General features: G+C 73.0%; 93 protein-coding genes and 3 tRNA genes (2 of these 96 cut by a window edge). 48 read left to right on the top strand and 48 right to left on the bottom strand.

Going from position 1 to position 115,343, the window contains the following annotated elements; all coding sequences use genetic code 11:
- Positions 1-253, top strand: partial view of a DNA polymerase III subunit delta' gene (locus ACXET9_RS10145; protein ID WP_457886466.1) — the 3' portion only. It extends 896 nt beyond the left edge of the window; 253 of the gene's 1,149 nt are visible here — the last part of the coding sequence; its start codon lies beyond the left edge, outside the window; its stop codon occupies positions 251-253.
- An 87-nt stretch (positions 254-340) separates the two neighbouring features.
- Here ACXET9_RS10145 and ACXET9_RS10140 read toward each other — a convergent pair whose 3' ends face one another.
- From ACXET9_RS10140 to ACXET9_RS10125, 4 genes are all read right to left on the bottom strand, one after another.
- Positions 341-1,294: a DUF3027 domain-containing protein gene (locus ACXET9_RS10140; RefSeq protein WP_457886465.1), complete on the bottom strand. Its 954-nt coding sequence runs from the start codon at positions 1,292-1,294 to the stop codon at positions 341-343.
- A gap of 4 nt (positions 1,295-1,298) precedes the next feature.
- Positions 1,299-1,685 carry a cold-shock protein gene (locus tag ACXET9_RS10135; protein ID WP_457886464.1) on the bottom strand — a complete coding sequence of 129 codons (387 nt, stop codon included), beginning with the start codon at positions 1,683-1,685 and terminating at the stop codon, positions 1,299-1,301.
- Between the two features lie 205 nt (positions 1,686-1,890).
- Entirely contained in the window at positions 1,891-2,601 is a 711-nt protein-coding gene (locus ACXET9_RS10130) for an NUDIX hydrolase (protein WP_457886463.1), read from the bottom strand.
- Positions 2,602-2,654: 53 nt separating this feature from the next.
- Complete coding sequence (locus tag ACXET9_RS10125; protein ID WP_457886462.1) at positions 2,655-3,398, bottom strand: endonuclease III domain-containing protein; 744 nt, start codon at positions 3,396-3,398, stop codon at positions 2,655-2,657.
- Between the two features lie 115 nt (positions 3,399-3,513).
- On the opposite strand from ACXET9_RS10125, the gene ACXET9_RS10120 reads away from it, so the two are divergent.
- Positions 3,514-4,191, top strand: a complete 678-nt coding sequence (locus tag ACXET9_RS10120) for a Crp/Fnr family transcriptional regulator (RefSeq protein ID WP_457886461.1) — start codon at positions 3,514-3,516, stop codon at positions 4,189-4,191.
- Positions 4,192-4,338: 147 nt separating this feature from the next.
- On the opposite strand, the gene ACXET9_RS10115 is transcribed toward ACXET9_RS10120, so the two are convergent.
- The 4 genes from ACXET9_RS10115 to ACXET9_RS10100 form a co-directional block, all read right to left on the bottom strand.
- Complete coding sequence (locus ACXET9_RS10115; protein ID WP_457886460.1) at positions 4,339-5,160, bottom strand: MBL fold metallo-hydrolase; 822 nt, start codon at positions 5,158-5,160, stop codon at positions 4,339-4,341.
- A gap of 76 nt (positions 5,161-5,236) precedes the next feature.
- Positions 5,237-5,740 (bottom strand): RidA family protein, encoded by a 504-nt coding sequence (locus tag ACXET9_RS10110; protein WP_457886459.1) that lies wholly within the window; start codon positions 5,738-5,740, stop codon positions 5,237-5,239.
- Between the two features lie 3 nt (positions 5,741-5,743).
- Complete coding sequence (locus tag ACXET9_RS10105; protein ID WP_457886458.1) at positions 5,744-5,914, bottom strand: DUF4177 domain-containing protein; 171 nt, start codon at positions 5,912-5,914, stop codon at positions 5,744-5,746.
- A gap of 138 nt (positions 5,915-6,052) precedes the next feature.
- Positions 6,053-6,355: a WhiB family transcriptional regulator gene (locus tag ACXET9_RS10100; RefSeq protein ID WP_457886457.1), complete on the bottom strand. Its 303-nt coding sequence runs from the start codon at positions 6,353-6,355 to the stop codon at positions 6,053-6,055.
- A gap of 293 nt (positions 6,356-6,648) precedes the next feature.
- Here ACXET9_RS10100 and ACXET9_RS10095 point away from each other — a divergent pair, with 293 nt between their 5' ends.
- From ACXET9_RS10095 to ACXET9_RS10070, 6 genes are all read left to right on the top strand, one after another.
- A complete protein-coding gene (locus ACXET9_RS10095) occupies positions 6,649-9,042 on the top strand; it encodes a penicillin-binding protein (RefSeq protein ID WP_457886456.1) in 2,394 nt (797 codons plus the stop codon).
- A complete protein-coding gene (locus tag ACXET9_RS10090; protein WP_457886455.1) occupies positions 9,039-10,067 on the top strand; it encodes a metallophosphoesterase in 1,029 nt (342 codons plus the stop codon). The genes ACXET9_RS10095 and ACXET9_RS10090 overlap by 4 nt, the downstream gene beginning before the upstream one ends.
- Positions 10,068-10,111: 44 nt before the next feature.
- Positions 10,112-10,185 (top strand) — tRNA-Pro (locus ACXET9_RS10085).
- A 471-nt stretch (positions 10,186-10,656) separates the two neighbouring features.
- Complete coding sequence (locus ACXET9_RS10080) at positions 10,657-11,799, top strand: C40 family peptidase (protein ID WP_457886454.1); 1,143 nt, start codon at positions 10,657-10,659, stop codon at positions 11,797-11,799.
- 258 nt (positions 11,800-12,057) lie between these two features.
- A complete protein-coding gene (locus ACXET9_RS10075) occupies positions 12,058-13,467 on the top strand; it encodes a beta-N-acetylhexosaminidase (protein WP_457886453.1) in 1,410 nt (469 codons plus the stop codon).
- Positions 13,468-13,553: 86 nt separating this feature from the next.
- A complete protein-coding gene (locus tag ACXET9_RS10070) occupies positions 13,554-14,156 on the top strand; it encodes a LytR C-terminal domain-containing protein (RefSeq protein WP_457886452.1) in 603 nt (200 codons plus the stop codon).
- Positions 14,157-14,191: 35 nt separating this feature from the next.
- On the opposite strand, the gene ACXET9_RS10065 is transcribed toward ACXET9_RS10070, so the two are convergent.
- Positions 14,192-16,162, bottom strand: coding sequence for an Ig-like domain-containing protein (locus ACXET9_RS10065; RefSeq protein WP_457886451.1), 1,971 nt, complete (start codon positions 16,160-16,162; stop codon positions 14,192-14,194).
- A gap of 33 nt (positions 16,163-16,195) precedes the next feature.
- On the opposite strand from ACXET9_RS10065, the gene ACXET9_RS10060 reads away from it, so the two are divergent.
- Positions 16,196-17,917, top strand: coding sequence for a trehalose biosynthesis protein (locus tag ACXET9_RS10060; protein WP_457886450.1), 1,722 nt, complete (start codon positions 16,196-16,198; stop codon positions 17,915-17,917).
- Here the strand turns inward: ACXET9_RS10060 and ACXET9_RS10055 are convergent.
- Positions 17,899-18,438, bottom strand: coding sequence for a hypothetical protein (locus tag ACXET9_RS10055; RefSeq protein ID WP_457886449.1), 540 nt, complete (start codon positions 18,436-18,438; stop codon positions 17,899-17,901). The genes ACXET9_RS10060 and ACXET9_RS10055 overlap by 19 nt on opposite strands.
- A gap of 196 nt (positions 18,439-18,634) precedes the next feature.
- The gene (locus tag ACXET9_RS10050) at positions 18,635-22,021 is read right to left on the bottom strand and encodes an ATP-binding protein (protein WP_457886448.1); all 3,387 of its coding nucleotides are present in this window, start codon (positions 22,019-22,021) and stop codon (positions 18,635-18,637) included.
- 101 nt (positions 22,022-22,122) lie between these two features.
- Here ACXET9_RS10050 and ACXET9_RS10045 point away from each other — a divergent pair, with 101 nt between their 5' ends.
- Positions 22,123-24,213 carry a glycosyl hydrolase gene (locus ACXET9_RS10045; protein ID WP_457886447.1) on the top strand — a complete coding sequence of 697 codons (2,091 nt, stop codon included), beginning with the start codon at positions 22,123-22,125 and terminating at the stop codon, positions 24,211-24,213.
- A 225-nt stretch (positions 24,214-24,438) separates the two neighbouring features.
- Here the strand turns inward: ACXET9_RS10045 and ACXET9_RS10040 are convergent, their stop codons facing one another.
- From ACXET9_RS10040 to ACXET9_RS10015, 6 genes are all read right to left on the bottom strand, one after another.
- A complete protein-coding gene (locus ACXET9_RS10040; protein WP_457886446.1) occupies positions 24,439-25,665 on the bottom strand; it encodes an AGE family epimerase/isomerase in 1,227 nt (408 codons plus the stop codon).
- Positions 25,662-28,271 carry a glycoside hydrolase family 2 protein gene (locus tag ACXET9_RS10035; RefSeq protein WP_457886445.1) on the bottom strand — a complete coding sequence of 870 codons (2,610 nt, stop codon included), beginning with the start codon at positions 28,269-28,271 and terminating at the stop codon, positions 25,662-25,664. The genes ACXET9_RS10040 and ACXET9_RS10035 overlap by 4 nt, the downstream gene beginning before the upstream one ends.
- Entirely contained in the window at positions 28,268-29,104 is an 837-nt protein-coding gene (locus tag ACXET9_RS10030; protein ID WP_457886444.1) for a carbohydrate ABC transporter permease, read from the bottom strand. The genes ACXET9_RS10035 and ACXET9_RS10030 overlap by 4 nt, the downstream gene beginning before the upstream one ends.
- A gap of 2 nt (positions 29,105-29,106) precedes the next feature.
- Positions 29,107-30,120, bottom strand: coding sequence for a carbohydrate ABC transporter permease (locus ACXET9_RS10025; RefSeq protein ID WP_457886443.1), 1,014 nt, complete (start codon positions 30,118-30,120; stop codon positions 29,107-29,109).
- A 14-nt stretch (positions 30,121-30,134) separates the two neighbouring features.
- Positions 30,135-31,466: an ABC transporter substrate-binding protein gene (locus ACXET9_RS10020; protein ID WP_457886442.1), complete on the bottom strand. Its 1,332-nt coding sequence runs from the start codon at positions 31,464-31,466 to the stop codon at positions 30,135-30,137.
- 245 nt (positions 31,467-31,711) lie between these two features.
- Positions 31,712-32,533 carry a LacI family DNA-binding transcriptional regulator gene (locus ACXET9_RS10015; protein WP_457886441.1) on the bottom strand — a complete coding sequence of 274 codons (822 nt, stop codon included), beginning with the start codon at positions 32,531-32,533 and terminating at the stop codon, positions 31,712-31,714.
- Positions 32,534-32,649: 116 nt separating this feature from the next.
- Between ACXET9_RS10015 and ACXET9_RS10010 the strand changes: the two genes are divergently transcribed.
- Positions 32,650-33,840, top strand: coding sequence for an ROK family transcriptional regulator (locus tag ACXET9_RS10010; protein ID WP_457886440.1), 1,191 nt, complete (start codon positions 32,650-32,652; stop codon positions 33,838-33,840).
- Between the two features lie 66 nt (positions 33,841-33,906).
- Here ACXET9_RS10010 and ACXET9_RS10005 read toward each other — a convergent pair whose 3' ends face one another.
- Complete coding sequence (locus ACXET9_RS10005; protein WP_457886439.1) at positions 33,907-34,953, bottom strand: alcohol dehydrogenase catalytic domain-containing protein; 1,047 nt, start codon at positions 34,951-34,953, stop codon at positions 33,907-33,909.
- Positions 34,954-35,179: 226 nt separating this feature from the next.
- Here ACXET9_RS10005 and ACXET9_RS10000 point away from each other — a divergent pair, with 226 nt between their 5' ends.
- From ACXET9_RS10000 to ACXET9_RS09985, 4 genes are all read left to right on the top strand, one after another.
- Complete coding sequence (locus ACXET9_RS10000) at positions 35,180-37,084, top strand: glycosyltransferase (protein ID WP_457886438.1); 1,905 nt, start codon at positions 35,180-35,182, stop codon at positions 37,082-37,084.
- Positions 37,084-38,388 (top strand): CDP-glycerol glycerophosphotransferase family protein, encoded by a 1,305-nt coding sequence (locus ACXET9_RS09995; RefSeq protein WP_457886437.1) that lies wholly within the window; start codon positions 37,084-37,086, stop codon positions 38,386-38,388. Before ACXET9_RS10000 ends, ACXET9_RS09995 begins: the two co-directional genes overlap by 1 nt.
- A gap of 202 nt (positions 38,389-38,590) precedes the next feature.
- A complete protein-coding gene (locus ACXET9_RS09990) occupies positions 38,591-39,277 on the top strand; it encodes an IspD/TarI family cytidylyltransferase (RefSeq protein ID WP_457886436.1) in 687 nt (228 codons plus the stop codon).
- Positions 39,270-39,977 carry an SDR family NAD(P)-dependent oxidoreductase gene (locus tag ACXET9_RS09985; protein WP_457886435.1) on the top strand — a complete coding sequence of 236 codons (708 nt, stop codon included), beginning with the start codon at positions 39,270-39,272 and terminating at the stop codon, positions 39,975-39,977. Before ACXET9_RS09990 ends, ACXET9_RS09985 begins: the two co-directional genes overlap by 8 nt.
- Positions 39,978-40,155: 178 nt before the next feature.
- Here ACXET9_RS09985 and ACXET9_RS09980 read toward each other — a convergent pair whose 3' ends face one another.
- From ACXET9_RS09980 to ACXET9_RS09935, 10 genes are all read right to left on the bottom strand, one after another.
- Positions 40,156-41,058 (bottom strand): ABC transporter ATP-binding protein, encoded by a 903-nt coding sequence (locus ACXET9_RS09980; RefSeq protein WP_457886434.1) that lies wholly within the window; start codon positions 41,056-41,058, stop codon positions 40,156-40,158.
- Positions 41,045-41,992, bottom strand: a complete 948-nt coding sequence (locus ACXET9_RS09975) for an ABC transporter permease (protein ID WP_457886433.1) — start codon at positions 41,990-41,992, stop codon at positions 41,045-41,047. The genes ACXET9_RS09980 and ACXET9_RS09975 overlap by 14 nt, the downstream gene beginning before the upstream one ends.
- Before the next feature lie 174 nt (positions 41,993-42,166).
- Positions 42,167-43,948 carry a CDP-glycerol glycerophosphotransferase family protein gene (locus ACXET9_RS09970; RefSeq protein ID WP_457886432.1) on the bottom strand — a complete coding sequence of 594 codons (1,782 nt, stop codon included), beginning with the start codon at positions 43,946-43,948 and terminating at the stop codon, positions 42,167-42,169.
- Positions 43,949-43,955: 7 nt separating this feature from the next.
- A complete protein-coding gene (locus ACXET9_RS09965; protein WP_457886431.1) occupies positions 43,956-44,828 on the bottom strand; it encodes a polysaccharide pyruvyl transferase family protein in 873 nt (290 codons plus the stop codon).
- Positions 44,829-44,831: 3 nt separating this feature from the next.
- A complete protein-coding gene (locus tag ACXET9_RS09960; RefSeq protein WP_457886430.1) occupies positions 44,832-47,051 on the bottom strand; it encodes a glycosyltransferase family 2 protein in 2,220 nt (739 codons plus the stop codon).
- Positions 47,052-47,205: 154 nt separating this feature from the next.
- A complete protein-coding gene (locus ACXET9_RS09955) occupies positions 47,206-49,161 on the bottom strand; it encodes an SIP domain-containing protein (RefSeq protein ID WP_457886429.1) in 1,956 nt (651 codons plus the stop codon).
- A gap of 10 nt (positions 49,162-49,171) precedes the next feature.
- A complete protein-coding gene (locus tag ACXET9_RS09950; RefSeq protein WP_457886428.1) occupies positions 49,172-50,185 on the bottom strand; it encodes a FecCD family ABC transporter permease in 1,014 nt (337 codons plus the stop codon).
- Positions 50,185-51,180 carry a FecCD family ABC transporter permease gene (locus tag ACXET9_RS09945; protein ID WP_457886427.1) on the bottom strand — a complete coding sequence of 332 codons (996 nt, stop codon included), beginning with the start codon at positions 51,178-51,180 and terminating at the stop codon, positions 50,185-50,187. Before ACXET9_RS09945 ends, ACXET9_RS09950 begins: the two co-directional genes overlap by 1 nt.
- Positions 51,181-51,189: 9 nt before the next feature.
- Positions 51,190-52,245: an ABC transporter substrate-binding protein gene (locus ACXET9_RS09940; protein WP_457886426.1), complete on the bottom strand. Its 1,056-nt coding sequence runs from the start codon at positions 52,243-52,245 to the stop codon at positions 51,190-51,192.
- Between the two features lie 200 nt (positions 52,246-52,445).
- Positions 52,446-53,177 carry a DUF4194 domain-containing protein gene (locus ACXET9_RS09935; RefSeq protein WP_457886425.1) on the bottom strand — a complete coding sequence of 244 codons (732 nt, stop codon included), beginning with the start codon at positions 53,175-53,177 and terminating at the stop codon, positions 52,446-52,448.
- A gap of 113 nt (positions 53,178-53,290) precedes the next feature.
- Between ACXET9_RS09935 and ACXET9_RS09930 the strand changes: the two genes are divergently transcribed.
- The gene (locus ACXET9_RS09930) at positions 53,291-53,830 is read left to right on the top strand and encodes an MGMT family protein (protein WP_457886424.1); all 540 of its coding nucleotides are present in this window, start codon (positions 53,291-53,293) and stop codon (positions 53,828-53,830) included.
- Here the strand turns inward: ACXET9_RS09930 and ACXET9_RS09925 are convergent.
- Genes ACXET9_RS09925 through ACXET9_RS09915 form a run of 3 tightly spaced genes read right to left on the bottom strand, consistent with a single transcriptional unit; the run spans position 53,827 to position 56,069 of the window.
- Positions 53,827-55,329: a DUF3375 domain-containing protein gene (locus ACXET9_RS09925; RefSeq protein WP_457886423.1), complete on the bottom strand. Its 1,503-nt coding sequence runs from the start codon at positions 55,327-55,329 to the stop codon at positions 53,827-53,829. The genes ACXET9_RS09930 and ACXET9_RS09925 overlap by 4 nt on opposite strands.
- Positions 55,330-55,359: 30 nt before the next feature.
- Positions 55,360-55,806: a type II toxin-antitoxin system VapC family toxin gene (locus ACXET9_RS09920; protein WP_457886422.1), complete on the bottom strand. Its 447-nt coding sequence runs from the start codon at positions 55,804-55,806 to the stop codon at positions 55,360-55,362.
- Positions 55,803-56,069 (bottom strand): type II toxin-antitoxin system Phd/YefM family antitoxin, encoded by a 267-nt coding sequence (locus ACXET9_RS09915; protein ID WP_457886421.1) that lies wholly within the window; start codon positions 56,067-56,069, stop codon positions 55,803-55,805. The genes ACXET9_RS09920 and ACXET9_RS09915 overlap by 4 nt, the downstream gene beginning before the upstream one ends.
- A gap of 247 nt (positions 56,070-56,316) precedes the next feature.
- Here ACXET9_RS09915 and ACXET9_RS09910 point away from each other — a divergent pair, with 247 nt between their 5' ends.
- Complete coding sequence (locus ACXET9_RS09910; RefSeq protein WP_457886420.1) at positions 56,317-59,418, top strand: glycoside hydrolase family 2 TIM barrel-domain containing protein; 3,102 nt, start codon at positions 56,317-56,319, stop codon at positions 59,416-59,418.
- A 141-nt stretch (positions 59,419-59,559) separates the two neighbouring features.
- Positions 59,560-60,129, top strand: coding sequence for a hypothetical protein (locus tag ACXET9_RS09905; protein WP_457886419.1), 570 nt, complete (start codon positions 59,560-59,562; stop codon positions 60,127-60,129).
- A gap of 62 nt (positions 60,130-60,191) precedes the next feature.
- Here ACXET9_RS09905 and ACXET9_RS09900 read toward each other — a convergent pair whose 3' ends face one another.
- Together ACXET9_RS09900 and tgt are read right to left on the bottom strand one after the other, a co-directional pair.
- Entirely contained in the window at positions 60,192-62,150 is a 1,959-nt protein-coding gene (locus tag ACXET9_RS09900; protein WP_457886418.1) for a PQQ-binding-like beta-propeller repeat protein, read from the bottom strand.
- A complete protein-coding gene (tgt, locus tag ACXET9_RS09895) occupies positions 62,147-63,418 on the bottom strand; it encodes a tRNA guanosine(34) transglycosylase Tgt (protein WP_457886592.1) in 1,272 nt (423 codons plus the stop codon). The genes ACXET9_RS09900 and tgt overlap by 4 nt, the downstream gene beginning before the upstream one ends.
- Positions 63,419-63,712: 294 nt before the next feature.
- Between tgt and ACXET9_RS09890 the strand changes: the two genes are divergently transcribed.
- From ACXET9_RS09890 to ACXET9_RS09880, 3 genes are all read left to right on the top strand, one after another.
- Positions 63,713-66,373, top strand: coding sequence for an SGNH hydrolase domain-containing protein (locus ACXET9_RS09890; protein WP_457886417.1), 2,661 nt, complete (start codon positions 63,713-63,715; stop codon positions 66,371-66,373).
- A gap of 180 nt (positions 66,374-66,553) precedes the next feature.
- A complete protein-coding gene (locus ACXET9_RS09885; protein ID WP_457886416.1) occupies positions 66,554-68,701 on the top strand; it encodes a DUF6541 family protein in 2,148 nt (715 codons plus the stop codon).
- A complete protein-coding gene (locus tag ACXET9_RS09880) occupies positions 68,698-70,068 on the top strand; it encodes a M18 family aminopeptidase (protein WP_457886415.1) in 1,371 nt (456 codons plus the stop codon). The genes ACXET9_RS09885 and ACXET9_RS09880 overlap by 4 nt, the downstream gene beginning before the upstream one ends.
- 72 nt (positions 70,069-70,140) lie before the next feature.
- Here ACXET9_RS09880 and ACXET9_RS09875 read toward each other — a convergent pair whose 3' ends face one another.
- A complete protein-coding gene (locus tag ACXET9_RS09875) occupies positions 70,141-71,748 on the bottom strand; it encodes an ABC-F family ATP-binding cassette domain-containing protein (RefSeq protein ID WP_457886414.1) in 1,608 nt (535 codons plus the stop codon).
- A gap of 660 nt (positions 71,749-72,408) precedes the next feature.
- Here ACXET9_RS09875 and ACXET9_RS09870 point away from each other — a divergent pair.
- Positions 72,409-74,508, top strand: coding sequence for an acyltransferase family protein (locus ACXET9_RS09870; protein WP_457886413.1), 2,100 nt, complete (start codon positions 72,409-72,411; stop codon positions 74,506-74,508).
- A 46-nt stretch (positions 74,509-74,554) separates the two neighbouring features.
- Here the strand turns inward: ACXET9_RS09870 and ACXET9_RS09865 are convergent, their stop codons facing one another.
- Positions 74,555-74,869, bottom strand: coding sequence for a hypothetical protein (locus ACXET9_RS09865; RefSeq protein WP_457886412.1), 315 nt, complete (start codon positions 74,867-74,869; stop codon positions 74,555-74,557).
- Positions 74,870-75,009: 140 nt separating this feature from the next.
- Between ACXET9_RS09865 and ACXET9_RS09860 the strand changes: the two genes are divergently transcribed.
- Entirely contained in the window at positions 75,010-75,438 is a 429-nt protein-coding gene (locus tag ACXET9_RS09860; protein WP_457886411.1) for a hypothetical protein, read from the top strand.
- On the opposite strand, the gene ACXET9_RS09855 is transcribed toward ACXET9_RS09860, so the two are convergent.
- A complete protein-coding gene (locus tag ACXET9_RS09855; RefSeq protein ID WP_457886410.1) occupies positions 75,412-76,929 on the bottom strand; it encodes a glutamyl-tRNA reductase in 1,518 nt (505 codons plus the stop codon). The genes ACXET9_RS09860 and ACXET9_RS09855 overlap by 27 nt on opposite strands.
- Positions 76,930-77,097: 168 nt before the next feature.
- Between ACXET9_RS09855 and hemE the strand changes: the two genes are divergently transcribed.
- From hemE to hemL, 8 genes are all read left to right on the top strand, one after another.
- A complete protein-coding gene (gene hemE, locus ACXET9_RS09850) occupies positions 77,098-78,252 on the top strand; it encodes a uroporphyrinogen decarboxylase (RefSeq protein WP_457886409.1) in 1,155 nt (384 codons plus the stop codon).
- A complete protein-coding gene (locus tag ACXET9_RS09845; RefSeq protein ID WP_457886407.1) occupies positions 78,249-79,730 on the top strand; it encodes a protoporphyrinogen/coproporphyrinogen oxidase in 1,482 nt (493 codons plus the stop codon). Before hemE ends, ACXET9_RS09845 begins: the two co-directional genes overlap by 4 nt.
- The gene (gene hemQ / locus ACXET9_RS09840) at positions 79,727-80,431 is read left to right on the top strand and encodes a hydrogen peroxide-dependent heme synthase (protein WP_457886406.1); all 705 of its coding nucleotides are present in this window, start codon (positions 79,727-79,729) and stop codon (positions 80,429-80,431) included. The genes ACXET9_RS09845 and hemQ overlap by 4 nt, the downstream gene beginning before the upstream one ends.
- A gap of 28 nt (positions 80,432-80,459) precedes the next feature.
- Positions 80,460-81,722, top strand: a complete 1,263-nt coding sequence (locus ACXET9_RS09835; RefSeq protein WP_457886405.1) for a ferrochelatase — start codon at positions 80,460-80,462, stop codon at positions 81,720-81,722.
- Positions 81,723-81,745: 23 nt separating this feature from the next.
- Entirely contained in the window at positions 81,746-82,762 is a 1,017-nt protein-coding gene (gene hemC / locus ACXET9_RS09830) for a hydroxymethylbilane synthase (protein ID WP_457886404.1), read from the top strand.
- Entirely contained in the window at positions 82,762-83,568 is an 807-nt protein-coding gene (locus tag ACXET9_RS09825; protein WP_457886403.1) for a uroporphyrinogen-III synthase, read from the top strand. The genes hemC and ACXET9_RS09825 overlap by 1 nt, the downstream gene beginning before the upstream one ends.
- On the top strand, positions 83,565-84,587 hold the full coding sequence (hemB, locus tag ACXET9_RS09820) for a porphobilinogen synthase (protein WP_457886401.1): 1,023 nt from the start codon (positions 83,565-83,567) through the stop codon (positions 84,585-84,587). The genes ACXET9_RS09825 and hemB overlap by 4 nt, the downstream gene beginning before the upstream one ends.
- Positions 84,588-84,697: 110 nt before the next feature.
- The gene (hemL, locus tag ACXET9_RS09815) at positions 84,698-86,011 is read left to right on the top strand and encodes a glutamate-1-semialdehyde 2,1-aminomutase (protein WP_457886400.1); all 1,314 of its coding nucleotides are present in this window, start codon (positions 84,698-84,700) and stop codon (positions 86,009-86,011) included.
- Between the two features lie 153 nt (positions 86,012-86,164).
- Here hemL and ACXET9_RS09810 read toward each other — a convergent pair whose 3' ends face one another.
- Together ACXET9_RS09810 and ACXET9_RS09805 are read right to left on the bottom strand one after the other, a co-directional pair.
- Positions 86,165-87,595, bottom strand: a complete 1,431-nt coding sequence (locus ACXET9_RS09810) for a tagaturonate epimerase family protein (RefSeq protein ID WP_457886399.1) — start codon at positions 87,593-87,595, stop codon at positions 86,165-86,167.
- Positions 87,596-87,884: 289 nt separating this feature from the next.
- Positions 87,885-89,336: a DUF222 domain-containing protein gene (locus ACXET9_RS09805; protein WP_457886398.1), complete on the bottom strand. Its 1,452-nt coding sequence runs from the start codon at positions 89,334-89,336 to the stop codon at positions 87,885-87,887.
- A gap of 201 nt (positions 89,337-89,537) precedes the next feature.
- On the opposite strand from ACXET9_RS09805, the gene ACXET9_RS09800 reads away from it, so the two are divergent.
- Both ACXET9_RS09800 and ACXET9_RS09795 read left to right on the top strand, forming a co-directional pair.
- Positions 89,538-89,614: transfer RNA gene (locus ACXET9_RS09800), tRNA-Met, on the top strand.
- A 91-nt stretch (positions 89,615-89,705) separates the two neighbouring features.
- Complete coding sequence (locus ACXET9_RS09795) at positions 89,706-90,368, top strand: pentapeptide repeat-containing protein (RefSeq protein ID WP_457886397.1); 663 nt, start codon at positions 89,706-89,708, stop codon at positions 90,366-90,368.
- A gap of 21 nt (positions 90,369-90,389) precedes the next feature.
- Here the strand turns inward: ACXET9_RS09795 and ACXET9_RS09790 are convergent, their stop codons facing one another.
- The 3 genes from ACXET9_RS09790 to ACXET9_RS09780 form a co-directional block, all read right to left on the bottom strand.
- Complete coding sequence (locus tag ACXET9_RS09790) at positions 90,390-91,301, bottom strand: glycerophosphodiester phosphodiesterase family protein (protein WP_457886395.1); 912 nt, start codon at positions 91,299-91,301, stop codon at positions 90,390-90,392.
- Positions 91,302-91,445: 144 nt separating this feature from the next.
- The gene (locus ACXET9_RS09785; protein ID WP_457886394.1) at positions 91,446-92,567 is read right to left on the bottom strand and encodes a glycosyltransferase; all 1,122 of its coding nucleotides are present in this window, start codon (positions 92,565-92,567) and stop codon (positions 91,446-91,448) included.
- 10 nt (positions 92,568-92,577) lie between these two features.
- Entirely contained in the window at positions 92,578-93,726 is a 1,149-nt protein-coding gene (locus ACXET9_RS09780) for an NAD-dependent epimerase/dehydratase family protein (RefSeq protein WP_457886393.1), read from the bottom strand.
- 291 nt (positions 93,727-94,017) lie between these two features.
- Between ACXET9_RS09780 and folP the strand changes: the two genes are divergently transcribed.
- Positions 94,018-94,887 carry a dihydropteroate synthase gene (gene folP, locus ACXET9_RS09775; RefSeq protein ID WP_457886392.1) on the top strand — a complete coding sequence of 290 codons (870 nt, stop codon included), beginning with the start codon at positions 94,018-94,020 and terminating at the stop codon, positions 94,885-94,887.
- 95 nt (positions 94,888-94,982) lie between these two features.
- Here folP and ACXET9_RS09770 read toward each other — a convergent pair whose 3' ends face one another.
- The 3 genes from ACXET9_RS09770 to ACXET9_RS09760 form a co-directional block, all read right to left on the bottom strand.
- On the bottom strand, positions 94,983-95,405 hold the full coding sequence (locus ACXET9_RS09770) for a DUF3817 domain-containing protein (protein WP_457886391.1): 423 nt from the start codon (positions 95,403-95,405) through the stop codon (positions 94,983-94,985).
- A 178-nt stretch (positions 95,406-95,583) separates the two neighbouring features.
- Positions 95,584-96,405, bottom strand: coding sequence for a serine hydrolase domain-containing protein (locus ACXET9_RS09765; RefSeq protein ID WP_457886390.1), 822 nt, complete (start codon positions 96,403-96,405; stop codon positions 95,584-95,586).
- A complete protein-coding gene (locus tag ACXET9_RS09760; protein ID WP_457886388.1) occupies positions 96,402-97,313 on the bottom strand; it encodes a serine hydrolase domain-containing protein in 912 nt (303 codons plus the stop codon). The genes ACXET9_RS09765 and ACXET9_RS09760 overlap by 4 nt, the downstream gene beginning before the upstream one ends.
- A gap of 349 nt (positions 97,314-97,662) precedes the next feature.
- On the opposite strand from ACXET9_RS09760, the gene ACXET9_RS09755 reads away from it, so the two are divergent.
- From ACXET9_RS09755 to ACXET9_RS09715, 9 genes are all read left to right on the top strand, one after another.
- Complete coding sequence (locus ACXET9_RS09755; RefSeq protein ID WP_457886387.1) at positions 97,663-98,412, top strand: L,D-transpeptidase family protein; 750 nt, start codon at positions 97,663-97,665, stop codon at positions 98,410-98,412.
- Between the two features lie 333 nt (positions 98,413-98,745).
- Positions 98,746-99,459 (top strand): FhaA domain-containing protein, encoded by a 714-nt coding sequence (locus ACXET9_RS09750; RefSeq protein ID WP_457886386.1) that lies wholly within the window; start codon positions 98,746-98,748, stop codon positions 99,457-99,459.
- 7 nt (positions 99,460-99,466) lie between these two features.
- Complete coding sequence (locus ACXET9_RS09745; RefSeq protein ID WP_457886385.1) at positions 99,467-99,985, top strand: FHA domain-containing protein FhaB/FipA; 519 nt, start codon at positions 99,467-99,469, stop codon at positions 99,983-99,985.
- A complete protein-coding gene (locus ACXET9_RS09740) occupies positions 99,982-101,349 on the top strand; it encodes a PP2C family protein-serine/threonine phosphatase (RefSeq protein WP_457886384.1) in 1,368 nt (455 codons plus the stop codon). Before ACXET9_RS09745 ends, ACXET9_RS09740 begins: the two co-directional genes overlap by 4 nt.
- Positions 101,350-101,352: 3 nt before the next feature.
- Positions 101,353-102,780: an FtsW/RodA/SpoVE family cell cycle protein gene (locus ACXET9_RS09735; RefSeq protein ID WP_457886383.1), complete on the top strand. Its 1,428-nt coding sequence runs from the start codon at positions 101,353-101,355 to the stop codon at positions 102,778-102,780.
- Positions 102,777-104,222 carry a peptidoglycan D,D-transpeptidase FtsI family protein gene (locus ACXET9_RS09730; RefSeq protein ID WP_457886382.1) on the top strand — a complete coding sequence of 482 codons (1,446 nt, stop codon included), beginning with the start codon at positions 102,777-102,779 and terminating at the stop codon, positions 104,220-104,222. Before ACXET9_RS09735 ends, ACXET9_RS09730 begins: the two co-directional genes overlap by 4 nt.
- On the top strand, positions 104,219-106,078 hold the full coding sequence (locus tag ACXET9_RS09725; RefSeq protein ID WP_457886381.1) for a serine/threonine-protein kinase: 1,860 nt from the start codon (positions 104,219-104,221) through the stop codon (positions 106,076-106,078). Before ACXET9_RS09730 ends, ACXET9_RS09725 begins: the two co-directional genes overlap by 4 nt.
- Complete coding sequence (gene pknB, locus ACXET9_RS09720; protein WP_457886379.1) at positions 106,075-108,243, top strand: Stk1 family PASTA domain-containing Ser/Thr kinase; 2,169 nt, start codon at positions 106,075-106,077, stop codon at positions 108,241-108,243. The genes ACXET9_RS09725 and pknB overlap by 4 nt, the downstream gene beginning before the upstream one ends.
- 16 nt (positions 108,244-108,259) lie before the next feature.
- Positions 108,260-108,982, top strand: a complete 723-nt coding sequence (locus tag ACXET9_RS09715) for an anthranilate synthase component II (protein ID WP_457886378.1) — start codon at positions 108,260-108,262, stop codon at positions 108,980-108,982.
- 121 nt (positions 108,983-109,103) lie between these two features.
- Here the strand turns inward: ACXET9_RS09715 and ACXET9_RS09710 are convergent, their stop codons facing one another.
- The 3 genes from ACXET9_RS09710 to ACXET9_RS09700 are packed head-to-tail and all read right to left on the bottom strand — an operon-like array spanning position 109,104 to position 110,908.
- The gene (locus ACXET9_RS09710; protein WP_457886377.1) at positions 109,104-109,277 is read right to left on the bottom strand and encodes a hypothetical protein; all 174 of its coding nucleotides are present in this window, start codon (positions 109,275-109,277) and stop codon (positions 109,104-109,106) included.
- Between the two features lie 3 nt (positions 109,278-109,280).
- On the bottom strand, positions 109,281-110,021 hold the full coding sequence (locus ACXET9_RS09705) for a class E sortase (protein WP_457886376.1): 741 nt from the start codon (positions 110,019-110,021) through the stop codon (positions 109,281-109,283).
- Positions 110,021-110,908 carry a DUF881 domain-containing protein gene (locus tag ACXET9_RS09700; protein ID WP_457886375.1) on the bottom strand — a complete coding sequence of 296 codons (888 nt, stop codon included), beginning with the start codon at positions 110,906-110,908 and terminating at the stop codon, positions 110,021-110,023. Before ACXET9_RS09700 ends, ACXET9_RS09705 begins: the two co-directional genes overlap by 1 nt.
- Positions 110,909-111,085: 177 nt before the next feature.
- Here ACXET9_RS09700 and ACXET9_RS09695 point away from each other — a divergent pair, with 177 nt between their 5' ends.
- The 5 genes from ACXET9_RS09695 to ACXET9_RS09675 all read left to right on the top strand — a co-directional run bounded on the left by ACXET9_RS09695 (position 111,086) and on the right by ACXET9_RS09675 (position 115,090).
- Positions 111,086-111,646, top strand: a complete 561-nt coding sequence (locus tag ACXET9_RS09695; RefSeq protein ID WP_457886374.1) for a cell division protein CrgA — start codon at positions 111,086-111,088, stop codon at positions 111,644-111,646.
- A 161-nt stretch (positions 111,647-111,807) separates the two neighbouring features.
- Positions 111,808-113,055: an EGFR-like transmembrane domain-containing protein gene (locus tag ACXET9_RS09690; protein WP_457886373.1), complete on the top strand. Its 1,248-nt coding sequence runs from the start codon at positions 111,808-111,810 to the stop codon at positions 113,053-113,055.
- 207 nt (positions 113,056-113,262) lie between these two features.
- A tRNA-Arg gene (locus ACXET9_RS09685) sits at positions 113,263-113,335 on the top strand.
- A gap of 145 nt (positions 113,336-113,480) precedes the next feature.
- Positions 113,481-113,948, top strand: a complete 468-nt coding sequence (locus ACXET9_RS09680; RefSeq protein WP_457886372.1) for an RrF2 family transcriptional regulator — start codon at positions 113,481-113,483, stop codon at positions 113,946-113,948.
- Positions 113,949-114,109: 161 nt separating this feature from the next.
- Positions 114,110-115,090 carry a sulfite exporter TauE/SafE family protein gene (locus ACXET9_RS09675; RefSeq protein ID WP_457886371.1) on the top strand — a complete coding sequence of 327 codons (981 nt, stop codon included), beginning with the start codon at positions 114,110-114,112 and terminating at the stop codon, positions 115,088-115,090.
- Positions 115,091-115,200: 110 nt separating this feature from the next.
- On the opposite strand, the gene ACXET9_RS09670 is transcribed toward ACXET9_RS09675, so the two are convergent.
- Positions 115,201-115,343: the 3' portion of a Gfo/Idh/MocA family protein gene (locus ACXET9_RS09670; protein WP_457886370.1), read on the bottom strand. Its footprint extends 1,120 nt past the window's final position; the window shows 143 of its 1,263 coding nt (coding positions 1,121-1,263); its start codon lies off the right edge, out of view; it ends in the stop codon at positions 115,201-115,203.

The raw sequence follows: 115,343 nt of genomic DNA, 5'->3' as shown, positions 1-115,343 counted from the left end.
CCTGGACCGGTACCTCCTGGACGCGCACTCGGTGCTCCGGGACGTGCTGACCCGCCAGATCGGCTCCGGCAGCGCGCTCGTGAACGTGGAGATCGCGGGCGACGTCGACCGGGCCGCGCAGGCGGGCGCCGGGACGATCACGCTGGACCTGCTCGACGCCGTCCAGGAGACGCGCACGCGGATCAGCGGCAACGTGCCGCCGCTGCTGGCCCTCGAAGCCCTGCTCTCGAGGATCGCCACGACCCTGCGCTGAGCGCGCCGGACGGGCTGGACCTCAGCAGGCGGGGGCGCCGGGGACGGGGTCGCCGACCGGGGCCGGGGTCCGACCCCGGCCTCCTGGTCACTCGGCGGCCGGACGCTCCTCCGCCGGCTCCTCGCCGACGGCATCATCGGCGACCGGCTCGTCGACCGCGGTCGTCGCGGGGTCCCCCGCGACCTCCGGATCCTCCGCCGTCCCCGGATCCTCCGTCGCCTCCGGCTGCTCCGCCGTCTCGGCGGGCTCCGGCTGCTCGAAGACGACCTCGAGCTCGTCGACGATCACGCCCTCGGAGCGCTGGATCTCCCGCGCGCGGTCCTCCTTGCCGGTCTCCGAATGGGCACCGCAGCCGTAGCCGAGATGCACGACCCGGCCGTCGGCCGGAGACCACTCGTTCGTGCACACGGCGAACTCGGTGCGCAGCGAACCGCCCAGCAGCGAGATGAAGCCGCAGCTCGCGCACGTCGCGGACACGGTCCCGCGACGGCCCCGCTCGGAGGTCTGCCGCGGGCCGAACTCGCCGCCGAGCCAGCGCTCGGCGGCCTCGGAGCGTCCCGTCGGCGAGAGCACGCGCTCGCGGCCGAGCCCCAGCTCCCACTGCGCGACGCGGTCCTCGTCCTCCTCGCCGACGGCCTCATAGCCCTGCTCGAGACGCTCGTCCTCCTCGCGGAACGGGAGGAGGTCGTCGGCGCCGACGTCGGAGGGGCGCAGGCGCTCCGCCCACGGCTCCCAGGCCGGCGCCAGCAGCGCGTCCTCGCCCGGCAGCAGCGCCGTCTCGGCGACGGTCGCGGCCTTCGCGCGCGGGGCGCGCCCCAGCACCGCCACCCACGACCAGCCGCGGTAGCCCGGCATCGTGCACTCGAAGACATGCGTGACCAGCCGGTCCCCGCTGACCTCGACGCGCAGGTGCTCCCCGACCTGACCCGGCTCCGTGACGTCCTCGAGGGCCGTGCGGGCGAGCTCGATCGCCTCCGCGGCGATCGCATCCAGCTTGGGACGCGCGGTGCGGGGGCGACGGGTCGTGGTCGGAGAAGTCATGGGTTCAGGCCTCGAAGTTGTCGGCGACGGCGCGCATCACGGTGGCGATCTTCTGGGAGTGCCCGCGGTCGGGGTAGCGACCCTGCCGCAGACCGTTGGAGGCGTCGTCCAGCAGGCGGATCAGGTCCTCGACCATGGTGGCCATGTCCTCCGGACCGGGGCGGCGCGCACGGGAGACCGACGGCGCCGGGTCCAGCACGCGCAGCGAGAGGACCTGGGGACCGCGACGGCCGTCGACCATGTCGAAATCGACACGGGTGCCCGGGCGCAGCGTGGTCGTGCCCTCGGGCAGATTCGTCGCGTGGACATAGACGCTCTGGCCGTCGTCCTCATCGAGGATGAAGCCGAACCCCTTCTCGGCGTCGTAGAACTTCACCTTGCCGCGTGGCACCTGTAACCCGCCTGTCTACTGGTCAGTGGTCGTGCGGAGGGGCTCGCGCCGCTCCGGGGGATCTCGCGCGCGGGAGACCCCGCGCGACCATCCACTCTACAGCCGAAGCCTGGCCGTCGTCGCCGCGGTCTCCCCGGCCCTCGTACGGCCCACGTCCGGGCCTCGTGCGGCCCTGGCACGCTGCTCGCCCGGCCCCGGTGCGGGGTCAGCGGCGCCTCTCCTCCGGGATCTGCCGCTCCGGGGCGTCGGGCGGGACCGGGTCGAGTCCCAGGCCCTCGAGCACCTTCTCGAGGATCATCGCGGTGAACCCCCAGACGAACACGTCGTCCGGCAGCTCGAAGACCGGTCCGATGGGCATGTCCCCGAGCATCCCGCGGGCCCGGCGGGCGGGATCTGTCAGCGAGTCCGGCCCGATCAGCGGGGTCCACACCACCCGCTCGACCTCGATCGGGTCCTGGACGCCGAGCACGGGCGGTGCGTCGGACCGGGCGAGGACCGGCGTGACCCGCTGCCCGCGCCAGGGCATGGCGATCGGCGCGAAGGCGCCGAGCACGTCCACGTCGGAGGGCTCCAGCCCCGTCTCCTCCTGGGCCTCGCGCAGCGCCGTGTGCACGTCGTCGCGGTCCTCCGGATCGCAGCCGCCGCCGGGGAGCGCGAACTGCCCGGGCTGGGAGCGCATGCGATGCCCGCGCTCCTCGAGCACGATGCGCGCCTCCGCGAGCTCCGTCCCCGCGATCAGCACGAGGACCGCGCTGCGGCGCTCCCGTCCCGGCGCCGGCATCCGCGGCGCGCGCGCATCCCGGCGATCCAGCAGCACGGACGATCCGGTGCGGGCCCGCGCGGAGAGCGGCGCGAGGAAGCCCGGCACCGCGGACTCGCCCGCGAGGGGGAGGACGGGCTCGGACGGGATGGTCATGCCGACGAGCCTATCGAGCGGTCAGGATCGGCGGGCGGCGGAGCCCGGCCCGCTCAGGGGGCGGCGGAGGCCGGCGGGTCCGCGCTCGGGCAGATGTCGGCGAGGGAGCATGCCGTGCAGCGCGGGGCGCGGGCCGTGCACACGCGACGGCCGTGGAGGATCAGGCGCAGGGAGAGCGCCGTGTACTCGGGCGGGGCGCCGTCGGCCTCGACCCGGCGGACGATGTCGTCCTCGACCGCACGGGGATCCTTCTGCGCGGTCCAGCCCAGGCGCCGGGCGAGCCGGCCGACGTGCGTGTCGACCGCGAGGAGCTCATGGCCGAACCAGGTGCCGCGGACGACGTGCGCGGTCTTGCGCCCGACGCCCGGCAGGGCCTCGAGGGCGGCCCGGTCGTCGGGCACCTCGCCGTCGTGGTCGCGCACGAGGGCGCGCGCGAGGCCGAGGATCCGACGCGCCCGGGTGGGACCCATCCCGAGCGGCGCGAGGGTCGCGGCGAGGGTCGCCTCGTCGGCCCCGGCGAGGGAGGCGGCGTCGGGATGATCGGCGAACAGGGCCATCGTGATCGAGTTGACACGCACGTCCGTGGTCTGCGCCGACAGGACGGTCGCGACCAGGAGCTCGAAGGCGTTGCGATGGTCCAGCTCAGTGCGTGCATCGGGGTGCTCACGCCGCAGCCGTCGGCTCACCTCGGCGGCGTCCGCGACGCGGCGCCGGCGGGCGTCGGCGGGGCGGGATACGGGCTCGACGGGCACGGACACGACCTCCTCGGGCGTGGGACGGCAGGTCACGGTACCCACGGCGCGATACCCTTCCCACAACATGTGACTGCGCCCACCGCATGGCGCCAGATCGGTCACAATGGGAAGACAGCACGGTCCCGGCGATCACGGGGCCCCATCACCAGGAGGATCCGTGGACGAGAACATCGTACGGTCGTCGCCGTTGTTCGCTGCGCTCGACGAGGACGGCAAGCAGGCCGTGCTGGCGTCGATGAAGCAGGAGGACTACCACCGCAGCGCGGTGATCTTCCGCGAGGGCGATCCCGGCGATCGACTGTTCATCATCGGCTCCGGCAAGGTCAAGGTCGGCCACGCCTCGGGCGACGGCCGCGAGAACCTCCTCGCCGTCCTCGGCCCCGGCGAGACCCTCGGCGAGCTCTCGCTGTTCGACCCGGCCCCGCGCAACGCGACCGCGACCGTCGTCGCCGAGTCGACCCTCTACTCGCTCTCCCAGCAGGACCTCTACCGGGTCCTCGCCCAGCGTCCCGAGGTCGCCCGTCATCTGCTGGCCTCGCTCGCCCGGCGTCTCCGCAAGACCAACGAGTCCCTCGCGGACCTGGTCTTCGCCGACGTCCCCGGCCGCGTCGCCAAGAACGTCCTCGACCTGGCGCAGCGCTTCGGCCGCCAGACCGACGACGGCGTGATGGTCGCCCACGGCCTCACCCAGGAGGAGCTCGCCCAGCTGGTCGGCGCCTCCCGCGAGACCGTCAACAAGGCCCTCGCCGACTTCGCCTCGCGCGGCTGGATCCGCCTGGAGGCCCGCGCCGTGCTCCTGCTCGACGTCGAGCGCCTGCGCCGCCGCGCCCGCTGACGCCTCGCCGCGGCGGGACCGGCCGACGGCCGACGAGGGGACGATCTCCCAGGGAGATCGTCCCCTCGTCATGTCCGCCGCCGTGCTCGGCGGCGCCGCCCGGACAGCCCGGCGCGGCGTCGCGCCCGCAGGCGCGGACGCGTCCGCTCACTCCTCGGCGGCGAGATGGTCCAAGGCCGCCCGGAGGTTCCACTCGGCGGGCTCGCGCAGCGCGTCGGGCAGCTCGGTCCCGTAGACCGCGCGCAGCAGCCGGTCCATGGTCAGGACGCCGGCCCGGCGCGCCCGCCGGACCTCCTCGACGCGCTCGAGGCGGTGCGCGATCGCATCCTCGATGGCCTGGAGCGCGCTCAGCGGGTCCTCGATGTCGGGTCCGTGGCCCGGATGCAGGGAGGAGATGCGGCCGTCGACCGCCATCGCGCGGAGGATCGCGAGGGACTGCAGGTAGTCCCCCAGATCCCCGCCGTCGCGCGGGACGATCACCGTGGAGGAGCCGCCCAGCAGGGTGTCCCCCGTGAGCATGCGACCGCCCTCGACCAGCAGGCCGAGGGAGTCGGAGGTGTGCCCGGGCAGGTGGATGACGTGCCCGGCGACCCCGTCATCGCCCTCGAGGACGGCGGGCGCGAGCCGTGCCCCCGGGACGACCGACGGATCGGCCGCCCACAGCGGCACCTCGCGCCCGCTGCGGGCCGAGAGCTGGCGGGCGAGGGTGCCGGCGCCCGCGGTGTGGTCGAGGTGCCGATGCGTGACGAGCACGCCCATCGGCCGGGCGTCGTCGCCGCAGCGGAAGAGCAGCTCGGCGAGGTGCTCGGGGTCCTTGGGCCCCGGATCGACGACCCATACCTGGTCGCCGTCGCGCACGATGCGGCTGACGGTGCCCGTCAGCGTCATCGGCCCGGCGTTGTCCGCCCGCACCGCGATCAGCTCGACGGGCGGCGCCTCGGGGTCCCGCTCCGGTGACTGCTCGCCCATGGTCCTCGCTCCGCTCGCTCTCGCTCCGCCCGGTCCGGTCTTGTCCGGTCCGGTCTTGTCCGGTCCGGGTTCCCGCTCAGACGGCGGGAGAGACCTCGACGAGCAGATCCAGCTCGACCGGGGAGTCCAGCGGCAGCACGGCGACCCCGACGGCGCTGCGGGCGTGGGCTCCGGCATCGCCGAAGATGCGGCCGAGCAGCTCGCTCGCGCCGTTGATCACGGCGGGCTGGCCGTGGAACGACGGGGCGGAGGCCACGTACCCGGTCAGCTTCACGACGCGCACGACGCGATCGAGATCGCCGATGACGCTCTCCACCGCGGCCAGCGCGTTGAGGCAGCTGGTCGCGGCGAGCTGCGCCGCATGCTCGGGATCCACCTCGGCGCCGACCTTGCCGGTCGCCGGGAGGGCGCCCTCGACGAAGGGCAGCTGGCCCGAGGTGTGGACATGGTCGCCGCTCACGACGGCGGGCACGTACGCCGCCACGGGAGCGGCGACGGAGGGCAGCGCAAGGCCCAGCTCGGCGATGCGCGCACGCACGCGCGACCCGGCGGCCGACGATGCGGAGGAGGCGTCGGTCATGGCTCAGCTCCCGGCCAGCGGGCGCTTGAGGTAGGCGACGAGGGACTCGGGGTTCGGTCCCGGCACGACCTGGACCAGCTCCCACCCCTCGTCCCCGTAGTTGTCGAGGATCTGCTTGGTCGCGTGGATCAGCAGCGGAACGGTCAGGTACTCCCAGCGGGTGACGGTGCTCATGGCCCGAGCCTACCGGCCCGAGGACCGGTCCGAGAGGGCCGTCCGACGGGCGCAGCGACACTCCCGTCGGACGATCCTCCCGTCGGACGACCCCGCCGGCCGATCCCGGTCGACCGACCCCCCGCCGACGCTCCCGGCTCAGCTCCCGACGGCCTCCTGGACGGCGCGCCGCAGCAGCCCCGACCAATCGCTGATCTCCGGGTGGCGTCGCAGCAGACGCCGGCGCTCCCGCTCCGTCATGCCGCCCCACACCCCGAAGTCGATGCGGTTGTCGAGCGCATCGGCGAGGCACTCGGTGCGCACCGGGCAGGAGGCGCAGGCGGTCTTGATCTGATGCTGTTCCGTCCCCTGGACGAAGAACCCGTCAGGATCCATGCTCGTGCAGGCGCCGCGCGCCGCCCAGCTCTGGTCCTCGGTGGTCGGGAAGGTCCCGATGCTCATTGACATCCCCTCTGCGAATCATCGTCGACTCGTGCGTTCCCCACTCACTCTAAGGAGACGCACGCCACAGTGCAAAACGAGGGGGTCCGCGATCGATGCCGTCCGCCGTCGCCGCACGTCAGGGACGGATCGCCGGCCCCCACCCCGCCCCGACCGGGCGCACCTCCCGGCCGCCGCACCGACTCATAGGGGCTGCACAGCGCCCGTCCCGGATTCGTGAAGATCTCGGTGAGGAACTCTTCCCTGTGGTGCGTCCCATGGCTCCGCACAGCCGGTGCCCGTAGGGTGGCCGCATGGCTCGACCCACGCCCTCAGGCCCCAGCACCGTGCGCTCGCTGCCGGTGGCCCTGGCCCAGACCGTGTACCTGCTCCTCGGCATCGTCGCCACCTCGATCCTCGCCGGCATCCTGATGGCGGCGTTCTTCCTGCCCGCCGTCTCGGCGAGCTCCGCGGTCGCGGAGGACGGCGTCGACCTCTTCGCCTCCTATCCCAGCGAGCTCGATGTCGAGCCGCTGAACGAGGCGAGCCGCATCGAGGCCGCCGACGGCACACTGCTCGCGACGTTCTACTCGCAGAACCGCATCATGGTCCCGCTCGAGGAGATCTCCCCGAACGTGCAGAACGCCGTGATCGCGATCGAGGACCGGCGCTTCTACGAGCACGGCGGCGTGGACCTCAAGGGCATGACGCGCGCGATGCTGTCCAACGCCTCGGGCAGCGATGTGCAGGGCGGGTCGACCCTCACCCAGCAGTACGTGAAGAACGCGCTGCTCATGGACGCGGTCCAGCGCGGCGACGAGGACGACATCGCCTCCGCCACCGAGCACACCTACGGCCGCAAGCTGCGCGAGGCCAAGCTGGCGATCTCCCTCGAGAAGGAGTGGAGCAAGGACGAGATCCTCAACGCCTACCTGAACGTCGCGCAGTTCGGGCCCTCGCAGTACGGCGTCGAGACGGGATCCGAGCACTACTTCAACAAGAGCGCCGCGGACCTCAACCCCGGAGAGGCCGCGCTGCTGGCCGGCATCACCAACGGGCCGAACCAGTACGACCCGGTGGGCCATCCGGAGGCGGCCCAGACGCGTCGCAACGAGGTGCTCGCGGCGATGCTGGACCAGGACTACATCACGCAGGAGGAGTACGACACGTACTCCTCCCAGCCCGTCGAGGAGATGCTCGACGTGCAGAACGTGACCGCCGGCTGCGCCGATGCCGCCGGGTCCGGCTTCTTCTGCGACTACGTGACCCGCTCCCTGCTGAACGACGAGTCCTTCGCCGACACCTACGAGGAGCGCCAGAAGCTCCTGTACGGCGGCGGCCTGACGATCAAGACGACGCTCGACCCCGCGCTCCAGGCGGAGGCCGAGTCGATCCTCGAGCGGAAGGTGCCCTCGACCTCGGAGAGCGGCTTCGGCCACAGCATCGTCACGGTCGAGCCGGGCACCGGCCAGATCAAGACGATGGCGCAGAACCGCACCTACAACCCGTACTCCGATGCGGGACCGGGCGAGACCTCGATCAACTACAACGTCTCGGAGGCGATGGGCGGCTCGAGCGGCTTCCCCGTCGGCTCGACGTTCAAGCCCTTCGTGCTGCAGCAGTGGCTCGAGGACGGCAAGTCGATCTACGACACCGTCAGCACCAAGCGCGAGGAGATGACGACCTTCCCGGCCAGCTGCCTCGATCGCGGGCGATGGTACGAGAATCCGGGGTACAACCCCGACAACGCGGTCTCGGTCTCCCTGAACCCGATGGAGACCGTGCTGAACGGCACGAAGTTCTCCGTCAACACCGTCTACGCGAACATGGCGCGCCAGCTGGACCTGTGCGACATCGCGAGCACCGCCCGCGACCTGGGCGTGGTCCCCGCGACCTACAACCCGTACGACCAGGAGACCTGGGACGCCGACATCGCGGACGTCTACGGCACCGAGCTTGCCCCGGCCGTGCTGGTCCTCGGCGAGCTGCGCATCTCGGCCCTGCAGATGGCCTCCGCGTACGCCACCTGGGCCAACGGCGGCGTGTACTGCGAGCCGCAGGCGATCACCGAGGTGCTCGACTCCGACGGCGAGCCCATGGACATCACCGGCGCCCAGTGCGAGCAGGTGGTCGACAAGGAGATCGCCGACACGATCACCTGGGTGCTCCAGCAGGACCTTGAGGATCCGCGCGCGACCGGCAAGGGCAAGACGATCGACGGCCACGACGCCGGCGGCAAGACGGGCACCTCCGGCTCGCAGTACCACACCTGGTACGTCGGCTTCACCCGTCAGCTCTCCACGGCCGTCTGGTTCGGCAACCCGAACTCCAACGTCCGCCCCGGCGGCTTCTCCGTCGACGGGCAGTACCTGACCCGAGGCAAGGTCTGGGGCAACACGGTCTCCCTGCCCACCTGGCAGGAGTTCATGAACTACGCCAACAAGGACCTGCCCAGCGAGCCCTTCCCGGAGGCCCCGCAGGCGCCCGCGGGCAGCACGGTGACCTCCGACGGCACCGTCCCCGACGTCTCCGGCATGGTGCTCTCGAAGGCGCAGTCGACGCTCCAGGCGAGCGGATACCAGGTGGTCGTGAAGCAGGAGAAGTCCTCCTCGGTGGGCCAGTGGTACGTCATCGGGACCGATCCCGCCGCCGGGACGGCGCTGGAGGAGGGGTCCACCGTGACCATCCGCCAGTCCTCGGGCCCGTGACCGCGACCTCGGGCGGGACGCCGGGACGGACCATCCCCTCCCGGTCCTCCCGCGCCCTGACGACCGCCGCCCTCGCCGTGGGCGGGGCGGGGCTGGCCGCCGCGGCCGGAGCCCACATCTGGGCCCGGCACGTGGAGATCCATCGCTTCACGCTGCGGGAGGAGGAGCTGCGGATCCTGCCGCCGGGCTCCCGCGCGATCCGGATCCTGCACATCAGCGACATCCACCTGATGCCGGGCCAGGAGCGGAAGAAGGCCTTCCTCCGCCATCTCGCGGTGCTGCGCCCCCATCTGGTGATCGACACCGGCGACAACATCTCGGCGGCGGCGTCGGTCCCCGAGCTGCTCGACGCGCTCGAGCCGCTCCTGCACGTGCCCGGCGCCTTCGTCATGGGCTCGAACGACCTGTTCGCGCCCGCGCCGAAGAATCCGCTGCGGTACTTCCGCCGCGACGCGCGGCCCGAGGGGTTCGTCGAGCGCGAGGACATCGACCTGCCCACGCAGGAGCTCGCCGACGGGCTCTCGGCGCACGGCTGGAAGGACCTCACCAACACCCGGGCGAGCATCGAGCTCGGCGGCCTCGAGGTGCGCCTGGTCGGCGTCGACGACCCCCATCTGGAGCGCGACGAGATGCCGGCCGCGCCGTCGGCCGAAGAGATCGTCGCGCCCGATCACGGCAATGTGCTGCGGCTCGGCGTCGCGCACGCCCCGTACCTGCGGGTGCTGGACGCCTTCGCGGCCGACGGGGCGGATCTCCTGCTCGCCGGCCATACGCACGGCGGTCAGCTCCGGCTGCCCGTCGTCGGGGCCCTCGTGACGAACTGCGACCTCCCGCGCCGCAAGGCCCGCGGGCTCTCCGAGCATGCGGGCGTCCCGCTCCACGTGAGCGCCGGCATGGGGGCCAGTCCGTACACGGACTTCCGCTTCCTGACGCCGCCCGAGGCGACCTTGCTCACTTTGCGCGCCTCCGGCCCCTCCGATGGTGCGGACCACCGCCGAACCCCTGCTAATGTTGCTTCTCGGTGAGCCGCTTCGGCGACGAACCCGGTGATCATCACGGTGATCACCACCGGGGTGTGGCGCAGCTTGGTAGCGCGCCTCGTTCGGGACGAGGAGGTCGCAGGTTCAAATCCTGTCACCCCGACCTTCGGTGCACAGCACCACGGCGAACGGGCCGGAGCAGACGCTCCGGCCCGTTCGTCGTTCCCGGCTCCCCGCGCCCGACGGCCGCCCGACCACCCCCGAGCCGGCCGGCGACGCGGACCGCCCCATGGCCAGCGGGCGACACAGGCCGCCCCGGCAGATGAATTACACGCGCGTAATTAGCACGATGCACACTTATACCTTTTAGCAACACAGGTCATTAATAGTGCAATCGAGCAAAACTTTGGTAAAGGCGAGGGTTGGAGGGCATAAAACACCATATGCCCGACTCCTGACCTGCCCATACAGTGGCAGAGGTGCCGCCTCCGCGGGGCACCGACCGTGGTGCCGCAGTCCCGCCACCGCCTCGGTCACTTCCTCCTCTTGCCTGGGTGGCGGGCGCAGCCCGCGCGAGCCTCCCGCAGGACCGCCCGGTTCCCCTGCGACGCGCCGGAGAGAAGGTAGACCGGACATGTTCCGCACTGCACCTCGAGGCCTGCACCGGGCTCCCGGTCCGGCCGTCATCGACTACCGCGGGCTCGCCGCACCGGTCGGGCGCGGAGTGGGAGGCGCCGCCGTCCTGGGCGCCGTGACCGCCGCCGCCACCCTCCACGGGGCCGGATCCGCCGAGGCCCTCGCGCCGACGGCCTCCGCCGTCCGCACCACCGCCGCCCCGGCCGCCGCCGGGACCGCGACCGCCGCCCCGGCCGCCGCCGGCACGACCGTCGCCCCCGCGACGTCCTACTCCTCCGTGAAGCTCCGCCTCGGCGCCCGCGGGAGCGCCGTGACGGAGCTGCAGACGCAGCTGCGCGCGAACGGCGCAACGATCTCGGCCGACGGCGTGTTCGGATCGAAGACCCTCAAGGCCGTCAAGAGCTTCCAGTCCTCCCGGGGCCTGTCCGTGGACGGCGTCGTCGGCCCCCGGACCTGGTCGGCCCTAGGCTCCAGCAGCTCCTCGGGCTCTTCGAGCTCGTCCGGCAGCTCCACCACGACGAAGCTCCGCAGCGGCGACCGCGGCTCCGCCGTGAGGACGCTGCAGAACCAGCTCAACGCCCGCGGCGCCTCGATCTCGGTCGACGGCGTGTTCGGCGCGCGGACCCTGTCCGCGGTCCGCAGCCTGCAGTCCGCCGCCGGCATCGGCGTGGACGGCGTCGTCGGCCCGAAGACCTGGAACGCCCTGTCCTCGAGCGTCACGATCCCCGCATCGAGCAGCTCCAGCGGCTCCAGCGGCTCCAGCGGCTCCAGCAGCTCCGGCAGCTCGATCAACGGCTCGGCGATCGTCGCCGCCGCCCGCTCGCAGATCGGGACCGGCTACACCTGGGGCGGCTCCTCGCCGTCGAGCGGCTTCGACTGCTCGGGCCTCGTCTACTACGCCTACAACCAGGCCGGCGTCGACATCTCGCGCAAGACCGCCAAGGGCTACACCTTCGGCGGCCGGATCATCTCGCAGTCCGAGGCGCAGCCCGGCGACCTGGTCGCCTTCAGCTCCAACAACTGGGGCCATGTCGCGATCTACGCCGGCAACGGCACGATCATCGACGCCTCGGGCTCCCGTCAGCGGGTCGTCGAGCGCAGCATCTGGAACTCCCCGCACGTGTTCGTCACCTATCGGTGACGCACCCCGCCGGTGAGATCCCGCAGGAGCGGGAGCACCGGCCGACGACGGCCTGCTCGATGCGCACGCATCACCGGGAAGGAGCAGGGCGACGCCGAGGAGCCCGGTCGGCCCTGTGCCGACCGGGCTCCTGCATGTCCGCGCGTCCGGCCCGACGGCGGTGCCGCGCATGGCAGACTGGCGAGCACGGCCGCCCGTGCGATGCGCCGGAGACGCCCGGGATGCACGACACCGATGTCCAGGAGCCCAGGAGTGCCCATGTCCGACCCGATCGCTCTCGTCCCGCTCCCGCAGTCCGTGGTCTGGTCCTCGGGGGTCTGGACGACGGACGCTCCGTGGGAGGGGCTGTCCGTCGGCCTCTCGGAGGATCTCGCGCCGACCGCCTACGCGCTGTCGATCTCCCCGCAGGGCGCGAACCTCTCCGCCGGCAGCGAGGCCGCCCTCGCCGACGGCCGCAACACCTTCGCGCAGATCGTCAGCGATGCCGACGGGGCCATCCCCTGCGTGACGATCCATGACCAGCCCGCGCACGCCTGGCGCGGGCTCCACCTCGACGTCTCACGGCACTTCCGCACCGTCGAGGAGATCGAGGCGCTCCTCGACGCGATGGCCCTGCACCGCCTGAACGTCCTGCACCTCCATCTCACCGACGATCAGGGCTGGCGCGTCGAGATCGCGGGCTATCCGCTGCTGACGGAGATCGGCGGGTGGCGCGAGCAGACCCTCGTGGGCCATATGAGCGGCGACGAGGAGGCCTGGGAGTTCGACGGGGTCCGCCACGGCGGCTCGTACACGCAGGACGAGCTGCGCGGCCTCGTCGAGCACGCGCGCGCCCGCGGCATCATGATCGTCCCCGAGATCGATCTGCCCGGGCACATGCAGGCCGCGATCGCCGCCTACCCGCAGCTGGGGAACAATCCCGCGCGGCCGATCGGCGTCCGCGAGGTCTGGGGGATCTCGGACCACGTCCTCGGGGTCTCCGACGAGGTCTTCGACTTCATCCGCGACGTGCTCACCCAGGTCAGCGAGATCTTCCCGGGACCCTACGTCCACATCGGCGGCGACGAGTGCCCGCGCACGGAATGGGAGCGGTCGACGGCCGCGCGCGAACGGATGAACGAGTGGGGGCTGACCCGCGTCTCGGAAATCCAGGGCCGCTTCACGCAGTTCGCCTTCGACGTGCTGACGGGCCTGGGCAAGCGCGTGATCGCCTGGGACGAGGTCCTCGAGACCCACCTCCCCGACGACATGATCGTCATGAACTGGCGCCGCCCCGAGGGCGTGCGCGAGGCGACCTCGCGCGGCTTCCAGACCGTCATCGCGACCTCCGACACGCTCTACCTCGACCACTACCAGGCGAGCCCGAGGACCGAGCCCCTCGCGATCGGAGGCCTCACGACCCTCGAGGACGTGTACACCGCCCGACTCGTCCCGTCCCGGCTCGACGAGGACGAGGAGCGCCTGATCCTCGGCATCCAGGCCCAGCTCTGGACCGAGTACATGCCCACCGCCGCGCAGGTCGAGTACATGGCCTTCCCGCGGCTGTGCGCGGTCGCCGAGCGCGCCTGGGGCTCGCCCCGCCAGAGCACGGCCGAGTTCGAGGAGAGGCTGCGCGCCCATCTTCCGCGGCTCGACGCCTTCGGCATCCGCTATCGTCCGATGCAGTGACACCCGAGCCCGCGGGCTCCGGCTCCTCCGGGGGCGCAGGCCCCTCCGAGAGTCCCGGGCGAGCGCATGAGGAGCAGTGAGCAGTGATGAGCGAGCAGCATCGCACCCACCCGTACGGCCGCTCCGCCGACGACGTCCGCCGGCGGGATCAGCGCCTGGGGCGGCTCCGCCGCGTGCGCATCACGCAGCTGGTCGTCTTCTCGGCGCTCGCGATCGCCCTCATCTCGGTGGGCGTGTACGCGATCCGGGAGCTCAGCACCCCGTCCGCCGATCCCGGCGAGATCACCGCCAAGGACTTCAGCGGAGTCCAGCCCGTCGTCTCCTGCCCCGATGACGGCGCCGTGCCGCTCGCCCCCGACCAGGTGACGGTCAACGTCTACAACGGCACCTCCCGCAGCGGTCTCGCCGGTTCCACCTCCTCCGACCTCGTCGACCGCGGCTACGTCGCCGGCGAGACCGGCAACACCCGCGAGGCCGGGAAGACGATCACGATCGTCTACGGGCCCGACGGCTATCTCGCCGCCCAGTCCGTGCTCGCGCAGGTCGGCGAGGCCGTGCTGACCCTCGACGACCGCGAGGACGCGAGCGTCGACCTCCTGCTCGGAGACGGCTTCGGCGGGCTCGTCGACTCCTCCGCCGCGGCCGAGGCCCTCGACACGCCCGTCGCGACCCCCGACGGCTGCGGCTGAGGACAGGCCCCGCCGGGAGGGCCCGTCGGGACGGGTCAGTCGTCCCAGGTGCGGCGGTCGCGCTCCATGGCCACACCGATCCACAGGGACACGGCGCCGCCGAAGAGCATGAGCACGACGATGGTGCCGAAGACGACGGCCGTGCCCGGCGAGCCCGGCATGAGGCCCACCAGCAGCGAGTTGATGCCGCCGGCGTCGGCGCGCGTGCTCCCGGTGTCCGCGAGCGTCGGGTCCACCTCGATCGAGAGCGAGGCCTCGACGGGCACGCCGGACTCGGTCCGCACCAGATAGTCGATCGAGGTCGTGCGGCCGGTGAAGCCGTCCTCCGGCATGAAGCTGATCGACCCGTTCGCGGTGACCGTGTAGATGCCCTCGTCGGGGATCACCAGGCGGGCGCCCCGGCCCTCGGACAGCTCCGAGAGGTTCGTCGCCGACAGCGAGCTGAGGGTCATCGTGGTCTCGTCCAGCGGCTGGGCGGCGCTGCCGGCGGTGTCGTTGCCGAGCACGTCGATGGTGACGGCGGTGCCGGGAGCGGTGGAGGTCTCGTCGTCGCGCGCCGTCGGGACGACGTCGGCGATCACGGCCTCGAGCTGCGCCGAGGTCTGGTTGTCGGAGTAGACCGCCTGCCCGTCGATCCGCACCGGCGTCGCCGTCCCCGTGAACTCCTCCTCGGGGGTGAAGGTCGCGGTGAGCGCGTCGAGGTCGATCGACCAGACCCCCTCCCCCGGGACCGTCAGCGTGCGCTCGTCGGCCGAGAGCTCGCCGCCCTCGGGGATCGCGCCGTCGTCGAAGACCAGCGAGTCGGAGCGGACGTCGCGCACGTCCAGCGTCATGTCGAAGACCACCGGGCTGCCGGTCGCCGCGCTCAGCGCCCGGTCCACCATGACCGGATAGGCGGTCCGCAGCACACCCGGCAGGGCATCGGCGCCCTCGCCGTCGCCGCCGAGGACCTGCATGGGCGCGGTCTGGGCGACCTCCTCGCCCTCCGGGGCGAAGAGCACCGTCTGGGCGTCCCGATCCAGCGTCCACACGCCCTGGCCGGGGATCTCGACGCGGGTGCCGTCGGCCGAGGCCTCCGAGGGATCCCCCGCGGGCGCCTGCAGGCGGAGCGTGGAGGAGTCGATGTACTGCATCTGCTCGGAGAGGGAGAAGAGGATGTCCTCCCCGTAGGGCGCCGACCAGTACAGGTCGGAGATGATCGGGACCGTCAGCTCGGCCTCGCCGGCCGCGACGGCGGCGCCCTCCTCGTCCTGGACCTCGAAGCGGACCGGGGTGAGCTGGTAGCCCAGACGCGCGGTCCCCGGGGTGTGCGTCAGGGTCGTGCCGTCGTCCGAGAGCTGCCAGGAGCCCTCGTCGGGGACGGTCAGGCTGCTCCCGTCGGCGACGACCGCGGATCCCGGGGTCAGGCCGTCGAGGGTCAGCTCCACCGACCCGCCCGTCGGCACGGAGACCAGCGAGGACAGATCGATGTCGGCCGCCTCGCCGGCCGAGGAGTGCTCCGCGACCTCGATCAGCTCGAGCGTCTCCGGAACGATCTGCGTCGGCGTGGACGTCTGGCCCGTGGACGCGCTGTCGATGCTCAGCGCGATCGGCAGCGACGGGGTCTCGACGCCCTCGGCGGGGGTGAACACCAGGTCGTCGTCGATCAGCGACCACAGGCCCTCCCCCGTCACGCTCAGCGAGAGGCCGTCGTCGGAGACCTCCATGAGCCCCTGCTCGGTCTCGGTCAGGTCCTCGGGGATCGACAGCTGCGCGGTCTCCAGATCAAGGTCGCCCTGATAGGCGTCGTCGAGGATCGAGAGCAGCGGGATCACGGACACCGCCCCGGGCACGAGGTTCACGGTGCCGCTCTCGAGCGGCAGGTCGAAGGGGCCGTACTCCCCCAGGGCGCTCGCGGGCGCTGCGAGGCCGATCGTCAGCAGCGCAGCGGCGACGAGAGCGGCGCCCCGCACCGCCAGGGCCTCCCGGACGGAGCGCGGCCTGCGAAGACGCGTCGGCTCGAGCACCGCACCAGGGTAGCAAGCACGTACTGTGGGCCCATGGACGCCCAGGACGCCGCAGCCGACGCCGTTCCCTCCTCCCCCGCCGCTCCTCGCCCCGCCGTCGTGGACCTGGTCGCGCGGGCCCGCCGCACCGATCCCGCGCGCCTCGCGGACCTCGGCCGGGCGCTCGCCGCCTGGATGCCGGCCCAGCGCTGGTTCGCCCACAAGGGCGATCGCGCGGAGGACCGGACGGACAGGTCGGACCGGACGGACCGGACGGATGATCCCGTCGGCGACCGCGCCGGGGCCTGCGGGACGGAGGTCGTCGGCGCCCTCACGCTGGTCGAGGAGCGCGACCACGCCGTCAGCTGGGTCGCCGTGCGGGTCGCGACCGGCAGCGGCGACGTCCTCTACCAGGTGCCGCTCGTGCTGCGCCCGCAGGCCGACGGGGCCGACGGGCCCGTCGGCCCCGATGCCGCCGATGCCGCCGGCGCCGCCGGCGAGGAGCCGGGCGCGCGCATCACGACGCTCGCCGGGCCCGACGGGCCGGTGCTCGTGCTCGACGCGCTGCGCGACGCCGACGGCCGGGCCGCGACGCTCGGCCTGCTGCAGCGCTCCGGCCCCCTCGAGGGCGCATCCCTCGAGCTGCTCCCGGCCCGGGCGGACCGCCCCGCGCTGCCGGTGGGCGAGGGGGCCCGCAGCCGGCTGCTCTCCGGGGAGCAGTCCAACTCCTCGATCGTCGTCGAGCAGGACGGCGTCGCCCCGGTCATCCTCAAGGTGTTCCGCGTCCTCCAGGACGGGGACAACCCCGATGTCGTCCTCCAGGGCGCGCTCAGCGAGGTCGGGAGCACCCGGGTGCCCTCCGCCGTCGGCTCCGCCCGCGTCTCCGTCGGGCCCCTGCGCGGGCACGCCCTGTTCGCCCAGGAGTTCCTCCCCGGCGTCGAGGACGCCTGGCGCACGACCCTGCGCGCCGCGGCCGCGGCCGAGGACGTCTCCGACGCGGTCCGCGATCTCGGCACGGCCGTCGCCGAGATCCATCGCGATCTCGCCGAGGCCCTCGGCACCGTGCCCACGCCGGCCTCGGACGCCGCCGCGATCGTGGGGCGGATGATCCGCCGCATCAGCGAGGTCGCCGCGATCGTCCCCGAGGTCGCAGCCCATCGGACCGCCCTCGAGGTGCTCTACGGGAGCTGCCTCGACATCGCGTGGCCGGACCGCCAGCGCATCCACGGCGACCTGCACCTCGGCCAGGTGCTCTCCGCGCCGGGGCGCGGCTGGGTGCTGCTGGACTTCGAGGGCGAGCCGCTGCGCCCGCTCGCGGAGCGCTCGCGCCCCGACTCCCCCGTCCGCGACGTCGCCGGGATGCTGCGGAGCCTGGACTATGCGGCCGCCGCCGTCCAGCGCGAGCACGGAGCCGATCCGGAGGCGACCGCCCGCTGGCTCCGCAGCGCCCGGGAGGCCTTCCTCTCCGGCTATGTCCGCGAGGCCGGCCTCGACGCCCGCCCGGTGTCGGCCCCGGACGCGGACGCGCTGCGGATCCTGCTCGCCGCCTTCGAGGCCGACAAGGCGGTCTACGAGGCGCTGTACGAGGCGCGGAACCGTCCCGACTGGCTGGGCATCCCGCTGGGCGCGCTCGAGCGCATCACGCAGCGGGTCCTCGACGCCGAGGCGCGGGAGTCGCAGGAGCCGCGGGGGACGCGAGAGGCGCGAAAGGCGCGAGAGGCGCGGGACCCGCGAGAGCCGGAGGGCGCGCAGGAGCCTCAGATCTCGGGCAGGTAGGGCGCGCTGGTCGCGCGGACGCTGACGCACACCCCGATCACGACCTCGAGCAGATCCCCCTCGGGGCTCCGCCAGGACAGCTGGCGCAGGCCGCCGCGCAGCCGGTCGTCCTGGCGCAGGAGGCCCTGGCCGCGCGCCGCCGCGTCGGCCGCACGGACCAGCGAGGTCAATCCCGAGGACCGCCATCCGGGCGCGCCCTGGCTCGCGAGCAGGGCGCTGACCAGGCTCATCGTCTCCAGGCCGTGCCAGAGCAGACCCGAATTCCGTACGCGCGCCGGCCGGCGCTCGAGGAATGCTCCGAGCGTCGGCTGCTCGTGGCGGAGCTCCGTCACGACCGCGTCCAGCATCAGGGCGACGCGCTCGTGCGCCTCGCGCTCGAGCGCGATCGCCGTCGGATCGCCGACGGACCGGCCGACGGGGTCGCCCAGGGCCCGGCCGACGGGCTCGCCGACGGCCCGGCCGACAGGGTCGCCGACGGCCTCGCTGACATCGCCCAGCGCCTTCCGCTGAGGTGCGGTCATGCTCTTTCCCCCCTGCTCCGCCGATGCCGCGGGTGCTCCGCCGGGGGCGCGGGCTGCGCGCCCGTCCCCGCCGCGCGGCGATCCTGTCCACGGTATCCGCGTCATCGGTCCCGGACGATGGGGAGAACTCCCCATGCCCCGTCGTCCGCCGGCCCGTCGGCCCGTCGGTCCGTCGGCTCGTCGGCCCGCCGGCTCGTCAGCCCTCGACCGGGACGAACTCCACCGGGGCGATCGAGGAGTACCGGTCCTGCCGGATCGAGACCACGCCGACGCCGCCGATGAACGGGGCGAGCGCCTGCGGGTTCTTCCCGGGGTTGGCGAGGATGACCTGGAAGCCGAAGTGGCGGAAGGACTCCATCGCCGCGGTGATGAACTTGCCGGCGCCCTTGGAGAAGGCCTCGTCGATGATGATCGGCGCATAGCGGGGCACGTCGATGCCCGTCCCGGCGAGCTGGTAGCGCAGCGCGGCGGCCAGGCAGAAGGTCGTCAGGCGCTCGTTCTGGCCGCCCGACAGCGGGCCCCCGGACTCGTGGGCGTGGACGATGGCGCCCTCGGCGTCGATCTCCTCGGCGTGGAAGTGCACGTGGCGGCGCACGTCGAGGATCGCGCGGGAGACCTGGTCCTCGCGGGTGCGGGCCGCGCTGATCATCTCCATGAGGTGGCGCAGCGAGAGGAAGCGCTCCTCGGCGAGCTCGCGGTCGCGGCTCATGTCGTTCAGGGCGGTGTCGGCGACGGCCGCCTCGAGCGCCTTCTTGAACTCGTCGAGGGCCGCGAGGTGCACGGGGCGCATCGACAGCTGCAGGTACCGGCCGGAGTGGAACTCGACCTGGGAGAGCAGGGCGTTGATGCGCTGCAGGCGCTTGCGGATCTCCGCGGGCTCGCGGGCGATCGCGGTGGCGAGGGCCTGCACGTCGCCGAGGGTGTTGGAGGTGAAGAAGTCGAAGAAGCGGTCCTCGACCTCGGGGAGCTTCTCCTCCTCGATGCGCTGGAGGATCGCGAGGAAGTCGTCGGCGGCGTCGAGCGTCGCGGCGGTGTCCCCGGCGGTCGCGGGCCAGCGGCGGGCGAACTCGCGCATCGCCGTGCGGATGTCCTCCTCGGCGCGGGAGGTGCGGCGGGTGAGGTCCATGAGCTCGGCGTCGAGGGTCGCCGAGGCGTCCTTGGTGACCCGGTCGATGTTCGAGATCAGCAGCGTCGGGGCGATCGCCGCGAAGCGCTCGGCGAGCTCCTGCTCGATCTCCGGGGAGAGCCCCGAGTCGGCGACCTTGCCCTGCGCCTCGGTGAGCCGCTCGGCGGCGCGCTCGGCCTGCTCGGCGAGCTTGCCGGCGGTGCGGACCACCTCCAGCAGCTCCGCGTCGGTGTCGGAGATCGCGCGCTCGACGTCGTCGATCTGGCGGGCGAGCTCGGTCAGCGCGGCCGAGCCGTCCTCCGCGGCGCGCACCATGTCGCGCAGGTTCGCGACGCGCCGAGCGACGGAGGCGGCATCGATGTCGTCCCAGGCCACGCCCGCGATCGACTGCAGCGCGTAGAGGCGCTCGCGGCGCTCGTCGCGCTCCACCTCGACGTCCTTGCGTCGGGCCTGGGCCTCGAACAGCGCCTGCTCGGCGCGGGTGCGCTCCTGCTCGAAGACGGCGCGCTTGGCGCGGTTGTCGAAGCCCAGCACCCACTGCGAGCGGTCGTTGATCTGCCGGTCGGCGTTCTTCTCGTGCCGGGTCGCGGAATGCTTGACCTGACCCGAGCGCAGCACGGCGCGGGACAGGCGGGTGAACTCCTCGAGGTCCTCGGCGCACACGTAGTCCATGCGGGAGGCGATCTCGTGGCTCAGCCAGGGATGGAACTCGCCCTCCTTGACCTCGATCTTCGCGGCGAGCGCGCGGTCGTCGACGCCCACCGCGGGACGGCGGAGGTCGGTGTTGACGCGGTTGTAGGAGATGCGCCGACGCAGCTTCGTGCGGTCGATGACCGCCGCGACCTTCCGGTACACGCGCTCGGGCACGAGGATCGAGCGGGCGAGGCCGCGCAGCGCCTGCTCGGCGGCCGCGGTCCACTCCTCCTCGCCGGCGCGGACCTGCAGCAGCTCGGCGGCGAAGGGCAGCTCGGTGGGGGCGACGCCGACCTCGGCGGCGATGCGGTCGCGCAGCGCGACGTCCTCCGAGTGCAGGTTCGAGGCGCGCGTGGTCAGCGACTTCAGCTCCTGGCGGGTGTCCTCCAGGCGGGACGCGAGCTCGCGGACCGTCGCCTCGGCCTCCCAGCGGGCGCCGTCGGCCTGCTGCTCCTCGGCCTCGAGGGTCTCCCGCAGCGTCGCGACCTCGCGCTGCAGCGCGAGGAACATGTCCTCGCCGGCCGGGGTCGCCAGCTCGACCGTGGCCAGCTGGGCGGCGAACTCGGAGGCCCGTTCGCGGCGCTTCTCGCGCTCGACCTCGAGGCCCGCGATCTGCTGCTTCCAGTCGTCGATCTCGCCGCCGCCCGCGCGCTTGCGCTGCTCCTTGAGCTGGGCGAGGTCGGAGCGGGCCTCGGCGACGTCCTGCGTGAGCCGGCGCTGCTGGGCGGCGGTGCGGTCGCGCTCGAGCTGGAGGCGCTCCTCCTCCTCGCCGAGCAGGCGCACCAGATGCTGCGCGGCGAACACGTCGATGTCGGCGCGCCGGTCGACGAGCGAGCCGCCGCGCTCGCGCATCCCGCGCCAGGCGGTGTGGTCCTCCCGCAGCGAGCGCAGCAGGTCGCGCTGCTCGCGCGCCGTCACCAGGGCCTCGTAGACCTCGGAGAGGTTGTGGAAGTTCGCGAGCGCCTGGTCGGCGAGCTCGAAGGTCCGCGGGGCGTCGAGCATGTAGTCGCGCAGGAGGGCGTTGACGTCGCCGAGCTCCTTCGCGGACTGGATCTTGTGGAGGAGCCCCAGCGCCTTCTCGTCGGGGATCCCCAGCAGCTGGCTGAAGGCCGCCCGGTACTCGCGGAACTGGCGGAAGGTCTCGGTGCCGGGGAAGGCGGCGGCGAGCGCCCTGCCCTCGATCTGCGTCGAGACGAAGGGGCGCATGTCGGCGACGTCGAGCGGCTGGCGGGCGATGACGTACAGGCTCTTCACGTCGCTGTCGGCAGTGTGCCCGGCGTGCAGGAGCAGCAGGCGGCTGAGCTGGACGGTGCCGCCCTGGCCGTCGGAGTAGCGCAGCGAGACGGCCGACAGCGTGGTCCGATCGCGCAGGACCTCCTGGCTGAACTCGCCCGTGGCCTGGTCGTAGTGCATGGCCCAGGCGCCGCGGACGTAGCTCGCGACGGTGCGGCGGTACTTCGAGCGGTTCGGTCCGGCGTCCGACGCGGCGGCGTTGAACTGGAGGGTCCGCGGCGGGGTCAGCAGCGCGCTGATGGCATCGAGCAGCGTGGACTTGCCGGTGCCGGGGCCGCCGGTGAGGAAGAAGCCCTTGGGCGAGATCGCCAGGTCGTGGGTGCCGTGGAAGGTCCCCCAGTTCGACACCTGCACATGGGTCAGCCGCCACTGCCCGGGGTGCGGGTGATCGGGGTCGAGCTCCCGCCGATCGGTCTCCGCCTCCGGGGCGGCGACGCCGGGCAGGTCGAGGGTCGTTGCATCGGATTCCACCCCAGAAGGGTACCGGCCAGGGCGGACGGCCTCCGGCCGATCCCCCCTTGCCTTTCTTCGGTCGCCTCACTAAGTTGTCCTCATCGACTGGAAGGACGACGATGTCTTCTCTCGCTCCGCGCCTCAGCAGGCGCACCGCCCTGGCCGCCACCGGCCTGCTCACCGTGACCGCCGCCTCCGGCGCCGTCGGGATCCCCGGCAGCCCGCTCGGCCTCGCCGCCGCACGAGCCGACGGCGGCTCCGGCTCCGGCTCCGGCTCCTCGACGATCTCGCTCGCGGACCCCGCGGCCACGCCCGAGACCGCCTCCCTCTTCGCCGCCCTGCGCGCGCAGCGCGGCGAGGGCATCCTGTTCGGCCACCAGCACGACCTCACGCACGGCTGGTCGTTCGACGAGCCCGACGGCACCGCCTCGGACACGCTCGCCGCCGTCGGCGATCATCCGGCGGTCTTCGGCTGGGACACCCTGATCCTCGACGGCGAGGAGCGGCCCGGAGTCTCCGGCGCCACCCCCGCCGACAACGCCGAGCACCTCGTCTGGGCGTTCCGCGCCGCCGATGCGATCGGCGGCATCAACACGCTCAGCGCCCATCTGCCGAACTTCGTCACCGGCGGCAGCTTCTACGACGTCTCCGGCTCCGTGGTCCCCGCGATCCTGCCCGGCGGCGACCGCCACGACGCCTTCGTCGAGTACCTCGAGGTGCTCGCCTCCGCCTTCCGCGGCGCGACCCGGGAGGACGGCACGCTCATCCCCGTCGTCTTCCGCCCCTGGCACGAGAACAACGGCGGCTGGTTCTGGTGGGGCGCCGGGCATGCGACCCCCTCGGAGTACGTCGAGCTGTTCCGCTTCACCGTCGAGCATCTGCGCGACGCCTGCGACGTCCACAACGTGCTCTACTCCTACTCCCCCGGCGGCAGCTTCGGCGGGGATCCGGAGGGCTACCTGCGCACCTATCCGGGCGACGCCTTCGTCGACGTGCTCGGCTACGACACCTACGACGACTCCAGCGGCTCGCAGGCCTTCCTCGACGGCCTGGTCGCGGACCTCGGGATGATCGCGGATCTCGCGGAGGAGCGCGGGAAGGTCTCCGCCTACACCGAGTTCGGCCAGTCCGGCGCCGAGGACACCGACCCGACCTGGTTCACGGACCTCCTCGCGGCGATCGACGCCGACGAGCGGGCGCGCCGCAGCGTCTTCCTGCTCACCTGGGCCGACTGGGGCGGCGACAACCGCGCCTACATCCCCTATCCCGCCTCCGACGAGCGCGCCGAGCATCCGCAGCACGCGGACTTCGTGGCCTTCGCCGAGGATCCCCGCACGATCTTCGCCGCGGACCTCGCCGACCCGTTCTCGCTCGCGACGACGGTCGCCGCCGCCCACGCCGTCGGCCATCTGGTCACCCCGACGGACCGCAGCCGCGTCGATGCGAAGACCTTCACCGTCCGCGCGCGCCTGACCGGCGGCGAGGTCCGCTCGGCGCTCGTCACGATCGACGGCACCTGGAAGCTCAAGCTGCGTCTGGACGACGACGGCTTCCACTCGGGCACCTGGCGGATCAACGGCCGCTGGAAGGACGCCGAGACCGCCTCGCTCGTGCTCGACGCGACGATCGGCCGCACGACGGTGCGCGACGAGCGCCTCGTGCTGCTCGGGCCCGCCCACGAGATGCCCGCCGGCTGGGTCGACGACTTCGAGGGCTACGCCGGCGACGACGTCACCCTCGGCGCCGCCTGGAGCCTCGTCAACGGCGCCGCGATCGCGCTCAGCGCCGATCATCGCTCCGACCGCTCCGACAGCGCCTACGGCTGCGCGTACAGCTACGACTTCTCCCCCGCGACCTATGCGGGGATCGGGAAGACCGTCGGCGAGGACTGGTCCGCGACCGATCGCCTCGCCCTCTGGCTCCAGGGCGACGGCAGCACCAACGGGGCGACCCTGCAGGTCGTCGCCGACGGCATCTACTTCGAGCACGCCCTCGCCCTCGACGACGCCGCCGGCGGGCAGCAGGAGGCGCTGTTCGCGGACTTCGCCCCCGCCCCCTGGGACACCGCGAACGCCGGGAAGGCCCTCGACGCGGCCCGGCTCGCGAACGTCACGGCCTTCAACCTCTACGTCGGCCAGGCCGACGGCGGGCCCGTGACCGGCACGATCCACATCGACGACATCCGCGCGACGACCGCCGACGGCATCTGAGCGCACCCGGCCGACGGCGCCCCGCGGGCCCGTCGGCCGGCCTGCTCGTCGGGCCCGTCGGCCGACCGGTGCTCACGGCCCGCGGGCCAGCAGATGTCGGCGCCCCGCGGACGAGGAGAAGCCCCCGTCATCGCTGATCGCGATGACGGGGGCTTCTCCCGATGCGCCGTCCGTCGGCGCAGCGCATCGTCGGCGGGATGCCCTCCGCCGACGATGCGCCGTCCGTCAGCGCAGCGCGCCCTCGGCGATCGCCGAGGCCATGCTGGGCGCGAGCGGGAGGCGCGGGACGAGCGTCGCCTGGACCGCGTGGTAGAGGTCCGGCTTGCCCGGCCACACGGTGCGGGCGACCCGGTTGGAGCGATCCAGCTGGTGATGCCAGGACCCCTCCTCGCGGTCGAGGAAGAACTCCTCCGCGTGGTCCCACCAGGCCGCGTAGTCGGCGGCGAAGCGCGCCTCACCGGTGCGCTCGTGCAGGGCCGCGGCCGCGCCGATCGCCTCGGCGAGCACCCAGTGCAGGCGGTCATGGGTGACCGGGACGCCGGACCAGTCCGTCGTGTAGACGAAGCCGGGGGCGCCGTCGGCCGACCAGCCGTCGGCGACGGCCCGGTCGTAGAGCGCGAGCGCGGCCTCGAGCGGCGAGGCCGGGAGCTCCGCGAAGGCGGGATGGTCCGTGCCCAGGGCCGCCTCGAGGTGCAGGATCAGCCGCGCCCACTCGAGCGCATGGCCGACGGTCGCGCCGTACGGCCGGAACTGGTCGTCGCGGCGGTCGTCGTTGTACTCGGGCAGCACCGTCCAGTCGGCGGCGTAATGCTCGGGAAGGCGCCAGCCGTGCTCGCTCGCCCGCACGATCGCGAAGCCCGCGAGCCGGGCCGCGCGCTCATGCCAGACCGGTCCGGCGACGTCGCCCGCGGCGAGCAGCGCCTCGACCGTGTGCATCGTGGAGTTGATGCCGCGATAGTCCGCGGCGACGGCGAAGCCCGCATCCCAGGAGTCGACGACGAGGCCGTCGACGTCGAGGAAGCGCTCCTCGAGCACCGCGAGCGCGTCCTCGAGCAGGGCCTCGGCCCCCGGGATCCCGGCGAACTGCGCGGACGTCGCCGCGAGGACGACGAAGGCGTGGTCATAGGCATGCTTGCCCTGCGCCGGATCCCGGTCGGCGGTGTGGAACCAGCCGCCGTCGGCCTCGTCCCGCAGGGGCCCCGCGAGCGCGGCGAGGCTCGCCGCCGCGACGGGCGCGCTGCCGGGGATCCCGGCGAGCGCGCCCAGCGCATGGACGTGCACGGCGCGGGCGGTCAGCCAGGTCTCGGGGACCTGGTCCGTCGGCCGGCCGGACGCATCCAGCCAGGCGGCGCCGGTCGGCTGCGCGATCTGCGGGCGCCCGAAGCCGAGCAGCCGCTCGAACTCCCCCTGCAGCCAGGCGCGATGCGAGGACAGGGCGGTCCAGGGGCTCACACGGCCACCTGGTCGGCGGCGCGGGCCAGCACGGCCAGATCGTTCGCGCTGCGCAGGACCTCGGGGGCGACGAGCGCCTGCTCGAGGTCCGTCGCGGTGGTGCTCACGAGCACGGTCGCGGTCTCCCCGGCGGGGATCGTGACCAGCGCGTCGAGCGCCTCGGCGTCCGGTGCGGCCCGGTCGACGAGCGGCGTCAGCTGCACGACGAGCGAGCGGGCGGTCACCTCGATCGCGTAGCCGCCCTCGACGGGGCGCGCGACCGCGTCGAAGGGACGGTCCTCGAGACGGGCGTCCTTCACCTCGGTGAACAGGTGGACGGTGCGGAGGTCGCCGAACTCGGCGACGAGCGCCTCCCGGGTCGGATCCTCCGCCGTCGCGGCGCTCGCGGGCACCGCGATCGTGGTGACGGCACGCTCGTCGGCGCTGATCGGGATCCGGAGCACGGCGAGCTCGGTGCCGTCGAAGGCGATGCGGCGCAGCGCGAGCTCGCCGACGATCCGCTCATCGGTGTCGTTGATGAGGCTCAGCTCGAGGCCCGCGGCGGAGGCCGAGCCGTCGGACGGAGCCCCGGACGACGTGCTGGCGCCCGTCGGGGCGGCGACGACGAGGCGGCGCGGCGCGAAGCTCTCCCGCAGCGCATACCAGAGCGGCTTGGGGCGCTCGGCCCAGTCGACGGCCGCCCACGAGGTCACCGGCCAGCAGTCGTTGAGCTGCCAGACGAGGGCCCCCGCGGTGCGCGGCCAGTGACGACGGTAGTGGTCCAGGGCGTACCCGACGGCGCGCGCCTGGTTCAGCTGCGTCGCCCAGTGCCAGTCCGAGAAGGACTCGGGGACGCCGAGATGCGCGGCGAGACCGGTGTCGAGCTTGGCGTTGCCGTCCTCGGCCTTCTGGTGGGCGAGGAAGACCGGGTGCTCCTTGGGGTCCGCGATCTCGGTGATCGGGGTCCCGTCGACCGCGAGCCACTCCTGCAGGGTCGACCAGGCCGGCGGGCCCTGGAAGCCGAACTCGGAGCAGAACCGCGGGATGGCGTCCCGGTAGTGGACGTAGTCGCGCCGGTTCCAGACCTCCCACTCGTGGTGGGTGCCGTGGTCGGGGTCGTTGGGGTGGACGCCCGTCGGCGCCGTACCCGGCGAGTACGGGCTGTTGGCGCTGTAGGGGCGCGTCGGGTCGAGCTCGGCGACGATCCGCGGGAACAGCTCGGCGGCGTAGTGCGCGCCCCAGCTGCGGCCCTCGAGGTCCTTCTTCCAGTCCCAGTCCTCGTAGCCCCACACGTTCTCGTTGCCGCCGTTGTAGAGCACGAGGCTCGGATGCGACATGAGGCGCACGACGTTCTCCCGCGCCTCCGCCTCGATCTCCGCGCGCAGCGGCTGCTCCTCGGAGTACGCGGCGCAGGCGAGCAGGAAGTCCTGCCACACCATGAGCCCGGACTCGTCGCACAGCTCGTAGAAGTCGTCGGACTCGTGGATGCCGCCGCCCCAGACGCGCACCATGTTGCAGTGCGCGTCGAGCGCCTGGTCGATCCGGCGCGCGAGGCGGTCGCGATCGATGGTGGTGAGCAGATGGTCGTCGGGGATCCAGTTGACGCCCTTGGCGAAGATCCTCCGGCCGTTGACGACGAACGTGAAGGGGGTGCCGTGCTCGTCGGGCTCGGTGTCGACGGCGACCGTGCGGAAGCCCACCCGGCGCGACCAGTCGTCCAGCAGGGCCTCGCCCTCACGGGCCTCGAGGCGCAGGTCCACGAGCGGCTGGTCGCCGTAGCCGACGGGCCACCAGACGGGGACCTCGGGCAGCTCGAGGGTGATCACGGCGCTGCGCTGATCGCCGGGCACGAGGACCTCGACCGTGCGCCCGAGGGCGCTGAGCGCGAGGACGACGTCGCCCGGACGGGTGCGGTCCAGGCGGACGTGGAGCTCGGCCACGCCGGTGGTGCCCTCGAGACGGATCACGGGACGGACCTCGGCGAGGCGGGCGACGCTCCAGCGCTCGAGCCGCACCGGCTTCCACAGGCCCGCGGTGCGCAGGTCCGGTCCCCAGTCCCAGCCGAAGCTCGCGGCCATCTTGCGGGTCGCGTTGTAGGGCGTCGGGTACGCGCTCGGGCGGCGATGCTGGCGATCGTGCTCCGCCTCGGCGATCGCGGTCGCGCCGGCGATGTCGACCCGCAGCTCCTTGGCGGTGCCGTCGAGCAGCGCGCCGACGTCATAGCGCCAGGAGCGGTGCATGTTCGTCGTGGCGCCGAGGCGCTCGCCGGCGAGGCTGACCTCGGCGAAGGTGTCGACGCCGTCGAGGGCGAGCTCGACGCGCTCGTCGGCCCGGGGGGAGGCGAGGTCGAGCTGCTCGGGATCGAGCTCGAGCCGGTAGGTCCAGCCCAGGTCGAACATCCACTCCTGCTCACGGGAGACGTCGTCGCGATAGGGGTGCTCGATCGCTCCGGCCGCGAGGAGCGCCGTATGGCTGGTGCCGGGGACCTCGGCCGGGACCGAGGCGGGGAGGCGCTCGGCGCCGGGCCCGGTCGGGGAGAGCGTCCAGCCGGTGCGCAGCTCGACGGCGTCCGCACGGGTCGGGGTGGTCGGGGTGCTCGGGACTGTCTGGGCGGTCGGGGCGGTCATTTCACTGCTCCTGCGGCAAAGCCGTTGTAGATGTAGCGCTGGAGGAAGAGGAAGACGATCAGGGTCGGCAGCAGGACGATCAGGATGCCGGCGGAGATGATCTGCCACTGCGCTCCGTACGGGCCCATGAAGCGGAACAGCGAGGTCGAGATGACTCCGAGGTCGCGCGCGGGCATGTAGAGGAACGGGATGTAGAACTCGTTGTAGACGGCGATGCCCTTGACGATGACGACCGTGGCGATCGGCGGCTTCAGCAGCGGCAGGATGATCTGGAAGAAGATCCGCAGATGGCCCGCCCCCTCGAGGGAGGCCGCCTCATCGAGCTCCTTGGGGATGCTCCTGATGAACTGCAGGAAGATGTAGATGCTCACGATGTCCGTGCCCATGAAGAGCACGATCGGCGCGCCGAGCGAGTTGAACAGGCCCAGGGCGTTGATGATCTGGAAGGTCGCCACCTGGGTGGTGACGCCGGGGACCAGGGTCGCCAGCAGGAACAGGCCCATGACGATCCCGCGGCCGCGGAACCGGAAGCGGTCGATCGCGTAGGCCGAGGCCGCACCGATGAGGATCGCGCCGGCGACGGCGACGACCAGGATGATCGCGGTGTTGCCGAACGCCTGGAGCATCTTGCCGCGGGTGAACGCGGTCACGAAGTTCTCGAGGTTGGTCCAGTCCTCCGGGAGCGTGAACGGCCCCGTCTTGAGGAACTCCCGCTTGCCCTTGAACGAGCCCAGCACGATCAGGGAGATGGGGAGGAGCACGGCGATGGAGCCGAGGACGAGGGACAGGTACTTGCCGATGGCGAGCACGACGCGCAGCACGGGGCGTTCCATGATCAGCGTCCTTCCTGGGCGAGGGCCTTGGCGCGGCGCGCTTCGCGCTTCGCGGCGCGGCGCGCATCGCGCTCGTCGTCATCGTCGACGAGGGTGCGCTGCACCCAGGTGACGATGAGGACGATGAGCAGCAGCACGACCGCCATCGCGGAGGCGAGGCCGACGTTGTTCAGCTCGAAGGCCATGCGGATCGTGCGGATGACGAAGGTCTCCGACCCGTTCGCGCCGCTGGTCATGATGTAGGGGATCTCGAACACCGCCAACGATCCGGAGATCGCGAGGATCACGGAGAGGCCGACGATCGGTCGGATGGCGGGGAGGATCAGGTGCCGGAACTGGTCCCAGCGGTTCGCGCCGTCGAGGGCGGCCGCCTCGTACAGCTCGCCGGGCACCGACTGGATCGCCCCGAGGAACAGCACGAAGTTCAGGCCCATGTATCGCCAGACGGAGACCGTGGCGAGGGTGATGTTGACCATCGCCGGATCGCCGGTCCACTGGTGGATGAGGCTCTCCAGCCCGAGGGACATCAGGAGCGTGTCCAGACCTCCCTCGGGACGGAGGAAGTTGTTGAAGATGAGTCCGATGGCCACCCCGTTGATGAGGTAGGGGAAGAACAGCAGCCCCTTCCACAGGTTCACGAACCGCACCTTGAAGCTGAGGATCGTCGCGAAGTAGAGCGCCAGCGCGAGCTGGACGAACGACGCGGCGAAGTAGTACAGCGACACGTAGAACACGCGCAGGTTGTCGGGCTGCGTGAAGATCTTGACGTAGTTCTCCAGGCCGACGTTCTCCCGCGTCTTGCTCAGGCCGTCCCAGTCGGTGATCGAGTACCCGAGCATGTTCAGCACCGGCAGGTACGTGAAGAGGATCAGGAATCCGAGCGGGACCGCGAGGAACAGCCACGGGATGACGCGGGTGGAGACGGTCCGGCGGCCCGGCGCGCCGCGATGCCGCGGGCGCCGGACGGCCGGCTCGTTCGTCGAGGTCGTCGGAGCCGACGACGTGGTGGTGGACATCAGGGACTTTCTTGTCAGGCGCCGACGGCGGCGCGGCCGGCGTTCCACTTCGCGTTCAGGGACGCGAAGAGGTCGGCCTTGGACTGGGATCCGGTGCGGGCGGCGTCGATGATGCCCTGGCGGAGGTTCGCGGCGTCGAGGCCGAGCTCCGAGGCGGTGTCGATGTCGCTGAGCAGCGTCTCCTGGCCCTCGGCCGGCGGGTTGAGGGTGATGTACTCGACGCCCGTGGCCTCGAACTCCTGCAGGGACTCGGGGGTCTCGCCGCCGATGACGGGGCTGAGGCCCTCCTGCGAGGTCGCGTAGCCGGACTCGTGGATGAACCAGTCGAGCCAGGCGCGGGCGGCCGGCTTGTTCTCGGAGTTCACGTTGATGCCGAGGTTGTAGTCGCCCGCGGTGATGGCGTGCATGACGCCGTCCTTCGCGGAGGGGAACGGGATGTAGGAGATGTCGGCGGGGTCGCCGCCGGCCTCCTCGACGGCCTGGCGCATCTGCGGGATCGCCCACGAGCCGAGGAACATCGTGGCGATCTCGCCGTCGGCGATCATCGTCTTCGAGAGCTCCCAGTTGGTGGTCGTCGGGTCGGCCTCGGTGTAGCCCTGCTCGACGAGGTCGAACAGCAGGCTGTCGATGATGTAGTGGTCCTTGCCCTCGGCCCACAGGTCGTCCTCGTTGACCATCGTCGTGATGTAGTCGACGTCGGCGCTGATGCCGCCGCGGAAGTACTCCCACGCGGTGACGGGCCAGCCGTCCTTGTAGTTCGTGTAGACCGGGTCGGCCTCCGGGTAGGCGGCCTTGATCTTCTCCATCGCGGCGAGGAACTCCTCGGGCGTCGTCGGCGTCTCGGTGACGCCGGCGCCGTCCCAGAGGGCCTTGTTGATGAGCACGCCGTTGGCGTTGCCCAGGACCGGGATGCCGTAGCTCTTGCCCTCGTAGGACTTGTCGACGACCCAGTTGTACTTCGTCTCGAAGTCCTCGAAGTCGCCGAGGGGCTCGAAGAAGTCCGCCAGCTGGTCGCGGGTCACCGTGTTGGGGATCGCCAGGACGTCGCCGTAGTCCTTGGTGTTCATGCGGGTGCGGACTTCGCCCTCGTAGTCCGTGATGCCCTCGAACTCGACGTTGACATCGGGGTAGGTCTCGTGGAAGCGGTCCACATACTCGTCGAGGGTGCCGTCCTCGAGGAGGTCGGTGCGCCAGGTGAGCACGGTGATGTCACCGGCGATCTCCCCGGAGTCGCTCGAGCCGGAGCCCGACTCGGAGCTGGAGCAGGCGGTCGCCGCGAGGGCGAAGATCCCGGCGGTCCCGGCGAGCGCGGTGCGGCGGGTCATGGTCGTGCGGTGGTTCGACATCATTGTCCTTTCGTCAGGTGCGGACTAACTTAGGTTAGTGAACAAAGATAGTCAACCTCGTCGATGACCTGCGACGATGCACGAAAGGCGAGGTGGGAGCCAATATGGCAAGGATGGACGAAGGTCCCGAAACGGCAACGATCGGCCGCGACCGACAGCCGGGACGCTGCAAGGATTCGCGCGCCGAGCGGCGCGGCAGGCCGGGCCGACCGTTCGGCGGGCCGGCCAGTCGGCGGCCGGGCCGGTCAGCCGGCGGCGGGGGCCTCGGCGACGGAGCCGGAGCGCCGCACCGTCGGCACGGGGGCGCGCACCAGCTGCGGGGCCTCGCCGTCCATCGCGGAGCGCACGGCGCGGCCGACGAGCCGGCCGAGCTCATGCAGGTCGATCGTCACGGCTCCGAGCCGGGGCGTCGCCAGGCGCGCGTTGGCCGTGTCGTCCCAGGTGAGGATCGAGATGTCCGCGGGGACGCGGAGACCGCGCTCGGCGCACGCGCGCAGGGCGCCGAGCGCCATCAGGTCGCTGTCGCAGAAGACCGCCGTGGGGGGCGTCGCCGAGCCCAGCAGCGCGCGGACCGCGAGCCGGCCCGACTCCTCGCTGAAGTCGCCCTCGCGCAGCGCGACCTCGGCGCCCCCCTCGCGGCAGGTCTCGACGAAGGCCTCGTCGCGCGTGATCGTGTGCAGCAGCTGCCGCGGGCCCGAGAGGCGCGCGAGGCGGCGGTGGCCGAGATCCAGCAGGGTGCGGGCCGCGGCCCGGGCGCCCCCGGCGTTGTCGACGACGACATGCCAGACCTCGCGACGATCCTCGGGACCGCCCAGGAGCACCGCCGGGATCGGCAGGGAGGCGAGGGCGTCGAGGCGGTCGTCATCGGCCGAGGCGTCGGTCATGATGACGGCATCGACGGAGCCGTCGGCGATCCAGGCGTCCCACAGGGCGCGCTCCTCGTCGCCGCGGCGGGCGGCCGTGATGTACACGGCGTCGCCCGTCTCCCCGAGCTCCTCCTCGATGCCCAGGACGAGCTCGGCCAGGAACGGCGTCAGCTCCGCGACAGGTTCCTCCGTGCCATGCACGAGCCCGACGATCCTGCCCCGCGGCTCCTGCATGGTGCTGTCTCTCCGCTCTCTCCTCGTCCCATCCGTCCGATGACTATATTCGTCCCTTGACCGATGCTCGCGGAAGGCTCACCATGACTCCCCCCATGTTCCAGGCGATCCGGGCGCCGCTCAGCAGCCGCGCCCTCCTCGTGGATCTCGTCCGGACGCACGAGAGCATCAGCCGTGTCGAGCTCACCGAGCTCACCGATCTGAAGGCTCCGACGGTGAGCTCCGCCGTCAAGCGCCTCATCGACGAGGGGCTCGTCGCCGAGTCCGGCCGCGGCGCCTCGACGGGAGGCAAGCCCCGCACCCTGCTGCAGCTGCGCCGCGATGCCCGATACGTGATCGGCGCCCACCTCAGCTTCACCTCGTCGACCCTGGTCATGCTGGACTTCGCGGGGAACCTCGTCTCCCGCATCCGCCGCCCCTGGGCACCCTTCGGACCGGACCCGGTCGCGAGCATCGCGACCTGGGCCGAGCTCATCGACGACCTGATCCGACGCGCCGACGTGCCGCGCTCCCGCATCGTCGGCGTCGGCGCCGTCTGCCCCGGCCCGCTGCGCCAGGACGACGGGCTCCTGTCCGCGCCCCCGGACCTCGCCGCCTGGGTCGGCCTCCCGCTGCGGGCCATGATCGAGGAGGCCGTCGGCCTCCCCGTGATCCTCGACAACGACGCCAGCGCCGCGGCCGCCGGGACCACCGTGCTCGACGAGCACGACGCCTCCAGCGGCGCCGTGCTGTTCATGTCCGACGGCATCGGGGGCGGCTTCCGCCATCTCGGCGAGGTCTTCGGCGGCTCCCAGGGCAACGCCTGCGAGGTCGGCCATGTGTGCATCGACCCCGACGGGCCGCCCTGCTGGTGCGGCGCCGACGGCTGCCTCGAGGCGCTCGCCGGTCCCGGCGTCGTCATCGAGCGCGCCCGCACGGCCGGCCTGATCCGCGAGGACCCCGAGGGCTCCACGCAGACCCGCTTCGCGGAGGTCGCGCGCCTGGCCCTGCGCGGGAACCCCGCCGCGGCCGCCATCATCGAGGACAGCGCCCGCTGGATGGCACTCGGCGCCCAGGCCCTCGTCGCGCTCCTCGACCCGCGGGTGCTGGTCCTGTCCGGCCCGGGCTTCGCGGTCGCCGGCCCCCTCTACCTCGGGGAGATCTCGCGCCGCATCGGGCTCTCCGCCTTCGGGCGCCTCTCCGACGTCGAGATCATCATGGACGAGACCGGTCACGACGCCGCGGCGACCGGCGCCGCCAAGATCCTGCTGCGCAGCGACGCGGCGCTCATCTGACACGCCGCCCCGTCGGAGCCGGGCGGCAGGATCCGGCGCCAGGGGCCGGGCGCCAGGAGCCGGGCGTCAGGGGCGGATCAGCGTGATGCCCGGCGTCGTGCGGTGCCCGAGGGCGACGACCTCGTCGCAGGCCTGCTCGAGCGAGATGGTGCGCTCGACCAGGTCCTGCGGCCGCAGGCGCCCGGAGACCACGCGCTCCAGCAGGCCCGGATAGTCGGCCGCGGCCATGCCGTGGGAGCCCAGGATGCTCAGCTCCTGGCCGATCACACGGGGCAGCGCGAGCGTCGGCGGCGCGGCGAACAGGCCGATCTGGACATGGCGTCCGAGCGGGGCGAGCGCCAGCAGCGCCGCGTTCGTCGTGGACTCCCGCCCCAGGGCCTCGACCGTCACCGTCGGCCGCTCCCCCGCCGCCGCGATCACGGCGGCGGCGACGCCCTCGGGGCCCTCGGAGTCGGTGATCCCCGCGACGTCCACGAGGACCTCAGCCCCGTGCCGACGCGCCAGGGAGAGCGCCCCGGGGTCGATGTCGACGGCGATCGCCCGGGCGCCGAGGGCGACCGCGATCATGATCGCCGAGAGGCCGACGCCGCCGCATCCGATCACGACGACGCTCTCGCCCGCGCGCAGCCCGGCCCGGTCGACGAGACCCCGGTAAGCGGTCGCGAAGCGGCATCCGAGGGGCACGACGGCCTCCGCCGGGAGCTCCGCGGGGACCGGCACGAGGTTGTGGTCGGCGGCATGGACCACGACCTGCTCGGCCCAGGAGCCGTGGTGGGTGAACCCGGGCTGGGTCTGCTCGGGGCACACCTGCGCCTGCCCGGCCCGGCACAGGGCGCAGGTCCCGCAGCCGCAGACGAAGGGCACGGTCACGCGCTCGCCCGCCCGACGTCGGTGCACGCCCTCGCCGACGGCGGCGATCCGCCCGACGAGCTCGTGCCCGGGCACGTGCGGGAGGTCGACGCCGTCGTCATGGCCGGCCCACGCATGGTGGTCCGAGCGGCACAGGCCCGTGGCCTCGACGTCCAGCACGACTCCGCCGGGCGGGGCGACGGGCGCCGGGAGCTCCGCGACCTCGGGACGACTGCCGAACCGTTCGACGAGGACGGCGCGCACGGGGCCTCCTGATGGTCTCGGGCGGAGCGCCGGGCGCCCGCGGACATGGTCACGATCGTCCTCAGGCTAGCGCCGTATCCTTACCCGTCGGTCCATCGCCGGTTAACCTGTGGTTCATGGTCGAGCCGCCGCCGGCGGACCGTCCCGCCGCGGCGCGCACGATGCCGCCGGACCGGCGCCGAGAAGCGGCACGGGACCCGTCACGATCCCGCCACGAGGAGGGCAGATGCAGGAAGCAGCGACCGGCCGTCGTCGGCCGTCAGCTCCTGCGACCCTCCAGCGCTGGGCACGGGACCGGAGCCGGCCGCAGGGCCTCGGCGCCCCCGGCTCCCCCGATGGCCCCGGCTCCTCCGACAGGTCCGGCTCCTCCGCCGAGCCCGACATGTCTTCTGCCGCGGCGCGCACCGCCGCGCTCTGGGGGCAGGTCCTGCCCGTCGGCGCCTGGCGCGAGGCGCTCGGGGACGTCGTCCTGCGCGGCCGTGCCGAGGGCCGCGGGATCTCCCTGCTCGCCGCGCGCGGCGACGCGCTGCGGCGCCGCGGGCCGGTGCCGGACGGCGAGGTCCGGATCGACCTCGCGCAGGAGGACGCCGACTGGATCTGGTTCGACGGCGATCTGGACACCGTCGAGTGGAACCTCGCCGACGCCCCGGCGGATGCATCGCGCCCGGAGCCCGTGCTCCCCCCGATCACCGTGGTCATGCCGACCTTCCGCCGCGAGGCGGACGCCGTCGCGCAGGTCGCGCGGTTCGCCGCCATGAGCATCGTCGGGCGGATCCTCGTCATCGACCAGGGCGGGACCCTGGCCCACCACGCGGGCTTCGCCCGGCTGCTCGCCGGACCGGCCCGGATCGAGCTCATCGCGCAGCCGAACCTCGGAGGATCCGGGGGCTACGCCCGAGGCATGCTCGAGGCCTCCGCCGACCCGTCGGCCGCGATCCTGCTCTCCGACGACGACGCCGTGATCGACGAGGAGTCCCTGCGCCGCATGCTGATGCTGCAGACCCTCGCGGCGGGCCCCACCGTCGTCGGCGCTCCGCTGTTCTCCGCGCACGATCCGCTGCGCCTGATCGCGCACACCGAGGCGGTCGACGTCCGCAGCTTCCAGTGGCGGCCCGCCGACGGGATGCGCGGGGAGATCGACCTCGCGGGCACCGGCCCGGCCGACTGGGGCTTCCTCGCCGAGCACGCGGGCGCGAACTACACGGGCTGGTGGGCGACGCTGTTCCCGCCCGGGACGGTCGACGACCTCGGGCTCCCGTCGCCCTACTTCCTGAAGTGGGACGACGCCGAGTACGGGCTGCGCGCGACCCGTCGCGGCTTCGCGCACGCGGTCCTGCCGGGCACCTCCGTGCACCATCCGCCGTGGAACGCCCACCGCACGCAGATGACCTGGACCGCGCGCGTCCTGCACCGCAACCGCCTCGCGACCGCCGCCGCCTACGGCGCCTCCCGCGGCGTCCTCGTCTCCTCGCTGCTGCACCAGATCAAGCACATCGTCTCCGGCCAGCACCTCACGGCGCTGCTCTGGGAGGAGGGGCTGGACTCCTTCCGGGCCGGTCCGGAGACCTGGCTCGGCACCGATCTCGGCCGTGCCCGCTCCGACGGCCAGGCCGTCGTCGACGCCTGGACCGCCGAGCAGGAGGCCGCGCTCGAGACGCTCCCCGCGCGCGAGGGGCGCCCCGCCCTCCTCCCCACCCGCAGGCATCGGCTCCCGCTGCCCCGCGCCGCCGCCCGGGCCGGGCTGCGGCTGCTCCGGCCCGACCGTCCCCCGCGGATCGTCCTCGCCGTGCCCGCCGATGAGCTCCGCTGGCGCACGATCCTCGGCGCCGACGCCGTCGTCATCGCCGGCGACGACCACGCGACCTCCCCCCTGCTCGTGCTGGGATCCACCGGACGCCGCCTGCTGCGACGCACCCTGCTCGGCCATGCGCGGATCGCCCTCCGCTGGGGCCGCCTGCAGGACCGCTATCGCACGGCGCTCCCCCGGCACACCGCCGCGGAGGCCTGGCTGCCTCTGTTCGCCTCCGGCTCCGGCCCCGGCTCCGGCTCCGGCTCCGACATCGGCTCCGACGCCGACGCCGATGCCGTGTCCGACGCCTCCCGCCGCTCCACCGACAGGAACGACCGCTGATGCCCTCCCGCACGAACTCCTGGAACCGGCGCCTGCGCAGCGCCGGGGGGAAGATCCTGCGCCGCTACCGCCTGCTGCCCGGCGGCATGCCCGACGGGCTCGGCGACGACGAGTCCCTGCGCGACGCCGTCCTCGAGGGCGAGGTGCTGGTCTACTTCCCCGACACCGCCGACAGCCTCTACCAGCTGCGCGGCTGGTACGGGCCGCTGCGCGCCCTCCATGAGCAGCAGGGCGTGACCGTCGTCTGCATGGACTCCCGGGTCGCCGCGACGATCCGCTCCGAGCTCGAGCTGCCCGTGGTCACCATCGCCCGCGACGCCACGCTCGACGCGATCATCCTGCGCAGCGACATCAAGCTCGTGCTGTACGTGAACTACAACCCGATGAACACCGCGGCCCTGCGCTCGCGCTCGGTCATCCACGTCTCGATGCTCCACGGCGACTCCGACAAGTCCGTCTCGGTCTCGAACCAGATCAAGGCCTTCGACTACTCCTTCGTCGCCGGCCCCGCGGCGATCGACCGCCTGCGCCAGTACACCGCGCTGTTCGACGCCCGCTCCCGCTGCATCGAGGTCGGGCGCCCCTCCCTCGACACCGAGGCGTCGACCGCGCGCACCGACGCCGACCCCGCGCATCCCGCGGTGCTGTACGCGCCGACCTGGGAGGGCGGGCAGTCGAGCGTCGCCTACAGCTCCCTGCTCAGCCACGCCGAGACCGCGGTCCGCTCGCTGCTCGCCGACGGCGTCCGCGTCATCTACCGCCCCCACCCGCTGACCGGCGTGCGCGTCCCCGAGTACGGCGAGGCCGACGCGCGCCTGCGTCGGCTGCTCGTCGGCGACGACGGCCCCGGCCGCGCCCCCGGCCCCGACGGCGCCCCGCTCGGACGAGTGTCCGCGGGCCGCGGGCTGGAGGAGGACTTCGCCGACGCCGACCTGCTGCTGTGCGACGTCTCCGCCGTCGCCAACGACTGGCTCGCCACCGGACGCCCCCTGGTCGTCACCGCCTCGGCCGACGTCGACGCGCACGACGCCGAGACCGAGCTCCTGCGCGTGGTGCCGCGCCTGACCCTCGACGACGCCCCGCGCGCCGCGGAGATCGTGCGCCGCGAGGTGGAGGACGACCCGCGCGGCGAGGAGCGCCGGGCACTGATCTCCTACTACCTCGGAGATACGACGCGGGGCGCCTCCCTCGCCCGCTTCCTGCAGGCCTGCCGGGACCTCGCCGCCCAGCGGGACGAGCTGTGGGCCCGCATCCGCGCCGCCGAGGGACGCAGCTCCCTCGAGCACGGCGCGGGCGCCCCGTGACGCACCCGGGAGACCGGACACCCGGACACCCGAGCACCCGCGAATCCGCCGGGCACCCAGGGCGACGACGGTAGAGTGAACGGGACGGGGCGGCAGCATGTCGTCCCGGTGAACTCGACGGACATCCGGTGCTCACGGCCCCGGTCCCGCAGCGCGCGGACCGTCGGCGACGGAGCCCCCGACCCGCACGAAGGAAGCCTGCATGTACTCACTCATCCTGCTCAACGGGGGGATCGGCAGTCGCATCGGTGCGAACCAGCCGAAACAGCTCCTGAAACTGCGAGGGATCCCGATCCTCGTGTACGCGCTCGTCACCGCGGACCGGGTCGACCAGATCTCCCAGATCGTCCTGAACTACCCCGAGGGCTGGCGCGAGGACGTCGAGGAGATCCTGGAGGCCTACGCGGTCTCCACGCCGGTCACGCTCGTCGAGGCCGGGGACTCCCGCCACGCCTCGGTGCAGCGGATGATCGAGCACTGCACGAACGACGACGTGATCATCCACGAGACGGCCCGTCCGCTCGTGCGCACCTCCGACTTCCAGCGCCTCATCGACTCCGAGCACACCAACGTCTCGCTCATGTCGGAGATCTCCTTCACCGTCGCGCCCGTCGACCCGGAGACCTCGCGCGTCACCGGCTCGCTCGAGCGGGCGAAGCTGCGCAACGTGCAGCTGCCCCAGAAGTTCTCCAAGGCGGACCTCTCCTTCTCGCACGAGCGCGCGAAGGCCGAGGGCCTCGTCTACACCGAGGACGCCACGCTCGTCGCCGACAGCGGCCGCCCCGTGCACTTCATCGCCGGGTCGGACGTCAACTTCAAGGTCACCACCAGCACGGATCTGCGGATGGCGGGCTTCCTCCTGCGTCCTGAGGAGGAAGACGATGACTAAGATCGCGCTGATCACGGGCGCGTCGCGGGGCATCGGCCTCGAGACCACCCGTCGCTTCATCCTCAACAACGACGAGATCACGACCGTGGTCATGTTCGCCCGCGAGTCCGAGGACTTCCGGGCGAACGTCGCCCAGCTCGAGTCCGAGCTGCCGGTGGGACGCCGGATCGTCCCGATGACCGTCGACGTCGGCGACCGCACCGAGCTGAAGAAGGCCGTCAAGAAGGTCTACGACGAGATCGGCAACGTCGACATCCTCGTCAACAACGCCGGGTACACGAACCCGATCCCGCTGCAGCAGGTCAAGATGGCGGACTTCGAGAAGACGATGTCCGTGAACGTGTACGGCCCGTTCACCATCGTGAAGACCCTGCTGAACCGCGGCAACCGCTTCGAGCTGATCGTGAACATCGCGTCCACGGCCGGCATCAACGGGCGCTCCGGCTGGCTCACGTACTCCGCGTCCAAGGCCGCGGTCATCAACATGAGCCAGGTGATGCGCGAGGAGCTCGCCATCTACGGGACCCGCGTCGTCTGCCTCTCCCCCGGGCGCACCGCGACGGCCCTGCGCCGCACCCTCGCCCCCGAGGAGGACCCGACCACGATCATGCAGCCCGAGCACGTCGCGCACGTGATCGAGGCCTTCGTGTCGCCGGTCGGCAAGTTCATCGACTCGGAGAACATCGTCGTCCGCCAATGACGACCCCGGGAGCAGGGCGGGCTCGCCCCGCTCCCGCCCGTGCGCACGACGACGCCGCCCCGCGGCCCGGAGGGATCCGGGCGGCGGGGCGGCGTCGTCGTCGGCGGAGCCGACGGAGCGGCGTCGCCGGCAGAGCGGCGGCGTCGTCGGCGGCGGAGCCGACGGGGCGGCGTCGGCCTCAGGCGGACGCGCGGGAGGCGGCGAGGTTGCGCTTCTTGGTCTCGGCCACGAAGCGCTTGTAGCGCGGGCACACCTCGTCGGCGGGCCCGTCCATGACGAGCCGGCCCTCATGGATCCACAGCACGCGCGTGCACATGCTCTGGACCGTCGCGATCGAATGGCTGACGAGGAACACCGTGCCCGCCGACTGCCGGATCTCGTCCATGCGCGCCTTGCTCTTGGCGCGGAAGGTCGCATCGCCGGTCGCGAGGGCCTCGTCGACCATGAGGATGTCGGGGACCGCGGCCGAGGAGATCGCGAAACGCAGGCGCGCACCCATGCCCGAGGAGTAGGAGCGCATCGGCAGGTTCACGAACTCGCCGATCTCGGCGAAGTCCACGATCCCCTGGAAGCGCTCCTCCATCTCGGCGGGCGTGAGCCCGAGCGCGAGGCCGCCGATCATGATGTTGCGCTCGCCCGTGAGGTCCTTCATGAGCACGGCGTTCACCCCGAGCAGCGAGGGGTTGCTGGCCACATGGATCGTGCCCTGCGCGGGCGGGATCAGGCCGGCGATCGCGCGCAGCAGCGTCGACTTCCCCGACCCGTTCACGCCGATGATGCCGATGGACTCCCCGTGCTTCGCGGCGAAGGTGATGCCGCGGACGGCCTTGACCTCCCGCACCGCGGGCTCGCGGGCACCACGGGCGAGCAGGCGCCGGAACGCGGTCTGCTTCTTCGCCGGGCCGTGGCCCACCTTCTTCGCGCCGAAGACGCGGTAGGTCACGTGGACGTCGTTCACCAGCAGCGAGAGGCGGTCGGAGTCGACCTCCTCGACCGGCGCCGTGTCGAGGTCCTCGGGATCGATCTCGAAGTCGATCTCCTCCTCGACGGCACCCGTGCTCGAGGCGTCAGTTGCGGCCATAGGTCTCCTCCCCCTTCCAGAAGACGAGGAATCCGACGACGAGGAAGACGACGCCCCAGATCGCGCCCATCAGCCACATGGTCGGGTCGGGCGGCGACGAGGGCTCGTCCAGCAGCGTCGAACGGCACAGGTACAGGTACACGGCGACCGGCTGGTACGCGAAGATCCAGCCCCAGCTGAAGTCGCCCAGGAAGCGGTCGATCGAGAAGATGACGCCGGAGCAGTACATGAGCACCCGCAGCAGGTGCGGGAGCAGGTTGTCCAGGTCCGGCATCGCCGCGACCATGCGCGCCACGATGAAGGCGGCACCGGTGGAGAACATCCAGAACAGCAGGATCGCGGGGATCAGCAGCAGCCACGACCACTTGATCGTCACCGCCCCCGAGCTCGGCAGGAAGCCCGACAGGTAGGAGATCACGATCATGACCACGAGCGCCGGACCCAGCACCGTCAGCTCCGCGAGCACGCCCGCCGCCGGCAGCACCGCCCGGGGGAACTGCACCGAGCGGATCAGGTTCATGTTCTTGTCCAGCGAGTGCGAGCCCGCCATCACGGAGCGCTCGAAGAAGCGGAACATGAACACGCCGACGACGATGAAGGCGATCGTGTTGGAGATCCCGGCCCGGCCGATCTGCAGGATGAACCCGAAGATGATGACGTAGACGAACGCGTTCAGCGTCGGCGACAGCAGCGCCCACACCTGACCGAGGTACGTGTTCTGGTTCTGCGCGGACGCCTTCGACGTCGCGAGGACGCCGATGAAGGCGCGCCGGTTCCACAGGTCACGGATGTAGGAGACCAGCGGCGGGCGGATGCCCATCTGGGTCAGCCCGTTCACAGCGACGGCCTTCTCGACCTCGGCGGCCTCGTACCGCCGGTCGATGGGGTCCGGGACCTCCGGCACCGGGCCGGAGGCGCTCACACCAGTCGTCACGTACACGCACCAATCTCAGCGGGGACGGGGATCGTCGGGGACGTCCTCGTCCGCCTGCGGGCTCATGGAAGATCGCCGTCGATCATAGTCCCGGCACCTCGAGGACCCCCAGGTCCGGGGGACGGCTCACATCGGGAGCGCGTGCCACCTCACACCGACGCGGACGACGGGCCCTCAGGCGTCCTCGGAGCCCTCCTCGGAACCCTCCGCAGGGCCCTCGTCGTCCTCGGGCATCTCGCTCTCCTCGTCGACCCGGCTGCGGCCCGCCCCGACGAGGGGGTCGCGGTGCACGGACGCGACCAGCTCCAGCACCGCCCGCGGGAAGGCCTCGGCGTAGGTCTCGCGGGGGATGTCGCCGAGGTAGTAGGCGCGCATCTCCCGGCGGCGCCCGGCGAGGTCGTCCCCGCCCAGGCGGCGGATCGCGGTGCCGATGCCGGCCTCGTCCGTCAGGTCCATGATCACCGCGGCGGAGGCCAGCGGGAACACCTCGGCATACTCCTCGTCCGAGCTGGCGTCGAGCTTCGTGATGACGAAGGGCTTCTCGGAGAACAGGTAGTCCGCGGGGACGGAGGAGACGTCGGCGACCAGCGCGTCGGAGGCGTTGAAGCACTCGACGATGCTCATCTCCCGGCTCGCCTGCGCGCCGAAGGCATGGGGGCGTCCGGTCGCGGCGGCGTCGGCCTCGAGCAGCGCGTCGATCTCGCGGATCCTCGCGGCCTCGACGGGGTTGCGGCGCGAGTAGGGGTGCGGTCGGAACACGACGCTCCAGCCCTCCGCGAGCAGCGCCCGGACGATGCCGGGGCCCTGCGCGAGGGAGCCGAAGTTGTTGTCCGCGTTGAAGCCCGTCCAGGTGGGCGCGTACAGGGCGGTGCGGCCCTCGGGCGTCGGCGGGAGATGCTCACGGGCGGGCTCGATGTCCCCGACCTGCGGACGGCCGACGATCTCGAAGCGCTCGCGCGGGATGCTCACGCCGTGCGCGGCGTAGCGGTCGATGCCGGCCTGCCCCGCCACGAAGATCCGGTCGAACATCGCGGTGACCGGGTTGTAGCTCGAGGGCTTGTCGCTGTCGCCGTGGAGCAGCTGCACGTGCACGAGCTCCGAGTAGCGGATGTTGTGGGAGTTCTTCATCCCGTTGTTCACGTACAGGCAGACCTTGAAGGGGTGCTGGTGGATGATCTCCAGCTGCCCCATCTGGGAGGCGCTGACCACGGGCAGCTCGGTCAGCCGGCCGATCTTCGAGGCCAGGGCCGGCTCGCGGGTCACCACGAGCACCCGCTCCCCGCGCTCCGCGAGCTCCTCGAACTGGCGCGTCCACACGCCGAACTGGTACTCGGTGCCGGCGGGGCCGGACACGTAGACCATCACCGAGGGGTCGTGCGCGCGGACCGCCGCGGCGACCTCGTCGTTCAGGCGTGCGTGCTGGCGCCTGGCCTGCACGGTCCAGCGCATCGCCATCGCGCCCGTCGCGAGCACCATCAGCAGGGCGAGGACGCTCAGCCCCGGCACCCACACGGAGATCGCGGCGACGGCCGCGCTCGCCATGCCGATCGGGAGCAGCAGCCCGCCGCGTCGGCGGGCCTGCAGGTCCAGGTCCAGGCCGGGCAGGTTCGCGGTCACGCGGGTGCCCGCCCGCCAGATCCGACCGAGGGTGCCCTCCATGGAGGTCAGCATGACCAGCGCCGCCAGCGCGACCAGGCCGATGCCGTCCCAGACGCTCAGCCCCTCCCGGCCCAGGCACACCATGACCGCGGCGGCCCCGACGATGCGGGCCGGCGCGTACGCACCCAGCAGGCGCGAGTGCGGTCGGCGCAGACGACGGCGCAGCCGACGCAGGATCCACAGGGCCGACAGCGCGAGGACGACGAGCGCCGCGATCCTCGGCAGCCCGCTCACCGCGATCAGCAGCGCGAGCACATGGCCCAGCAGGATCAGCACGGTGATCAGGCGCTTCTTCATCAAGACCTCATTCGACGGGGACGATGGGGGCGACGGTGCCGACCGCATCGACGGGCAGGGCCTCGATCAGCCCCTGCTGGAGCCTCGCGAGCCCCTGGGGCGGGACGTGGGTGCTCTGGACGATGTCGACGAGCTCGTGCAGGGAATGGGTCCTGTCCGTCGGCGGCTCATAGACCCGATACCGGTCCTCGCCCTCGAAGGCCGAGTAGTAGTCCTCGAACTTGAAGCTGCCGCCGACGAGCTTGTCGCCCATCCTCACGTGCATGCTCGGCACGCCCAGGCCGTCCGAAAATATCAGACCGTGGAGGCTCGAGGAGAGCACCGTCTCGCAGGCGGAGATCTCCGCCGCCACCTCCTCGGGGGTCCAGCCCACGTCGATCACGCGGACGGCGCTCCCGAGGCCTCGGAAGCGCTCCATCACGGGGCTTCCGACATCCTGGTAGTGCGGCACGATCCCCAGGGCATACCGCTTGCGCACGGGACCGTCGAGCAGGCGCGAGGCGAGGATGCCGGGGTCGCCGAGGGCGGGCCGCCCGTCGGCCGGGATCCCCGACCCGGGGGCGCCCGGCGCCGAGGAGTCGACGACGCCGAGGGTCCGCAGGCCGCGCACGGCGCGCGCGTCGATCGTCGGGCGCGGCGTCCCTGCGGCGAGCGGCCTGATGATGCCGCTTCCCCAGAACGTCGGCCGGTTCCCGCCCTGCTTGCGCAGGATCATCTGGACCACGGATCCGGCGCCGACGAGATCGCAGTCCGCGGGCGAGGCCCACCGGACGCGGCGGCCGGTGAGCCGCTCGATCAGCGGCGCGGTGAACTCGTCGCCGAAGTTGAGGCTGTGCGGAGGATTCCTCCGCCACCAGAAGAGCTTGATCGCGGGAGCCATCGCTCACCTCCTCCTGAGTCTGCGGGACGCACGGGCCAGCGTCGGTCCGACGACGGGCACGGCGCCGACGGAGCGGCCGGCCAGGCGGCGCAGGCGCGACCCCGCGCCGTGCGCACCGGAGCGCGGACCGTCGTCCCCGGTGCACCCGTCGTGCCCGGTGAGCGGGGTGAGCCGGGTGAGCTCGGCGGCCGCCGCGGCGGCCGCGTCGTCCGCCGTCCACGCGGGCTGCTCCTCGACGACGACCACGTCGACGGCTCCGCCGTCGACCGGGGCGAGGCCGTAGCCGGCGCCGTGGGCGGGCCAGTGCCGGGCCCCGGCGATCGGGAGCTCCGCACGCACCCCGCCGAGCACGGAGTCCAGCGCGATCCGGCCCCCGATCAGGGACGACGATGCCGGCAGGCGCACGGCGAGGAGTCGGTCCCCGATGCGCTGGACGGGCAGCAGATGCCGTCCGTAATGCTGACGGACGCCGGTGATGCGCGCGTGGAAGGCGTCTCCGGGCTCAGGCTCCCGGGGAATCTGCACGAGCGCGGTGCAGCGCGCGTTCTCGTCGAGCGCGAGGCCGAGCACCGTCGCCGTCGCCGCCCGCTTGTGCAGGCGCAGCCCGGCGTCGAGGGAGAGGTTGCCGTGCCCCTCGGTGTAGTACGCGACGAGGGCGTCGCGGCGGGCGGGCCGCTCCCCGAGGTTCGAGGCGCCCTCGGGCTCGAGCGCCTTCGCACGGCGCTTCCCGAGCCGCACGAGCTTCTCCCAGTCCTGCACGCGGATGCGGACGTGGACGTCCCAGACGCCGGGCGGCAGATCCTCGGCGACGCCGACGACGCGGCGGCGGGCGCGCGCCCCCTCCCCCGCGGCAGGTCCGCGGCCTGCGCCGGAGTCGGCGCCTGGGTCGGGGTCGGGCTCGACGTCAGGGCCGGGCTCGGGGGCGAGGTCGATCGCGCGATGGTCGGAGCGGCGGGTGAGCCGCAGCCCGATCTCGTCGGGCGGGGTGATCAGATCGCCGAGCGTCGCGCTCGCGGCGATCCGCACGGAGGTCCCCGTGATCCGCACGTCCTCGAGGCGCACCGCGATCTCGGGCGCGGGGGCGGCGAGCACCGTGTCGGCGAAGTGCGCGGCGAGCTCGGCGGGCAGGACGGCGCGGAAGGCGCCGTCGCGGCGCTCGATCGCGCGCGGCGCCCCGGACTCCCGATGCTCGATGTACAGCCGCAGCCCCTCGAGGTCCCCGGCGAAGAGCAGGTCCAGCTTGTTGCGCACGGAGGCCGGCAGCTCCTCCCTCACCCCCTCGGTGTACAGGTGCGCGAGCTGCGCGCTCGCCTCGCGGGCGAGGTCCGCGCGTGACTGCTCGTCCTCGCGCAGCCAGCGGCCGTCGAGGACCTTGCCCATGGAGCGCGAGAAGGGGCGGCGCAGGACGCCGTCGCGCAGCGCTCCGGGCTCCGTGCGCTCCTCGACGACCTGTGCGAGGCGCACCGCGCGCTCGAGGTGGGAGGCGACGCTCTGCTCGGAGAGCGTCATGTTGGTCCCGTCGTCGCGGTGGCGCACGAAGTAGTAGTCGCGGTCGGCGAGGATCGAGACCTTCCGCGCCGCGAGATAGGCGGCGGCCATGAAGGGCTGGTCCTCGCCGACCGTCTGGTCCGTGGGGAAGCGCAGATGCTGCTCCTCGATGAGCGAGCGGCGGATCAGCTTGGTGGGTCCGAGGGTGTTGAAGACCTTGTCGGCGACGAGATCGGCGTCGGCGACCGTGCGATGGAACATGCTGGCCGGGGCATGCCGGCCGCCCATCCCGGCGATCTTGCAGAGCACGACGTCGGACGCGGCGGACTCCGCCATGGCGACCATGTCGGCGAGCGCATCCCGCGCCAGCAGGTCGTCGGAGTCCAGGAAGAACACGTACTCCCCCGTGGCACGGCCGATCGCGGGATTGCGGGCCCCGCCCGGGGAGCCCGAGTTCTCCTGGCTGATCACGCGGATCTGCGGGTGCGCGGCGGCGAGCTCGGCGAGGACGCGGTCGCTGCCGTCGGTGGATCCGTCGTCGACCGCGAGGATCTCGACGGCGTCGGGCGCGCCGTCGAGGATCGTCTGGTCGAGCACCGAGCGCAGGCAGTCGCCGACGTACGGGGCGGAGTTGTAGACGGGCACGATGACCGAGACCCGCGGGGTCCGCGCCCCGTGCTCCTCAGGGGCGGGGGCGGGACCGTCCGGGCCCGTCGCCGTGTCGGGTGTCTTCACGCACTGGCCTTCCTCTGGACACGACCGCGTCTCCTGATGCGATCGCGGCCGGAATGGTATCGGAACGATACCTGCGATGGGTCGACGACGCTGTCGACAGGCGCTATGCGCTGTTCAGGGCTCCGGGGCTTCGCGTCCCCGGAGCCGTCGGGGCTCAGCCCTCCGGCCGGCCCTCGCGCCAGTAGCCCATGAAGGACACCTGCGTGCGGTCCAGGCCCATGTCGGTGACCAGACGGCGGCGCAGGCCCTTGATCACGCCGGCCTCGCCCGCGAGCCACGCGTAGAAGGAGCCGTGGCCCGTGGTGGTCTCCCACAGGATCGTCTGGTCGACGTCGACGTCCTCGAGCTCCTGGGTCGCGGCGGCGTCGTCGGCGCCGGGGACGCCGTCGGGGGCGCCGACGGACCCGTCGGCCGCAGAGCCCGCGCCGCTCGCGCGCGCGGCCTCGCGGAACGCCTGCGCGGAGTCGGACATGACCCGCTCGACCTCGGCGGCGAGCAGCTCGCCGTGCGGGCGCTCCCCGCGATCGAGCCAGGTCACCCGGACGCTCGAGCGCGTGAGGACCTTCTGCGCGTCGGAGGCGTGGGGGATCTCGATGAGGGCGTGGCCGCTCATCGAGTCCGGCAGCGCCTCGAGGATCGAGCAGATCGCCGGGGCCGCGGTCTCATCGCCCGCCAGCAGCAGGGTGCGCGCGGTCCCGGGCCGGAACTCGATGCCGCCGTAGTCGGGGCCGATCAGGCGACGGTTGGGGCCGAGCAGGGTGATCGTGTCCCCCACCTGCGCCTGCGCGGCCCAGCGGGCGGCGACGCCCTGACCGGGCTGCGGATCGGGGTCCAGGTGCAGGACCATGTCGATGTCGAGCTCGGGATCGGCGCCGATGTTCCCCGGATGCCCGGCGGCGCGCTGCTCGCGGATCGTGTAGGTGCGCATCCAGCCGCGCTCGGCCGGATCGACCTGCAGCCAGATCCGGTACCAGTCCACGAGGTCCTCCTCGGCGACCTGCGCCGAGGGGCGCACGTTCGCGAAGTGGTCCTCGGTCGCCTCCGGCCCCGGGATGATCAGCTTCACCCGCAGGTCCAGCGGGTGCCCGCCGACGCCGAAGTGCTCGAGCTCCGGGGAGGTGAAGGTCAGCCGCAGCAGGTTCTCGCCGATCCGGCGCACGCGCGCGACGGTCAGCTCGAAGGCGAGGCTGGGGCTGATGTCGACGGCGGGCACGCGGATGGGAGCCGGGGCGGCGGTGTCCGTCGCGGTGTCGGGCATGGGGTCCTCCTCAGGACGGGCGGGCGGGGCCTGCGGGGCGGGCGGGGCCTGCGGGGCGGGCGGGGTGGAGCGGTCGCGGCCGAGCGGCAGCACCATCGGCGTGCCGGTGACCGGATCGGGGGCGATGCGGGCGTCCAGGGCGAAGACCTCGTGGGCCATCTGCTCGGTGATGACCTCGGCGGGGGCGCCCTGGGAGTGGATCTCGCCCTTGCGCACGGCGACCAGGTGATCGGCGTAGCGGGCGGCGAGGTTCAGGTCGTGCAGGACGATGCCGACGGTGGTGCCGCGCTCGCGGTTGAGGTCGCGGACCACGTCGAGCACCTCGAGCTGGTGCGTGACGTCGAGATAGGTGGTGGGCTCGTCCAGCAGGAGCACGTCGGTCTCCTGGGCGAGCGCCATGGCGATCCACACGCGCTGGCGCTGGCCGCCCGAGAGCTCGTCGATCAGACGGTCCTGCAGCTCGTCGGTGCGGGTGGAGGCGAGGGCGCCGGCGACGGCCCGCTCGTCGGCCTCCGACCACTGCTGGAACAGGCCCTGGTGGGGGAAGCGGCCGCGCGAGACGAGCTCGCGGACGGTGACGCCGTCGGGCGCGATCGGGGTCTGCGGCAGCAGGCCGAGCCGGCGCGCGAGGTCCTTCCCGCGCATCCCGCGGATCTCGCGGCCGTCCAGCAGCACGCTGCCGGAGGCCGGCGGGAGCAGCCGCGAGAGGCCGCGCAGCAGGGTCGACTTCCCGCAGCCGTTGGCGCCCACGATGATCGTGATGCGCCCCTCCGGCAGGGTCAGGTCGAGACCGTGCACGATCTCCCGGCGGTCGTACGCCAGGTGCAGGTCCTTCGCCTCGATCAGAGCCATGGTCGGCGGGTCACCTTCCGGTTCCGGTGCCGGAGGCACGGGTGAGCATCCACAGCAGGAACGGCGCGCCGAGGGCGCCGGACACGACGCCCGCGGGCAGCTGCACGCTCCCGAAGGCGTTCTGCCCGATGATGTCGGACAGCAGCACGATCACGGCGCCGACCAGCGCGGACACCGTGAACGAGGGGCGGCCGACGATCGCGCGCGCGAGGGGTCCCGCCAGGAACGCCACGAACGAGAGCGGCCCCGTCACGGCGACGGTCAGCGCCGCGAGCACCACCGCCACCAGGATCAGGGCCACACGGGTGCGCGGCACATGGAGCCCGAGGCTCGTGGCGGCCTCGTCCCCCAGCTGCAGGATCCGCAGGCGGCCGACGAGCAGCGCGAGCACGGGGATCAGCACTGCGAGGGAGAGCGCGAGCACGGCCGCCCGATCCCAGGTCGAGGTCGACAGCGACCCCACCAGCCAGTGCATCGCATCGCCCGCCTGCTGCGAGGGGATGCGGGTGAGGACATAGGAGATCAGGGCGCTGAGGGCCGCGGCGACGCCGATCCCGACGAGCACGAAGCGGTTGTCGACCGCGCCGGCGGCCCCCGGCCGTCCGGCGCCCGCGACCCCCAGGATCAGCAGCGCGGTGAGGACGCCGCCCAGCAGGGTGCACCAGAACAGGGAGCGCCCGTCGAGGCCGAAGTAGGCCATGGCGAGGACCGCGCCGGCGGAGGCGCCGAGGGTCACGCCGATGACGTCGGGGCTCGCCAGCGGGTTGCGCAGCAGGGTCTGGAAGACGGTGCCGGAGAGGCCGAAGGCGACGCCCGCGAGCACCGCCACCACGGCCGTCGGCAGGCGGTTCTCCATGACGATGAAGGAGATCCCGGGGATCGTCTCGCCGCCGATCACGCGCAGCGCATGATCGAGGTACACCATCGGGGTCCCCACCAGGACGCGCACGACGACGAGGCCGAGCAGCACGAGGGCGAGGGCGGCGCCCGCCGCGAGGGCGCGCCGCGAGCGGCGTCCGGCCATCACAGTCCCACCTGCTTCCGGGTCCGGATCAGCGCCACGAAGACGGGCACGCCGATCAGCGCGGTCATGACGCCCACCTGGACCTCCTCCGGCGGGGAGATCACGCGCCCCACCACATCCGCCACGAGGATCAGCGACGGCCCGAGCAGCAGGCACAGGGGCACGATCCGCCGGTAGTCGCCGCCGACGACGAGCCGCGCCGCATGCGGCACGACGAGGCCGAGGAAGCCGACGGGCCCGGCGAGCGCGACGGCCGCCCCGCACAGCAGGATGATCGCGACGCCGAGCAGCAGGCGCGCCCGCCCCACGTGGACCCCGAGGCCGACGGCGGCCTCGTCGCCCATCGCGAGCGCGTTGAGCACCCCCGCGGAGGCGATCACGATGACGGCGCCGACCGCCATGAACACCGCGACGAGGCCGACCTCGCCGAGGCCGCGCGCGCCCAGGGTGCCGACCTGCCAGAAGCGCATCCGATCCAGGGACGCCTGGTCCAGCAGCACGAAGGCGTTGACCACCGATCCCAGGCCGGCGGTGATCGCAGCTCCCGCGAGGGCGAGCTTGACGGGGGTGGCGCCGTCGCGGCCCCGCGAGGCGATCGCGTACACCAGCACGGTGCCGAGGGCGGCGCCCGCGAAGGCGAGGGCCATGAACTGGCCGACCTGCGAGATCGAGAGGAAGTAGACGCCGAGGACGACGGCCGTCGAGGCCCCCGCGTTCAGGCCCAGGATGCCGGGATCCGCGAGCGGGTTGCGGGTCATGCCCTGCATGGCGGCGCCGGCGACGGCGAGCGCCGCGCCGACGGCGATGCCCGCCGCCGTCCGCTGCAGCCGGGAGCGGATCACGACATGGTCCGTCAGGGATCCGTCGTAGTGCAGCAGCGCCTCCCCCACCACGGCGGGGGACACGCTGCGCGCCCCGACCATGAGGGAGAGGACGCTCGCGATCGCGAGGACCAGGAGGCCCCCGACGATCGCGAGCAGGGTGTGGCGGCGCACGGGGCGGGATCAGCCCTGCGAGGCCTCGGCGGCCGCGATCACCGAGGGCACGAAGTTCTCGATGGCCCACGGCAGGCTCAGGGCGTTCGCGGCGGAGACCGCGAGGGTCAGGTGGTCGTCGTCCGTGAGCACGAGGCCGCCGGAGGCGACCGCCGGGATCTGGGCGAAGAGGTCGTTGGCCTGGAAGTCCGCGACGGTGTCGCCGGCGGAGGCCCAGGTGTAGAACACGTCGGAGACGAGCTCGTCGGCCCGCTCCGCGGACCACTCCATGTAGAAGGTGTCCTCGCTCTCGGTGTTCTCGGTGATGACATCGGCCTGGGTCATGCCCAGCGCCGTGAAGAAGCGGGGACGGGTGTCGCCGCCGGTGTACAGCGAGATCGAGTTGTCGGAGAGGCCGAGGGTGCCGGCGATGAAGGTGGACTCGGCGACCGCCGGGTTCTCCTCGCCGACGGCGGCGAGATCCGCGCTGACCGCGTCGATGACCTGCTGCGCCTTCTCGCTGCGCCCGGTGGCCTGGCCGACGGCGGTGAGGACGTCCTCCCAGCCGGCGGTGTAGTTCGCGGCGAGCGGGCCGATCGTCTTCGCGATCTTCGACAGCTGCGTGTACTCCTCCTCGGTCAGCCCCGAGTAGGCGGCGATGATGAGATCCGGGGTGAGCGCGGCGATCTCGTCGAGGTTCACGCCGTCGGCCTCGGAGTAGGTGGCGGGGGCGTTCTCGCTGCCCCATCCGGCGCCGAGCTCCTCGAGCTTGGCGTCGATCCAGTCGGTCGAGGCGTTCGCGTTGCCGCCCCATTCGACCGTCGGCAGGCCGACGGGGACGATGTCGAGGGCGAGCACGCTGTCGCCGTTGACCCAGGACACGGTGACGATGCGGGTCGGCTCCTCGGTCACCTCGGTGTCGCCGTAGATGTGGGTGATGGTGACCGGGAAGGCGCCGGCATCGGCGGAGCCGCCGTCGGACGCGGCCGACGACGAGGAGGACGTGGAGGCGCTCTCGCCGCTGCAGGCGGCGAGGGCAGGCGCAGCGAGCGCGGAGAGCACGAGCGAACGGCGGGTGAGCTTCACGGTAGTCCCTTGATCGACGACGAAAGCCCAGGTCAGGCCTTCAAGGCAAGGCTGACCTTATTACGCAACGGAAAGCATCCACAAATGACGGAGCGCTCTCGTGGCACTGATCGGCGCCGCTCAAGCGCGCCACCTGCAGTCCCTCCCGAACGATGCGGCACAGATCACGCCGCGCGCCATCGCCGGAAAGGTTCCAGCGCTCAGGGTCCGACGCCCGTTCCGTCCGTTCCGGGATCGTCGCGCTCGGCGAGCTCGTCGTCCTCGTCGGCCGCCTCCTCCTCGGCGTCGCGCCGCGCATCGCGCGGATCCTCGAGACCGCTCACCCCCGCCTCCCGATACAGCGCGATGAACTCGCGCGCGGTGTCGGGGCCGATCATCAGGCGCAGCACCGGGGAGACCTCGAAGTCGTCCCCCTGCTCATCCAGCAGACCCGCCCGCTGGATCTTCGCGATCGAGGCGCGGACCTCCTTCGCGAAGCCCGCCTCGTCGGTCGAGGTCGTGCGCCGGTAGGCCGCGAGCGCCTGCTGGATCTCCGCCTCCGAGACCACCGTCCGCTGCCCGCGGGAGGACTGCGTCAGCAGCATCTGGCGCAGCACCAGCAGCAGCACCGAGTCCAGACGGTTCAGGCCCGTCAGTCGGCGCAGCAGCTTGGGGGCATCGGGATCGTCCTCGCTCTGGCGCACGAAGGCGACCTGCGCATCGTCGTCGACGATGAGCTCGAGGAAGAGGTCCGCGAGACGGTTCTGGATCGCCGTGCGATCGCGCAGCAGCTGCGCGTAGCGGGCGGGATCGCGACGGCCGTCGATGAACGGACCCTGCAGCAGGCTCACGAGCACCCGACGGGACTCGTCCACCAGCGCACCGCCCGGCGCGGAGCCGGTCAGGTCGGCGTCGACGGGGGCCTCGGACGGGGACGATGCAGAGCTGGTCACGGGGACTCACTGTACCGGCAGGCTCTGCCGGATCCGTGCCGGATCCGCACTGGATCCGCGCTGGATCCGTGCTGGATCCGTGCTCGGCGGCACGCAGTGGCACACTGGCGACCATGCCTCCCTCCCCGCCCGCGCAGCCGGCATCGTCGGCGACGTCGGCGGCGTCAGCGACGGCGTCGGCGGCCGCGGCGCCGGAGCCGGAGCTGGAGCCGGAGCGCCGGGGTCGCACGCGCATGGACGATCTGACCGTCGAGCGCGTCCTGCGGACGGTCGAGGCGATCCCGCCGGGGCGCGTCGCCGCCTACGGGGAGATCGGCGCCGTCGTCGGCGTCGGCCCGCGGCTCGTCGGCCGCATCCTGCGCACCTGGGGCTCGACAATCCCGTGGTGGCGCGTGACCAGCGCGGACGGCGACCATCCGCTCATCGAGCGCGCCCGCGAGCACTGGCAGGCCGAGGGCATCGCCCTGAAGCCCAACGGCCGCGGCTGCCGCATGAGCGCGTACGGCGCCGATCTCGAGCGGCTGCGCGCGGACGTCGCCCCGGCGCTCGCGGAGCTGGACCGGGACGCGGACGGGCCCGACGACGGGCTCGACGATAGGCTCGCCGACGGCGACGATGACGGGACGGCCTCGCCGGACGGCGGCCCGGCCTAGTCGAGCGGCAGGTCGTCGAGGAAGTAGAAGGCCGGCACGCGCGCCGCATAGGCGTCGCCGTCGAGCTCCTGCCAGCCGACGGTCTCCGTCGAGCCCTCGCGGGGCTGGGCGTGCTGGGTGGCGAGGAACATCAGACCGATGACGCTCGCGAGGCCCTGCTCCGCCGGATGCTCGCGCAGCACATCGCCGATGGACGCCTGCCCGGTCCGTCCCCGGACGTCGTTGACCTGGCCCGTGAGGCCCACGATGTCGATGTCGTTGGTGCGCACGAGATCCTCGAGCACCTCGACGCTCAGCGCCGTGGCGTCGTGGACCTCGGCCTCCGCGGGGGCGCCGGGATCCGTCGGATCCTTCAGGCGATGCTGGGCGACGGAGCTCATCCGCACGCGCGAGAGGAAGGGCTCCCGCGGGAAGGGCGCCTTCGTCGCGACCTCGTCCTTCTGGGCGAGGGCGATGCCCTGGGCCTCCTGGAGCGCCTCCAGCAGCACCCGGTGCTGGCGGAAGTCCTGCGAGCGCACGAAGCGGGCCAGCGAGCGGTACAGCTCGGTCTTCACATCGAGGACCTCCTGCGCCGGCTCGTAGAGGTCCGAGAACACGTTCGCGAGGCGCTCCCGCTCCATGCGGTCGAGGGAGCGGGCGAAGTCGCGCTCGAGGAGCCGGTCGACGAGCTCCTGCGCGGTGCGGGTCTGCGCCGGGTCGTTGAGCATGCGGAAGAAGGCCGTGAAGGTGCGGCCCACCGTCGACTGGCCCAGCAGGTCGTCGCCCGCGAGCAGCTGCTCGAGGATCTCGCCGCGGGAGGACTCCGGGGAGAGGATCTGCTCGCGCAGATGCAGGTCGACGGCGCGCAGGTCCTCCCGGTACTGGAGGAAGTCGCTCGAGAGCTCCTGGGCGATCTGCAGGATGTCCCGCAGCCGGTCCACCGAGGCCTCGGTGCTCGGCAGCATCAGCTCGCCCTCGGAGAGCTCGCGGATCTCCGCCTCGATCCGCTCGCGCCGGCGCTGGAGATCCGCGAGCCGGATGTCGCGATCCGACTCGGTCTCCTGCACGAGGCGTTCGAACTGCTGGACGACGAGCGTCAGGCGCGACTGCGTGGTCGTCGGGCGATGCTCCTCGAGGGAGGCGATGAACTGGATCGCATCGATCGTCGCCGGGGAGGGCTCGAAGGTCGTCTCCGGATGCTGCGGGTCGTCCCGGCGGGTCAGATAGCCCTCGCGGACCCAGCCGTCGACGTACTCGGCGGCGCTGCGCCCGCTCCCCTCCTGATCCTCATCGCGCAGGAGATCCAGATGCGCGCCGACGCGGGCCACGAACTCGCTGCGCGGCAGACGCCGATCGCCGGGCGGCAGCACCGCCTGCAGGATCGACAGCACCGCAGGAGCCTTGTGCGCTGCGAGCAGGCGCCAGGTGCTCGCCCGGCGCAGCTGCTCATAGGACTCCTTGCGCGCCGCCACGGCGCTCTGGCGCCGGTCGGTCCATCGGTGAGTCGCAGGAGAGGTCACGAGCGGGGAGTCTACCGGCGAGCGCGGCGCCTATCGGCGCGCGGGCCGCTCGCCTCCCGCCGTCGGACGGCCGGGCGCGATCGGCGCGACGCCCGCCGAGCGCGCGGCGGCGAACAGCTCCCTGTCGTGCACGACCAGGAGATCCGCCTCGACCGATCGCGCGACGGCGAGGTGGATCGCATCGGCGCTCCGCAGGCCCCCGGACTCCCGCGCCGCCGCGACGAGATGCGAACGGTCCACATCGATCAGGCCGATCCCGGCCAGCACCATGTCGATCACGGCCGAGCCTCCCGTGCCGTCGGCGCCTCCGAGGCCGCGGCGAGCCGCCGCGCGATGGAGCTCGGTGAACAGCAGGAAGGAGGAGACGAGATCCGCGCCGTCGGCCTGCCAGGCCGCGAACGCCTCCCGCATCGCGGCGCTCTCCGGTTCCTCGATGATCAGCTTCAGCACGGCGGAGGTGTCGAGGTAGACGATCACCGGTCGCCCCGCAGATCGTCCAGGATCTCCTCCGAGGTCGCCCCGTCGGCGATCGTGACGAACGGGAGCGTCGCGATGTCGACGCGCGTCCTCGCCGTCACCCGACCGGCGTCGCGCAGCGCCTCCAGAGGAGACCGCGCATAGGGGATCAGCCGCGCCACCGCCCGGCCGTTGTTCGAGATGACGAAGGACTCCCCCGCCTCGACCCGGCGCAGGATCTCGGAGCTGCTGTTGCGGAGCTCGCGGTGCGGGACGGTGGTCATCGCTCCCCCTGGTGCCGTGCCTGTCGGCGGACCGGCGGTCGCCGGATCTGTAGCAAACGTAGCACGCAGAGCGGTCGCCGAACAGGGGCGCGGAGCGCACGGGACGGAGCAGCGGGAGCTGGGACGGGCGCGGGCCGCTCTGCGCCCCGCCCTCCCGCTCGCGCGGGCCGCCCGGTACGCTCATCTCGGGAACGTTCACGCAAGCATGCGCCGCACCAGGACGCCACTCAAGGAGGAGCCCCCCCCGATGACCATCCCCGCACCGTCCGACCCCGCCTCGTCGGCCTCGTCGGTCCCGCAGGCCGCCGAACCCGCCGCGCTCACCGCGCTCCCGATCGTCGAGGACCGTAATGACCGCTGGTGGGAGGAGCTCCCGGCCGGCCGCGGGCGCCTCCGCGGCCGCGCGCACCTGCACTCCGACGCCCCCGAGATCCGCCTCGACGGGACCTGGGACTTCCGCTTCGGCTCCCGCGCCGACGGCTCGGACCTCGCCGCGGCCGGCGAGATCGCGGTCCCCGGCCTGTGGCAGCTGCAGGGGCACGGCGCCCCGCAGTACACCAACATCGTCTACCCCATCCCGCGCGATGTGCCCCGCGTCCCTGACGAGAACCCCACCGGGCACTACTCCCGCTCGCTCGACGTGCCCGCCGACTGGGCCGCGCAGGTCGCCGACGGCGCGCGCGTGCTGCTGCGCTTCCAGGGCGTCGACTCCGCCGCGAAGGTCTGGATCGACGGCGCCGAGATCGGCGTGACCGCCGGCTCCCGCCTCACCCAGGAGTTCGACGTCACCGAGGCCCTCGCCGCCGCCGGGGAGCACCGGCTCGACGTGCGCGTCGTGCAGTGGTCCGTCAACACCTACGTCGAGGACCAGGACATGTGGTGGATGTCCGGGATCTTCCGCAGCGTGGACCTGCTGCTGCGTCCCGTCGGCGGCATCCACGACCTCGTGACCGTCGCCGACTTCGACCCCGCCACCGGCGAGGGCTTCCTCTCCGTCGACGCGCGGGACGCCGAGGGCGCCGAGGTCGAGGCCGTCGTCAGCGTCCCCGCGCTGGGCCTGCAGGACGTGCCCGTCGTCGCCGGGGAGGCGATCCCCGTCGGCACCGTGCGCCCCTGGTCCGCCGAGGACCCGTTCCTCCACGAGGCGAGCGTCAGCACCGGGACCGAGACCGTCGCCCTGAGGCTCGGCTTCCGCCGCATCGAGATCGACGGGGACATCTTCCGCGTCAACGGCGAGCGCGTCGTCTTCCGCGGCGTGAACCGCCACGAGGCGGACTCCGTCGTCGGCCGCACCCAGCATCCCGGCAACCAGGATCTCGACGCCGCCCTCATGAAGCGGCACAACCTCAACGCCGTGCGCACCTCCCACTATCCGCCGCACCAGCGCTTCCTCGAGGTCTGCGACCAGGTCGGCCTCTATGTCATCTGCGAGGGCGACTTCGAGGCCCACGGCTTCCACACCGACACCACCTGGGGCGAGGACCCCACCGGCGCCGCCGAGCGCCCCGCCGACGACGAGCGCTTCCGCGCCTCCCTCGTCGAGCGCAGCGACCGCTTCGTGCGCCGGGACCGCAACCACGCCTCGATCATCCTGTGGTCCATCGGCAACGAGGCCTCCACCGGTCGCGTCACCACGGCCATGATCGAGGCCGTCCGCGCCGCCGACCCGACCCGTCCGGTGATCTACGAGCAGGACTACCGCACCGACGACGTCGACGTCTTCTCCCTGATGTACCCGAGCGTCGACCAGACCGCGCAGATCGGCCGCAAGGAGCTCAGCCAGGAGTACCGCGACCAGCTGGTGGGCATGCTCCGCCATCTCGGCGTCGACGCGGCCGACGACGGCTTCGACGACGCCCCGGCGCTCACCAAGCCCTTCCTGTGGATCGAGTACGCCCACGCCATGGGCAACGGCGCCGGCTCGCTGAAGGAGTACATGGCCCTCACCGAGGAGCATCCCTCCCTCCACGGCGGCTTCATCTGGGAGTGGATCGACCACGGCCTCGTCACCACCGACGCCGAGGGCCACGAGATCTACGGCTACGGCGGCGACTTCGGCGAGCGCCTGCACGACTCGAACTTCGTCGCCGACGGCCTCGTGCTCCCCGACCGCACGCCCTCCCCGGCGCTGCTCGACGCCAAGCACCACTACTCGCCCGTCGGCCTCGAGGTGTCCCCCGGCTCCGTCCGCGTGCGCAACCGGTACTCCTTCCGCGACCTCTCCCACCTGCGCGCCGAGGTCTCCCGCGACGGGCGCCGCAGCTGGACCGAGGTCGCGCTCCCCCAGATCGCCCCCGGTCAGAGCGCCGAGGTCGCCCTGCCCGCCGATGGTCTCCCCGCCGATGGTCTCCCCGCCGGGGGTCTCCCCGCCGGGGGTCCCGCGACCGTCGTGCGCCTGGTGACCCGCGCGGCCGAGGGCCCCGTCCCCGCCGGCCACGAGATCGTCACCGCCGATCACGTCGACGCCGACGTCCTCGCCGCGGCCCTCCCCGTCCCCGGCCCCGCGGTCCCGCCGCTGCGGGCCGCCGACGGGACCTGGCAGCTGGGTCCCGCCCGGTTCGACGACCTCGGCCGGCTCGTCGGCCTCGGCGACCTCGACGTCGCCGACTCCTACGTCGACCTCTACCGCGCCCCCGTCGACAACGAGCGGGCCCGCACCCGCTACCCGCTCGAGGCCCGCTGGAAGCGCATCGGCCTGGACGTCGCCCGCCGCCGGCTCGTCGCGATCGAGGCCGACGGCGACGCGCTCGTCGTGCGCAGCCGCCTGGGCCTGGACGGATCGGCCCTCGGCGCCGACGTGCTCGAGCGCTGGACCGCCGACGACGCCTCCGCGGGCGTGACCGTCACGGTGACGCCGTCGGCCTTCTGGCCCGCCGACCTGCCGCTGCCGCGGATCGGCTGGACGCTGTCCCTGCCGGGCGGCCTCGACCGGGTCGACTACGAGGGCCAGGGCCCGCACGAGTCCTATCCCGACACCGGCGGCGGCACCACCTTCGGCGCCTGGTCCTCGAGCGTCGCCGACCTGCAGGTCCCCTACGTGTTCCCGCAGGAGAATGGGAACCGCGCCGGCGTCGTCCGCGCCGCGCTGAGCGCCTCCGCCGGCGGTCCCGGCCTCGAGCTGCGGGCCCCCGAGGGCCTCGGGCTCGCGGTGCGCCCCTGGTCGACCGCCGAGCTCGACCGGCGCGCCCACGACGGGGCCCTGCGCCCCGACGGCCGCACCTGGGTGACGCTCTCCTCCTCGCTCCAGGGCGTCGGATCGGCCGCCTGCGGACCGATCCCGCTGGACCAATACGTCCTGCCGGCGCGCGAGGAGACCTTCTCCTTCCGCCTCGCCGCGGCGCAGGACTGACGGGGGCCGGCAGGGGCGGGCAGGGGCTGAAGACCGACGGGGACGGTCGTCGGCCGACAGCGCTCGGCCGACGACCGCCCGGCGGCAGTCGATACCCTGTGGCGGGCGCGAGCGCGCCGCAGGACCTGACCGAGGAGAGACATGACGCAGTGGCATCCCGCCGAACCCGCCTCCGGAGCATGGGGCGGAGCGGTCCCGCCGAACGGATCGGTCCCGCCCGGCGGCGCCGCGCAGCCCGCCGACGGGACCGTCGCGAAGCTCGCGAAGTGGATGCTCATCGGCGCGATCGTCGTGGTCGTGCTGCGGACCCTGATGGGCCTCGGCCAGGTCGTGAGCGGCTTCGCCATCGGTGTCGCCGGCGGTGCCGGGAGCATCGACGGCGCGACCGCGACGGCCGCGATCAGCATGCTCCTGCTGCTCGCCCTGATGGGCCTGATCGCCCTGGTGTCGACCGCGGTGCTGGTCGTCGCGATCGTCCTCGCGGTGAAGTCCGCGGGGCGGCGCCGCACCGGCGCCGTGATCGTCGCCGCGACGATCCTGCTCTCCTTCGTCGTCTACTGGATCCTGCGGATCATCTCGGCCGTCGCCCTGGGCGGCGATATGACGTCGGCGACCGGCGCGGCGAGCATCATCCTGCTGGTCGTCGAGATCCTGCACTGGGCGCTCGCGACCGCCGGCCTGCTCGTCGGCGCCTTCCTCGCGCGCCGCTGAGCGGGCGGGCGGGCGCGCGGCTGCGCGGGCGCGCGGCTGCGCGGCTTAGCCGTGCGGAGCGCTCAGGCGCTCGGGGCGCCCACCAGCAGCGTCTCGTCGCCGACGGTGACGAGCGCCCTCCCGCCGCCGACGGGCACGAGGCCGTCGACCTCCCCGGTGACGCCGACGGCGAGCGCGACCTCGCCGGAGCGGACGTCGATCAGGCGCAGCACCCGCACGGATCGTCCGTCCAGCGGCTCGGTCCGCACCTGCGCGGTGATCACCGCGGCCGTGCCGTCCCCGACGGCGCCGATCAGGCTCGTCCCCGCGACGTCGTCGGGCACGGCCCCGGCGCCGTCGGCGTCGAGCACCAGCGGCAGGGTCCACAGGTTCTCCCCGGTCGCCGCGTCATAGGCCAGGAGCTGCCCGGAGGCGTTGGCGACGACCATCGCCTCGCCGTCGATGCCCGCGCGCGCGGTCAGCTCCGTCGCCTGCTCGAGCGCCCCGCCTCCGGGCGCCGTCCAGGCCGCCGTGCTCTCCGCGGCGATGATCTCGCCGCTCGCCTGCGCGCCCTCCTCGAACCCGGAGGCGAGCACGCGGCCCGCGTCCAGGCGCACGCTCCACTCCCCCGCCGGCGACGGTTCCGAGGCCCAGATCGGGAGGCCGTCCCGGAAGGCTGTCGCCGTGAGCGCGCCCTCGGCGTCGGCGCAGACGGTCAGCACGACCTCCACGGCGCCCGCATCGGCGAGCGCGCCCGACGTGCCGGATGCCGCGGCGGATGCCGTGCCGGTCGCCGCGGCGAGCGTCCGCCCGGCGACCGTGTCGGGGTCGACCGTGGTCGCAGCGATCCGGCAGGCGTCCTCCGGGCCCGCGAGCACGCGACCGACGGAGAACCCGGTCGCCGGATCGAGCTGGACCCAGCCCTGGACGGGGTCGTTCCGCAGCGGCGTCGACGGGAGGATCCCCGAGGCGTCGACGCCGTCGAGGAGGCCCTGCGCGCTGACGAAGTCCCCGCTGGCGGCCGCCGCATCGTCGGCCGCCGCGTCGTCGGACGACGGGAGGAGCGCGGGGACCTCGACGCCCGCAGCGTCGGCCCCGCGGACACCCGCGAGCGGATCCGTCCCCTCCCCGTCGTACAGGGTCCATGCCGCGGAGCCGGCGGCCTCGTCGGAGCCGGTACCGGAGCCGGCGGCGGCGAGGTCGATCCCGCTGATGCGGCAGCTCCCGTCGGCGCAGGAGCGCAGGACCAGCCGGTCGCCCGCGAGCGCGAGCGGGGCGCCGTCGAGGACGGCCTCCTCGGCCGGCGCCGCATCGGACGGCAGCGCGAGCACCGTCGTGGTCGTCGGGCCGTCGCCGCCGCCGACGACCACGTGCACGAGACGCGTGCCGTCGGCGGACAGGGCGAGGACGTCCCCGGTCTCGGCGGCGATCTCGTCGACCCGGCCGCCGCGGAGGAGCTGGGCGCTCCCGTCGGCCCGCCTCACCAGCACCGGTGAGGCGGGGTCCGCAGCGTCGTCGGCGCCCGCGGGGAGATCGGCACCCGCGGGGAGGGAGCTCACCCGGTCGCCGTCCTCGAGGGCGGCGATGCGGGTCAGGGCGTACTCGTCGAGGCCGGGGGTGCGATGGGTCCACAGCGCGGGGACGGTCAGCGCGAGCGAGGCCGCGAGCGCGATGCCGACCGCGATCGGCCGACGGGCCCGCACCGCCCGTCGCGGCCGACGCAGCGCGGTCATCGCCAGGAGCGCGGCGGCACCGGCGCCGAGGCCGGCGAGGACCCCCGCCGACAGCCGCAGCGCCCCCAGCAGGACGGCGTCCGCGACCAGCGCGAGCAGCCCCGCCCCGGCGAGGAGCACGACGGTCATCCCCATCAGCGTGGTCGGATCGTCCTCGGGGCGGTCGACCGCGGGCTGCGGCGCATCCGGGCCGTCCCCGTCGTGCGGCGCCCCCGCGCCCGTCCCCCAGCTCTCCGGGGCGCGGAAGGACGGGACCTCGACGAAGCCGTCGAGGGGGTCCGACGGCGGGATGTCCGCCGGGCCTGTCACCGCGGCGATCCGTAGTAGGCGCCGGTGGTCTCCTCCCGCAGGGCGTCGAAGGAGCCGTCCAGCAGGGAGGCGCGGATGCGGTCCACCAGGCGCACCACGAAGCGCTCGTTGTGGATCGTGCAGAGCGTCGAGGAGAGCATCTCCTTGGCGCGGAACAGGTGGTGCACGTAGGCGGCCGTGTAATGGGTGCAGGTGTAGCAGTCGCAGGTCTCGTCGATCGGCGCGAACTGCCGACGGTAGCGGGCGCCGGTGAGGTTGACGCGGCCGGTGCGCGTGTAGACGGCGCTGTTGCGGGCCACGCGGGACGGCGAGACGCAGTCGAAGGTGTCGGCCCCGGCGGCGATCGCCGTGAACAGGTCGTCGACCTCGCTGATGCCGAGCAGGTGACGGGGCTTCTCATCGGGCAGCTCGTCGGTCACCCAGCCCACGATCGTGCCGAGGTTCTCCTTCTCCAGCGCACCGCCGATGCCGAAGCCGTCGAAGGACCAGCCCTCGACGTCCATCGCACCCAGGTCGCGGGACGCCTGCCGCCGCAGGTCCTCGTACTGCGCGCCCTGGATGACGCCCCACAGCTGCTGGTACGGGCGGTGGGTGCGGTCCGCGCTGAGGCGCGCGTGCTCGGCCAGGCAGCGGATCGCCCAGAGGCGGGTGCGCTCGAGCGCCTTCTCCTGGTATCCGCGGGAGTTCATCAGCGTGGTCAGCTCGTCGAAGGCGAACATGACGTCCGCTCCCAGCCCGTGCTGGATCTGCATCGAGATCTCCGGGGTGAAGCGATGCTCGTCGCCGTTGATGAAGGAGCGGAAGGTGACGCCGTCGTCGTCGACGTGCGCGAGGCGCTCCTTGCCCTCGGCGACCGCGTCGTCCTCGCCGGAGGCGGTGCGGGCCTTCTCCCCGCCGGAGAACTCGGAGGAGAGGACCTTCTTGAAGCCGGCGCCGAGGCTCATCACCTGGAAGCCGCCGGAGTCGGTGTAGGTGGGCCCCTGCCAGTTCATGAAGGCGCCCAGACCGCCCGCCTCGTCGACCAGGTCATGGCCCGGCTGGAGGTACAGGTGGTAGGCGTTCGCCAGCAGCGCCTGCGCCCCGAGCTCGCCCATGGACTCCGGGAGCACGGCCTTGACCGTGGCCTTCGTGCCCACGGGGATGAACGCCGGCGTCGCGATCTCGCCGTGCGGGGTGGTGATCACGCCCGCGCGCGCCTTCTCGCCGTGCCGGGCGAGGACCTCGAAGCCGGTGCCGGTCCGGCCCGGGTGCACGTCCGGCGCGGGCACGTCCGGCCGCCGGGCCGACGACGGGGCCTGAACGGCCGACGAGGACGGGGCCGACTGGGCCGACGGGGCCGTCGACGGGGAGGCGGAGGCGAGCGGATCTGCGGGGCGAGAGGCGTGGGCGGTCACCGCCCCATGGTCCCACGCGGGCGCCTCCCGACCGCAGGCCCGGCGGACCGGGGCGGGGCCGACGTGCGCGCGCTCACCCCGGCCGCGGCCCGTGTGCACGCGGAGCTCCCGGGACGGCATACCATTCCAGGGACCGGAGACCCGCCCGGAATGAGGATCCCCCCTGCCATGAGCTCGCCTTCCGACCCGTCGACCCCGCCCAGCGGAGACCGGCGGCGGCGCCGCATGACGCCCGCGGAGCAGGAGCGTCGTCGTCGGCTCGAGCTGGTCCGCCAGGAGTCCGAGGCGCGGCGCGAGGAGCGGCGTCGGGAGCTCGAGCGCCGCGAGGAGCAGCGCCGCGAGCGCGAGCGGCAGCGGCTCGCCGAGGACCGGGCGCGCCGCGAGGCCGAGCAGGCCCGGCGCGAGAAGGAGCGTGCCCGCCGCGCCGAGCTCGCCGCCGACTGGCTCCAGGCCTCCGCCCCCGAGCCCGCGGCCCACGACGAGCTCGGCGACTGGACGCAGGAGCCCGCATCGACGCTCAGGATCTCCACGCCGTCGGTCGCCCCCGTCGCCGCCTCCGCCCTCGAGGACTGGCTGCAGGGACCGATCGAGAAGCGCGTCGAGCTCAACGCCGAGGACGCCTGGTCGACGGCCGACTCCGTCACCTCGCGGCGTCGGCGGCGCGCCGACGACGCGTCCGGCGACTCCTCCGGCGGCTCCGGGACCACCGCCGAGCAGCGCTCCCGCCCGGTGTTCCGCACCGAGCTGCACGGCCTGCGGGCCGTCGCCCTGGGCCTCGTCGCGGTCTACCACATCTGGCTCGGCCGGGTCTCCGGCGGCGTCGACGTCTTCCTGTTCCTCTCGGCGTTCTTCCTCACCGGCACCTTCGTGCGCCGCCTCGAGAGCGGCCGTGCCCTGCAGATCCCCCGCTACTGGCTCCACGTCTTCAAGCGCCTGCTGCCGCCCGCCGCGGTCACGATCCTGCTGACGCTCCTGGCGACCGGGCTGCTGCTGCCGTCCTCGCTGTGGCCGGCGATCATGCAGCAGGCCGTCGCCTCCGCCATGTACCTGCAGAACGCGCTGCTCGTGCTGCTGCAGGTCGACTACCAGGCCCGCGACTCCGCGACCCTCTCCCCGCTGCAGCACTTCTGGTCGCTCAGCGTGCAGGGCCAGGCCTTCGTCGTCTGGCCGCTGCTGTTCGCGCTCATGATCGGCCGCGCCCGCCGGGGCCGGGGCGTGCGCGCACCGCTGTTCGCGCTCATGTCCGTCATCGCCGCGGCCTCCCTCGCCTGGTCGATCCACTCCACGATCACCCAGCAGCAGATCGCCTACTTCGACACCGCCGCCCGCCTCTGGGAGTTCGCCGCCGGGTCCCTGCTGGCGCTCGCGCTGCCCGCGATCGACCGCATCACCCGCGCCCGCCGCCCCGAGGACGACGAGTCGCCGAGCCTGCGCGTGCCCCGCGCCCTCCTCGGCTGGGCCGGCATCGCCGCGCTCCTCGCCTGCGGCATCGTCCTGGACGTGTCCGGGGAGTTCCCCGGCTGGATCGCCATCTGGCCGCTCACCGCCGCCGGCGCGATCGTCGTCGCCGGCCATTCGGGCACCGCCTGGGGCGTGGACCGGCTGCTGTCGACGCGCCCCGCCGCATTCGTCGGCGACATCTCCTACGCCCTCTACCTCGTGCACTGGCCGATCCTCGCGATGTGGCTGCACGTGAGCGAGCAGTCGCGGGCGGGCATCCTCGACGGGCTCGTCGTGCTCAGCGGCTCCGTGCTGCTGGCCTGGCTCGTCACCCGCCTGGTCGATGCCCCCGTGCGCCGCTCGGCCTGGCTCGAGGCCCGCCCCTGGCGCTCCCTCACCGCGATCGCCGCGAGCTTCGCGCTGGTCGCCGCCGCCGCCGGCGGCTGGTGGACCGTCCTGCAGCGCACCGCCGACGACGGCTCCGGCACCGCCGTCGCGGCGGAGATCCCCACCGACGAGGTCGCCACCGAGGCGCCCGCCGTGATCCTCCCCTACGGCTGGCAGCTCGGCGACCAGTGGCCCGACCTGCCCGAGCGCTGCGCCGGCCCCTGGGCCCCCAGCACGACCTTCCCCCACGTCACCTGCCAGCAGCTGCTCGAGGAGGACGCCGAGGCCACCGGCGTGGTGGTCGTCGTCGGCAGCTCGCATGCCCGCCAGTACATCCCCGCGATCACCCCCTGGGCCGAGGCCCGCGGCCTCCAGATCGTCAACCTCTCCATGGACGGCTGCGACTTCCTGCCCGGGACCGACCGCGACGCCTACTGCAACGGCTACGACGAGTACGTCCTCGCCCAGCTCGACGTGATCCAGCCCGACTACGTACTGACCACCGTCACCTCGACGACGGCCACCGCCGCCGGCGAGTCCGGGGACTCCGGTGACTCCGATGGCTCCGGGGATTCCGGGGACTCCGCTGGCGAGGTCACCCGGGAGGGCTCCGTCCAGGCCGTCGAGGAGCTCGTCTCCCGCGGGATCGGCGTGATCGCCGCCCGCGACACCCCGCGCTGGGAGGAGGACATGTACCAGTGCCCCGAGGCCGTCATCGCCGGCGGCGGCACCCCGCTCGATGCCGACGCCGCCTGCGGCGCCGACGCCTCCGACAAGCTCGCCGCCGACAGCCCGGCCGCCGACCTCGTCGACCTCGCGACCGACGAGGCCCCCGTCATGCTCCTGGACCTCTCCGAGCAGATCTGCCCCGACGGCCGCTGCTCCCCGATCCTCGGCGACACCTACGTCTACCTCGACGCGAACCACCTCACCCGCCGCTTCGTCGAGCAGACCCTGGCCCCCGCGGCCACGCCGCTGCTCGAGGAGGCGTTCCCGGGCTGAGGGCCGCCGGTGGCCGCCGCCACCCTCCCGGCGAACGGGGCACGACGCACTGATGAACGACTGGTGTGGCCGATCGCGCAGTATCGCGCGACGGCGAGGCGACGGTCCGGATCGCGCGGGAGCACTGGCTAGGATGTGCCCGATCCGAGACATGTCCGACCCCGGGAGCAGGTGCCATAGGTGGAGCCGTGGAGCTGGAGCGCGGCGGGGTCCGTCGCGCTCGCCGTCGTCGCCGCCCTCGCGGTCCTCGGACTGCCGGGACTCCCCGCCGTCCTCGCGCTGAGGCTGAGGCCCCTGACGGCCTGCGCCGTCATCGCCCCGATCTCGCTGGCGATGATCGCGATCTCCGCCGAGCTCGGTCGTGCCCTCTCGATCCCCTGGAGCATCCTCCTCGCCCTCGTCCTGGGCCTAGCCCTGGGCGCCGTCGTCCTGCTGGTGCGGCTCTCGGCGCGCGGCCTGTCCCGCCGGCGGAGCCCCGCGGCGAGGGCCACGACGACCGCATCGCCGCACGCGCCGACGGAGGACGAGCGCTCGTCGGACGAGCGTTCGTCGGACGAGCGTTCGTCGGAGCCGCCGTCGGCGGATGATGCCGACTCGCGCGGACGCACGCGCCTCGCCGTGATCGCCGGGCTCGTCCTCGGAGGCATCACGATCCTCGTGCGGCAGCTGCTGATCATGGGCTCGGTCGACGCGGTCTCGCAGACCTACGACAACGTGTGGCACCTCAGCGCCATCCGCCGGATCCTGAACTTCGAGGACGGCTCGGCGTGGCTCGTCGGCGGGATGACCTCCCTGCCAGGAAACGAGAGCTACTACCCGGCGCTCTGGCACCAGGCGGGGAGCCTGGTCGTGCAGCTGTCCGGGCAGGAGATCGTGCTCTCCTCGAACGTGCTGATGCTGGTCGTCGGCGCGGTGCTGTGGCCGGTGGGCCTGGTCGCGCTCGTGCGCAGCTGCACCTCGGCGGGACCGCTCGGCCTGTTCCTCGCCGGCGCCCTCTCCGGCATCAGCGCCGCCTTCCCCCTGGGCCTCATGTCCTGGGGGATCGTGCTGCCGTACTTCCTGTCGATGGCGATGATGCCGGTGCTGCTGCTGTGCCTCGCGCAGCTGCTGCGCCTGACGCCGGCCGGACGCGAACGGCTGCACCCCGGGCAGCTCGCCCTGCTGATCCCCGTGCTCTGCCTCGCGATCGTCGCCGCGCACTCGTCGGCCGTGTTCGTCGCCCTCGTGCTCGCGCTGCCGGTCCTGGTCTGGGCCGTGCTGATCCGCATCCGCACCCTGCTGGACGTCGACCCGGTCGCGCGCCCCGCCGCCCTGGGGGCGCTCGGGGCGACCGTCCTGCTCGTCCTCGGAGCCGGGGTCGTCACCACGCTGACGTGGACGCGGTTCAGTCCCCCGCAGACCTCCGCCGTGTGGGAGCCGAACGCCTCCCTGAAGGAGGCTGTCGGCCAGGTCGCCTCCCTCGCGGGGAACGGCGCCCCGACCTGGGTGCCGCTCGGCCTCGTGATGGGGGTCGCGGTCGCGGCCGCCCTGCTGTGGAGCCGGGAGCGCTGGCTCGTCGCCGCCTGGGCCGGCGGGGCCGCCATCTCCGTCGCCGCCCGCTGCCTCCCCGTCGGAGACCTGCGCTACCTCATCACCGGCAACTGGTACAGCGACACCTGGCGGCTGGTGGCGATCCCCATGGTCGCCGCCGTCCCGGTGCTCGCCGTGGGGATCGACGCGCTCGTCGGCCGCATCCTGCACGGACGGGCCGCCGCAGCGAGCGGGCGCCGCCGCGCGCACGTCGGCCGACGACGCACCGGGACCTGGGCGCTGGTGCTCTCCCCGGTCCTGGCGGCCGTGCTCATCGCCGTCTCGCTGGTCGGGCCCAGCGCCCGCGCCTCCACCGCGCTCGCCCTCGAGGGCTGGGCGTACCCGTACCTGCTCAGCGACGACGAGCGCGCCCTGCTCGAGCAGCTGCCCGAGGTCGTCCCCGAGGACGCCGTGATCGCCACCAACGCCTGGAACGGCAGCTCCCTCGCCTACGCGATCTCCGACCGGCAGGTGCTGAACATCTACATGGGCTTCGCGGCGGAACCGCCCGTGCACCTGCTCAACGCGAAGCTCGACGACGCGAACACCGATCCCGAGGTGTGCGACGCGATGGTCGACCTCCACGTCGACTACGCCCTCGACTTCGGCCCCGACGAGCTGTTCGGCCGCCAGGCGACCTACACCGGCCTCAACGAGATCTCCGAGACCGGAGCCGCCGAGGAGGTGCTGCGGGTCGGCGACGCCTCCCTGTGGCGCATGCTCCCGTGCCGCGGCACCGATGGTTCAATGAAGGAATGACCTCGCCGAGCCTGCCCGCCCGATCCACCTCCACCGCACCCGGCGCCGACGACCGTCCCTCGGCCGAGGCCCGGGACGCCGCCCTCGACCTGGGCGCCTTCGTCGCCGCCTCCCCCTCGAGCTACCACGCCGCGGCCGAGGCCGCCCGCCGCCTGAGCGAGGCCGGCTTCCGCGAGCTCGCCGAGGCCGAGGACTGGAGCGAGCAGGACGTCCGCGGGGACCGCTACACGATCCGCGACGGCTCGATCATCGCCTGGTCGACGCCCGCCGGTGCGAGCGCGGCGACGCCGTGGCGGATCGTCGGCTCCCACACCGACTCCCCCGGTCTGAAGCTCAAGCCGAACCCGCAGCTCGGCGCCGAGGGCTTCGCCCAGGCCGGCGTCGAGATCTACGGCGGACCGCTGCTGAACTCCTGGCTGGATCGCGAGCTCCGCCTCGCCGGACGCCTCGCCCTCGCCGACGGACGCGTCGTGCTCGTCGCGACCGGCCCGCTGCTGCGGGTCCCGCAGCTCGCCGTGCACCTCGACCGCGGCGTCACCAAGGACGGGCTCGTGCTCGACCCGCAGCGGCACATGCAGCCGATCCTCGGCCTCGGATCCGTCGACGTCCTCGCCGCCCTCGCCTCCGCCGCCGGCGTGGAGCGCGACGAGGTCGTCGGATTCGACGTCATCACCGTCGATGCGCAGCCGCCCGCCCTGTTCGGCGCCCGCGAGGAGTTCCTCGCCTCGGCCCGCCTGGACAACCTCACCTCCGTGCACGCCGAGGTCCAGGCCCTGATCGACGTCGCCCGCGGCGACGCGTCGGACGCCATCGGTTCGGCGGCCCGCGCGGCGGACGCCCCGATCGCGCTGATGGTCGCCAACGACCACGAGGAGGTCGGCTCCGCGACCCGCTCGGGCGCCGCCGGCCCGTTCCTCGAGGACGTGCTCGTGCGCATGCACGCCGCCCTCGGCGGGGACGACGCCACCCGGCGCCGCGCCTTCGCCTCCTCGACCGTGGTCTCGGCCGACGCCGGCCACGCCGTCCACCCCAACTACCCCGAGCGCCACGACCCCGTCACGCGCCCCCGCCTCGGCGACGGTCCGATGCTGAAGATCAACGCGCAGCAGCGCTACGCGACCGACGCCGTCGGCATCGCCGCCTTCGTCGCCGCCTGCGAGGCCGCCGAGGTCCCCCACCAGCACTTCGTCTCCCACAACGCCATGCCCTGCGGCTCCACCATCGGCCCCATCACGGCGACCCGCCTCGGGATGACGACCGTCGACGTCGGCATCACCCTGCTGTCGATGCACTCCGCCCGCGAGATGTGCGCGACCGAGGACCCGCTGCTGCTGCGGCGCGCCTGCGCGGCGTTCCTCCGCGGCTGATCCGGCCCGCGCCCCGGCCGCCGCCGAGGCGCGGGCGCGTTCCCGCGGCCGGGCGCGAGCCCGTCCCCGCGGCTAGGCGCCGAGCTCGCGGCGCCGGTGCATGCGGCCGTCGCGATCGAGCTCGAGGATCGTGTCGATCCCGATCCGCTCGAGGAACGCCGCGTCATGGCTGACGATCAGGAGCGCCCCTCGGTAGGCGTCCAGCGCCTCCGCGAGCTGCTCGACGCTCGCGATGTCGAGGTTGTTCGTCGGCTCGTCGAGCACCAGCAGCTGGGCCGGCGGCTCGGCCAGGAGCAGCCGCGCGAGCGAGACCCGGAACCGCTCGCCGCCGGAGAGGGTCCGCACGGGCCGGTCTGCGCTCGCCCCGCGCGGCAGCAGCCGGGCGAGCTGGTTCCGGATCGTCCCGGCAGGCGTCTCCAGCGCCACGGCCTGCACGTTCTCGATCGCGCTCGCGTCCTCGTCGAGGCCGTCGAGCCGCTGCGGGAGGAACCCGACCCGCTGCGTGATCAGCTGGCCGGCGGGCCGCCCGGGGACGGGATCGCTCCCCCGGACCAGCTGGTGGAGCAGCGTCGACTTCCCCGTCCCGTTCGCGCCGACGAGCGCGACCCGCTCGGGCCCCTGGATCACGACCGTCCGGTCCCCGTCCTGCAGCTCGGCCAGGCGCCGGCCGCGCGGGACGTCGGGATCGGGCAGGACCAGGTGGATGTGCTCCTCGTCGCGGACCCGGGCATCGGCCGCGTCGACCGCGGCCTGCGCCGCCTCGACCTTGGCGTCGAGGGTCGTGCGCATCGATCCGGCCGAGGCCTGCGCCCTGCTGGCCCGGTTCCCCGCGAGGATCTTCGGGATCCCGCCGTCCTTCTGCGTCCGCTTCCCGGTGCGCTCGCGACGGGCGAGCTTCGTCTCCGCCTCGACGCGCTGGCGCTTCTCGACCTTCAGCGCCTGCTGCGCGGTGCGCGCGGTCTGGACCGCGGCGGCCTGAGCCTGCTCCTGGTGCTCCTTCCACGCGCTGTAGGGGCCGCCGAAGGAGGTGAGGGTCCCGGCGTGCAGCTCGGCGGTGACGTCCATGCGCTCGAGCAGCTCGAGGTCGTGGCTGACGACGACGAGCGTCCCGGGCCACTGGTCCACGAGCTGCGCGAGCCGGGCGCGCGTGGGCCGGTCGAGGTTGTTGGTGGGCTCGTCGAGCAGGGTGATCGCGGTGCGGCGGATCCGCAGGCCGGTGATCGCGATGAGCATGGCCTCGCCGCCGGAGACCTCGGCGACGCGGCGGTCGAGGTCGGCCGCGGAGAAGCCGATCCGGGTGAGGGCCTCGTCGGCGCGGGACTCGATGTCCCAGTCCTCGCCGATCGCGTCGAAGTGGTGCTGGTCGACGGCGCCGGCCTCGATCGCGGCCATGGCGTCGAGGATCGGCCGGATGCCGAGCAGCTCCGCGATCGTCGTGTCGTGGCGCAGGGTGAGGGTCTGCGGCAGATAGCCGACGTCGCCGCCGGTGTCGATGCGCCCGGAGGTCGGGCTCAGCTCGCCCGCGATGAGGCGCAGCAGGGTGGACTTGCCGGCGCCGTTGCGGCCGACGAGCCCGGTGCGACCGGCACCGAAGGTGCCGTCGAGATGCTCGAGCGCGACGGTGCCGTCCGGCCAGACGAGGCCGAGGTCGCGCAGGGTGATGGCGGCGGTGATGGACATGGAGGACTCTCTTCTGCCCGGCCTTCCGCCGAAGGGTGGGGCGGGGCGGGGCGTCGCTGCGGGTGAGGGAGGCGCGGACCGACCACGGGTCCTCGGCGGAGCATGCGCGGGACCGCGCCGGGAATCCGCAGGGGGCCTCGCAACCGGCGTCGGAGGACGGGGGGCGGGACCGGCGGACCGGGACGGCATCGGCAGGCGCGCGGGACCGGGATCGGTGCGCGGCGGACGGGCCGGGGCGAGGTGAGCCGCATCGAGGCGCGAGGGCATCGACATCCCTGGTGGAGGGACGGATGCGGGGCGCGTCGAGATGCGGTCAGCCGCCGGTGCGGGGCATGCCGCACGGGCGGGGGCCACCGGTCATCCGGTGGCTAGACGCCGTCCACCTCGATCATCTCCATGCGGCGGACCCTACCAGCTGGTGCGGGCTGCACCCGTCGCAGCGAGCCGCGCATCACGCCGGCACCCGCACGCTGCGACCGTAGGATGTGCGGGATCGCGCGCCCGCCGTCGTCCCGCTGCCCCTCTGCCCCTCTGCCCCTCTGCCCCTCTGCCCCTCTGCCCCTCTGCCCCTCTGCCCCTCTGCCCCTCTGCCCCTCTGCCCCTCTGCTGAGAGCGTCCGAGTCCTCCTCCATGCATCCCTCTCCCGCCTCCCCGACCGCCATGAGGTCCTCGGCCGCCGGCCGCTACCGCCCCGAGCTGCACGGGCTGCGTGGCCTGGCGATCGGCCTCGTCGTCATCTACCACGTCTGGGTGGGCCGGGTCTCCGGCGGCGTCGACGTCTTCCTGTTCATCTCCGCGTTCCTGCTGACGGGAACCTTCTGGCGGCGGATGGACCGCGCCGAGCCCACCCGGCCGATCGCCTACTGGGCGCGCACGTTCAAGCGCCTGCTGCCGCCCACCGCCGTCGTCGTGCTCGCGACCCTCGCCGGGGTCCGGCTGCTGCTGCCCGCCGAGCGCTGGATGGACGCGCTGACCGACGCGATCGGATCGATGCTGCAGGTCGAGAACTGGGTCCTGGCGCTGCGCGGCGTCGACTACTACGCGCAGGACGACGCCGGGGCGAGCCCCTTCCAGCACTTCTGGTCGCTGTCGATCCAGGGGCAGGTCTTCCTGCTGTGGCCGCTGCTGATGGCGCTCGGCGGCCTCATCGCCCGCCGCACCGGCCGGTCGCCGCGCGGCATCCTCGCGATCCTCTTCGCGCTCGTCGCGATCCCCTCGTTCCTCTGGTCCGTGCACCTGACCGCCGTGCAGCAGGAGGTCGCCTACTTCGACACCCGCACCCGGCTGTGGGAGTTCGCCGCCGGCAGCCTGCTCGCGCTCGCCCTGCCCTCCCTCGAGCGACGGCGCGAGTCCCCGGTCGGCGCGCACCGCGCCGGCGGCGCCCGGATCCGTCGGCCCCTGCTCCGCGTCCTCGCCGGATGGATCGGCATCGCCGGACTCGTCTCCTGCGGCCTCGTGCTCGACGTCCAGGGCGCCTTCCCGGGCTGGATCGCGCTGTGGCCGCTGGCCGCGGCGGCGCTCGTGCTCGCCGCCGGCACCACCGGCCACCGGCTCGGAGTCGACCGGATCCTCGCGAGCGGACCCGCGGGCCTCCTCGGCGACATCTCCTACTCGCTCTACCTCGTGCACTGGCCGCTGCTGGTGCTCTTCCTCGCCCACCGCGGCGAGGAGCGCGCGAGCATCCTCGAGGGCGCGGTGCTGGTCGCCGCGTCCCTGCTGCTGGCCTGGCTGCTGACGCGCCTGCTGGACGCGCCGATCCGCCGCTGGCGGTGGGCCTCCGAGCAGGCCTGGCGGGCCGGTGCCGTCGCCGTGGTCGCCCTCGCGGTGGGTCTCGCCCCCGCCGTCGTCGCCCGCCAGGCGCTCATCGCCCAGGAGGAGGCCGCGGCGCTCCGCGCCGTCTCCGACAACCCGGGAGCCCGCGTCCTGGACCCCGACTTCACGCCCTCCCCCGACGCCGACGCCGACGCCGAGGTGCTGCCGACCGCCGCGCTCGTCGGCCGCGACTGGATCGCCGGCGACAGCCGCTGCACCGGAGAGCTCGCGCCCCGCGGCGCTGAGGAGTCCCTCGCGGCCAGCTGCCGCCTCGTCGGCGGCGACCCCGACGCCCCGGTCCTCGTCAGCGTGGGCAACTCGCGCATGGAGCAGTTCTCCGGCGCCCTCATCCCGCTCGCCGAGAAGCACGGCTGGACCTTCGTCGCGCTCTGGGCGGGCGGCTGCGTCTACGCGCCCGACGGCGACCAGACCGGAGACTGCCTCGCATACTCCCAGGCCGTGGACGCCTACCTCGAGCGCGTCGCCCCCGACGCCGTCGCCCTGGAGACCACCTTCCTCGACCACGACGGCTCGGAGACGACGATCGCCGGCATGGAGGCGACCCTGCCGCGCCTGCTCGGCGCCGGATCCGACGTCATCGCCCTGCGGGACCTCCCGCGCCTCGCGGTCGAGCCCGGCTCCTGCCTCGAGGAGCACGGCGCCGACGACCCGGCCTGCGCCCCCGCAATCCCCGCGGCGCTCGCGCAGGAGCGGCCCGACCGCGGCCTCCTGGACTCCCTCGGCGACGACGCGGGAGCGGGCGGCGATGGGGGCGGTCTGCTGGTGCCGATCGAGGTCAACGACCTCATCTGCCCCGACGGGATCTGCACCCCGATCATCGGGACGGTGCGCGTCTCCATCGACCGCGACCACATCACCGGCACCTACGCCGCCTCGATGCAGGACGCGGTCGGGACCCGCCTCGAGGAGGCCGGATTCGCCTGGTGATCCGAGGCCGCCGCGGCTGAGCGGCGCCGACCGTGCGCAGCCGCACTCAGGCCGCGGGACCCTCGCCGTCGTCAGCGCCGGAGGCGTCGCGCGCGAGCTGCTCGCGCGCCAGGTCCTCGATCTCGGCGACGGCTGCGCGCGCCCGGTCGACGCCCGGGCCCTCGGCGCCGTGCTCGCGCTGGACGTCCTTGAGGAGCTCATCGCCCTGGTAGAAGGCATCCTCGAGATGCCCGGCGGCCGCGGTCGCGATCGCCAGCTCGGCGCGGGCATCGACGGCCTCCGCGCTCAGCGCCTCCCCGTCGACCAGGAGGTCCAGCAGACGACGGGTGGCCTCGTGGACGCGCTGCGACGGGGTGCTCATGCGGGGACTCCTGCGGGGATGGGGCGGGATGGGATGAGGTCTGGACGATGACAGGACGGAGATGGACCGTGATGGCGACCCGTTGCCGGGCGCCGTCCCAGGATCCCATGCCTCGCGGCGGCCCGTATTCTGGGACGGCCATGGAGATCAATCCGTATGCCGCCCGGCTGCGCATGCTGCAGCAGATGGACGGCGTCCAGCAGCAGCGCGAGGCCGCGCCCGACGACGAGACGGCCGGATGCCCCGGCTGCCCCTACTTCTGGACCTGCCCGGTGCCGCACAAGGGCGTCGAGGTGACCGCGCCCCCGGAGATCGAGCTCGACGAGGTGCGCGATCAGCTGGGCGGGGGGCGCGAGTACCGTCCGCGCGACGAGTCCGACATCGGCTGGAGCGACGTCTGGTACGAGGACGACGAGATCGCGGAGGACGGCGACGACGCCTCGGAGGCGGAAGAGGATGCGCAGGAGGACGCGGAGGAGCCGGAGAGCTCCGCTGACGACGGGACCCCCGAGGAGCCCGCGTCACCGCGTCGGCGCTGGTTCTCAGGCCGAGGTCGACGCCGCCGCTGAGACCGTCGACCGGGAGGCCGCCGCAGGCTCGAGCTCGCGCGCGAGCGCGTCCGACGCACCAGCCGCACCGGACGCACCGCCCGCATCGGTCCCGCCCATCGGGCAGCCGGCGGGGGCCGTGTCGTCCTGCAGGGCGAGATGGGCGAGCTCGGCGATCGAGCGGGTCGGGACCGTCTGGTCCACGCGCATCCATCCGCGCTGGGCCTCGGGCTCCTCTGCGCCGTGCACGGCGCGCTGATCGGTCGCGTCGCCGCCGGAGATGTCGATCCCGAAGATCGTGTGGAAGGCGTCGACGTAGGCGTCGGCATAGCCGTCCTGGGCGAGGCGACGGGCGCGCTCGGCGGGCGAGTGCATGACCTTGGCGAGGATCCGGCGGATGCTGCGCTCGAGCTGCTCGGCGATCTCCGGGTCGGTCTCGCGACGCATCCGGTCGATCTCGGCGTCGGCGGTGTCGGCGACCTCGCGGCGCAGGGCGGCCATCGCCGGGTCGATGCGGCGGACCTCCTGCTGCACGCGGAACGCCTCGACGCTGTCCTCGACGATCCGCCGTGCGAGGACGAGCGAGGGGTCGGCCGCGTCGGCGGCGACCTGCAGGTCCGTGAGGTCGAGGACCGTGATGCCCTTGAGGTGCCGCACGAGAGGGTGGAGGTCGGAGTGCAGCGCGAGGTCCAGCACGACGGTGCGGCCGGCGGTGAGGAACTGCTCGGGGAACAGGCTGGTCCCGCGCCCGGAGCAGGCGACGACGAGGTCCGCGTCGGCGAGCGCGGCGTCGAGCTCCTCCGGAGCGACGGCCTCGAGGCCGTGGCGCTGGGCGAAGCCGAGCGCGCGGCCGGACGGGGAGTGCACGCGGATGGGGCCGGCGCCGCGGCGCAGCAGCTCGGCGACGCTGAGCCGCGCGTAGGCGCCGGTGCCGACGACGAGGGCGCTGCGGCCCTCGAACCCGCCGAGGACGGTGCCGGCCCGGTCGAGGGCGACGGCGGCGCCGGAGCGCCCGGCGGCGCCGACGGGCGCCTGGGTGGCGACCTGCTTGGCGCAGCGGAAGGCGTGCTGGAAGAGGTCGTGGAGGAGGGAGGTCGTCCAGCCCCCGCGGCGGGCGCTCTCGTAGAGGGCGCGCATCTGCCCGGCGATCTCGGCCTCGCCGAGGACGATGGAGCGCAGACCGGAGGTCACCTCGTCGAGGTGGCGGGCGACGGGGGCGTCCATCGCGGCGTCGAAGCAGAGGGAGACGAGGTCGCGGTCGCGTCCGCTCGTGCGGACGACGGCGTCGATCACGAGCTCGACGCCGTCGTGGAAGCGATGGGCGTCGAGGTAGATCTCGAGACGATTGCAGGTGCTGACGACGACCCAGCCGGCCAGCGGCGGCTGATCGTGCGAGGTGGGGCGGGAGTTGAGCTCCCCGATGACCGCGGGAAGCTCGTCCGCACCGCGGGTCAGGGCGTCGAGCACCTCGAGATCGAGGTGCTCGTGGGAGGCGCGGACGGCAGCGAGCATGGCTCCGAGTCTAGGCCGGGGTCCCCGCGGGCGGGCCGCTGGGACATTCCTGGACCCGAATGTCACAAACCTGTGCACAATGGGGGCGTTATGGAACAGAACAGCACGTCAGAGGACGTTTTTCGCGACAGCCCGTCAGATCCCTCGGTGGTTCCGGAGGGTTCCCAGGTGGGACCCGTTTCGGGCTCCCCGGAGATCGACGCCCTGCTCGCTCTGCCCGCCGACCATCCCGCCCGGCGCTCGACCTCCGAGGGCGGCGCGGGTGACGCGCCTCTCCTGCGTCGGCTCCGCGGGGAGGTGACCTCCGCCGCTCCCAGCGTGTGGTTCATGCGACAGGCGGGGCGGTCGCTGCCCGAGTACCGGGAGGTGCGCGGCGACATCCCGATGCTCGACTCGTGCCTCACGCCGGAGCTCGCGGCCGAGATCACCGTGCAGCCCGTGCGCCGGCATCGCGTCGACGCCGGCATCTTCTTCTCCGACATCGTCGTGCCCGTCCGGATCGCCGGTCTGGGCGTCGAAATCGTGCCGGGCCGCGGGCCGGTCTTCGACCGGCCGATCCGCACCGAGGCCGACATCGATGCGCTGCCCGCCCTCGGCGAGGAGGACGGAGGCTTCGAGGAGGCCCTCGAACCGATCCGCGAGGCCGTCCGCCGGACCGTCGCCGAGCTCGGCACCACGCCGCTGATCGGCTTCGCGGGCGCCCCCTTCACCGTCGCCAGCTACATGGTCGAGGGCGGTCCCAGCCGCGACCACCTGCGCACCCGCGCACTCATGCGCGACCGGCCCGAGCTGTGGGATCGCCTCGCCTCGTGGGTCGCCGAGCTCTCCGGCCGCTTCCTGCGCGCCCAGGTGCTCGCGGGCGCCTCCGCGGTCCAGCTGTTCGACTCCTGGGTCGGCTCCCTCGGCGAGGACGTATACCGCGCGCACGTCCAGCCGCATTCGGCGGAGGTGCTCGCGCGAGTCGCGGACCTGCCGGTCCCGCGCATCCACTTCGGCGTCGGCGCCTCCCATCTGCTCGTGCCGATGCTCGAGGCCGGCGCCGACGTGATCGGCGTAGACCACCGCCTCCGCCTCGACCGCGCGCTCGCGGCGCTCCCCGCGGGCACCCCGATCCAGGGCAACATCGATCCGGCCGTGCTGTTCACCTCCGAGGAGGTGCGCTTCGCCGAGGCCGGCGCCGTGCTCGCGGCCGGCGCGGGCGCGAGCGGCCATGTCGTGAACCTCGGCCACGGGGTCCCGCCCGAGACGGATCCGCAGGTCCTCACCGACCTCGTGTCCTACCTGCACGAGCAGCGCGTCCCCGCGGCGGCCGACGCCTCATGACCCCGCGCACCCTGGTGGTCGGGGGCGGGCTCGCGGGCCTGCTCGCCGCCCGCCGTCGGCTCGCCGCCGGCGACGACGTCCTCGTCCTCGAGGGCGAGGACGTCGTCGGCGGGGCGATCGCCGAGGCCGAGGTGCTCCCGGGCCTGCCGATCAACGCGGGCGCCGAGGCGTACTCGCTCGGCTCCGGCGCCGTCGACGCGCTGATCGCCGACCTCGGTACGACAAGCATCGCCGAGACGGCCGTGGTCTCCCCCCGGTCCGGCCTCGGCAGCCGGATCGTCTCCGCGGGCGGCGTCCACCGGGCGCCCGCCGACGCCCTGCTGGGCGTGCCCGCGCATCCGCTGGCCGCCGACGTGCGCGCCGTCCTGGGCGTGCCCGGCGCGCTGCGGGCCGCGCTCGAGCGGTTCCTGCCGGCGCGCGTCGGCGATCGCCCCGGCGCGACCGTCGCGGAGCTCGTGACCGCGCGCTGCGGACGCCGCGTCACCGACCGGCTCGTCGCCCCGATCGTCGGCGGCGTCCACTCCTCCGATCCCGCGACCCTCGAGTTCGCCGCCGCCTCCCCCGCCCTGCTCTCCGGGCTGCGCGAGCACGGCTCCCTCACGGCGGCCGTCCGCGCCGTCCGGGGGCGCTCCACGAGGAGCGCCGGCACCCGGGTGCACGCCCTGGACCCGACGATGGCCGAGCTCCCCCGTGCCCTCGCCGCCGGGATCCGCGCGGCGGGCGGGGAGATCCGCACCGGGACGCGGGCCGTCGCCGTCGAGCGCGAGACCGGCACGATCCGCATGACCGGCGCGGCCCGCACGCCCGCCTGGACCGTCACGACGGCGGCCGGGGAGACCCTCGGCGGCGACCGTCTGATCCTCGCCTGCCCGCCCGATCTCGCGCGCGACCTGCTGGAGGGTCCCGCCCCGGACATCGCTCGCGCGATCCCGGAGGCGCCCTCGTCGACGGTGCGCCTGGTCGCCCTCGTCCTGGACGCGCCCGCCCTGGACGCCCTCCCCAGCGGCACCGGCGCGCTCGTCGCCCCCGGCACCCCGGGGATCACCGCCAAGGCGCTCACCCATGCCTCCGCGAAGTGGGAGCACGTCGAGCGCCTCGCCCGGACCGCCCTGCCGGAGGCGCGCTCCCCGCACGTCGTGCGCCTGTCCTACGGTCGTCCCGGCCAGGAGCTGCCCGCGCGCGAGGACATCGTGGACCTCGCCCTCGCCGACGCCTCCCTCGTGCTCGGCGCCCCGCTGGGCCGCGAGCAGCTGCTCGCCTCCCGCATCGTCGACTGGGACCGGGCCATGCGCCAGGCCCTGCCCGGCCACCGCGCGGCCCTCGCCGCCCTCGAAGACCTGCTCGCCGCAGAGCCCGACCTGGAGCTCGTGGGCTCCTGGCGGGCCGGCACCGGCATCGACGCGATCGTCCGCGCCGATGCCGCGGCGAGCACCGCAGCACCCCGCACCTCACCCCTCCCGGAAGGAACAGGATCATGAGCGACGACATCGACCTCGCCCAGACCACCCGCTACACCAGCTACACCGTCTACCGCCGCACCTCCGGGCTGACCGACGACGGCGAGATCGGCGCCGAGCAGATCGGCACCGCGCTCGAGGAGACCGTCGCCCTGCTCGAAGGCGCCCACGAGGTCGAGATCCTCGGCTTCTACGACGTCTCCGGCTTCCGCGCCGAGGCCGACCTGATGATCTGGCTCGCCGCCGACAAGCCGGAGTCCCTCCAGACCGCGCTGCGCGAGTTCGAGAACTCCCTCGCCGGCACCTGGCTGACCCGCGAGTGGTCCGCCGTGGGCGTGCACCGCATGGCCGAGTTCGCCAAGGGCCACGTCCCCTCGTTCATGGTCCCCGAGTTCGAGCGCAAGCAGTGGATCACCGTGTACCCGTTCGTGCGCAGCTACGACTGGTACCTGCTGCCCGACGACGAGCGCAACCGCATGCTCCGCGAGCACGGCATGCTCGGCCGCGACTACCCGCAGTGCAACGCCAACACCGTCGCCGCCTTCGCCCTCGGCGACTACGAGTGGCTGCTGTCCTTCGAGGCCGACGATCTCCACGACCTCGTCGACATGATGCGCCACCTGCGCTACTCCGATGCGCGCCTGCACGTGCGCGATGAGCTCCCTTTCCACGCCGGACGCCGCCTCGATTCCCTCGAGGACGTCGCCGCGATGCTGGCCTGATACCGAACCCACATTTCGAGGAACACCCATGACCGACATCGTCACTCCAACGGACCACGACTCCGCGGGTGCCCCCCGCCGGGTCGACCCCGCCTCCCCCACCCACACCCGGCGCGGCGAGCCCAAGCCCTTCGACGCGATCCTGTTCTCGTCCTTCGGCGGGCCTGACGGCCAGGAGGACGTGATCCCGTTCCTGCGCAATGTCACCCGAGGGCGCGGCATCCCCGATGAGCGCCTCGAGGAGGTCGCGGGTCACTACCGCGCTCTGGGCGGTCGCAGCCCGATCACCGCGCAGAACGAGGCGATGATCGCCGCACTGGAGAAGGAGCTCGCCGGGCGCGGCATCGACCTGCCGATCTACTTCGGGAACCGCAACTGGGCGCCGTACAACTCCGATGCGGTCCGTGCACTTCATGCGGACGGCCGACGTCACGCGCTGGGTCTGGTGACCAGCGCCTACTCGTCCTACTCCTCGTGCCGGCAGTACCGTGAGGACTTCGGCATGGTGCTCGAGGAGACCGGACTGGTGGGCGAGATCAGCATCGACAAGGTCCGCGTCTACTTCAACCATCCCGGCTTCCTCGAACCCGTGGTCGACGGCGTGAGCCGCGCACTGGCGGGCCTCGCAGTGGAGGGACACGACGCGGATCGGGTCGCCGTGCTGTTCTCCACCCACTCGGTACCGAACTCGATGGCCGAGGCCTCCGGCCCCGAGGAGACTCGCATCCAGGGGTCCGGGGGGTGGTACGTCGAGCAGCACCTTGCGGCCTGCCGCTGGGTGATGGATCAGCTGCACGACGACGAGCCCTCGCTGCCGGAGTGGCAGCTGGTCTACCAGTCCCGTTCGGGTGCGCCGCACATCCCCTGGCTCGAGCCGGACGTCAACGACGTCATCGAGCAGCTCGCCGCTGACGACGCTGCCGACGCCGTCGTCGTGGTCCCGATCGGGTTCGTCACCGACCACGTGGAGGTGGTGTGGGACCTGGACACCGAGGCGAAGGAGACCGCCGAGGAGAACGGCCTCGCCTTCCGCCGTGTCGCGACCTCGGGCGAGGATCCACGCTTCATCGCGGCGCTCGCGGATCTGATCCAGGAGCGGCTGGATCACTCGTTCCCGCGCCGGGTCGTCACCGATTTCGGCGGCACCCCGGACGTGTGCGGTGCGAACTGCTGCGTGGGCCGCGTGTGCCGTCCCACGACCAGCGCCGTGGACTCGGCGGAGGACGTCGAGCGGGCCCGCGCCGAGGCCGCCACGCGCGGCGAGGCCGACTCTGCGGGAGCCTCGGCGTGACGCTCGGCGCGAGCGCTCCCATCGTGTCCTCGAACGATCCTGACTCTCCGCTGCGCATCGGGACCCGCGCTTCGGATCTCGCGCTCACCCAGTCCGGGCACGTCGGAGAGGCCGTCGTGGCCGGGACCGGGCGCGAGGTCGAGCTCGTGCATGTCTCCACCCACGGGGACCGCGACCTCACCAGCCCCCTCTCCCGGATCGGCGGGACCGGCGTGTTCGTCACCGCCGTGCGCCAGGCGCTGCTGGATGGTGAGGTGGATGTGATCGTCCACTCGTGGAAGGACCTGCCCACCGCGCCGCTGGAGGAGATCGCCCTCGCCTGCACGCCCGTGCGCGAGGACCCGCGCGATGCCCTCTGCGCCCGCGACGGGATGGGGCTCGCGGACCTGCCGCTCGGCGCGAAGGTGGGCACCGGCTCGCCGCGCCGGGGCGCGCAGCTGCTGCGCAACCGGCCCGATCTCGAGGTCGTGGGGATCCGCGGCAACGTCCAGACCCGCCTGAACCGCGCCCTCGGGCCGGAGGCGGACCTCGACGCCGTCGTGCTCGCCGCCTCCGGACTGCGCCGCGTGGGCCTCGAGTCCGTGATCAGCGAGGTCCTGCCGGTGGACGTCATGCTGCCGGCCCCCGCCCAGGGCGCCCTCGCGGTCGAGGCGACCACCGCCGCGCTCGCTGAGCAGCCTTGGTTCGACGAGCGCCTCGCCGCGGTCGATGACCCGGCGACCCGCGCCGCCGTCACCGCCGAGCGGTCGCTGCTGCGCACCCTCGAGGCCGGCTGCTCCGCTCCCGTCGCGGCCTACGCCGAGTTCGAGGAGCCGACGGAGGGTGAGCAGTCGGAGAATGTGCGCGTGCTGCGTCTGCGCGCGCTCGCGATCCGGCTCGACGGCCGCCACGTGGTCGAGGGCGAGGCGCGCATGGCGCTGGACCTCGCCGCGGACCCGCTCTCGGGCCCGGACTCGGTGCCGGCCGCGCTCGGCGCGGAGCTCGCCGCGGACCTGCTCTCCCGCGGCGCCGGCGACATCCTCGCGGAGGCCCGCGCCTGATGTCCCCCGTCGTGCCCGGCGCTGTGCCCGTCCCGTCCCCGGCCCTGGCCCGTCCCGTGCTCGTCGCACGGCCGGCCGGGCGCGGGGCGAGCCTGCTGCAGCTGCTGGCCGCGGCGGGCCTCGCCGCGGTGCATGAGCCGCTGGTCCATCTCGCGCCCGCGACGAGCGAGGAACTGACGGCGGCGCGCGAGCGTCTCGCCGCGGGCGCGTACACCCACCTCGTGGTCACCTCCCGCACCGCCGCCGAGTGCCTCGGCGCGGTCACGGTGCCGGCAGGCACGGTGGTGGTCGCCGTCGGCGGCGGGACCGCGCAATCCCTCGCCCAGCTGGGGATCGCCTCCACCCTCGTCGCGGACGGCTCCGGCGCGGCGCTCGTCGACCAGATGCCTGCGGCCGACGATGGCGCGACCGTGCTCTTCCCCGCCTCCTCCGCCGCCTCCCGCACGGTGCCGGAGGGGCTGCGGGCCAAAGGCTACCGGGTCCATGAGGTCACCGCCTACAAGCCCCGCCGCCTGGATCCCCCGCCCGCGGTCGCGGTGGGCATGGCGAACGGCGCGTACGCCGCGCTCGTGCTCACGAGCCCGATGATCGCGCGGCAGGCCGCGGCCGTGGGGGTGCATCCCTCGACCGCTGTCGTGACGATCGGGGAGCCCACCTCCCGCGCCGTCCGCGCGGCGGGCCTCCCCCTCGCGGCGCAGGCCGCGGCACCGACCGATGTGGCGCTCGTCGCGGCGGTCCGCGAGGTGCTCGCCCGCCCGCACCCCGGCCCACCCTCACCTCCGACCTTCCCGAAGGAGCTCCGATGACTCTCCCCACCGTCCCCGGCCCGATCGACCGGCCCCGCCGCCTGCGCACCACCCCCGCGATGCGCGCCCTGGTGCGGGAGCACACCCTGCGCCCCGCCGATCTCGTGCTGCCGATGTTCGTGCGCGAGGGCGCGAGCGAGAACCGCCCCGTCTCCTCGATGCCCGGCGTCGAGCAGCACACGATGGACTCCCTGGTCCGCGCCGCGACCGAGGCGGTCGAGCGCGGCGTGGGCGGCGTGATGCTCTTCGGCGTGCCCGAGACCAAGGACGCGATCGGCTCCGGCGCCACCGACCCGGAGGGGATCCTCAACCGCGCCCTCGCGCGCCTCCGCTCCGAGCTCGGCGACGCGACCGTGCTCATGGCGGACCTGTGCCTGGACGAGTTCACCGACCACGGCCACTGCGGCGTCCTCGACGCCGACGGCCGCGTCGACAACGACGCCACCCTGCTGCGCTACCGCGACATGGCCCTCGTCCAGGCCGAGGCGGGCGCGCACCTGCTGGGCCCCTCGGGGATGATGGACGGCCAGATCGCCGCGATCCGCGACGCCCTCGACACGGCAGGCCGCTCCGACGTGGCCCTGTACGCGTACACCGCGAAGTACGCCTCGGCCTTCTACGGCCCCTTTCGGGAGGCCGTCGACTCCTCCCTGCAGGGCGACCGCCGCACCTACCAGCAGGATCCCGCGAACGTCCAGGAGTCGCTGCGCGAGCTCGAGCTCGACGTCGCCGAGGGCGCGGACCTCGTCATGGTCAAGCCCGGCCTGCCCTATCTCGACATCCTCCGGCAGATCGCCGACATCTCCCCCGTCCCCGTCGGCGCCTACCAGGTCTCCGGCGAGTACGCCATGATCGAGGCGGCCGCCGCGAACGGCTGGATCGACCGCGACCGCACGATCCTCGAGTCCCTGCTGGCGTTCCGTCGCGCAGGCGCCTCGACCGTGCTCACCTACCATGCGAGCGAGGTCGCCGGCTGGTTCGCCGACGGCCTCCCCCCGCACCTGCGCGAGTTCCTCTGACCGCGCCCGCCGCACCACAGCCACGCCGCTCCGCCGCCCTGCCACCCCTGACACCCCTGACACCCCTGACACCCCTGACACCCCGACTGTCCTCGCCCCAGGAGATCCGCATGACCGCTCCCTCCCCCGACGCTCCCGCCGGCTCCGCCGCCCTCTTCGACCGCGCCAGGACCGTGATCCCCTCGGGGGTGAACTCCCCGGTGCGGGCCTTCGGCTCGGTCGGCGGCACCCCGCCGTTCATCGTGTCGGCCTCCGGTGCGCTCCTGCACGATGCCGACGGCCGCGAGTATGTGGACCTCGTGGGGTCCTGGGGCCCGATGATCCTCGGGCATGCGAACCCGCAGGTCGTCGAGGCCGTCCGGGAGGCCGCAGGCCGGGGGCTCTCCTTCGGCGCCCCTCAGCCCGGCGAGGTGACCCTCGCCGAGGAGGTCGTCTCCCGGATCGCCCCCGTCGAGCAGGTCCGCCTGGTCAACTCCGGCACCGAGGCCACGATGAGCGCCCTGCGCGTCGCCCGCGCGGCCACGGAGCGCGACGTGATCGTGAAGTTCGCAGGCTGCTACCACGGGCACGTGGACGCGCTGCTCGCCGAGGCCGGCAGCGGGGTCGCCACCTTCGCCATGCCGGGCTCCGCCGGGGTCACGGCCGCGACCGCCCGCGACACGGTGGTCCTCCCCTACGGGGATCGCGACGCGGTGACCGCGCTGTTCGCCGAGCGGGGCACCGAGATCGCCGCGATCATCACCGAGGCCGCCCCCTGCAACATGGGCGTGGTGACGCCCGTCGACGGCTTCAACCGCTTCCTCGCGGAGACGGCGCACGCCGCGGGCTCCCTGCTGATCAGCGACGAGGTCCTCACGGGCTTCCGGGCGAGCCGCGCCGGGCACTACGGCATCGACGGCGAGGGCTGGGCCCCGGACCTCATGACCTTCGGCAAGGTCATCGGCGGCGGCCTCCCGGTCGGCGCCTTCGGCGGCCGCTCCGACCTGATGGGTCTGCTGGCCCCGGCCGGCCCCGTCTACCAGGCGGGGACGCTGTCGGGGAACCCGCTGGCGACCGCCGCGGGATTGGCGACCCTCGCAGGCCTGGACGACGCCGCCTACGCCGCGCTCGACGCCGCGAGCACGCGCCTGCAGCAGCTGGTGGGCGACGCCCTCACGACAGCCGGCGTCCCCCACACGATCCAGACCGCGGGCTCCCTGTTCTCGGTGTTCTTCCGCGAGGACCCGGTGCGCGACTACACGGACGCCAAGGACCAGGACACCGAGGCGTTCCGTCGCTTCTTCCACGCGATGCTGGAGGCGGGCGTGAGCCTGCCGCCCTCGGCCTTCGAGGCATGGTTCGTCTCGACCGCGCACGACGAGGCGATCCTCGATCGCATCGCGGAGGCGCTCCCCGCCGCCGCGCAGGCGGCCGCCGCGGCCTGATCCGCCTCAGCGGCCTCAGCGCCGCTCCCACGACGACGGGCCGGTCGTCCGAGCGCTCTGCTCGGACGACCGGCCCGTCCTCATGCCAGGGGTGGTCCCGTGCGCCGGTCCCGGGATCGCCCCGGCCCCGGCCCCGGGACGTCCGGACTGCTCTCAGACCCGCGCGCCAGCGAAGGCGGTGAGGTGGCGGGAGATGTGCGGGACCAGGACATCCGCGTAGGCGCCGTGGTTCTCGCGCAGGACCGCGTCGAAGCGGTCGACCAGCGGGCTGCCGTCGGCGAGGGAGGCGATGAGGGAGTCGCCGTAGCCGACGTGGAGGATCTGACGGGCATCGGCCTGGGCGATGAGCTCGGCGAGGTCGACGCCGTCCAGGGCGATCGGGGTCGAGTCGGCCTGGGCGGAGACCTGGTAGGAGGCGCTCGCGCGGGCGTAGGCGTCGCGGGAGATCCCCCAGATCGTCCCGAACAGCTCGGGGTCCTGGGCGGCGATGACCTCGAGGGCGCACAGGTAGCTGGTGCCGGAGGTCTTGAGGTGGACGAGGCCCTCGGTGGCCTCGACGGCGAGCGGGTAGATCGAGTACTTGTCGGAGCCGGAGTGCAGGGAGATCTTGTAGCCGCCGAAGGTCTCGCCGATGGCGTGGTGGACCTCGAGGTTGTGCCGGAGCTCGTCGACGTCGCCGCTGAACTCGAGGCCCTTCTCGAAGCCGTCGACGTAGCGGGGGGCGAAGGAGAACCACTCGAGGCCGAGGCGCTTGAGCTCGGTGGCGAGGTAGTAGTGCTCGAAGAAGGTGGTCAGCCACGCGGTCTCGTCGACGGCGATCTCGGTCTCCACCGGGTGCTGGGCGTTGTCGTGCAGGTGGCGGTAGAGCCGTGCGGTCTCGGCGACGGCGCCGGCGTACTTCACGGCGGCGGTGACGATCTCGTCCTCGGTGGGGGCGATGGTCTCGCCGGCGAGCTCGATGCGGGTGTCGGCGTAGCGGGTGAGGGTCCCCTCGAGGGTGTCCTCGAGGGCGTCCCAGGGCAGGGCCTCGGCCTGGGCGCGGCTGGCGCCGGCGGTGACGTCCTGGACGTAGTCGCCCGGGTCGAGGGTGAACATGGTGAAGCCAGCGGCGAGGCCGCGGTCGATGCCCTCGGTGGTCTTGATGTGGTCGCAGTCGGCGCCGAAGCCGCGATCCCAGCCGGCCTCGACGAGACCGAAGACGGAGTCGGTCATGACGGACTCGGCGCTGCGGTGGAGGCGGTCCATCTCGCGGATGGACTGCTGGGCGAGCACGGGGAAGATGTCGCCGCCGGCCTGCGCGAACGCCGCGGCCTGGCCGGCCGTGGCCAGGCCGATCCGGTCGCCGGTGCCGACGGAGGTGCGGTGGGCGCCGACGAACTGCGGGCGCAGCGCGGGGAAGACGTCCTGCAGGGCGCGGGCGTTGCGGCTGGAGGTGGGGCCCTCGAGCACGTAGCCGTCGCCGGCCGGGGAGGACGTGCCCTCGAAGGGGGCGAGGAGGGCGGAGTCGGCGACCTCGAGGCGCAGCGTGCTGCCGGAGCGCTCGCGGCGGACGTCGGCGGAGTGGGTGTCGTTGCGAAGGGCCATGGGGTTCTCCTGGAGGGCGTGCGGGCGGATGCCGGAGGGATGCGACGGTGGACGGCGACGACGTCGTCGATGCCCTGACACGGCCGCGGCGGCGTGATTCATCTGCAAACGGTTCCATCGTAGGACATGGGGCCGCTTCCGCGGAACCCCTGACATGAAACGTCGCATTCACCGAGGGCATGCGCTTGCCCGCCTCGAGCGCGATCACTCGCGATCAGAGACGTGCAATCGTTTGCCTCGCGGCTCGAACCCGCTCCGCCCGGCCCAGCCCAGGCCGGCCCGGCCCGGCTCAGTCCGGGACCGGCGGCCCGATCGCCGGCGGCGCGCTCACCCGGGTGACGCCCGAGCGCCCCGTCCAGGCGACGGCGTGCACCGGTCCCTCCCGGCGCTCCACCCTCACCCCCTGCCGCTCCTTGCCGTTGCAGTGGACGCAGGTGCCCTGTCCGTTGCCGAGCGTGGTGGGACCGCCGCCGGCATGCGGGGCGATGTGGTCGTGCTGGCGGATGCGGGCGTCGCAGAAGGGGCCCCGGCAGAAGGTGTCGCGGGCGCCGAGGTACCGGGCCATGCCGCGCGGGAAGGCGCGCGAGCGGGAGTCCGCGGCCACCAGCTCCCCGGTGGTCGGGTGCGTGTAGAGCCGCCGGAAGAGCACGCGCAGCGCCGGCCCGTCGGACCCGGCGGGATCCCCCTGGCCCGGGGCGGGGGCGAGCAGCGCCGCCCGCACCTGCTCGCGCACGGCGCTCGCGGGGACGGCCCCGTAGCCCTCGATGTGCGCGGCCTCCCCGGTGTCCGGGGCGAACAGTGCGCGGTCGGTGATGACGATGCCGATGTCGATGCTCGTGCCCCCGGCGGCGACCCGGTCCTCCTCGCGGATCCCCTGGGCCCCGGCCGACTCGGCCTCCTCGCCGAGGAGGGTGGCCGCGAGCAGGTCGGCCATCACGGGCCCGTGCGCGCGCTGGCGGTCGTCGCTCGCGGCGACCTTCTGCGCGGCGGCGACGGAGAGTCTCTTGACGATGGCTGCGGCCTGCGAGGCGGGGAGCATCGCGTAGAGCATCGCCATCCCGTGGGGCTTGCGCACGCTGCCGACGCAGCGCTTCTCGGCGGCGCGCCGGGCGCGCTCGGCGGAGCCCTCGGGATCGACCTTCTCGACGGCGGTCTGCGCCTCGCCCTGCCAGCGGCGGTTGCCGGCGGCGTCGAGCGCGTCCAGGTCCTGGGCGAGCAGCGCGGAGACCTCTCGGCGCTGGTCGTCGTCGAGCACGGCGGTGTGCTCGGAGATGGCCTGCACCGCGGTGGGCGAGATCCGCGAGGCGGCGAGCCCCGCATGGATCTCGGGCAGGGTCTCCTGGATCCGACGGGCGGATTCGAGCGCCTTCGACGCATGGGCGGCGGATCGGCGCTGGATGAGGGAGGCGTCGCGGGCGGTGATCTCGTCGGCGGCTCGATGCACCGCCTCTTCCGCGGGGGGTCTCCCGCCGGGGCCGGCGTCCTCCTGGGCACGCCGCATCTCCTGCTCGCGGGTGGCGTCGCCGAGGGCGACCAGGGCGCGTATGTCGAGGGCCTCGAGAGCGCAGCGCAGGTCCTGGAGGGCGATGAGCAGGTCGGCATGCTCCTGCCGCTCCCCGACTGGCCCGGTCGCCGCCCGCAGCGCCGGGGTGAGCTCCTCGATCAGGGCGCGCAGAGCGGTCGACCGGGGTGCGGTGCCGTGCTCCCCGTCGTCCGTCGCCTGTCGTCGTCGCTCGTCCATGGCGTCCACGGTGGCACCGCCCGATCCCGCCCGCACCCGCCCGCTCCCGGATGTGGACGACTGCCCGCTGGGGAGGAGCACTCCCCACAGCCTCCCCCGCAGCATCCCCACAGCCTCCCCGCACCGCCCCGCATGACCCCCGATGTCGGACCGTGACGAGATGCTGGCCAGCGCCCCGCGGCACCGGTCAGGATGTACGGACGCTCCGTAGCTCAGCCCGGCAGAGCAGCTCCCTCATAAGGAGTGCGTCGCAGGTTCGAATCCTGCCGGAGCGTCCATCCGGGCCCACCGGTCAGGCCGGTCTGCGAGGATCCGGCGGAGAGCCGACGACGCCCCTCGGCCGCCCGCCGACAGATCCGAGGACCCCTCATGCCCCGCCGCCCCGCCGCGACCCGCGCCCCCGTGCTGGCTCCCCTGGTCCTGCCGCCCCTCGACGACCTCGACGCCGCCGCCCTGGATGCCCAAGCCTCGATCGACCTGGCCCGCATCACCGGGGACATGTCGGAGCGGGACCTCACGGGCCTCGCGCTGGCCGAGTGCTCGCTGGAGGGGGTGCGCGCGGAGCGCACGGTGCTGCGCTCGGCGCGGCTGGTGGAGACGCGGATCGAGCGGATGGATGCCCCGGTGCTGGACCTCGCGCGCTCGTCCTTGCGCGATGTCGAGATCACGGGCACGCGCTGCGGCGCGCTGGACCTCTATGACGCGGAGCTGCGCTCGGTGCGCTTCGCTGGATGCAAGATCGACTGGCTGAACCTGCGTTCGTCGCAGCTGGAGGACGTGCTGTTCGAGGACTGCGTGCTCGAGGAGCTGGACCTGGGCGGGGCGAACGCGACGCGGGTCGCCTTCCGGGGCTCCCGCACGGGGGCGCTGAGCATCGACGGCGCGCGCCTGGCGGACGCCGACCTGCGGGGTCTGCGGATGTCCTCGATCAGCGATCCGGGTGCGCTGCGCGGCGCCACGGTGGACGCCGCGCAGCTGATGGAGCTGGCCCCGTTGCTGGCGGGGCACCTGGGGATCCGCGTCGACGGCTGAGGGGAGGCGCCGCCGCGCACGTCACAGACCGGGCGCCCGCCGTCCCGTCCGCAGGTCTCGGCCCTCGAGGTGCTCGCGCAGCAGGTGCGGCCAGTCGGTCTGGATCGCGGTCGCCCCGCTGCGCACCAGCGGGCCCCACCCCGCCTCGGGCCCCTCGAGCAGCGCCGTCTCGTCGTCGTGGCCGAGGTACAGCCGCGCTCCGTTCTCGAGGTTCAGGGCATTGACCTGCACCAGCGGGAACTCCGCGGCGATCGCGGCGATCGCGGCGGGGTCCGCGTACGGGTCCTCGGGGGTGGCCGCGAGCACCTCGGCCCCGATGAGGTTCAGCCCGGGGATCGCGCGGACCTCCGCGAACTGCTCGGGGGTCGTGATGATCGGGTAGTAGAGGAACGGGGTGGGATGCGCGGCCAGCGCGGCCAGGAGCTCGGGCTCCGGCGGGGACTTCAGCAGCACCCGACGGGCGGCGCCCGCCTCGGCGAGCACGTCCAGCAGCTCCGGCCAGTAGAACCAGGAGCGGTCCACGTTCAGCCATGCGTCGGGCAGCGCCTCCAGCAGGTCCAGCAGCCGGGTGGGACGGACCGTGCCCCGCTCCCCCTGCCAGCGGAAGCTGAGCTCGTCGATGGCGGCGGAGGGGAGGGTGCGCAGATCCTCGGCGCCGGCGAAGTGCTTGTCCTCGTAGCCGTCGTGGAAGAGGTAGTACTCGCCGTCGGTCGAGCGGATCACGTCCACCTCGACGATGTCGGTGCCGCTGCGCAGCGCCGCGACCGCAGCCCGCACGGTGTTGTCGGGGAAGCTGCCGAGCGTGGTCCCGCGGTGGGCGATCACGAGCGGGGTGCCCACTCTGTCGATGAGCGCGTCGAGCTCGGCGCGGAGCTCGCCCGCGGTGGGAGCGTCGACAGGGGGCGCTGCGGGGGCCGCGGCGGATTCGGTCACGGGGGAACCTCCTGGCAGCTGACAGCCGGGGTCGACCGGCCTGGTCGGCGGGATCGAGCGGGAGGGGCTGAGCGGAAGGGCGGATCCGCAGCGCCGATGCGCTCGGCGCGACCGAGGGCCGACGGAGCGGTCCCGCCCGCCCCGTCAGCCCTCGTGCTTCGCGATCGCCCTCTCGTAGTACCGCAGCAGGTCGTCGGAGGCGGCCTCCCACGAGTACTTCTCGGCCTCGGCGCGGGCGGCCCCGCGGATGCCCTCGCGCACTGCGGGATCCCCGAGGCGCGAGAGCGCCGCGTCGAGCGATCCCTCGCTCCCGGAGTCGTAGAGCAGGCCGTCGACGCCGTCGGTGATCTGCTCGCAGGTGGGGCCGGAGCGGGCGGCGACGACGGGGAGGCCGGAGGCCATGCCCTCGGTGATCACGAGGCCGAGGGTCTCGGTGACGGAGGGGAAGATGAAGCCGTCGGCGCTCGCGAAGGCGCTCGCGAGCTCCTCGCCCTCCATGAACCCGGGGAAGAGCGTGGAGGTGCCGGCGAACAGCGTCTCCAGCTCGTGCCGGTAGGGCCCGTCGCCGACGATCGCGAGGGCGATGTCGTCGCGGCGGCTCATCATGGGGCGCAGCCGCTGGATCTCCTTCTCGGCGGCGAGGCGGCCGACGAACACCAGCAGCGTCTTCTCGGGGTGCCCCTGGGTGAGGCGCTCCCGCATCGCCGCGGAGGCGAAGCGCGGATGGAAGGCGACGGTGTCGACGCCGCGGCGCAGCACGTGGAGGTTCTCGATGCCCTGGGCCTCGAGCTCGTCGCGCATGGTCTGCGAGGTGGCGAGGTTGATGTCGGCCAGGGCGTGGTTGCGCCGGATCTGCCACCACACGGCGGGCTTGCCCCACTTCCACGCCCGGTAGAGGTCGAGGTAGCGGGGGATGTGGGTGTGGTAGCTGGCGACCAGCGGGATCCGCTGCCGGTGGGCGGCGTAGGCCCCGGAGGAGGCCAGCAGCAGCGGCTGGGCGGCGTGGACGACGTCGGGGTGGAAGCCCCGGATGATGCCGTCGACGGTGGGGTGGGGCAGGGTGAAGCGCCGATGCTTGTAGAACGGCAGCGTCACCGGCCGGATGCCCACCACCCTCGCCCCGTGGTGCTCGGTGACGCCGAGCTCGGGGGCGATGACCATGACCTCGTGGCCGAGGTCCTGGAACCGCTCGACGGCGTGGCGCAGGCGCGTCACCACGCCGTCGACGGAGGGCAGGAAGGTCTCCGTGACGATCGTGATCTTCACGGGCCCGGGATCACTTCCAGGTGACGGTGGGCAGGACGAGGTCGCGCTCGACGCGGTCGGCGTTGGCCCGTGCGACCGTGAGGATCTCGGCGATCACGTCGGTGGTCAGCAGGTGCGGCTCGAGGCCGAGGCCGAGCAGGCCCGAGTTGACCGCGCTGTAGTAGTGGTCGTACTTCTCCACGCGCGGGTTCTCGATGTGGTCGATCGTGACGTCGAGGTCGATCTTCGCGGCGGCCTCGGCGACGAGCTCGGCCAGCTGCTGGACCGAGAACTCCTCGGTGAACTGGTTGAACACGCGGAACTCGCCGCGGTCGGCCGGGTTCTCGCAGGCGATCTCGATGCAGCGCACGGTGTCCTGGATGTTCAGGTACCCGCGGGTCTGCGAGCCGTTGCCGTAGACCGTGAGGTCGTGGCCGATGGCGGACTGGATGATGAACCGGTTCAGGGCCGTGCCGAAGACCGCGTCGTAGTCGAAGCGGTTGACGAGGCGCGGGTCCAGACGGGTCTCGTCGGTCTCGAGGCCGTAGACGACGCCCTGGTTGAGGTCCGTGGCGCGGATGCCCCAGGTGCGGCAGGCGAACATGATGTTGTCGCTGTCGTGCACCTTGGTGAGGTGGTAGAAGGAGCCGGGGGTCTTCGGGAACGGCAGGCGGTCCTTGCGGCCCTTGTGCTCGATCTCGATCCAGCCCTCCTCGATCTCGATGTTCGGCTGGCCGTACTCGCCCATGGTGCCGAGCTTGACGAGATGGCAGTCGGGCGCGAAGTCCTTGATCGCCCACAGGACGTTGAGGGTGCCCTCGACGTTGTTGCGGTGGTTCTCGATCGCATGCTCGCGGTCGATCATCGAGTACGGCGCGCTGCGGTGCTCGGCGAAGTGCACGAACGCCTCGGGCTGGAGATCGCGGAAGATCCCGGACACGTCCTCGTAGTCCGTGAGGTCGCCGATGACGACGGAGATGTCCTTCCCGGTGACCTCCTTCCACGCGGCGACCCTGTCCTCGAGGGAGACGATCGGGGTCATCGAGTTCGACCCCAGCTCCACGTCGATCTCGCGACGCACCAGGTTGTCGATGATGGTGACCTCGTGCCCCTTCTGCGAGAGGTACAGGGCAGTGGGCCAGCCGCAGAATCCGTCTCCGCCGGCGACGACGATCTTCATCGAGAGTCCTCCAAAAGAAATGCTGTTGCGGCACATATGTGACCATGTATGCCGGGTCGTGGAACGACGTGTCCGCACCCAACGTAGTGCAGGTCGGCGACCCTCGCGGACGCTTCCGACGACGACGTGAACGGTCGTGGAACAGGTGCGGCACAGACGATGTCGAGCGGTTCCCGCACGTCCCGCCGACGGCTCCGCCGCCGCGTCCCGGGCGCGTTCCGCCCGGTCCGGTTCGGTCCCTCTCGATCCCGTCCTGCCTCATCCACCGTATCGGCCCCTGCTGGAGTGATGATGAACGCCGCCCCGCTGCACCCCCGCCCGCTCCCCGACCTGCGCGAGCGCACCGCCGTCATGGCGATCGTGAACCGCACGCTGGACTCGTTCTTCGACGAGGGGCGCACCTTCTCGCTGGAGGCGGCGGTCGCGGCGGGCGTCGCGGCGGCGGAGGCCGGCGCGGACATCATCGACATCGGCGGCGTGAAGTTCGCGCCCGGCGAGCCGCTGCCGGTCGCGGAGGAGATCGACCGGGTGGTCCCGGTCGTCGGGCGGCTGCGGGAGGAGGCGCCGACGGCGCTGCTCAGCGTGGACACCTTCCATGCGGAGGTCGCGGAGGCGGCGATCGCGGCCGGCGCCGACATCATCAACGACACGACGGCGCTGAGCGACCCCCGGCTGGCGTCGACGGCGGCGCGCACGGGTGCGGCCCTCGTCCTGACCCATTCGCTCGCGGAGCCGCGCCGGGAGTACCCGAGCCCGCAGTACGACGACGTCGTCGCGGAGGTGCGGCAGGTGCTCGAGGACCGTGTCGCGCGCGCCCTCGGCGCGGGGGTCCGGCGCTCGCAGATCATCGTCGACCCGGGTCCGGACCTGAACAAGTCGACGGTGCAGACGCTGGAGCTCCTGCGGGGCTGGCGGGAGGCCACGGATCTGGGGTATCCGGTCCTCGCGGCGCTCTCGCGCAAGGACGTCGTCGGCGAGACCCTGGGTCTGCCGAAGGAGGAGCGCCTCGAGGGGTCCCTCGCGGCCGCCGCCTGGGCGATCGCGCAGGGGGCGCGGATCCTGCGGGTGCACGACGTCGCCGAGACGGTGCGCTTCGTGCGGATGCTCGAGGCGATCCGGGGCGTGCGCGAGCCCGCGGGCCCCCTCGTCCACAACGTCTGAGGCGGCCGCGCCCGACGGGCAGTCGCGCCCGTCGGAGGACCGGCGCCGGCCGACGCACGCCCGTCGGCCGACGAGCACCGGCCGACGGCCCGGCGTCAGCGCGCGGAGCGCACCCCGAGGCGGCCGCTGCGGCGCAGCCACATCTCGAGCGGGACGGTCACGAGCGGCGGGACGGCGGCGGCGAGCGCGAGGAGCGCGACCCACCAGCTCCAGCGCTGCTTCCAGGCGGTCAGGAGCGAGACGGCGACGTAGATCAGGAACATGCCGCCGTGGAGCCGCCCGAAGATGACCACGCCGAGCTCGGTCGTGCCGGTCCCGTACTTCAGGAGCATGCCGATCAGCAGTCCGGCCCAGGTGATGGCCTCGAGGACGGCGGCGATCGCGAAGGCGCGCCCGATGCGGGAGAGCCCGGCATCGGAGGTCGATGCCCCGGCGGCAGGCGCCTCGGCGGGAGGGGCTGCGTCGGTCGACGTCGCGTCGGCGGGAAGCAGGGTCTCGTCGGCGGGCGCGGTGCTCATGAGGGGGCTCCAGGGGTCGTGGTGGGGCCGGCGGGGGCCGGTCGCCCCTCAGCGTCGCAGAGTCCGCCGCCCGGTCGCCATGACGAGGTGACCGGAGCCACCCGCCTGCACTCCCCCGCCGCTCAGCGGCTCGTCCCGTCGGCCCGTCGGCCCGTCGGCCCGTCGGCCCGTCAGCCCGTCAGCCCCAGTCCTCCAGGACCGCGTCGGCCAGGCGCGGCATGATCTCGCGATGCGCGTCGCAGAAGTCGAGATCCGTGCCGACGACGAGAGCGAGGTCCGCGACGGGGTCGACCCAGAAGGCGTTCCCGCGCATGCCGAAGTGCCCGACGGTCGCCGGGGAGTTGCGCGTCCCCGTCCAGTGCGGGCTCTTGTCCCCGCGGATCTCGAGGCCGAGGCCGAAGGGGTTGGGCGACTGCTTGCCGAAGCCGGGCATGATGCCGACGAGCTCGGGCAGCTGGGGCCGCGTCATCTCCGCGTGCCAGCGCTCGTCGAGCAGCGTGGGGCGCAGGATCTCGGCGGCGAACAGGGCGAGGTCGCCGACGGGCCCGTGCGCGTCGACGGCCGCCGAGCCCTCCCAGAGCGTCCGCGTCATCCCCAGCGGATCCAGGACGCGCTCGCGGACCCAGTCGTCGAACGGTCGCCCCAGGGCGTGCTCGACGTGGCGGGCGGCCTCCTCGATCCCGCGGTTCGAGTAGTGGCGGCGCAGGCCGGGCGCCTGCAGCACGCGGTCGGACTCGTAGAAGAGCCCGGAGGCGTGGCACAGCAGGTGGCGCAGCGTGGAGCCGGGCGGACCGGCCGGGTCGTCGAGCGCGACCGCGCCGGTCTGGAGGGCGAGGGCGCAGGCGAGGCCGGTGAGCGTCTTGGTCACCGAGCGCCAGGGTCGGATGCGGTCGACGTCGCCGCGGCGGGCCCGTTCGCCCTCGGGGCCGAGGACGATCGCGGCGGCGTCGACGCCGAAGCCGTCGAGCAGATCGAGGGCTCCGGCGCCGGTCCCTCTCATCCGCGGGGACCGCCCGCACCGTCAGCGCTGTCCGCCCCGCCGACGCCGTCCGCCCCGCCGACGCCGTCCGCCCCGCTCGCGCCGTACGCCCGCAGAAGCGCGTCGGTCAGCCCGGGCCAGGCGGCGACGTGCGCGGGACCGAAGGGCTCGGTGCCGAGGAAGGCGCCGGCGAGGCCGGCGTCGGGGTCGACCCAGAGGAAGGAGCCGGACTGGCCGAAGTGCCCGACCGTGCGGGGGCTGCTGTGCGAGCCGGTCCAGTGCGGGGACTTGCCGTCGCGGATCTCGAGCCCGAGCCCCCAGTCGTTGGGCCGCTGACGGCCGTACCCGGGGAGGATCCCCGGGAGGCCGGGGAACTGCACGCTCGTGGCCTCGCGATGGAGGTCCTCGGAGATCAGGGTCGGGGCGAGCAGCTCGCGGCCGACGGCGAGCAGGTCGCGGATGCTGGCGCGGTAGCCGGCCGCGGGCGAGCCGTCGACCTCGATGTCGACGAGGCCCAGGGGGCCGACGACGGTCTGCTCGATCCAGTCCGGGAGGTCAGCGCCGACGGCGGCGGCGACGTGCTCGCCGAGCACCTCGAAGCCGGTGTTGGAGTAGTTGCGGCGGGCGCCGGGCTCGGCGAGCACCTCGGGGCCGTCGAAGCCGTAGCCCGCGGTGTGCGCGAGCAGGTGGCGCACGGTCGCGCCCTCGGGGCCGCGCGGGGCGACGGACTCATCGAGGTCGACGAGTCCGCGCTCGACGGCGACGAGGACGCCGAGCGCGGCGATCGGCTTGGACACGCTCGCGAGCGGGAGGACGCGGGCGCCGTCGCCGTGGACGCCGAGCGTCCCGCGCGCGTCGGTCACGCCGACGACATGCTCGAAGGGGAGGTCGGGGAGGAGCCCGGGGTCGATCTGCGCTGCGGTGGTCACCGCGCCAGGATCCCACAGCGCCGTCCGCGCCCTCCGGCGGGCATCCGATGAGCGCGCGATGGTGCTCCGGCTGCCGTCCCCGCGCCCGCGACACGCCGATGCAGCAGGTTTCCGTCCGGGAACATACGAATCCGTCCGGAACGTCCAGATCCGGGCCGACCTGCAGTGATTCCGGACTACGGTACAGAAAGCGCACGACCAGCTAGTTTTTACCTCTTGTTGACCTAGATGAGGGCTGTGCATGATGATCTTGACCGCGTCGGCGCGGGCCTCCGACCCCGGACGCCCGCCCGCACGGACCCGCCGCCGCCGATCGGCACGGCGACACACCATCCCGGGGGAGACCGCCATGACCAGGTACCTGTCCAGACCCACCGCCGCGCCGACGGATCCGATCGCCGCGTCCGAGCCGGTGGCATCCCGGCGCTCGCTCCTGCTGCTGGGCGTGGGGACCCTCGGCGCGGGGCTCGCGCTCGGCGCACCGGCCGCCGAGGCCGCCACCACGCTGCGCAAGGGCGACCGCGGATCCGCGGTCAAGAAGCTCCAGCAGGACCTGTGGGCGCACAAGTACTGGTGCGGCACGGCCGACGGCGTCTTCGGCCACCTCACCCAGCAGGCCGTGTGGGCGCTGCAGAAGTCGGCGGGCCTCTACCGCGATGCGGTCGTCGGCCCGAAGACGCGGGCGGCCCTGTCCGCGGGCAAGAAGCCCGCGCGCCAGATCACCAGCGGGACGGCCTTCGAGGTCGACCTGTCCCTGCAGGTCATCATCGCGACCAGCCAGGGGAAGCTGTCGTACATCCTGAACACGTCCACCGGCAGCGGCCAGCGGTACTACTCGGGCGGCCGCTGGAAGACGGCGACGACCCCGAAGGGCGACTTCTCGATGTACAGCCTGTACTCGAGCGGCTGGCAGTCCGGCCCGCTGGGCAACCTCTACCGCCCCGGCTACTACGACCGCGGATGGGCCATCCACGGATCGAACTCGATCCCGTCCTACCCGGCCTCGCACGGCTGCTGCCGCATCTCGGTCGCCGCCTCGGACATGCTGTGGTCCCGCACCTGGTTCATCAAGGGCCGCCGCGTGCTCGTCCACGCCTGAGTCCACGCCTGAGTCCGCGACCGCCCGACGGCCGGCACCGCGCCGCCGCGCCGCCGCCTCATCGTCATCGCGCCCGCCCCCGGATCCGTCCGGGAGCGGGCGCGATGCGCGTTCCCGGCGCGTTCCCACCGGCGCATTCCCGACGCATCGCAGCGCATCACAGCGCATTCCCGAGACCGGGCTGAGCACCGCCTTCACGACCCCTGCACGAATCTCACGCCCTCCTCCCTCGAACCGTCGCCTCCCCGTGACCTGCTCGCGCGCTACGATCGGGAGGGCGAACAGCCCCGTCGCCGACCGGGGCGGAGGACGGCAGGACAGCGAGGGATCACCGTGGGGATCTTGGACCGGATCGAGCGCGGGCTCGACCGCGGAGTGACGAGCATGTTCTCGCCGGGTCGCGGCCAGCTGAAGCCGCTCGACCTCGCGCAGGGCCTGAAGCGGGAGTGCGACGACCAGATCCAGGTGCTGGATCGCGTGCGCACGCTCGCCCCGAACGTCTACACCGTCTACCTGCACTCGCAGGACTACGACCGCTTCGCGTCGTGGCAGGACACGCTCGTGGACGAGCTCCAGCGCGTGCTCATGGAGCATGCCGAGAAGCAGCGCTACATGTTCGTGGGCGCGGTGAGCGTGGATCTCGCCTGCGACGACGAGGTCAAGCCCGGCCGCTTCGAGACGGAGTCGCGCACGGAGCGCGGCAGCGTGGCGCCCGCGACGGGCCCCGGCCGCTCGGGCACGGCGGGCCATCCGATCGTCGAGATCGACGGGCAGCAGTACCTGCTGACCGGCCCCGTCACCGTGATCGGCCGCGGCGGCGACGCCGACATCATCCTCGAGGACACGGGCGTGTCCCGGCACCACCTGGAGCTGCGGGCCGAGGCCGACGGCACCCTCGTCGCCACGGACCTCGGCTCGACCAACGGCACCTTCGTGGACGGGGAGCGGATCCGCACGCCCGTGGTGCTGCAGGATCGCTCGCTGGTGAAGATCGGCCGGACGCGCCTGACCGTGGTGCTGCCCGCCGCCGATCCGGCCACCTGGTGAGCGCCCGATGAGCGAACTGACGATCGTCGCCCTGCGTCTGGGCTTCGTCCTGGCGCTGTGGGTGTTCGTGATCGCCGTCGTGCTCGTCCTGCGCAGCGACCTGTTCGGCACGACCGTCGTGACGCGGTCGAGCAAGGATCCGCGCCGCGAGCAGCGGGCGCCGGCGAGCCCTCCCCCGCCCGGGGCGCCGCAGGGCGCACCGGCCGGGCGGCCGGCGCCCCCGCCGACCGCGACCTCCCTGGTGGTGACCGCGGGTCCGCTGCGCGGCACCTCGCTGACCCTGGGCTCGACGCCGATCCTCATCGGCCGCGCGCCCGAATGCACCCTGGTGCTCGATGACGACTACGCATCGAACCGCCATGCGCGCGTCTTCCGGCGCGAGGACGAATGGATGGTGGAGGATCTGGGCTCGACCAACGGCACCCTCGTGTCCGGACGTCGCATCGAGGGTGCCGTGCCGTTCCGGCCGGGCGCCCAGGTGCGCATCGGTCGCACCGAGATCGAACTGAGACGAGGACCGCGATGAGCTACGCCCTGCGGTACGCCGCCCGCTCCGACGTCGGACTCGTCCGCTCGAACAATCAGGACTCCGGCTATGCCGGCAGCCACCTGCTGGTCGTCGCCGACGGCATGGGCGGCCATGCCGGGGGCGACGTCGCCTCCTCGGTCGCGATCGGCCATCTGGCGCGCCTGGACCAGGACACCCCCGCCGCGGACATCGTCGCGACGCTGGAGGAGTCCGTCCTGCAGGCGAACCAGGAGATCCTGCGCCGCGCCCGGGACGAGCCCCAGCTGTCTGGCCTGGGCACGACCATCACCGCGCTGCTGCGGGCGGAGGGGAAGTTCGCCCTCGCCCATATCGGCGACTCCCGCGCCTACCTGCTGCGCGACGGGGAGACCACGCAGATCACGAAGGATCACACCTTCGTCCAGCGGCTGCTCGACGAGGGCCGTCTGACCGAGGAGGAGGCCGAGCGGCATCCGCAGCGCTCCGTGCTGATGCGCGTGCTCGGCGACGTCGACGCGGAGCCCGAGCTCGACCTGTCGCTGCGGCCGGCGCATGCGGGCGACCGCTGGATGCTGTGCTCCGACGGCCTCTCGGGCCTGGTCTCCCTCGACACGATCGATGCGACCCTGCGCGGGATCGAGGATCCCGGCGAGTGCGCGGAGGCCCTCATCCAGCTCGCCCTGAAGGGCGGCGGTCCCGACAACATCACCTGCATCATCGCCGACGTCGTCGACCTCGACCGGCTGCCGCGGCGCGAGGAGGCGCCGTCGACGACGCCGCAGATCGTGGGCTCGGCGGCGCGCAACCGCCATCAGCCGACGTCGGCGTCGGGTCCCGCGGCGAAGGCCGCCGCCCTGACCCGCGACGACCACGAGCCCCCGTACCGCGACGAGGACTTCTCCGAGGAGGAGCCGCCGCGTCGCAGCCCGTGGCCGGCGCTCGTCGCCGTGGGCCTGCTGGTGGTGCTGCTCGGCGGCGTGCTGTGGGCGGGATACGCCTGGTCGCAGCGCCAGTACTTCGTGGGGACCGACGGCACGAGCGTCGTGGTCTACCAGGGCCTCTCGCAGGATCTGGGGCCGATCTCGCTGTCCACGCCCGTCGAGGTCACGAGCATCGGCATGGACCAGCTGCCCGAGGTGACCCGCCAGCAGGTCGAGGCGACCATCTCAGCCTCGAGCCGCGAGGGCGCCGACGCGATCGTCGAGCGCCTCGAGGCGACCGCCGCGCGCTCGATCCCGGTGGAGACCTCCACCGGCTCCTCCGCGTCCGACGCCGGAGGCGACGAGTCCACGGCCTCCGATGCGGGCGGGGCCGCGGCCGATCCCTCCGACGCGGGAGGTGCCGACGGCGGGACCGACGGCGCGCAGGGCGAGGGCGAGTAGCCCGTGGCCACGATCGTCTCGTACACCGCTCGTCCGCGGCGCCTGACCCAGGCCCTGCTGCTGGCCTTCGCGGTGGTCATCGGCGTGACCGCCTATGCCCTCGTGGGGCTGGGGCGGAGCGACGAGCTGCCCGCCGACCTGGTGACCGTCGCCGTGGGCGCGGCCGTGCTCGCGCTCGCGCTGCAGATCGCGGTCATGTGGCGCGCGCCGTACGCGGATCCGGTCATCCTGCCGACGGTCGTGCTGCTGAACCTGCTGGGCATCGCCGTGATCGCGAGCGTCGACGCCGCGAACGTGCGCTACTGGGGCCGGACGGGGGGCGCCGCCGACCGTCAGCAGCTGTGGGCCGTGATCGGCGTGATGCTGTGCCTGGGGCTGCTGATCATGCTGCGCGATCACCGCTGGCTGCGGCGCTACACGTGGATCTTCGCCGTCACCGGTGCGGTGCTGCTGCTGCTGCCGCTGGTCCCGGGCCTGGGCTCCGAGCGGTACGGGTCGAAGATCTGGATCTCCATCGGCTCGAACTCCTTCCAGCCCGCGGAGCTCGCGAAGATCGCCTTCGCGATCTTCTTCGCCGGCTATCTGGTCTCGCGGCGGGACACCCTCGCGCTCGCGGGACCGAAGGTGCTGGGCATCCATCTGCCCCGCTGGGCGGACTTCGGCCCGATCCTCGTGGCCTGGGCGTTCGCGATGGCCGTGCTGGTCTTCGAGACGGACCTCGGCACCTCGCTGCTGTTCTTCGGCCTGTTCGTGGCGATGCTGTACGTCGCGACGGACCGGCTGAGCTGGCTGATCATCGGCGCGGTCATGTTCCTGCCGCCGGCGGTGTTCGCCGCGACCCAGCTCTCGCACGTCCAGACCCGCATCAAGTGCTGGCTGGATCCGCTGGCGAGCGCGAACTTCGACCGCTGCGGGCAGATCAACGCGGGCCTGTACGGCCTGGCCAACGGCGGCATCACGGGGGCGGGCCTGGGCTCGGGCCGGCCCGATGTGGTCCCCTTCGCGGACTCCGACTTCATCTACTCCTCGCTCGCGGAGGAGCTCGGCCTGGTGGGCGCCTTCGCGGTGCTGCTGCTGTACCTGCTGCTCGTCGAGCGGGCGGTGCGCGCGGCGGTGGGGATCTCCGACGGCTTCGGCACGCTGCTCGCCGCGGGCCTCGGCTTCGTCCTCGCGCTGCAGGTGTTCGTCGTCGTCGGCGGCGTCACGCGCGTCATCCCGCTGACCGGCCTGACCCTGCCGTTCATGGCCGCGGGCGGCAGCTCCCTGGTGTGCAACTGGATCGTCGTGGGGATCCTCGTGCGCCTGTCGGACGCCGCCCGTCGGCCCGCCGCCCGGCAGGTCCCGAGCGCGGCGCGCCCGTCCGGTCCCGGCGGTCCGTCCGGTTCCGGATCCCCCTCGGGCCCCGGCCGCGCCGAGGAGGTGCCCGCGTGAACAAGCCCCTGCGCCATGTCTGGCTCGTCGTGAGCGTCCTGTTCCTGCTGCTGTTCACCTCGACCACCTACTTCCAGGTGGTCGCGCAGGAGCGGTTGAACGCCGACGGCCGCAACGTCCGCACGATCTACAACGAGTGGGGCCGTCATCGCGGCTCGATCGTCGTGGACGGCGAGGCGATCGCGTACTCGACCCGCACCGATGACACCTACGGCTACCAGCGCACCTACGAGCCCGGCGACATGTACGCGTCGATCACCGGCTACTACTCGGTGGTCTACGGCTTCTCGGGGCTCGAGCGGTCGATGAACGACACCCTCTCCGGCGACGCCGACGCCCTGTTCTACCAGCGCATCTCCGACATCCTCTCGGGCCGGCAGGGCCAGGGCGCGACGGTCGAGCTGACCATCGACAGCGCCGCCCAGCAGGCCGCCTGGGACGCCCTCGACGGCCGCCGCGGCGCCGTCGTCGCCCTCGATCCCGAGACCGGCGCGATCCTCGCGATGGTCTCCTCCCCCAGCTACGACCCCAACGACCTGGCCTCGCACGACCGCTCCGCGGTCTCCGAGGCCTGGGCATCGCTGAACGACGACGCGGAGCGCCCGATGACGAACCGCGCGATCGCGGGCGACCTGTACCCGCCGGGATCGGCCTTCAAGCTCGTCGTGGCGGCCGCGGCGCTCGAATCGGGCGACTACGAGCCCGACACCGTCATCCCCGGCCCCGGCACGTTCACGCTGCCGAACTCGTCGGCGGTCATGAACAACTTCTCCTCCGGGAACCAGAACGCCTGCGGGCCCGACGACCAGTCGACGCTGCAGGAGGCGCTGCGCCAGTCGTGCAACACCTCCTTCGCCGAGCTCGGCATCGCCCTCGGCGAGGATGCGATCGCCGAGACGGCCGAGGACTTCGGCTTCGGGCAGAGGCTGTCGATCCCGCTGTCGGTGACGCCGTCGACGATCGGCACGGATCTCGACGACGCCCAGCTGGCGACCACGTCCATCGGCCAGTACGAGGACCGGGTGACGCCGCTGCAGATGGCGATGGTCGCCGGGGCGATGGCCAACGACGGCGTCGTCATGCAGCCGGAGCTCGTGCAGACGGTGAGGACGACCGACCTCTCGGTCGTCTCCGAGCTGACGCCGACGGAGCTGGGCCAGCCGCTCAGCGCCTCGAACGCCTCGCTGATGCGCCAGATGATGGTCGACGTCGTCGAGAACGGCACCGGCACCGCGGCGCAGATCGACGGCGTCGAGGTCGGCGGCAAGACGGGCACGGCGGAGTGGGGCGAGGGGCGCACGGCGCACTCGTGGTTCGTGGGATACGCGCAGACGGACTCGCAGAAGGTGGCGGTGGCCGTGGTGATCGAGGAAGGCGGGTACGGGTCGACGGCAGCGGCGCCCGTGGCCCAGGACGTGATGGAGGCGGTGGTCAGCCGATGAGGACCGAACCCGGGCTCGTGCTCGAAGGACGCTACGAGCTGACATCCCTGATCGCCACCGGCGGCATGGGGCAGGTCTGGAAGGGGCTCGACCGCGAGCTCGATCGGGACGTGGCCGTGAAGGTGCTGCGCGAGGAGTACGCCTTCGACGAGGGCTTCCTCAAGCGCTTCCGCGCCGAGGCCCGGCACACCGCCGCGCTCTCGCACGAGTCGATCGCCGCGCTCTACGACTACGGAGAGCTCGACGGGCGCGCCTTCATCGTGATGGAGCTGTGCCCCGGCCGTCCGCTGTCGGACATCATCGAGGAGAACCCCGCGGGCATCCCCGAGCGGCGCGTGGTCTCCGTGCTCATCGATCTCGCCCGCGCGCTGGACGCCGCCCACTCCAAGGGGGTCGTGCATCGTGATGTGAAGCCCGAGAACGTCCTGGTCGACGAGGCCGACGACTGGTCCATGAAGATCACCGACTTCGGCATCGCCCGCAGCAGCGACCAGGCGCGGCTGACGAAGACGGGCCTGGTCATGGGCACCGCCCAGTACCTCTCCCCCGAGCAGGCGATGGGCAAGCAGGCCACCTCTCTCTCGGACATCTACGCGCTCGGGATCGTCGCCTACGAGATGCTCGTGGGGCATCGCCCCTTCACGGGCTCCACGCAGGTAGAGATCGCGATGGCGCAGGTCAAGCAGCAGCCGCCGGCACTCCCGGAGGAGATCAACCCCGACCTGCGGCAGCTGGTGACGATGGCGCTCGCGAAGGCGCCCGCGAACCGGCCCCGCTCGGCGGCGGGCGTCGCCCGGATCCTCGAGGCCATCCAGCGCGGCGTCGAGCCCCGCTTCACGACCGGCGCGATCCCCGTGACCCGCGTCGAGGACCACGACTGGACGGGCGAGAACCGCATCCGCCCGCGCAGCGGGTCCGCCTCCGGCGCCGACGGCTCCGGTCCGGGCTCCGCGGGGTCCTCGGGCTCGCCGTCCGGCGCTGCAGGCTCCGGCAGGGCCGGTGCGGGTGCAGCCGGTGCGGGCTCCGACGCCGGTGGGGCCGACGCCGGCTCCGGGGCGACCGGCTCCGGGGCAGTGGCAGGGGCCGACGGGCGCCCCCGCCATTCGCCGACGGGCACCCGGACCGCCGCCATGCCGCTGCCGCTCTCGGGCCGTCGCGGGATCCGCCATCGCTCGGCCGCCAGCGCGGCCTCGGGCCTGTCGGCGCATTCGGCGCGCTCGGCGGCGTCCGCCGCCTCCGCGCTGTCGGCTCACTCAGCGAACCCTGCGAACCCAGCGAACCCTGCGCACTCCGGGCGCTCCGAGCGCTCTGGGCGCTCCGAGCGCTCTGGGCGCTCTGGGCGCTCTGCCAACCCTGGGCGCTCTGCGTCGTCGGCGCCGTCGGCCCTGTCCGCCGCATCGGCCTCGGAGGCGGACGGCGCCGCAGGCACCGGCGGTGCGACGGGCGGCGCCGGCGGGCGCGGTCCCGCGGTGCCCTCGCCGCTGCGGCTGTCCTCGGCGCTGTCGGCGTCGTCGGCCTCGGAGGCGCCCGCGGCCTCGCGCCCGGCGAGCGTGGCGCCGCCGCTGGACGGCGTGGACACCCGGAACTCGGCGCGCACGGTGCGCGGCACCACGACCGGCCGGACCGTCCTCGGACCGTTCAGCCTGCCCGGGCTGATCCTGCTGATCATCGTCGTCATCGCGGTGCTCGCCGCGATCGCCGGCGGCATGGGGTGGCTGCCGATGTCGGCCCCGGTCACGGGGGATATCGCCCGCTCCGTGGACATCTCTCCCGCGGAATCGGGCGTGGGCGCGACAGCAACTACGATGGTCGGACTGGTCGGGGACGGCCTCGGCACGAGGAACGGTGTGGAGTGAGCGAAGAGAACGTGGTCCTGGGGGGCCGCTACTCCCTGGGGCGGATCCTCGGGCATGGCGGCATGGCCGAGGTGTACCTCGCGCAGGACAGGCGGCTGCACCGCACGGTCGCGGTGAAGGTGCTGCGCTCGGACCTCGCGCGCGACGACAACTTCCAGGAGCGCTTCCGCCGCGAGGCGCAGAGCGCCGCCGCGCTGAACCATCCCTCGATCGTCGCCGTCTACGACACCGGCGAGGAGCACATCGTCAACGCGACGGGTGCCGAGATGACGATCCCGTACATCGTCATGGAGTACGTGCACGGCACCACCCTGCGCGAGCACATCATCCCCGGCGATCCCATGCCCGCGCAGCGCGCCGGCGAGATCATGGCGGCGCTGCTGAGCGCCCTCGAGTACTCGCACCGCTCCGGCATCGTCCACCGCGACATCAAGCCCGGCAACGTCATGATCAACGACGCCGGCCAGGTCAAGGTCATGGACTTCGGCATCGCCCGCGCGGTCGCCGATGCGGCGAGCGCCATGACCGCCACGCAGGCCGTCATGGGCACCGCCCAGTACCTCTCCCCCGAGCAGGCGCGCGGCCAGCTGGTCGACGCCCGCTCCGACATCTACTCCGCGGCGTGCGTCATGTACGAGCTGCTCACGGGGCGCCCGCCGTTCGTCGGCGACACTCCCGTGTCCATCGCCTACCAGCATGTCCGCGAGGAGCCGGTGGTCCCCTCGGTCTACAACCCGGCGGTCACGCCGGCGCTGGACGCCGTGATCCTCACGGGCCTCGCGAAGGACCGCGAGGCCCGCTACCCGAGCGCGGTCGCGTTCTCCCGCGACATCGCCCTCGCGGTCGCCGGGCGCGAGCCGAAGCTCGTCGACGGCGCCGTGCCCCTCGGCTCCGACGCCGAGGCGACGACCGTCCTCGGCGCCGCGGGCGACACCACCGAGGCGCTGCCGGTGATGACCGCGGCGACCCAGGCGATCGGCGCGACGACGCAGGCCATGCCGGGCGGGACCTCACCGTCCTCCGCGGCCGGCGGCATCTCGCCGCGCTCCCCGCACGAGGCGGCGGCGGAGGAGGAGCCCGAGCACAGGAAGCCGGTCTGGCTGTTCGTGCTGGTGGCCCTCGCCGCCCTCGGCGTCGTCGCCGCGCTCCTGTGGTGGCTGGACCCGCTGGGCTGGCGCGGTCCCGACACCGCCGACGTCCCCGCGGTCGTCGGCCTCACGCAGGAGGATGCGGACGCCGCGCTGGAGGAGGTCGGCCTCGTCGGCTCCTACGAGCAGGTGGAGTCCTCCGATGTCGAGAAGGGCCTGGTCATCGAGACGGACCCGGTCGCGGGCACCGAGCTGATCGTCGGCCGGACGGTCACCGTCACGGTCTCCGCCGGGCCCACGCCCGTCACCGTCCCGAAGATCGTAGGCATGAGCAAGGACGATGCCGAGGCCGAGCTCGCGAAGGTCGACCTGACCCTCGAGGTCACCGCCGAGGAGGACAAGGCGAACACCGAGGCCGACATCATCACGAAGTCGTCCCCGAACGCCGAGGAGACGGCCTCCCCCGGCGACACGGTCTCCGTGACCGTCGCGACCGGCGAGTACACGGTCCCCAACGTCCAGGGCCAGCAGGTCGACGCCGCGACGAAGACCCTCGAGGACCTCGGCTTCGTTGTCGACACCACCACGAGCGCCACCTCCGACCAGGAGCCCGGCACCGTCATCAGCCAGGACAAGAGCGCGAACTCGAAGCTCGAGATCGGCTCGACGATCACGCTGTCGGTCGCCGAGCAGGCCACCGTCACGGTCCCCAACGTCACCGGCCGCAGCCGGGAGGACGCCGAGGGCACCCTCCAGGACCAGGGCTTCGGCACCAATGCCCAGTCCGAGGCCTCGGACACCGTCGAGGAGGGCTTCGTGATCCGCACGGATCCCGAGGCGAACGCGAAGGTCGATCCCGGCACGACCGTGACGATCTACGTCTCCTCGGGCCCCGCCACGCCGACCGAGGACCCTACGACGGCTCCTACGGATACGGCGACGCCGACGACGGAGGAGCCGAGCGCTACCGAGACGACGAGTGGGGAGAGTGGGGATGGCCCTGGGGGTGACGACTCCGGGGACGACGACTCCGGGCAGGGCACCGGCATCGGTACCGGCGACGACGATCAGGACTGAGACGAGCAGGACCGATATGACCTCTTCCTCCCCCGCCCCGCATCACGCCCCGCATCACGCGCCGAGCCCTGCGGCCGACGCAGGATCCGCTGCGCCCACCGCGCGGATCCTGGTGATCGACAACTACGACAGCTTCGTCTTCACGATCGTCGGCTATCTCCAGCAGATGGGCGCCGACTGCACCGTCGTGCGCAACGACGAGGTCCCGCAGACCGAGGACGGCGCGATCGACCTCGCCGGCTATGACGGCGTGCTGGTCTCCCCCGGTCCCGGCAACCCGCAGACCGCGGGCCGCTCCCTGGAGGTCATCGGCCGCTGCGCCGAGCAGCAGCTGCCGATGCTCGGGGTGTGCCTGGGCCATCAGGCCCTCGGCGAGTACTTCGGAGCGACGGTCACGCACGCCCCGCAGCTCATGCACGGGCGCACGAGCGAGCTCGCGCACGATGGAGGGAGCGTCTTCGCCGGCGTCCCCAACCCGGTCACCGCGACCCGCTACCACTCGCTGACGGTGGTCCCCGAGACCGTGCCGGAGGAGCTGCGGGTCACCGCCTGGACCGCCGACGGCGTGGTCATGGGTCTCGCGCATCGCACGCTTCCGCTGCACGGCGTGCAGTTCCATCCGGAGTCGGTGCTCACGGAGTCCGGGCACCTGATGCTCGCACGCTTCCTCGAGCTGTGCGACGGCGTCGACGCCGTCGAGCGCTCCCGCGGCCTCGCGCCGCTCCTCGCGCCCTCCTGAACCGGGCGCTCCCGTCTCGCGGGCTCCGGGGCCCCGAAGCCTCGGAGCCCCGCCCGACGACTTCGCGCCGTCCCCGCCTGAGCGGGGACGGCGCGATCTCGTCGGTGGGCGATGCCGCGGGCTAGGAGCCGCTCGCGCGGGCGCCGACGAGCCCGTCGTTGAAGGGCATGTAGGGCGCGATCCAGGGGAAGACCCACTGGAACAGCACGACGACGACCGCGGCCAGCAGGATGATCGTGAAGATCACCCGCAGCCAGACGGGGCCGGGCAGATGGCGGAACATCCAGGCGTACATCGCTCAGGCTCCTTCGACGTCGGCGAGGGCCTCGGGGATGCCGTCCTCGCGCAGGGTCCAGTAGGAGAACTCCGCGTGCACGATGTAGCGCTCGCGCGCGGAGTACATGGGGTGGCAGGCCGTCAGCGTCAGCATGCGGCGGGTCGGCTCGGCGTCCGGGTCGTCGGGGTCGGCGGCGATCACGGAGACCTCCGAGGGGTCCACGACCAGCGAGGAGGTCACCTCGTAGACGTAGAAGGCGTCGGCGGTCTCGATGACGACCGGATCGCCGGTCTGCAGGCGCGCGATGTCCTCGAAGGGGCGGCCGTAGGTGTTGCGGTGGCCGGCGAAGGAGGTGTTGCCGATCTGGCCGGGCAGCGCGGTCTCGGGATAGTGGCCGACGCCCTTGACGTTCAGCACGGTCTCAAGGTCGACGCCCTCGGCGACCGGGGTGCGCACGCGGTCGAAGGCGGGCACGTGGATGGCGCCCCAGACCTGGCCCTCGGCGCCGATCGTCGGGACCGGGGGCTCGCCGTCCTGCGGCTCGGCGATGGTCTCGGTGTCGACCGCGCCCCATTCGTCATCGAGCGAGTCGACGATGTCCTCGTGCTCACGGTCGGCGACGACGTCGGTCCACCACAGCTGCCAGACCACGAACAGCAGCAGGAGGCCGCCGAGGGTCAGCAGCAGCTCGCCGAGCGCGCCCACCAGGGCGGCGAGGAAGGAACGGCGGGGAACAGCACGGTGTCCTCGTCGGGCGGCCATCATCCTGCTTTCGCGATGTCTACGGTGAGGGAGCCCTCGAAGGCGGGGAGGGTCGTCTCGTCCAGCGTCACGACCTTCTCCCCGAGGCCGACGTAGTCCACCCATTCGCGGTAGATCCTCACGCCGCTCGCCTCGTCGAGCGACGCCATCATCTCATCCGTCGGGCCCACCGCGGTGATCGTGAACGGGGGCGAGTACACCCGTCCCTCGAGCAGGAGCGTGTTGCCCGCGCAGCGGAAGGCGCTGCCGTTGACCACCCGCTGATCCTGCAGCATCATCGCCTCCGCCCCGCCGGCCCAGAGCGCGTTGATGTACGCCTCCATGTCCTGCTGGTGGACGACGAGATCGTCGGGCTCGATGCCGTCCTTGGAGCCGAGCGCGCTGGTCGGGGCGTCGGTGAGGGTGATCTGGAGGGCGGGGCCGGTGACCTCGGTGAGGCCGACGACGTCGGCGACCTGGGCGAGCCGCTCCTCGGTCGCGTCGTCGGATCCCTCGGCGGTGAGCTCGTCGATCTCGGCGCGCGTGCGCGCGGCCTCCTCGTTGAGCTGCTCGATGCTCGTGGCGCGCTCCTGGAGGGCGGTGGCGACGTCGCCGGAGTCGTTGCGCAGGGAGGCGCCGCCCGCGAGCCGCGCGGTCGTCACGAACAGCACGCCGCACAGCACCATGATCACGCCGACGCCGAGGCCGCCCGTCAGCCGACTCCGCAGCGGCGGGTCGCCGGGCGTCTCGTCCGCGGCCGCGTCGACGTCGGCCGCGTCGACGTCGGCCGCGTCGGCCTTATCCCCCGCGTCGCCCGCGTCGGCCGTCTCCTCCGCGTCGCCCGCGTCGACGGCGTCGGCCGAGGCATCGGCCGCCGCGTCGGGCCCGGGATGCTGCTCGTCGTCCATCAGTCCTCCTCCGCCCCTGCTGACGGCCGCGGCCGCACCCTCGGGGCTGCGCGCGGGGCGCGGCGCCGTGGGCATCGGCTCGCACGCTCAGGTCACGGCCATTACCCTAGGCCACGGTCCGTGTTCGCGGACCCGCGCGCCGCATGCGCGCGTCACTGCGTCGAGGAGCACCGTCACATGGCGAGGAGCAAGAGGAAGCGGACCGCCGCGGCCGGGTCGTCGGCGAAGGCCGCCGCCCCCGCATCGGAGGACCTCGAGGAGCTCACCGCCGACGAAGCGGCCGTCGAGGCCGACGACGCCGCTGAGACCGACGCGGCCGATGCCGGCGAGGAGTCCGAGAAGGCCGAGAAGTCCGAGGAGTCCGAGGGAGCGTCGACGTCCGGGAAGCGCAGCTCTGCGAAGAGCCGCAAGCGCGGCTCGGGCGAGCCCTCCAAGAAGTTCCGCCAGCTCGACGAGGAGGTCGCCGAGAAGGCCAAGGACGCCTCCCGGAAGTCCTCGCCCAAGCGCTCCGCCGCGGCCGAGAGCGCACGCACCGGCCGTCGTCGGTCCGCGGCCATCGCGCCGAACCCGCAGTGGCTCGCGCCGACGGCGGTCGTGCTGCTGATCCTCGGCCTGCTGTACCTGGTCACGTATTACCTGTCCGCTGGCACGCTCCCGCTGCCGATCGGAGACTGGAACCTCGCGGTCGGCTTCGGCATCATGCTCGCCGGCGGCGGCATGCTCATGTTCTGGAAGTAGTCCCGGGGCGAGCGCCGGGCCCGCGGGCCCGGCGCTCCCGTGTCCCGGATGTCCGGCATGGGGAGTTCTCCCCATGCCGGAGAACGCACTCCGGCGGATAGGGTGTTCGACGTCGGCGGCCGTTCCTGGCGTCGGCGCACATCCGATTCACGGGGGCCATTGTGGACACCACCATCTCTCGCCGACGGCGCCTGGCGGCAGCGATCCTGCTGCCCGTCGTCCTGCTTCTCGCCGGCTGCGGCCGGCTCACCGCGGACTTCGAGATCAAGGACGTCGACACGTTCACGATCGCGATGGACATCGGTGTCGATGAGACCTATCTGAGCATGATGGGCAGCACCTACGCGGACGCCGACGAGCTCTGCGACGAGATGATGGCGGAGGACGACTTCAGCACCTGGGGCTCCGCCGACGTCGAGTCCTATGAGGAGGACGGCATCTGGGGCTGCCGCATCTCCGGCAGCGTCGTCCGCGCCGACTTCGGCGACGGCCTGGAGCTGACCGAGAGCGACGGCGAGATGCACCTCGTCATGGACATGGGCGACGGGTACTCCATCACCGAGGACGACCTCAGCTACCTCGGCTCCTACGAGTTCCGCGTGTCCTTCACCTTCCCCGGCAAGGTCCTGAGCTCCGCCGGCGGCACGATCGACGGCAAGACCGTCACCTACGACGACCCGCTCGACTTCATGAACGGCGTGGACATCACGGCCGAGGCCGGCGGCGGCATCCCCACCTGGCTGATCATCACGATCGTGGCCGTGGTCCTGCTCTTCTTCCTGCTCATCGTGATCGCGGTGGTCGTCTTCCTGATCGTGCGCTCGCGCCGCAAGAAGAAGGCGCTCGGCGGCCCCGGCGGCACGTCGGGCATGCCCGTCGCCTACGGCGCTGCGGGAGCCTACGGTGCCGCGGGAGCGTCCGGCGCTCCGGCATCCTTCGGCGCCTCCGCCCCGTCGGCCGCCCCGGCCGCTCCGTCGACTCCGGCGGCTCCATCGGCTCCGGCGGCATCGCCCGCGCAGGGAGCTCCCGGCTCCCCCTCCGCCCCGCAGTGGGGGCAGTCCTCGCCCGCGGCGCCCCAGTGGGGCCAGTCGGCACCCTCCGCGCCGCAGCCGCCCCAGCAGGCGCCCGCTCCGCAGCAGCCGGCAGACCCGCAGCAGCCGCAGTGGGGTCAGGAGCCCGGCCAGCAGCAGGGGCAGCAGCCTCCGAACCAGCAGCAGTGGGGCCAGCAGCCGAGTGCTCCGAGCGCTCCGAGCGCTCCGGCGCAGCAGCCGTGGGATCAGCTGCAGCAGGATCAGCAGCAGCCCTGGAGCCAGCCCCAGCCGGGCCAGCAGCCGGATCCGCAGCAGCCGGGCGGCGACCAGGGTCAGCAGAACCCGTGGGGCCAGGACCCGCAGCAGCGCGGGTGGTGACCTCGCCGCGTCGGCGGCACGCGCTCGCAGGAGCGGCCGACGACGCGGTGCGAGCGCAGCTCCCCATCCGAGGCCCGGGCGGCGATCCGAGAGGATCCCGCCCGGGCCTCGGCCCGTTCTCGGGCGGTGTGGGCAGGGTCACCGGCTCTGAGTTGGCGCTGACCTCGCGCTTCCCCTATAGTTATTCAAGTCAGCGAGAGCAGACAAGCGCCCGTAGCTTAACGGATAGAGCATCTGACTACGGATCAGAAGGTTGGGGGTTCGAATCCCTCCGGGCGCACAGAGGAAGCCCCGGTCAGAAGATATTCTGACCGGGGCTTCAGTCATATCGGCCCGTCGGCAGGATGCGGCAGGACCACCGCCGCCGTCGTCGGCGCCCAGGCCGCCATCCGGCCCTCACGGGCCCGCAGGAAGGACCGCGCGACATGAGGATCTCCGCCAAGGCCGACTATGCCGTGCGGGCGGCCGTGCAGCTCGCCGCGGCCGAGGCGGGCGGCGAGGATGCCCCGCTGTCCACGGAGACCCTCGCCACGGAGCAGGACATCCCCTCCCGCTTCCTCGAGGGCATCCTCGGCGACCTGCGTCGGCAGGGGCTCGTCATCAGCCGGCGCGGAGCCCGCGGCGGCTACCTCCTGGGCCGGCCCGCCTCCGAGATCACCGTCGCCGACGTCGTCCGCGCCATCGAGGGGCCGCTCGTCTACGTCCGCGGCGAGCGCCCTTCGCACCTCGAGTACCACGGTCCCGCCTCGGAGCTGCCCGACGTCTGGGTGGCGCTGCGGGCGAACGTCCGCGCGGTCCTCGAGGAGGTCACCCTCGAGCATCTCGCCGGCCATGCCCTGCCCGAGCACATCGCCGCGATCACGCGGGACGAGGAAGCCTGGCACAACCGCTGACGGCACCGCCTCGCGGGGACCCCCTCCCCTGCCCCACGCTTATGGCACATCCAAGCAACGATTGTGACGCCGTGCGTCCAGGGGCTTGATCCCGACCAGTTCGGTCGGATAAACATTCTTCCTGTGGAGATTCCACGCTTCTCTCCGGAAGGACATGACCGATGAGACGACTCGTCCTGCTCGCCCTCGTGGGCCTCGGCGCTCAGCTGGTGGACGGCAGCCTCGGCATGGCCTACGGCGTCACGTCGACCACGCTCCTGCTCGCGATCGGCACCAACCCCGCCTCGGCCTCCGCCACCGTGCACCTCGCCGAGATCGGGACGACGCTCGCCTCGGGCCTGTCCCACTGGAAGTTCGGCAACGTCGACTGGAAGGTCGTGCGCCGGATCGCGATCCCCGGCGCGATCGGCTCCTTCGCCGGCGCGACCTTCCTCGCCTCGATCTCCACCGAGCTGGCCAAGCCGCTCATGTCCGGGATCCTGCTGGCGCTGGGCGTGTACGTCCTCTCCCGCTTCACGTTCAAGGGCATCGACCGCACCCGCGAGGGGCAGCCGCTGCGCCGCCGCTTCCTGACTCCGCTGGGCCTCATCGCCGGATTCATGGATGCCACGGGCGGCGGCGGCTGGGGCCCCGTCGGCACGCCGGCGCTGCTGGCGAGCGGCCGGATCGCCCCGCGCAAGGTCGTCGGCTCGATCGACACGAGCGAATTCATCGTCGCGATCGCCGCGTCCCTCGGCTTCCTGGTGGGCCTCGGCACCGCCGGCATCGACATCGGCCTGGTGCTCGCCCTGCTCGTCGGCGGCCTGATCGCCGCCCCGATCGCCGCCTTCCTGGTGCGGCTGTTCCCGGCGCGGGTGCTCGGCTCGCTCGTCGGCGGCATCATCGTCCTGACCAACGTGCGCACGCTGCTCGGCTCGGACTTCGTCCCCCAGGTCGACGGGCTGGCCCCGATCGTCTTCGCCGTCATCGCGGTGATCTGGATCGCCGCGGTCGCCTACTCGGTGCGCGAGCACCGTCGCGAGGTCAGGACCGAGGCCCTGGCCGCCGAGGCCGCCGCCGACGTCGAGGAGGGCGCCTCCGCGCCGACGACCTCCGCGCCGACGGCCGCCGACGACGAGCCCGTCCTCGCCGGGGAGCGCTGAGACCGGCCGCCGGATCCTTCCGACCTCTCGCACGCGGAACGGCGCGGTCCCGGGGCTCATGCCCCGAGACCGCGCCGTTCCTCTGCGTCGGATCAGATCGCCCCCGCCGGTCAGCGGGCGGTGAGCACCTCGCGGACGGAGGACCAGGAGGCCATCCGGTCGCGGGCCTCGGGATCCGTCTCCGCCTGGATCGCCTCGGTCCGGGCCTGCTCGAGCAGCTCGTCGACCTCGACCCGCTCGCCGCGGTCGACGG

Source organism: Brachybacterium netajii (SeqCode), from assembly GCF_054114245.1.
This window is presented reverse-complemented; position numbering and strand designations above follow the sequence as displayed.

What these genes read in the sequence shown, in the direction of transcription:
- ACXET9_RS09765 (WP_457886390.1), bottom strand. Translation starts at nt 96,405, where the DNA reads ATGAGAGGGACCGGCGCCGGAGCCCTCGATCTGCTCGACGGCTTCGGC.
- ACXET9_RS09890 (WP_457886417.1), top strand. Translation starts at nt 63,713, where the DNA reads ATGAGCTCGCCTTCCGACCCGTCGACCCCGCCCAGCGGAGACCGGCGG.
- ACXET9_RS09710 (WP_457886377.1), bottom strand. Translation starts at nt 109,277, where the DNA reads ATGTACGCCTGGATGTTCCGCCATCTGCCCGGCCCCGTCTGGCTGCGG.
- ACXET9_RS09780 (WP_457886393.1), bottom strand. Translation starts at nt 93,726, where the DNA reads ATGAAGATCGTCGTCGCCGGCGGAGACGGATTCTGCGGCTGGCCCACT.
- ACXET9_RS10105 (WP_457886458.1), bottom strand. Translation starts at nt 5,914, where the DNA reads ATGAGCACCGTCACCCGCTGGGAGTACCTGACCGTTCCGCTGCTGATC.
- hemB (WP_457886401.1), top strand. Translation starts at nt 83,565, where the DNA reads ATGACTCTCCCCACCGTCCCCGGCCCGATCGACCGGCCCCGCCGCCTG.
- ACXET9_RS09870 (WP_457886413.1), top strand. Translation starts at nt 72,409, where the DNA reads ATGAGGTCCTCGGCCGCCGGCCGCTACCGCCCCGAGCTGCACGGGCTG.
- ACXET9_RS09705 (WP_457886376.1), bottom strand. Translation starts at nt 110,021, where the DNA reads ATGGCCGCCCGACGAGGACACCGTGCTGTTCCCCGCCGTTCCTTCCTC.
- ACXET9_RS09905 (WP_457886419.1), top strand. Translation starts at nt 59,560, where the DNA reads ATGACGCAGTGGCATCCCGCCGAACCCGCCTCCGGAGCATGGGGCGGA.
- ACXET9_RS10020 (WP_457886442.1), bottom strand. Translation starts at nt 31,466, where the DNA reads ATGTCGAACCACCGCACGACCATGACCCGCCGCACCGCGCTCGCCGGG.
- ACXET9_RS09825 (WP_457886403.1), top strand. Translation starts at nt 82,762, where the DNA reads ATGTCCCCCGTCGTGCCCGGCGCTGTGCCCGTCCCGTCCCCGGCCCTG.
- ACXET9_RS09985 (WP_457886435.1), top strand. Translation starts at nt 39,270, where the DNA reads ATGACTAAGATCGCGCTGATCACGGGCGCGTCGCGGGGCATCGGCCTC.
- ACXET9_RS09970 (WP_457886432.1), bottom strand. Translation starts at nt 43,948, where the DNA reads ATGAAGAAGCGCCTGATCACCGTGCTGATCCTGCTGGGCCATGTGCTC.
- ACXET9_RS09695 (WP_457886374.1), top strand. Translation starts at nt 111,086, where the DNA reads ATGGCGAGGAGCAAGAGGAAGCGGACCGCCGCGGCCGGGTCGTCGGCG.
- ACXET9_RS09810 (WP_457886399.1), bottom strand. Translation starts at nt 87,595, where the DNA reads ATGGCCCTTCGCAACGACACCCACTCCGCCGACGTCCGCCGCGAGCGC.
- ACXET9_RS10100 (WP_457886457.1), bottom strand. Translation starts at nt 6,355, where the DNA reads ATGAGCATCGGGACCTTCCCGACCACCGAGGACCAGAGCTGGGCGGCG.
- ACXET9_RS10060 (WP_457886450.1), top strand. Translation starts at nt 16,196, where the DNA reads ATGGACGCCCAGGACGCCGCAGCCGACGCCGTTCCCTCCTCCCCCGCC.
- ACXET9_RS10130 (WP_457886463.1), bottom strand. Translation starts at nt 2,601, where the DNA reads ATGACCATCCCGTCCGAGCCCGTCCTCCCCCTCGCGGGCGAGTCCGCG.
- ACXET9_RS10045 (WP_457886447.1), top strand. Translation starts at nt 22,123, where the DNA reads ATGTCTTCTCTCGCTCCGCGCCTCAGCAGGCGCACCGCCCTGGCCGCC.
- ACXET9_RS10000 (WP_457886438.1), top strand. Translation starts at nt 35,180, where the DNA reads ATGCAGGAAGCAGCGACCGGCCGTCGTCGGCCGTCAGCTCCTGCGACC.
- ACXET9_RS10055 (WP_457886449.1), bottom strand. Translation starts at nt 18,438, where the DNA reads ATGACCGCACCTCAGCGGAAGGCGCTGGGCGATGTCAGCGAGGCCGTC.
- ACXET9_RS09745 (WP_457886385.1), top strand. Translation starts at nt 99,467, where the DNA reads ATGAGCGAACTGACGATCGTCGCCCTGCGTCTGGGCTTCGTCCTGGCG.
- ACXET9_RS09880 (WP_457886415.1), top strand. Translation starts at nt 68,698, where the DNA reads ATGACCTCGCCGAGCCTGCCCGCCCGATCCACCTCCACCGCACCCGGC.
- folP (WP_457886392.1), top strand. Translation starts at nt 94,018, where the DNA reads ATGAACGCCGCCCCGCTGCACCCCCGCCCGCTCCCCGACCTGCGCGAG.
- ACXET9_RS10080 (WP_457886454.1), top strand. Translation starts at nt 10,657, where the DNA reads ATGTTCCGCACTGCACCTCGAGGCCTGCACCGGGCTCCCGGTCCGGCC.
- ACXET9_RS09990 (WP_457886436.1), top strand. Translation starts at nt 38,591, where the DNA reads ATGTACTCACTCATCCTGCTCAACGGGGGGATCGGCAGTCGCATCGGT.
- ACXET9_RS09740 (WP_457886384.1), top strand. Translation starts at nt 99,982, where the DNA reads ATGAGCTACGCCCTGCGGTACGCCGCCCGCTCCGACGTCGGACTCGTC.
- ACXET9_RS09675 (WP_457886371.1), top strand. Translation starts at nt 114,110, where the DNA reads ATGAGACGACTCGTCCTGCTCGCCCTCGTGGGCCTCGGCGCTCAGCTG.
- ACXET9_RS09680 (WP_457886372.1), top strand. Translation starts at nt 113,481, where the DNA reads ATGAGGATCTCCGCCAAGGCCGACTATGCCGTGCGGGCGGCCGTGCAG.
- ACXET9_RS09955 (WP_457886429.1), bottom strand. Translation starts at nt 49,161, where the DNA reads ATGGCTCTGATCGAGGCGAAGGACCTGCACCTGGCGTACGACCGCCGG.
- ACXET9_RS09995 (WP_457886437.1), top strand. Translation starts at nt 37,084, where the DNA reads ATGCCCTCCCGCACGAACTCCTGGAACCGGCGCCTGCGCAGCGCCGGG.
- ACXET9_RS09715 (WP_457886378.1), top strand. Translation starts at nt 108,260, where the DNA reads ATGACCTCTTCCTCCCCCGCCCCGCATCACGCCCCGCATCACGCGCCG.
- ACXET9_RS09980 (WP_457886434.1), bottom strand. Translation starts at nt 41,058, where the DNA reads ATGGCCGCAACTGACGCCTCGAGCACGGGTGCCGTCGAGGAGGAGATC.
- ACXET9_RS10025 (WP_457886443.1), bottom strand. Translation starts at nt 30,120, where the DNA reads ATGTCCACCACCACGTCGTCGGCTCCGACGACCTCGACGAACGAGCCG.
- ACXET9_RS09910 (WP_457886420.1), top strand. Translation starts at nt 56,317, where the DNA reads ATGACCATCCCCGCACCGTCCGACCCCGCCTCGTCGGCCTCGTCGGTC.
- ACXET9_RS10115 (WP_457886460.1), bottom strand. Translation starts at nt 5,160, where the DNA reads ATGGGCGAGCAGTCACCGGAGCGGGACCCCGAGGCGCCGCCCGTCGAG.
- ACXET9_RS09835 (WP_457886405.1), top strand. Translation starts at nt 80,460, where the DNA reads ATGACCGACATCGTCACTCCAACGGACCACGACTCCGCGGGTGCCCCC.
- ACXET9_RS09795 (WP_457886397.1), top strand. Translation starts at nt 89,706, where the DNA reads ATGCCCCGCCGCCCCGCCGCGACCCGCGCCCCCGTGCTGGCTCCCCTG.
- ACXET9_RS09950 (WP_457886428.1), bottom strand. Translation starts at nt 50,185, where the DNA reads ATGGCCGGACGCCGCTCGCGGCGCGCCCTCGCGGCGGGCGCCGCCCTC.
- ACXET9_RS10075 (WP_457886453.1), top strand. Translation starts at nt 12,058, where the DNA reads ATGTCCGACCCGATCGCTCTCGTCCCGCTCCCGCAGTCCGTGGTCTGG.
- ACXET9_RS09805 (WP_457886398.1), bottom strand. Translation starts at nt 89,336, where the DNA reads ATGGACGAGCGACGACGACAGGCGACGGACGACGGGGAGCACGGCACC.
- ACXET9_RS10095 (WP_457886456.1), top strand. Translation starts at nt 6,649, where the DNA reads ATGGCTCGACCCACGCCCTCAGGCCCCAGCACCGTGCGCTCGCTGCCG.
- ACXET9_RS09875 (WP_457886414.1), bottom strand. Translation starts at nt 71,748, where the DNA reads ATGTCCATCACCGCCGCCATCACCCTGCGCGACCTCGGCCTCGTCTGG.
- ACXET9_RS10035 (WP_457886445.1), bottom strand. Translation starts at nt 28,271, where the DNA reads ATGACCGCCCCGACCGCCCAGACAGTCCCGAGCACCCCGACCACCCCG.
- ACXET9_RS09700 (WP_457886375.1), bottom strand. Translation starts at nt 110,908, where the DNA reads ATGGACGACGAGCAGCATCCCGGGCCCGACGCGGCGGCCGATGCCTCG.
- ACXET9_RS09855 (WP_457886410.1), bottom strand. Translation starts at nt 76,929, where the DNA reads ATGCTCGCTGCCGTCCGCGCCTCCCACGAGCACCTCGATCTCGAGGTG.
- hemL (WP_457886400.1), top strand. Translation starts at nt 84,698, where the DNA reads ATGACCGCTCCCTCCCCCGACGCTCCCGCCGGCTCCGCCGCCCTCTTC.
- ACXET9_RS09845 (WP_457886407.1), top strand. Translation starts at nt 78,249, where the DNA reads ATGACCCCGCGCACCCTGGTGGTCGGGGGCGGGCTCGCGGGCCTGCTC.
- ACXET9_RS09860 (WP_457886411.1), top strand. Translation starts at nt 75,010, where the DNA reads ATGGAGATCAATCCGTATGCCGCCCGGCTGCGCATGCTGCAGCAGATG.
- ACXET9_RS09770 (WP_457886391.1), bottom strand. Translation starts at nt 95,405, where the DNA reads ATGAGCACCGCGCCCGCCGACGAGACCCTGCTTCCCGCCGACGCGACG.
- ACXET9_RS10030 (WP_457886444.1), bottom strand. Translation starts at nt 29,104, where the DNA reads ATGGAACGCCCCGTGCTGCGCGTCGTGCTCGCCATCGGCAAGTACCTG.
- ACXET9_RS09915 (WP_457886421.1), bottom strand. Translation starts at nt 56,069, where the DNA reads ATGACCACCGTCCCGCACCGCGAGCTCCGCAACAGCAGCTCCGAGATC.
- ACXET9_RS10140 (WP_457886465.1), bottom strand. Translation starts at nt 1,294, where the DNA reads ATGACTTCTCCGACCACGACCCGTCGCCCCCGCACCGCGCGTCCCAAG.
- ACXET9_RS09930 (WP_457886424.1), top strand. Translation starts at nt 53,291, where the DNA reads ATGCCTCCCTCCCCGCCCGCGCAGCCGGCATCGTCGGCGACGTCGGCG.
- ACXET9_RS09755 (WP_457886387.1), top strand. Translation starts at nt 97,663, where the DNA reads ATGACCAGGTACCTGTCCAGACCCACCGCCGCGCCGACGGATCCGATC.
- ACXET9_RS10010 (WP_457886440.1), top strand. Translation starts at nt 32,650, where the DNA reads ATGACTCCCCCCATGTTCCAGGCGATCCGGGCGCCGCTCAGCAGCCGC.
- ACXET9_RS09725 (WP_457886381.1), top strand. Translation starts at nt 104,219, where the DNA reads ATGAGGACCGAACCCGGGCTCGTGCTCGAAGGACGCTACGAGCTGACA.
- ACXET9_RS09965 (WP_457886431.1), bottom strand. Translation starts at nt 44,828, where the DNA reads ATGGCTCCCGCGATCAAGCTCTTCTGGTGGCGGAGGAATCCTCCGCAC.
- ACXET9_RS10110 (WP_457886459.1), bottom strand. Translation starts at nt 5,740, where the DNA reads ATGACCGACGCCTCCTCCGCATCGTCGGCCGCCGGGTCGCGCGTGCGT.
- ACXET9_RS09865 (WP_457886412.1), bottom strand. Translation starts at nt 74,869, where the DNA reads ATGAGCACCCCGTCGCAGCGCGTCCACGAGGCCACCCGTCGTCTGCTG.
- hemQ (WP_457886406.1), top strand. Translation starts at nt 79,727, where the DNA reads ATGAGCGACGACATCGACCTCGCCCAGACCACCCGCTACACCAGCTAC.
- ACXET9_RS10070 (WP_457886452.1), top strand. Translation starts at nt 13,554, where the DNA reads ATGAGCGAGCAGCATCGCACCCACCCGTACGGCCGCTCCGCCGACGAC.